This is a genomic window from Alteromonas gilva (assembly GCF_028595265.1).
GTDB lineage: Bacteria > Pseudomonadota > Gammaproteobacteria > Enterobacterales > Alteromonadaceae > Alteromonas > Alteromonas gilva.
In genome coordinates, this window is record NZ_JAQQXP010000001.1 from 922,744 (window position 1) to 1,038,086 (window position 115,343).

Annotated in this window: 91 protein-coding genes and 1 riboswitch (1 of these 92 running past the window's edge); of the genes, 50 read left to right on the forward strand and 41 right to left on the reverse strand. The window is 48.7% G+C overall.

Annotation, left to right across the window (positions count from 1 at the left end; translation table 11 throughout):
- Positions 1 to 542 carry the 5' portion of a DNA/RNA nuclease SfsA gene (gene sfsA / locus OIK42_RS04115; protein ID WP_273638515.1) on the reverse strand. The gene continues 163 nt to the left of window position 1, outside the view, so 542 of the gene's 705 nt are visible here — the first part of the coding sequence; it begins with the start codon at positions 540 to 542; the stop codon falls past the left edge of the window.
- Between the two features lie 33 nt (positions 543 to 575).
- Between sfsA and pepB the strand changes: the two genes are divergently transcribed.
- Positions 576 to 1,853 carry an aminopeptidase PepB gene (gene pepB, locus OIK42_RS04120; RefSeq protein WP_273638516.1) on the forward strand — a complete coding sequence of 426 codons (1,278 nt, stop codon included), beginning with the start codon at positions 576 to 578 and terminating at the stop codon, positions 1,851 to 1,853.
- Positions 1,854 to 1,877: 24 nt separating this feature from the next.
- Here the strand turns inward: pepB and OIK42_RS04125 are convergent, their stop codons facing one another.
- Positions 1,878 to 2,060, reverse strand: a complete 183-nt coding sequence (locus OIK42_RS04125) for a helix-turn-helix domain-containing protein (protein WP_273638517.1) — start codon at positions 2,058 to 2,060, stop codon at positions 1,878 to 1,880.
- Positions 2,061 to 2,206: 146 nt separating this feature from the next.
- Here OIK42_RS04125 and OIK42_RS04130 point away from each other — a divergent pair, with 146 nt between their 5' ends.
- Positions 2,207 to 2,803, forward strand: coding sequence for a YhgN family NAAT transporter (locus OIK42_RS04130; RefSeq protein ID WP_273638518.1), 597 nt, complete (start codon positions 2,207 to 2,209; stop codon positions 2,801 to 2,803).
- A gap of 46 nt (positions 2,804 to 2,849) precedes the next feature.
- A complete protein-coding gene (locus OIK42_RS04135; protein WP_273638519.1) occupies positions 2,850 to 3,437 on the forward strand; it encodes a YjaG family protein in 588 nt (195 codons plus the stop codon).
- Positions 3,438 to 3,445: 8 nt separating this feature from the next.
- Here the strand turns inward: OIK42_RS04135 and rsmD are convergent, their stop codons facing one another.
- Entirely contained in the window at positions 3,446 to 4,036 is a 591-nt protein-coding gene (gene rsmD, locus OIK42_RS04140; protein WP_273638520.1) for a 16S rRNA (guanine(966)-N(2))-methyltransferase RsmD, read from the reverse strand.
- Between the two features lie 81 nt (positions 4,037 to 4,117).
- On the opposite strand from rsmD, the gene ftsY reads away from it, so the two are divergent.
- The 5 genes from ftsY to OIK42_RS04165 all read left to right on the forward strand — a co-directional run bounded on the left by ftsY (position 4,118) and on the right by OIK42_RS04165 (position 9,550).
- Positions 4,118 to 5,407, forward strand: a complete 1,290-nt coding sequence (gene ftsY / locus OIK42_RS04145; protein ID WP_273638521.1) for a signal recognition particle-docking protein FtsY — start codon at positions 4,118 to 4,120, stop codon at positions 5,405 to 5,407.
- A gap of 52 nt (positions 5,408 to 5,459) precedes the next feature.
- Positions 5,460 to 6,143, forward strand: coding sequence for a cell division ATP-binding protein FtsE (ftsE, locus tag OIK42_RS04150; RefSeq protein WP_273638522.1), 684 nt, complete (start codon positions 5,460 to 5,462; stop codon positions 6,141 to 6,143).
- Positions 6,140 to 7,120: a permease-like cell division protein FtsX gene (gene ftsX, locus OIK42_RS04155; protein ID WP_273638523.1), complete on the forward strand. Its 981-nt coding sequence runs from the start codon at positions 6,140 to 6,142 to the stop codon at positions 7,118 to 7,120. The genes ftsE and ftsX overlap by 4 nt, the downstream gene beginning before the upstream one ends.
- Positions 7,121 to 7,370: 250 nt before the next feature.
- Positions 7,371 to 8,783 carry a family 43 glycosylhydrolase gene (locus tag OIK42_RS04160; protein ID WP_273638525.1) on the forward strand — a complete coding sequence of 471 codons (1,413 nt, stop codon included), beginning with the start codon at positions 7,371 to 7,373 and terminating at the stop codon, positions 8,781 to 8,783.
- Between the two features lie 179 nt (positions 8,784 to 8,962).
- Positions 8,963 to 9,550 (forward strand): acyl carrier protein phosphodiesterase, encoded by a 588-nt coding sequence (locus tag OIK42_RS04165; RefSeq protein ID WP_273638526.1) that lies wholly within the window; start codon positions 8,963 to 8,965, stop codon positions 9,548 to 9,550.
- A gap of 69 nt (positions 9,551 to 9,619) precedes the next feature.
- On the opposite strand, the gene OIK42_RS04170 is transcribed toward OIK42_RS04165, so the two are convergent.
- Positions 9,620 to 10,861, reverse strand: coding sequence for an EAL and HDOD domain-containing protein (locus OIK42_RS04170; protein WP_273638528.1), 1,242 nt, complete (start codon positions 10,859 to 10,861; stop codon positions 9,620 to 9,622).
- Positions 10,862 to 11,475: 614 nt separating this feature from the next.
- Here OIK42_RS04170 and rpoH point away from each other — a divergent pair.
- Positions 11,476 to 12,342 (forward strand): RNA polymerase sigma factor RpoH, encoded by an 867-nt coding sequence (rpoH, locus tag OIK42_RS04175; RefSeq protein WP_273638530.1) that lies wholly within the window; start codon positions 11,476 to 11,478, stop codon positions 12,340 to 12,342.
- 371 nt (positions 12,343 to 12,713) lie between these two features.
- Here the strand turns inward: rpoH and OIK42_RS04180 are convergent, their stop codons facing one another.
- The 4 genes from OIK42_RS04180 to ccoG form a co-directional block, all read right to left on the reverse strand.
- On the reverse strand, positions 12,714 to 13,340 hold the full coding sequence (locus OIK42_RS04180) for a thiol:disulfide interchange protein DsbA/DsbL (protein ID WP_273638532.1): 627 nt from the start codon (positions 13,338 to 13,340) through the stop codon (positions 12,714 to 12,716).
- 112 nt (positions 13,341 to 13,452) lie between these two features.
- Positions 13,453 to 15,351 (reverse strand): TonB-dependent receptor plug domain-containing protein, encoded by a 1,899-nt coding sequence (locus OIK42_RS04185; protein WP_273638534.1) that lies wholly within the window; start codon positions 15,349 to 15,351, stop codon positions 13,453 to 13,455.
- A 57-nt stretch (positions 15,352 to 15,408) separates the two neighbouring features.
- Positions 15,409 to 15,623, reverse strand: a riboswitch (cobalamin riboswitch).
- A 104-nt stretch (positions 15,624 to 15,727) separates the two neighbouring features.
- A complete protein-coding gene (locus tag OIK42_RS04190) occupies positions 15,728 to 16,711 on the reverse strand; it encodes a serine/threonine protein kinase (RefSeq protein WP_273638536.1) in 984 nt (327 codons plus the stop codon).
- A gap of 7 nt (positions 16,712 to 16,718) precedes the next feature.
- Positions 16,719 to 18,152, reverse strand: a complete 1,434-nt coding sequence (gene ccoG, locus OIK42_RS04195) for a cytochrome c oxidase accessory protein CcoG (RefSeq protein WP_273638538.1) — start codon at positions 18,150 to 18,152, stop codon at positions 16,719 to 16,721.
- 320 nt (positions 18,153 to 18,472) lie between these two features.
- Here ccoG and OIK42_RS04200 point away from each other — a divergent pair, with 320 nt between their 5' ends.
- Together OIK42_RS04200 and OIK42_RS04205 are read left to right on the forward strand one after the other, a co-directional pair.
- On the forward strand, positions 18,473 to 18,847 hold the full coding sequence (locus OIK42_RS04200) for a hypothetical protein (protein WP_273638540.1): 375 nt from the start codon (positions 18,473 to 18,475) through the stop codon (positions 18,845 to 18,847).
- 199 nt (positions 18,848 to 19,046) lie between these two features.
- The gene (locus OIK42_RS04205; RefSeq protein ID WP_273638541.1) at positions 19,047 to 19,580 is read left to right on the forward strand and encodes a DUF3016 domain-containing protein; all 534 of its coding nucleotides are present in this window, start codon (positions 19,047 to 19,049) and stop codon (positions 19,578 to 19,580) included.
- 196 nt (positions 19,581 to 19,776) lie between these two features.
- Here OIK42_RS04205 and OIK42_RS04210 read toward each other — a convergent pair whose 3' ends face one another.
- The gene (locus OIK42_RS04210) at positions 19,777 to 20,223 is read right to left on the reverse strand and encodes an NUDIX hydrolase (RefSeq protein ID WP_273638543.1); all 447 of its coding nucleotides are present in this window, start codon (positions 20,221 to 20,223) and stop codon (positions 19,777 to 19,779) included.
- A gap of 180 nt (positions 20,224 to 20,403) precedes the next feature.
- Here OIK42_RS04210 and OIK42_RS04215 point away from each other — a divergent pair, with 180 nt between their 5' ends.
- The 3 genes from OIK42_RS04215 to OIK42_RS04225 all read left to right on the forward strand — a co-directional run bounded on the left by OIK42_RS04215 (position 20,404) and on the right by OIK42_RS04225 (position 26,808).
- The gene (locus tag OIK42_RS04215) at positions 20,404 to 21,471 is read left to right on the forward strand and encodes an efflux RND transporter periplasmic adaptor subunit (protein ID WP_273638545.1); all 1,068 of its coding nucleotides are present in this window, start codon (positions 20,404 to 20,406) and stop codon (positions 21,469 to 21,471) included.
- 2 nt (positions 21,472 to 21,473) lie between these two features.
- Positions 21,474 to 24,575, forward strand: coding sequence for an efflux RND transporter permease subunit (locus OIK42_RS04220; RefSeq protein ID WP_273638547.1), 3,102 nt, complete (start codon positions 21,474 to 21,476; stop codon positions 24,573 to 24,575).
- Between the two features lie 214 nt (positions 24,576 to 24,789).
- Positions 24,790 to 26,808, forward strand: a complete 2,019-nt coding sequence (locus tag OIK42_RS04225; RefSeq protein ID WP_273638548.1) for a hypothetical protein — start codon at positions 24,790 to 24,792, stop codon at positions 26,806 to 26,808.
- 146 nt (positions 26,809 to 26,954) lie between these two features.
- Here the strand turns inward: OIK42_RS04225 and OIK42_RS04230 are convergent, their stop codons facing one another.
- Entirely contained in the window at positions 26,955 to 28,463 is a 1,509-nt protein-coding gene (locus OIK42_RS04230; RefSeq protein ID WP_374211859.1) for a sodium:solute symporter family transporter, read from the reverse strand.
- A gap of 225 nt (positions 28,464 to 28,688) precedes the next feature.
- Between OIK42_RS04230 and OIK42_RS04235 the strand changes: the two genes are divergently transcribed.
- Positions 28,689 to 29,231 carry a DUF3750 domain-containing protein gene (locus OIK42_RS04235; RefSeq protein ID WP_374211839.1) on the forward strand — a complete coding sequence of 181 codons (543 nt, stop codon included), beginning with the start codon at positions 28,689 to 28,691 and terminating at the stop codon, positions 29,229 to 29,231.
- A 42-nt stretch (positions 29,232 to 29,273) separates the two neighbouring features.
- On the forward strand, positions 29,274 to 30,500 hold the full coding sequence (gene tsgA, locus OIK42_RS04240; protein WP_273638551.1) for an MFS transporter TsgA: 1,227 nt from the start codon (positions 29,274 to 29,276) through the stop codon (positions 30,498 to 30,500).
- Between the two features lie 6 nt (positions 30,501 to 30,506).
- Here tsgA and OIK42_RS04245 read toward each other — a convergent pair whose 3' ends face one another.
- The gene (locus OIK42_RS04245; protein WP_273638553.1) at positions 30,507 to 32,912 is read right to left on the reverse strand and encodes a S9 family peptidase; all 2,406 of its coding nucleotides are present in this window, start codon (positions 32,910 to 32,912) and stop codon (positions 30,507 to 30,509) included.
- 339 nt (positions 32,913 to 33,251) lie between these two features.
- On the opposite strand from OIK42_RS04245, the gene OIK42_RS04250 reads away from it, so the two are divergent.
- A complete protein-coding gene (locus tag OIK42_RS04250) occupies positions 33,252 to 34,235 on the forward strand; it encodes a transposase (RefSeq protein ID WP_273638554.1) in 984 nt (327 codons plus the stop codon).
- Between the two features lie 343 nt (positions 34,236 to 34,578).
- On the opposite strand, the gene rpoD is transcribed toward OIK42_RS04250, so the two are convergent.
- From rpoD to rpsU, 4 genes are all read right to left on the reverse strand, one after another.
- The gene (gene rpoD, locus OIK42_RS04255; RefSeq protein ID WP_273638556.1) at positions 34,579 to 36,414 is read right to left on the reverse strand and encodes an RNA polymerase sigma factor RpoD; all 1,836 of its coding nucleotides are present in this window, start codon (positions 36,412 to 36,414) and stop codon (positions 34,579 to 34,581) included.
- Between the two features lie 251 nt (positions 36,415 to 36,665).
- Positions 36,666 to 38,447: a DNA primase gene (dnaG, locus tag OIK42_RS04260; protein WP_273638558.1), complete on the reverse strand. Its 1,782-nt coding sequence runs from the start codon at positions 38,445 to 38,447 to the stop codon at positions 36,666 to 36,668.
- 110 nt (positions 38,448 to 38,557) lie between these two features.
- On the reverse strand, positions 38,558 to 39,001 hold the full coding sequence (locus tag OIK42_RS04265) for a GatB/YqeY domain-containing protein (protein WP_273638560.1): 444 nt from the start codon (positions 38,999 to 39,001) through the stop codon (positions 38,558 to 38,560).
- Positions 39,002 to 39,059: 58 nt separating this feature from the next.
- On the reverse strand, positions 39,060 to 39,275 hold the full coding sequence (gene rpsU, locus OIK42_RS04270) for a 30S ribosomal protein S21 (protein WP_012517258.1): 216 nt from the start codon (positions 39,273 to 39,275) through the stop codon (positions 39,060 to 39,062).
- A 244-nt stretch (positions 39,276 to 39,519) separates the two neighbouring features.
- On the opposite strand from rpsU, the gene tsaD reads away from it, so the two are divergent.
- The 3 genes from tsaD (at position 39,520) to OIK42_RS04285 (ending at position 42,699) form a co-directional block, all read left to right on the forward strand.
- The gene (gene tsaD, locus OIK42_RS04275; RefSeq protein WP_273638601.1) at positions 39,520 to 40,536 is read left to right on the forward strand and encodes a tRNA (adenosine(37)-N6)-threonylcarbamoyltransferase complex transferase subunit TsaD; all 1,017 of its coding nucleotides are present in this window, start codon (positions 39,520 to 39,522) and stop codon (positions 40,534 to 40,536) included.
- 43 nt (positions 40,537 to 40,579) lie between these two features.
- Positions 40,580 to 41,797 carry an alkaline phosphatase family protein gene (locus OIK42_RS04280; RefSeq protein WP_273638603.1) on the forward strand — a complete coding sequence of 406 codons (1,218 nt, stop codon included), beginning with the start codon at positions 40,580 to 40,582 and terminating at the stop codon, positions 41,795 to 41,797.
- Positions 41,798 to 41,883: 86 nt separating this feature from the next.
- A complete protein-coding gene (locus OIK42_RS04285; protein ID WP_273638605.1) occupies positions 41,884 to 42,699 on the forward strand; it encodes a TlpA disulfide reductase family protein in 816 nt (271 codons plus the stop codon).
- 4 nt (positions 42,700 to 42,703) lie between these two features.
- On the opposite strand, the gene plsY is transcribed toward OIK42_RS04285, so the two are convergent.
- Positions 42,704 to 43,306, reverse strand: a complete 603-nt coding sequence (plsY, locus tag OIK42_RS04290; protein ID WP_273638607.1) for a glycerol-3-phosphate 1-O-acyltransferase PlsY — start codon at positions 43,304 to 43,306, stop codon at positions 42,704 to 42,706.
- A gap of 163 nt (positions 43,307 to 43,469) precedes the next feature.
- Between plsY and folB the strand changes: the two genes are divergently transcribed.
- Genes folB through OIK42_RS04310 form a run of 4 tightly spaced genes read left to right on the forward strand, consistent with a single transcriptional unit; the run spans position 43,470 to position 45,533 of the window.
- The gene (gene folB / locus OIK42_RS04295; RefSeq protein ID WP_273638608.1) at positions 43,470 to 43,832 is read left to right on the forward strand and encodes a dihydroneopterin aldolase; all 363 of its coding nucleotides are present in this window, start codon (positions 43,470 to 43,472) and stop codon (positions 43,830 to 43,832) included.
- On the forward strand, positions 43,829 to 44,335 hold the full coding sequence (gene folK / locus OIK42_RS04300) for a 2-amino-4-hydroxy-6-hydroxymethyldihydropteridine diphosphokinase (protein ID WP_273638610.1): 507 nt from the start codon (positions 43,829 to 43,831) through the stop codon (positions 44,333 to 44,335). The genes folB and folK overlap by 4 nt, the downstream gene beginning before the upstream one ends.
- Positions 44,332 to 45,132, forward strand: a complete 801-nt coding sequence (locus OIK42_RS04305; protein WP_273638612.1) for an undecaprenyl-diphosphate phosphatase — start codon at positions 44,332 to 44,334, stop codon at positions 45,130 to 45,132. Before folK ends, OIK42_RS04305 begins: the two co-directional genes overlap by 4 nt.
- 32 nt (positions 45,133 to 45,164) lie before the next feature.
- Entirely contained in the window at positions 45,165 to 45,533 is a 369-nt protein-coding gene (locus OIK42_RS04310; RefSeq protein WP_273638615.1) for a histidine triad nucleotide-binding protein, read from the forward strand.
- A gap of 106 nt (positions 45,534 to 45,639) precedes the next feature.
- On the opposite strand, the gene OIK42_RS04315 is transcribed toward OIK42_RS04310, so the two are convergent.
- Positions 45,640 to 47,313: a DUF8614 domain-containing protein gene (locus OIK42_RS04315; protein ID WP_273638617.1), complete on the reverse strand. Its 1,674-nt coding sequence runs from the start codon at positions 47,311 to 47,313 to the stop codon at positions 45,640 to 45,642.
- A 312-nt stretch (positions 47,314 to 47,625) separates the two neighbouring features.
- Here OIK42_RS04315 and OIK42_RS04320 point away from each other — a divergent pair, with 312 nt between their 5' ends.
- Complete coding sequence (locus OIK42_RS04320) at positions 47,626 to 48,462, forward strand: HDOD domain-containing protein (RefSeq protein WP_273638619.1); 837 nt, start codon at positions 47,626 to 47,628, stop codon at positions 48,460 to 48,462.
- 60 nt (positions 48,463 to 48,522) lie between these two features.
- Here the strand turns inward: OIK42_RS04320 and OIK42_RS04325 are convergent, their stop codons facing one another.
- Positions 48,523 to 49,719 carry a benzoate/H(+) symporter BenE family transporter gene (locus tag OIK42_RS04325; protein WP_273638621.1) on the reverse strand — a complete coding sequence of 399 codons (1,197 nt, stop codon included), beginning with the start codon at positions 49,717 to 49,719 and terminating at the stop codon, positions 48,523 to 48,525.
- Between the two features lie 122 nt (positions 49,720 to 49,841).
- Between OIK42_RS04325 and OIK42_RS04330 the strand changes: the two genes are divergently transcribed.
- Positions 49,842 to 50,420, forward strand: a complete 579-nt coding sequence (locus OIK42_RS04330) for a helix-turn-helix domain-containing protein (RefSeq protein WP_273638623.1) — start codon at positions 49,842 to 49,844, stop codon at positions 50,418 to 50,420.
- Between the two features lie 33 nt (positions 50,421 to 50,453).
- Entirely contained in the window at positions 50,454 to 51,710 is a 1,257-nt protein-coding gene (locus OIK42_RS04335; protein ID WP_273638625.1) for a DUF418 domain-containing protein, read from the forward strand.
- A 26-nt stretch (positions 51,711 to 51,736) separates the two neighbouring features.
- Here the strand turns inward: OIK42_RS04335 and rdgC are convergent, their stop codons facing one another.
- Entirely contained in the window at positions 51,737 to 52,645 is a 909-nt protein-coding gene (rdgC, locus tag OIK42_RS04340; RefSeq protein WP_273638627.1) for a recombination-associated protein RdgC, read from the reverse strand.
- A gap of 86 nt (positions 52,646 to 52,731) precedes the next feature.
- Complete coding sequence (locus OIK42_RS04345) at positions 52,732 to 54,459, reverse strand: sensor histidine kinase (RefSeq protein ID WP_273638628.1); 1,728 nt, start codon at positions 54,457 to 54,459, stop codon at positions 52,732 to 52,734.
- Positions 54,460 to 54,688: 229 nt separating this feature from the next.
- Here OIK42_RS04345 and phoB point away from each other — a divergent pair, with 229 nt between their 5' ends.
- From phoB to OIK42_RS04410, 13 genes are all read left to right on the forward strand, one after another.
- Entirely contained in the window at positions 54,689 to 55,378 is a 690-nt protein-coding gene (gene phoB / locus OIK42_RS04350) for a phosphate regulon transcriptional regulator PhoB (RefSeq protein WP_273638631.1), read from the forward strand.
- A gap of 74 nt (positions 55,379 to 55,452) precedes the next feature.
- Entirely contained in the window at positions 55,453 to 56,757 is a 1,305-nt protein-coding gene (gene phoR / locus OIK42_RS04355; protein ID WP_273638633.1) for a phosphate regulon sensor histidine kinase PhoR, read from the forward strand.
- Position 56,758: 1 nt separating this feature from the next.
- Positions 56,759 to 57,742 (forward strand): PstS family phosphate ABC transporter substrate-binding protein, encoded by a 984-nt coding sequence (locus tag OIK42_RS04360; protein WP_273638635.1) that lies wholly within the window; start codon positions 56,759 to 56,761, stop codon positions 57,740 to 57,742.
- 4 nt (positions 57,743 to 57,746) lie between these two features.
- Entirely contained in the window at positions 57,747 to 58,556 is an 810-nt protein-coding gene (locus OIK42_RS04365) for a prolyl hydroxylase family protein (RefSeq protein WP_273638637.1), read from the forward strand.
- A 244-nt stretch (positions 58,557 to 58,800) separates the two neighbouring features.
- Positions 58,801 to 62,874, forward strand: a complete 4,074-nt coding sequence (locus OIK42_RS04370; RefSeq protein ID WP_273638639.1) for a beta-helix domain-containing protein — start codon at positions 58,801 to 58,803, stop codon at positions 62,872 to 62,874.
- 93 nt (positions 62,875 to 62,967) lie between these two features.
- Positions 62,968 to 65,667 (forward strand): TonB-dependent receptor domain-containing protein, encoded by a 2,700-nt coding sequence (locus OIK42_RS04375; RefSeq protein WP_273638640.1) that lies wholly within the window; start codon positions 62,968 to 62,970, stop codon positions 65,665 to 65,667.
- A gap of 220 nt (positions 65,668 to 65,887) precedes the next feature.
- On the forward strand, positions 65,888 to 66,643 hold the full coding sequence (locus OIK42_RS04380; RefSeq protein ID WP_273638642.1) for a DUF3450 domain-containing protein: 756 nt from the start codon (positions 65,888 to 65,890) through the stop codon (positions 66,641 to 66,643).
- A 76-nt stretch (positions 66,644 to 66,719) separates the two neighbouring features.
- Positions 66,720 to 68,021: a MotA/TolQ/ExbB proton channel family protein gene (locus OIK42_RS04385; protein ID WP_374211860.1), complete on the forward strand. Its 1,302-nt coding sequence runs from the start codon at positions 66,720 to 66,722 to the stop codon at positions 68,019 to 68,021.
- A gap of 5 nt (positions 68,022 to 68,026) precedes the next feature.
- Positions 68,027 to 68,542 (forward strand): MotA/TolQ/ExbB proton channel family protein, encoded by a 516-nt coding sequence (locus OIK42_RS04390; protein ID WP_273638646.1) that lies wholly within the window; start codon positions 68,027 to 68,029, stop codon positions 68,540 to 68,542.
- Between the two features lie 71 nt (positions 68,543 to 68,613).
- Positions 68,614 to 69,021: an ExbD/TolR family protein gene (locus OIK42_RS04395; RefSeq protein WP_273638648.1), complete on the forward strand. Its 408-nt coding sequence runs from the start codon at positions 68,614 to 68,616 to the stop codon at positions 69,019 to 69,021.
- Between the two features lie 12 nt (positions 69,022 to 69,033).
- Positions 69,034 to 69,645 carry an energy transducer TonB gene (locus OIK42_RS04400; protein WP_273638650.1) on the forward strand — a complete coding sequence of 204 codons (612 nt, stop codon included), beginning with the start codon at positions 69,034 to 69,036 and terminating at the stop codon, positions 69,643 to 69,645.
- 7 nt (positions 69,646 to 69,652) lie between these two features.
- Positions 69,653 to 70,975 (forward strand): tetratricopeptide repeat protein, encoded by a 1,323-nt coding sequence (locus OIK42_RS04405; protein WP_273638651.1) that lies wholly within the window; start codon positions 69,653 to 69,655, stop codon positions 70,973 to 70,975.
- A 132-nt stretch (positions 70,976 to 71,107) separates the two neighbouring features.
- Entirely contained in the window at positions 71,108 to 72,241 is a 1,134-nt protein-coding gene (locus OIK42_RS04410) for a TonB family protein (RefSeq protein ID WP_273638652.1), read from the forward strand.
- Positions 72,242 to 72,251: 10 nt separating this feature from the next.
- Here the strand turns inward: OIK42_RS04410 and OIK42_RS04415 are convergent, their stop codons facing one another.
- Entirely contained in the window at positions 72,252 to 73,568 is a 1,317-nt protein-coding gene (locus OIK42_RS04415; protein ID WP_273638653.1) for a DUF2254 domain-containing protein, read from the reverse strand.
- Between the two features lie 115 nt (positions 73,569 to 73,683).
- Between OIK42_RS04415 and OIK42_RS04420 the strand changes: the two genes are divergently transcribed.
- Together OIK42_RS04420 and OIK42_RS04425 are read left to right on the forward strand one after the other, a co-directional pair.
- Entirely contained in the window at positions 73,684 to 74,460 is a 777-nt protein-coding gene (locus OIK42_RS04420; RefSeq protein ID WP_273638655.1) for a hypothetical protein, read from the forward strand.
- A 146-nt stretch (positions 74,461 to 74,606) separates the two neighbouring features.
- Positions 74,607 to 75,956: a hypothetical protein gene (locus tag OIK42_RS04425; RefSeq protein ID WP_273638657.1), complete on the forward strand. Its 1,350-nt coding sequence runs from the start codon at positions 74,607 to 74,609 to the stop codon at positions 75,954 to 75,956.
- A 99-nt stretch (positions 75,957 to 76,055) separates the two neighbouring features.
- Here the strand turns inward: OIK42_RS04425 and OIK42_RS04430 are convergent, their stop codons facing one another.
- The 7 genes from OIK42_RS04430 to OIK42_RS04460 form a co-directional block, all read right to left on the reverse strand.
- Positions 76,056 to 76,781, reverse strand: coding sequence for a HugZ family pyridoxamine 5'-phosphate oxidase (locus tag OIK42_RS04430; protein ID WP_273638659.1), 726 nt, complete (start codon positions 76,779 to 76,781; stop codon positions 76,056 to 76,058).
- A gap of 18 nt (positions 76,782 to 76,799) precedes the next feature.
- On the reverse strand, positions 76,800 to 77,600 hold the full coding sequence (locus OIK42_RS04435; protein WP_273638661.1) for an ATP-binding cassette domain-containing protein: 801 nt from the start codon (positions 77,598 to 77,600) through the stop codon (positions 76,800 to 76,802).
- Positions 77,593 to 78,675, reverse strand: coding sequence for a FecCD family ABC transporter permease (locus OIK42_RS04440; RefSeq protein WP_273638663.1), 1,083 nt, complete (start codon positions 78,673 to 78,675; stop codon positions 77,593 to 77,595). The genes OIK42_RS04435 and OIK42_RS04440 overlap by 8 nt, the downstream gene beginning before the upstream one ends.
- Complete coding sequence (locus tag OIK42_RS04445) at positions 78,668 to 79,525, reverse strand: heme/hemin ABC transporter substrate-binding protein (RefSeq protein ID WP_273638665.1); 858 nt, start codon at positions 79,523 to 79,525, stop codon at positions 78,668 to 78,670. The genes OIK42_RS04440 and OIK42_RS04445 overlap by 8 nt, the downstream gene beginning before the upstream one ends.
- A 63-nt stretch (positions 79,526 to 79,588) precedes the next feature.
- Positions 79,589 to 80,695: an HmuY family protein gene (locus OIK42_RS04450; RefSeq protein ID WP_273638667.1), complete on the reverse strand. Its 1,107-nt coding sequence runs from the start codon at positions 80,693 to 80,695 to the stop codon at positions 79,589 to 79,591.
- Positions 80,696 to 80,710: 15 nt separating this feature from the next.
- Complete coding sequence (locus tag OIK42_RS04455; RefSeq protein WP_273638669.1) at positions 80,711 to 82,579, reverse strand: TonB-dependent receptor plug domain-containing protein; 1,869 nt, start codon at positions 82,577 to 82,579, stop codon at positions 80,711 to 80,713.
- Positions 82,580 to 82,961: 382 nt separating this feature from the next.
- A complete protein-coding gene (locus tag OIK42_RS04460; RefSeq protein ID WP_273638671.1) occupies positions 82,962 to 83,477 on the reverse strand; it encodes a hypothetical protein in 516 nt (171 codons plus the stop codon).
- A gap of 228 nt (positions 83,478 to 83,705) precedes the next feature.
- Here OIK42_RS04460 and OIK42_RS04465 point away from each other — a divergent pair, with 228 nt between their 5' ends.
- The 4 genes from OIK42_RS04465 to lysC all read left to right on the forward strand — a co-directional run bounded on the left by OIK42_RS04465 (position 83,706) and on the right by lysC (position 89,553).
- Complete coding sequence (locus OIK42_RS04465; RefSeq protein ID WP_273638672.1) at positions 83,706 to 84,830, forward strand: PQQ-dependent sugar dehydrogenase; 1,125 nt, start codon at positions 83,706 to 83,708, stop codon at positions 84,828 to 84,830.
- 195 nt (positions 84,831 to 85,025) lie between these two features.
- Positions 85,026 to 87,638: a bifunctional aconitate hydratase 2/2-methylisocitrate dehydratase gene (gene acnB / locus OIK42_RS04470; RefSeq protein WP_273638674.1), complete on the forward strand. Its 2,613-nt coding sequence runs from the start codon at positions 85,026 to 85,028 to the stop codon at positions 87,636 to 87,638.
- A gap of 73 nt (positions 87,639 to 87,711) precedes the next feature.
- The gene (locus OIK42_RS04475) at positions 87,712 to 88,164 is read left to right on the forward strand and encodes a DUF192 domain-containing protein (RefSeq protein WP_273638676.1); all 453 of its coding nucleotides are present in this window, start codon (positions 87,712 to 87,714) and stop codon (positions 88,162 to 88,164) included.
- A gap of 36 nt (positions 88,165 to 88,200) precedes the next feature.
- Positions 88,201 to 89,553 (forward strand): lysine-sensitive aspartokinase 3, encoded by a 1,353-nt coding sequence (gene lysC / locus OIK42_RS04480; protein ID WP_273638678.1) that lies wholly within the window; start codon positions 88,201 to 88,203, stop codon positions 89,551 to 89,553.
- 77 nt (positions 89,554 to 89,630) lie between these two features.
- Here lysC and OIK42_RS04485 read toward each other — a convergent pair whose 3' ends face one another.
- Together OIK42_RS04485 and OIK42_RS04490 are read right to left on the reverse strand one after the other, a co-directional pair.
- Positions 89,631 to 91,304, reverse strand: a complete 1,674-nt coding sequence (locus tag OIK42_RS04485) for a sensor domain-containing diguanylate cyclase (protein WP_273638680.1) — start codon at positions 91,302 to 91,304, stop codon at positions 89,631 to 89,633.
- Entirely contained in the window at positions 91,297 to 92,820 is a 1,524-nt protein-coding gene (locus OIK42_RS04490; RefSeq protein WP_273638682.1) for a bifunctional metallophosphatase/5'-nucleotidase, read from the reverse strand. Before OIK42_RS04490 ends, OIK42_RS04485 begins: the two co-directional genes overlap by 8 nt.
- Before the next feature lie 251 nt (positions 92,821 to 93,071).
- On the opposite strand from OIK42_RS04490, the gene arfB reads away from it, so the two are divergent.
- Entirely contained in the window at positions 93,072 to 93,488 is a 417-nt protein-coding gene (gene arfB / locus OIK42_RS04495; RefSeq protein ID WP_273638684.1) for an alternative ribosome rescue aminoacyl-tRNA hydrolase ArfB, read from the forward strand.
- A 25-nt stretch (positions 93,489 to 93,513) separates the two neighbouring features.
- Here arfB and OIK42_RS04500 read toward each other — a convergent pair whose 3' ends face one another.
- Positions 93,514 to 94,677: a sialidase family protein gene (locus OIK42_RS04500; protein ID WP_273638686.1), complete on the reverse strand. Its 1,164-nt coding sequence runs from the start codon at positions 94,675 to 94,677 to the stop codon at positions 93,514 to 93,516.
- A 256-nt stretch (positions 94,678 to 94,933) separates the two neighbouring features.
- Between OIK42_RS04500 and OIK42_RS04505 the strand changes: the two genes are divergently transcribed.
- Positions 94,934 to 96,625, forward strand: a complete 1,692-nt coding sequence (locus OIK42_RS04505) for an alkaline phosphatase D family protein (RefSeq protein ID WP_273638687.1) — start codon at positions 94,934 to 94,936, stop codon at positions 96,623 to 96,625.
- 147 nt (positions 96,626 to 96,772) lie between these two features.
- Here the strand turns inward: OIK42_RS04505 and OIK42_RS04510 are convergent, their stop codons facing one another.
- The 10 genes from OIK42_RS04510 to OIK42_RS04555 form a co-directional block, all read right to left on the reverse strand.
- A complete protein-coding gene (locus tag OIK42_RS04510; protein ID WP_273638689.1) occupies positions 96,773 to 99,142 on the reverse strand; it encodes a TonB-dependent receptor in 2,370 nt (789 codons plus the stop codon).
- Between the two features lie 296 nt (positions 99,143 to 99,438).
- Positions 99,439 to 103,026 carry a LamG-like jellyroll fold domain-containing protein gene (locus OIK42_RS04515; protein WP_273638691.1) on the reverse strand — a complete coding sequence of 1,196 codons (3,588 nt, stop codon included), beginning with the start codon at positions 103,024 to 103,026 and terminating at the stop codon, positions 99,439 to 99,441.
- Between the two features lie 46 nt (positions 103,027 to 103,072).
- Positions 103,073 to 103,699 carry a hypothetical protein gene (locus OIK42_RS04520; RefSeq protein WP_273638693.1) on the reverse strand — a complete coding sequence of 209 codons (627 nt, stop codon included), beginning with the start codon at positions 103,697 to 103,699 and terminating at the stop codon, positions 103,073 to 103,075.
- Positions 103,700 to 104,197: 498 nt separating this feature from the next.
- Positions 104,198 to 106,222 (reverse strand): methyl-accepting chemotaxis protein, encoded by a 2,025-nt coding sequence (locus OIK42_RS04525; RefSeq protein WP_273638695.1) that lies wholly within the window; start codon positions 106,220 to 106,222, stop codon positions 104,198 to 104,200.
- A gap of 263 nt (positions 106,223 to 106,485) precedes the next feature.
- On the reverse strand, positions 106,486 to 107,292 hold the full coding sequence (locus OIK42_RS04530) for a symmetrical bis(5'-nucleosyl)-tetraphosphatase (RefSeq protein WP_273638697.1): 807 nt from the start codon (positions 107,290 to 107,292) through the stop codon (positions 106,486 to 106,488).
- A gap of 3 nt (positions 107,293 to 107,295) precedes the next feature.
- Complete coding sequence (apaG, locus tag OIK42_RS04535; protein ID WP_273638698.1) at positions 107,296 to 107,694, reverse strand: Co2+/Mg2+ efflux facilitator ApaG/CorD; 399 nt, start codon at positions 107,692 to 107,694, stop codon at positions 107,296 to 107,298.
- The gene (gene rsmA / locus OIK42_RS04540; protein WP_273638700.1) at positions 107,675 to 108,487 is read right to left on the reverse strand and encodes a 16S rRNA (adenine(1518)-N(6)/adenine(1519)-N(6))-dimethyltransferase RsmA; all 813 of its coding nucleotides are present in this window, start codon (positions 108,485 to 108,487) and stop codon (positions 107,675 to 107,677) included. Before rsmA ends, apaG begins: the two co-directional genes overlap by 20 nt.
- The gene (pdxA, locus tag OIK42_RS04545; RefSeq protein ID WP_273638702.1) at positions 108,480 to 109,466 is read right to left on the reverse strand and encodes a 4-hydroxythreonine-4-phosphate dehydrogenase PdxA; all 987 of its coding nucleotides are present in this window, start codon (positions 109,464 to 109,466) and stop codon (positions 108,480 to 108,482) included. The genes rsmA and pdxA overlap by 8 nt, the downstream gene beginning before the upstream one ends.
- Positions 109,467 to 109,482: 16 nt before the next feature.
- Positions 109,483 to 110,766, reverse strand: coding sequence for a peptidylprolyl isomerase SurA (surA, locus tag OIK42_RS04550; RefSeq protein ID WP_273638704.1), 1,284 nt, complete (start codon positions 110,764 to 110,766; stop codon positions 109,483 to 109,485).
- Positions 110,767 to 110,810: 44 nt separating this feature from the next.
- Positions 110,811 to 113,150 (reverse strand): LPS-assembly protein LptD, encoded by a 2,340-nt coding sequence (locus OIK42_RS04555; protein ID WP_273638712.1) that lies wholly within the window; start codon positions 113,148 to 113,150, stop codon positions 110,811 to 110,813.
- A 296-nt stretch (positions 113,151 to 113,446) separates the two neighbouring features.
- On the opposite strand from OIK42_RS04555, the gene djlA reads away from it, so the two are divergent.
- Complete coding sequence (djlA, locus tag OIK42_RS04560; RefSeq protein WP_273638714.1) at positions 113,447 to 114,280, forward strand: co-chaperone DjlA; 834 nt, start codon at positions 113,447 to 113,449, stop codon at positions 114,278 to 114,280.
- Entirely contained in the window at positions 114,277 to 115,194 is a 918-nt protein-coding gene (gene xerD / locus OIK42_RS04565) for a site-specific tyrosine recombinase XerD (RefSeq protein WP_273638716.1), read from the forward strand. The genes djlA and xerD overlap by 4 nt, the downstream gene beginning before the upstream one ends.
- The last annotated feature ends 149 nt before the right edge of the window (positions 115,195 to 115,343 follow it).

Below are 115,343 nucleotides of genomic sequence, written 5' to 3' on the forward strand. Positions count from 1 at the left end.
TGTACACAAAAGAACAAGCCCGTGGCGATCCCCTGTTTTGCCAGTTCAGCAAGTTCGAGAGCATGTTTCTGGCCGCGTTGTGTGACCGCATCGGGGAAATAGCCTTTTCTGGCGACTTCCAGTGTGACCGATTTAACCTCGACATATAGCAGCGAATCGTCAGCCCGGGTAAGGCAAAAGTCAAAGCGCGATGAACCCGACGGCGGCGTGACCTCACGTCTGATGCTCTGTAGTCGACCGAAGACCGATGGTGGACGTTGTTCCAACACTTCCTGAACTAATTTGTTAGCATGGTGCGTATTAATGCCGATCCAGTGATTATCCGAAGTGACAGCGAGTTCCCATGTGAACTTTAGTTTACGTTTGGGATTATTGGCAGGGCTGACATACACGGTAAAGCCGGGTTCGGCGCAGCCTGTCATTGCCCCTGTATTGGGGCAATGCGCGGTGATTTGCTCACCTGTATCGAGCTCAATATCGGCGAAAAAGCGTTTATATCGCCGCAGGAGTGTGCCGCGCAACAAAGGTGAAGTAAACTGCATTGAAATACCTGACATTATTAAGTAAGGAGCATTATGACTGACATGAAGGTGAAGATCACGACCAACCCGGCGGATTCGCATTGGGGCGATAAAGCCTTAATCAGTGTAACCGGCAGCGAAGTAACTATTCATCTCGGCGATAGTACTGAGCGGCTCCGCATTGTGCGCAAAGCTGCACGTCAAATCGATGCCTTAGGCATACCATCAGTAACCCTGAAGGGTGAATGGACGCCGGCTGAGCAAATCGCTTTTGCCATCAGTTTTACCAAAGTCAGAAATAGCGGACAGGTGCATTTTTGCGACAACCAGGATTTAACGGCGGTAGAGCAAACGTTTGCAGCCAGACAATTTACCCGCAAATTGACTAACGATACGCCCGAAGCACTGGCACCGATGGATCTGGCCACACAAAGCGCCGAATGGCTGTCATCACTTAACCCACAGGCGGTAAAATATAACATCATCAGTGGTGAAGCGCTGGCCGAACAAGGTTGGATTGGCATCTATAATGTGGGCCGCGGCAGTGAGAGACCGCCGGCTATGCTGGAATTGGATTACAACCCGTCGGGTGACGACAACGAGGCGGTTGCTTATGCGCTGGTCGGCAAAGGGATTACCTTTGACAGTGGCGGATACAGTTTAAAATCCAGCGAAGGTATGCTGGATATGAAATGTGACATGGGCGGCGCCGCGACAGTCACCGGTGCGTTAGGATTGGCAATAATGCAAGGGCTCAAAAAGCGCGTTAAATTGTATTTGTGCTGCGCCGAAAACCTGGTAAGTGGTCATGCGTACAAGCTTGGCGATATCCTGACGTACAAAAACGGCGTATCCGTAGAAATTGTTAATACCGATGCAGAAGGAAGACTGGTATTGGCTGACGGCCTGATTGCTGCTTCACAGGAAAATCCGGGCTGTATTATCGATGCCGCGACCCTGACCGGGGCTGCCACAGTTGCATTGGGCAATGACTATCATGCGGTCTTTAGTTTAAATGCCGCGTTGAGCCAGTCATTATTATCGCAGGCTGATACTCAGCAAGAAAAATTCTGGCCTTTGCCGCTGGAATTATGGCATCAGGAAAAATGCCCGTCTGCATTTGCAGATACGGCCAATAGTCGTCCGCAAAAAGGCGGTGGTGGTGGCGGAGCCTCGAATGCTGCAGGGTTTTTGTCGCGCTTCGTGCAAGAGCCGCAAAACTGGTTACATCTGGACTTAGCCGCGGCGTACCATGGCAGTGCTACAGCAGAAATGCCGGCAGGCGCTACGGCTGCTGGCGTGTCAACCATCGCAGCGTTCATGCAGGCGTAATCCGGGCACTTGCAGTACAGGGGGTTATATGCCCCCTAATCGCTCTGCCAGTGTTTTGTAACGTTGCACTTCGTCACTGTCAAACAGTGGTTTGCCATCGGCATCGTTATCTTTGGCAACCAGCAAGCTCTCGCGTTGTAGGCGTTCAACCCGGATTTCCTGAACGTTAAGGAAATCAGCGACTTCCTGGACTGTCATTAAACTCATAATTATTATTACCTATTTGTTAGCATTGACGTTATAAAGTAAAGCGCAAAAATTAATTTTTGTGAAATAAACTGTTGTGTTGTTGAGCATACACCAATCCTGACAGGTTGTTACACAGTTAAAATCGCTATAGGAGACACTTTTTCATGGACACCTGGTCAGCCGCGGTCATGTTATTTTTAATTATGGATCCGCTCGGCAATCTGCCGATATTTATGTCGGTACTTAAAATGATTGAGCCTAAACGGCGACGTGTGGTGCTCATCCGCGAGCTCCTTTTTGCGTTAGTCATCCTTTATGTGTTTCTGTTCAGCGGCCAGGCTGTGCTGGATTTCCTCAACGTCAAACAAGAAACGGTCAGCATTGCCGGCGGCATCATTTTGTTTCTCATTGCGCTGAAAATGATTTTCCCCCAGGCGGGTGGCAGTCCTATTGGTCTGGCGGCCGGCGAAGAACCCTACATTGTACCTTTGGCAATACCGATGATCGCCGGCCCATCGACGCTGGCGGCGCTGATATTGTTGTCTAATCAAAACCCCGACCGTATGGCTGACTGGTCTTTGGCCCTGGGCGCATCCTGGTTGGTCAGTGCAACGATTTTACTGTTTTCCGGAGCCTTCCACCGCCTCCTTGGCGAACGTGGTTTAACCGCCATGGAGCGGCTGATGGGGATGATCCTGGTTATGATTGCGATTCAGATGTTTTTAGATGGCGTGGGTACCTATTTTTCACAGGTGAGTTAATATGCTCACCATAGTACCCACTTACTTCTGTTAAACAGGCAATACTGTGACTAAAAAACTCTCCACCTTTGCTCAGGTCCGGGCACTGCAAGGAACCGATGCCATTGCATTCAGTGCAGCATTGCTGCAGCGTATGGAGCCCAATTACCGGCTGTTTTGTGAATTAAGCGAATTTGCTGATGCGGATACACTCGGCAATTGCCTGGCATTAATTTGGGAATCGTTAGTCAGTCCAAAGAGCAAAATTAACTTTGCGATTCAGTTAGAAAAAGTCGAAGAAGCCACCCCGGATGTGGCCGACTTCGACTCTTACGGGGTTTATCCGGCACTGGATGCTGCGATTGCCATGTCGTCAGCCATCAATCTGATTTTAAAAGTCGATCCTCATGGCGCGGTTGTCGTCAGTAAACTCTCGCAAGGCAGCGTTGAAGCCTACCTGCTTGCCACAGGCGAAGCCACCGATGATGACGTGAAAGATCACCCGTTGATGCAATTTGAAATTGCTATTCAGCAGGAGTTACTGGCGGTGCTAGACGGTAAAGGGCCGATTACGCAAAAAGTAGCCACCTTGAAATCGGTTGCGAGCAGTGAAGGGATTAGCAACATCGGGCTCGAACTTAACCCTTCACAGTAACGGACGTTTTACTCAGCGTACCCGAGCAGACAGTAAGTGAGCTGGCCGGCCTGTTTTTGCTTGCTCATATGGCAGCCTGGTGGCAACACAATGGCTGGTCCGTTGACTTCCTGCTCGATATAAATTTTGGCGTTATCGGCCAACAGCTGATGGGCGTGTAAAAGTGTCAGTGTGCTATTGACCAGATCCTGCCCAAAAGGAGGGTCGATAAATACAATATCAAATTGTTTCCCCAGCGTTGGCAGAATTGTCAGCGCGTTGCCGCAATGCACATCAGCCCTGGCGTTCAGTGTTGCTAAGTTTTGCTCAAGTTGTCGTGCGGTACCGGACTGCATTTCAATGAATACGGCGGAATTTGCATAGCGGGACAAGGCTTCGAGGCCAAGCACGCCGGAGCCGGCAAAGACATCAAGCACGTTGCTGCCCTGAGTATCAGCCATTAACCAGTTAAACAGGGTTTCCCTGGTACGGTCTGTACTTGGCCTTAATCCTTCCGCATCCAGCACCGGCAGGCGCCGGCCACGCCACTGGCCGCTGATCAATCTGACACTGCCAGTTGGCCTGGCGGGGCGGCGTTTGTGTTTTGCTACTCGATTCATTGTACCTGTCGATGGTATTATGTATAGATAGTAGTGTAGTTTACCGCAGTCGCGCATTCTCAGTAAGGAATTGTCTAAATAATGTCGAAACTTTTTGGCTGGTTAAGTAAAAACAAAAACCAGGATAAAGCGCCGCCTCCGGCACCCGAGCAGCCCGAAGAAAAGCCACAAGAAGACCAGGCTGAAGCGGAATCGAAAACAGATTCAAGTAGTGAAGCAGCGCCGTCGGTGCAATCTGATAAAGTGGAAATAATCACGCGGGGAGATACCGCAGAGCAGCCGGAAAGCATTGACATTACGCCGCCAGCGGAGATATTAGTGAATGCCGACGTCGATGCCGGGCAAACTCCTGCAGAACCAGAACCAGAACCAGAACCAGAACCAGAACCAGAACCAGAACCAGAACCAGAACCAGAACCAGAACCCAAAACGTCATTGTTTGGTCGCTTAAAAGCGAGCTTGTCTCGCACCAAAAGCAATTTAGGCAGCGGTATTGTTGGCTTGTTTCGGGGTAAAGCCATTGACGATGAGCTCTATGAGGATCTTGAAACTCAGTTACTGGTGGCCGATGTGGGTATGGATACGACCCAGAAAATCATCGACAAATTAGTTGAAGGGGCCAAGCGTTCACAGCTAAAAGACGGCGACGCCTTGTACGAATTACTGAAAAAGCAATTGCGCCAACTGCTCAATGACGTGGAGCAACCGCTGCCAGAGGTTATTGCCCGGCATGATAAAACAAAAGGACCTTTTGTTATTCTCATGGTAGGGGTAAACGGGGTGGGGAAAACCACCACCATTGGTAAGTTAGCCAAACAGTTCCAACAGCAGGGCAAAAAGGTCATGCTGGCAGCAGGGGATACGTTCAGAGCCGCGGCAGTTGAACAGTTGCAGGTATGGGGAGAGCGCAACAGTATTCCGGTGATTGCCCAACCAACCGGTTCAGACAGTGCCTCGGTACTTTACGATGCACTGCAGTCTGCTCAGGCCCGCGGCGTGGATATCCTGATTGCCGATACCGCAGGACGCTTGCAGAACAAAGATAACCTCATGGAAGAATTGAAAAAAGTGGTGCGGGTGATGAAAAAGCTGAACCCAGACGCGCCCCATGAGGTGATGCTGACACTGGATGCTGGCACCGGTCAGAACGCGATTAGTCAGGCAAAACTCTTTACCCAGGCGGTAGGGTTAACCGGCATTACTCTCACCAAGTTAGATGGTACGGCCAAAGGTGGTGTTATCTTTGCCGTGGCAGACAAGTTTGGCATTCCTATCCGTTATATCGGCGTCGGTGAAGGCATTGATGATTTGCGCGGTTTTAATGGCGATGAATTTATCGAAGCGCTGTTCAGCGAGGGCGAAAAAAGCTAGTGTAAGTTGCTGAGCATGCGAATAATAATAATTTAAGTAGTCAGGATCCTCGATGATCAAATTTGAGCAGGTAAGTAAAACCTACCCCGGCGGACAACGGGCGTTGTCCAAAGTGGATTTTCATATCGCGCCAGGCGAAATGGCCTTCTTAACGGGCCATTCCGGTGCCGGTAAGAGCACGCTGCTTAAATTAATCAGTATCATGGAACGCCCGACTGTTGGCAGGGTATTGATCAACGGTCATGATCTGAATGTTATTCAACGCCGCCAGATCGCCTACATACGTCGCGACATCGGTATGATTTTTCAGAGTCACCAACTGCTGATGGACAAGAGTGTGTTTGACAATGTGGCCTTGCCGCTGGTGATTGAAGGTTACAGCCATAAAGAAATTGCCAAGCGCGTGGACGCGGCATTAGAAATGGTTGATTTGCGCAATAAAGCGCGCAATTTACCCATAACGCTGTCGGGCGGCGAACAACAGCGGGTGGGGATTGCGCGCGCGGTCGTTAACAAGCCGCCGCTGCTGCTCGCTGATGAACCAACCGGCAACCTCGATCCTAAGCTATCAATGGAAATTATTCGCTTATTTGAAGATTTTAATCAGGCTGGGGTGTCGGTGTTAATCGCCACTCACGACTTAGGCTTGATTGCCCGCATGCGTTACCGCACCCTCACTCTCAAAAACGGTAAAATGATTACCGATGGCCTGACTGACCTGGAGGATGAAGAGTGAGTATATTATTTAAGGGGCGCAGCCAGGGCGCCAGTTCGCGCAAAGTTAATGTCGGCCAGCGCTTTATCATGTTCTTTGTTAATCATGTGCGTCAGGCTCTGGGCAGTTTAGGCGACCTGTGGCGCCAACCTGTAGCCTCGCTGATGACCATCGGTGTGCTGGGGTTGAGTATTACACTGCCAAGCACTTTGTATATATTGGTTAAGAACACCGAAAAGATCAGCGCTGGGTGGGAACAGGCGGCCGAAATATCGCTGTTTTTGAAAGCCCAAACCAGTGCAACCGATGCTCAACAACTCATTACCCGACTACAGACGTGGCCAGAGATCGACAAAGTCATCTATGTGCCCGCCGATGACGCACTACAGGAATTTCAGCAGTTATCCGGCTTGGGAGATGCGGTGAAGTATCTCGAATCAAACCCTCTGCCAGATGTGGTTTTAGTGACGCCGGGCGAAAAACACACGGCGCCCACAGCAGCGAAATTATTGCTGGAAAAGCTCCAGCAGCAGCGAGAAGTTGATCTTGGCAAGCTCGATATAGAATGGTTGGAACGACTGTATGGCTTTTTACAAATTGCCACCGAAATGGTCACGATCATCGGGATATTGCTATTTGTGGCAGTGATTCTTATTGTAGGTAATACCATCAGGCTGAATATCCTTAATAAGCGCGATGAAATACTGGTGATGAAACTGGTAGGTGCCACAGACAGCTTTATTCATCGTCCGTTTTTGTATACTGGCTTCTGGTATGGGCTGCTGGGCGGTGTTATCGCATGGATGGCTGTGATCCTTATATTGTGGTGGATGGATAGCAGTATCCAGGCTTTTGCGAGCCTTTATGACAAGTCTTTCCATATTACCGGGCTGACGGGCAATGCCTTACTGACCATGCTGTTTTTGTCGGTCATGCTGGGGTTAGTTGGCTCACTGATTTCCGTGCAGCGCCATGTGCGTCAGATAGAACCCCGTTAAACGCAGTACCATCTTATCCACCTACTTAAAAGCAATTGTGTGCTATATGCGACACATGCTTTCCTTATTTATCATACATATCATGCAAAATTGGGCGGGTAGCGCGCGAATTATGCCGCTGCGGCCGGCCCTAAGAGTGCGTAATCGTCGCTAAAATGCCGTTATTGTTAATTTATTGTTTTTTGTGTTGTCATTTTTTAACAATTGATCAACACTATAATAGTAATATAATACAATAGGATTAAACGGGATGAGATTACCTTTACTTGGAAGGGTTCTTTGCGTATTAGCGCTGGGCTTTTGTGGTGATTACGCTAACGCAATTGACAACGGTGTTTACACTATAACCTCTAAACACAGCGGCAAGCTGGTGGAAGTTGGCTCGGCCAGCCTTGATGATGGCGCGAACGTCATTCAGTGGTCTGCCAACGGCAATAACACCCAGCGGTGGCTGATAGCCGAACAGTCAGATGGCTATTACAGCGTCATTAACCTCAATTCAGGTAAAGCGTTAGAGGTTTATGACTGGCAAACTGCCAATGGTGCCAACGTCGCGCAGTTTGAAGATCAGGGCCTTGCCAGTCAGCGCTGGCAAATTAACGAACTCGGTGATGGTTCGGTCAGTTTTATCAATAAACACACAGGTAAAGCGTTAGATCTGTATGGGTTTGACACCTCAGATGGCGCTAATATCTCTCAGTGGGAATATTGGGGAGGCGATGCACAGCGCTGGGAATTAACCAAGCTGGCAAACGTGGAAAACGCCCCTTTTGATCCCTCTACTACCAATGGCGCTGCCAACCACTGGCCACTGACCGGTAGCCTGGTCACACACGATCCAACCCTGGCATATGAAGATGGTATGTGGTGGATTTTCCAGACTGGTCCAGGCATTGCCGGTAAGTGGTCTGACGATGGCGTTACCTGGAACGACGGCCAGGCTGTATTTCCTAATGGCTTATCCTGGTGGGACAATTACGTACCTGATCACGATGGTATAGACGTCTGGGCGCCAGACCTAAAGCAATATAACGGTCGTACATGGTTGTATTATTCTATTTCTACCTTTGGTTCCAGGGTTTCAGCAATTGGTTTAGCCTCAGCGCCCAGTATTCTTAGCGGTAACTGGCGGGACGATGGTTTGGTTGTTAACACCACCAATAGTAACAACTATAACGCCATTGATCCTGAGCTGGTGGTGGCTGAAGACGGTAGTCCCTGGATGGCATTCGGGTCTTGGAATTCAGGTATCAAGGTGACACGCATTAACCCTGTTACCATGAAACCTTTTGGCTCTTTATATAGCATTGCCAGTCGCTCCGGCGGTATTGAAGCGCCGGCCCTGATTTACCGTCAGGGTTATTACTATCTGTTTGTGTCACTGGGCAAGTGTTGTGATGGGGTAAATAGTACCTACCGGATAGCTTATGGCCGTTCCACCGATATTCGTGGGCCGTACCTGGACAAGAACGGTCAGGATATGATGCAGGGTGGCGGCAGCATTCTTGATGCAGGCAATTCTCAGTGGGTCGGTCCGGGCGGTGAAGATATTGTGAACACCGACGTGATGGTACGCCATGCGTATGACGCCACCGACAATGGCGTACCAAAATTGCTTATCAGTACGCTTAACTGGGATAGCAACGGCTGGCCGCGTTACTGAACGCTCAACACCGCATACATTAAATGTATGCGGTTATCGTTTCCAACCAATAAGTGGTGTTGTGAAGTCATTCACAATGCCGCTTATTTTTAACGCATCCCCTGAACATTTATCAATCCTTGCCATACCCAATAATACAAGTAAGATCTTAGCTTTCGCAGGGAGACCTTCCGCACACCGTGAACTTCTTGGCACATTTGTTTTTAGCTCAACCGACAGCAGACTCCTACTTTGGGAACTTGCTTGGCGACTTTCGTCGCGGTGTGGATGTTAGTACCTACCCGCAAGCAGTACAAAGCGGGGTGGCCAACCATGTTCATGTCGATAGGTTTACCGATAATCATCCGTTCGTTAAAACGGCAAAAAAACGGGTATCAGCCCGACGTCGTCGCTATGCCGGGATTATGTTGGATATCCTGTTTGATCATTTTCTGATTAAACACTGGCAGCACTATTCTCAGCAATCATTGAACAACTTTTGTTGTGACGCTTACCACCGCCTCGACAGCCGTCTGCACGTGATGCCTCAGCGAATGCAGGCCGTAGTAAACAGTATGCTTAAATATCGCTGGTTAACTACTTATAACCACCTGAATGGGGTCGATAAAGCTCTTGACCGCACCGCCGAACGCATTCGTTTCAGGCACAGTTTTCATGGCAGTATCGAGGAGGTGCATGCCCATTACGCGGAGTTTGAAGAGGTGTTTATGGCGTTCTTCCCAGAACTTATCGAATCGGTTCGCACTCACAATATTGAGTCGGAATAAGGCTACGCACTGCCTGTTCAGGCAGTATGCTAAATAACATTTACGCCACCCGGGGTAGGTTAACCGGCGCTAATCGGTGATGATTTTTCTGGGAAAATAAGAAGACACGGTTTGCCGCACGCCGTTGCCCCAGACAATAGCCTGATTGTACAGGCTATGCAGGTGTTTTTGGTCGATGTTGAGTTCTTTGGCCTCGCGAATAACATTCATCCATAAGGCGCCTTCAAACGCCCTGACCAATTTGAGATAATGGTTAAATTCTGATGACTGAGACAGCAGCGCGTCATTAATTTCATCTGTTAGCGGCAATTGGCGAAGTATGTCGGGCATTTCCTGATCGAGCAGCGCATCAAGTAACGAAAACAGACCGATGAGAAACCCGATCGGCGGATCGGAATGAATGCCACGCTCTTCGGCCAGCAAATCAAAAAACTTTGCTCTGACCAACGACATATGCAGCAATTCCAGCGGTTTTTCATCACCAAGCTGAGCCATTGCTAACAGCGCAATGAACTTTTTAATCTCGACCTCACCCATATAATTCAGGGCATGCTTGAGGGAAATAATCTTATATCGTTTGTTGATTGTGGGATTATTAATGAACTTTAACAGCAAAAAGGACAGCGCCGCATCACGCTCAATAATCTGGTTAATACGTTCGAGGTTAAACTGAGAACTTGCGCTTTCCCCCATCAAGTCAACCAGGTTCATTTTTGAGGCAGGCAGCTGGCGTTGAATTGTTGCTTCAGGTTTGGCAAAAAAATAGCCCTGGAACAGATCAAACCCTAAGTCGCGACACACAACAAAGTCGTCGTGATTATTGACGTTTTCTGCGACCAGTTGAATATTGGACTGCAAAAAGCGCGGTATGTTCTTCTCAATAACGCTGTAATTGGCTTTGTTGACATCGACTTTAAGAATATCAATAAGCGGAAATATAGAATGCTGTCCACTGACCATAGCCGGATCATCAATAGCGAGCTTAAAGCCAAGCTGTTTAACATGCTTGCATGCATCGATTAACGCCGATTGGTGTTCCTGATAGTCAGATAACTCAATGACCACGGAATCTGGTGTGATCGCGGGGGGCAAGCCCGTAATGATGGTGTCACTGTGAAAATTAATAAACGAGGTTTTGTTGCAGCATATGTCATCAAGACCGAGTGTGTAATGGTGCTCAATGATGTAGCGGCTCTTTTCTTCTGAATGAACAGGGTAAGCGCCTGACTTGCCATCTCTGAACAGCAATTCATAACCGAATAAATCTTTCTCACGGTCGAGGATTGGCTGACGAGCAATAAAAGCGAACATGTAATGATTACCCTTATATCATATCTTAAATAGATAGTTTTATGCTTAAAACTGTACCCGAAGGTTAAAGTTTGATCCATCTTTTGTTATGCCGCAACGCCATATTTATGCTTGCCATCTTTATCTTATGAGTGCGCCAGTCGTTATAATCAGCGCCATTAAGCAGGCTGCACTACTGCAGCATCGCCTACGCTGTCTACGTGGACTAGTATCGCGGCAGCACATTCACCTCTGCTGCGGCATTACCGGCAATATTTGCGCGTTCAACAGCCGGTAAACCTCCCTCAATCTCCTCATAATGTTACTCAACGTAATGCGGTTGTGCTCATTGCACCAGTGCTATTGAATAGACGCTAACGATTAGCGACTTCAGCTTATGTATTGCGCTTTCGCACTCATAAAAGTACGTTAAATAAACGATTACATATAAATGAAACTTTTTTGTATAAATAGGGTCTTGTATTATAGGTATAGAGACATTATATATACTGTTTGATTGAACAATCTGAAGGTCGGTGACCGCTGTATTTATACATTGTTTAATCTTTGCACATGCTTCGCACAAGAGTGTTTTTTTGCTATAATAATGTGCTTAGGATTTTTTTGAGGTGACTATGAGCGTGACTACAAGCAAAAACTTGCAATCAATGGCGCTGTCTGTACCGCACAATGGAAGTATTGAAGGGTATATTCAGGCAGTAAGTACGATTGATATGCTCACCGCCGACGAAGAACGCGAGTTAGCGTTTCGCCTGCGGGAAGATGAAGACATCGACGCTGCGCGTAAACTAGTAATGTCTCACCTTCGTTTTGTTGTACATATTGCTAAATCTTATTCAGGATACGGGTTGCCACAAGCCGACCTTATCCAAGAGGGTAACATTGGCCTGATGAAGGCGGTTAAGCGTTTCGACCCGACCGTAGGTGTTCGCTTAGTATCATTTGCCGTGCACTGGATCAAAGCTGAAATCCATGAATTTGTGCTTAAAAACTGGCGCATCGTAAAAGTGGCAACAACCAAGGCACAGCGCAAATTATTCTTTAACTTGCGCAAAGCTAAAAAACGTCTTGGCTGGTTTAGTCACGAAGAAGTGCAAACCGTGGCCAGAGAGCTGGGAGTCAGCACCAAAGAAGTGCTGCAAATGGAAGCACGTATGAGCTCTCAGGATCAGGCTTTTGATTTGAGCGCCGACGATGACGAAAATTCTAATTTCGCGCCGGTACAGTTCCTCGAAGATAAATCTGAAGACGTAGAGTCCACGGTCATTAACGATGATTGGGATAGTAACGCCACGAAGCGTTTGCATTCAGCGATTAAAACCCTGGATGACCGTAGTCAGGATATCATTGAGACACGTTGGTTAGCCGACAATAAAACCACGCTGCAGGATTTGGCTGATAAGTATCAGGTGTCTGCAGAGCGCGTTCGTCAAATTGAAAAGAACGCAATGAAAAAGCTACAGGCTGCGATGGTTGCCTAAGCGATTCCAAGCGAATGTTATTTATGAAAAGCGCCGTAAGGCGCTTTTTTTATGGCTAATTTAAGGTAAGAACAATCATCACAAGTGCTGCTTAAAGCGCTAACTCGAGGCAGTAGGTGGGAGCGAGCGCTTACTACTTATTAAGCTGTAGAGTTTATGAGGGGCTAGCCGTGCTTTGCCAGTCATGCTGGCTAACGAATAGGCGGGGTGATGGTGTTGAATGCGGGCCGTGTTAATAGTCCTAATCGGCGGGTAATCGTCTTAAAACCTGCAAACCGAGCGCTAAAACTAAAAACGCCCGACTATGTTATCGGTCGTTTCACAATGCGTTGATGGTATGCCGGGGACCCGGCATACCAGTGAGCTGCAGGCTAGTCTTTTTCAGTTGCCAGGTAGTTAATTAACTCGATGCGCTCTTCAGTGGATGCACCGCGGGTAAACTGCACTTTATACTTACCATTCACAATAAATGTCGGAACAGAACGCACTTCAGCGCGATAGTCTTCAACGATTTTGTTGTTTTTACCCAACATCGAGCGAACGCCAAAACTGGTCGCCAGTTTGTCAAACTGTTCGCCGTCAACGCCGTTGATCACAAAGATATTGCGAATGTCTTTGAGCCCGGTAATGATGGCGCGTTGGCGGTGAATATAATTAAAAATGGCACCGCTTAGCTTATCTTCTTGCTTCAGCGCTTTTGCCATCAGCATGCCGGTAGTCACCTCATCCTGCACTTCCTTGCTGGCATTAGGCATAAAGTTAACGTGGACTTTCTCGAATTTTACGCCCTGCTCAAGCCCGGCCTTAAGATCCTTAACGAATGGCTCAGTACGATAGCAGTGTGGGCACCAGTAAGAGAAAAACTCCACTACCTGTGGTGAATCACTTAATGGCTTGTTAAGTACTTCATAATGAGTACCTTCCTGCCATTTGTCAGCAGCATAAGCGTGCAGTGGAACCAACATTGCCAGTACAGCCCATAAAGCAAACTTCTTCATTCGGGTATTATCCTTCATTGCAAATCAATATAAAAACGCAGAGTACCACAGCGGTTTTTATTCGCCTAGTCGGTGGCGACCAGGCGACGTTTATCACGATTAACGCGCGACGTTAAAAGCGGTAGCTGGCCTGTGCCAGGTAACGTCGCTCGGTGCCACTGTAACCTACAATGTCTTCGTACTCCTGCGCAAGTGCGTTATCGACTCTCAAACCAAGATCCCAGTGTGTAGTTAGTGCATAACTCACGTTCATACTGACTAACCAATAGGGATCCAGATCCAGGGTCTGTGCCGATGCCGGCCACGGCGGATAAAACGTATCCTTGCGTACGCCGGTATAGTCAGCCTTAATATAAGCAGACAAACCCTGAACCGGCAGTGAATGACGGTAGATGATTGAACCGGTATGATTGGGGCGGCGCAGTTCCACGGTTTGATTGCTACCGTCGCCCTGACTTGCATCGAGGTAGGTATAATGAGCAGTGAGCTGCCAGGTGTCAGCGACCCACTCAACCGAGGCTTCAAATCCATCACGGCGTGAATCTTCGGTTGTATTAGCCACCGAGCTTAAGCCACTGTCAGCATCCCAAATGCTAACGATTTCCTGCTCAAGGCGAGTTGAATACACACTCAGCTGCGCGCTGAGCTCATCGGTAAAAGCACTGCTCAAGCCCAATTCATACTCGCGGCTTTGTTCGGGCTGCAATTCAGGGTTACCGATAAAGCTTGCCGGATAATAGCCGTACAGTTCGGTAAAACTCGGGGTTTTAACCGCCTGGCTAACGCTGGTAAATACCGATACCTGTCTGGTTAAGGAGTAGCGTGCACCGGCTCGGTAACTCCAGGCTTTGTCGAAACGCTCATTGTCATCATAACGAAGGCTGAACTGGGTGCTAAGCTGCTCAGTTCCCCAGCCAGTGAGTTCGGCAAAGACACTGGAAGTGTTATCGTCACCGCGATAATTGGGATCGCCATAGGTCGCCGGGCCGCGTTGTTCAAATTCACGCTTTAATAACTCAGCGCCAATGGCAAAATTTGCGACATCGGCATCAAAAAAATGGGTCCAGTTAAGCTGTTTACGTTCGCCAGTTGTGCCGCCCGCATCAACACCATCGGTAAGGTTGTCGTTATCGTCTTTATGATACTGCGCTTTGATCTCACTGCGATAGCCCAGTTGCGGCACGCTAAAATGCCATTGCACCGATGAAGTGAGTTGCTTGCCGTCAGTGACGTTGTCTGCATCGGCAGGCAGCCCCGTGGAGAAGTCTGTGGCGTCATAATCGTTTTGGTAGTCTACCACGCGTACACTGGCACTGAGCGAGTGTTGGCTGGCTAACTGCCAGTTGAGGCTGGCGCCAGCGGTGGTGTTGCGGTATCCATCATCTTCGGTACCGGTTCGCGATACGTTGTCGCCATCGGTTTTGAAACGATTGGCATAAAATGACGCACTCAGGTTATCGACATTATGGCTGGCTGATACGGCGCCGCGATAGGTGCCGCCATTGCCTGCCGCAGCGCTTAACGAGGCTGAATCTGATGGCTGTGTGTGGCCTTTGGTTGTGATACTCACAACACCGGCTACCGCGCCGCTGCCCCATAGCGCACTTTGCGCGCCACGCAGGAGCTCAACTTTGGCAATGTTGGCTGCCGTAAGGTGGGCAAAATCGACCAGGCCACCCTGGCTTAGGTCGTTAACAATCACACCATCAATGAGTACTAACAGGTGGTTAGTTTCGCTGCCGCGTAAGCGCAGCTCAGCCAACGCGCCCGGGCTGCCGGACTGGCTGATACTGATGCCAGGCATTCCACGCAGCAGATCGGTAAGTTGGGTGGCCCCGGAAGCCTGAATATCGGCTTCGTTGAGAACGGTTACGGAAGCGGCTAAATCACTTAAGTTTACCGGTAAACGAGAGCCGGTAACGGTAATGGTTTCTACTGCAGAGTCCTGGGCACAGGCAAAGTTTGCTGCGCATGCCAGTGCGATGGCGCAGGGAATAGTTCGAATTGTCATAAATTGTTCTCTTGTTGCACTCCCGCCGAGCGCTAAGATGAATGAAAAGCGGCGCGGTGCCGCCGTCGGGCAAAGGCCGGTCTCCGGGCTCTCAAACCTATTCAGATCGTTTCCGACCACAAATATTTATTCCCGCCTTCCCAACTAAATGGTGGCGTAGGGGAATCGCAGCTAACTGCGTGATTACCGTTGCGGGGGCAGCGTGAGACTTTCACTCACTTCCCGATTATCCTAACGTGAAAGTGTTAGGCACCTTTGCGGGCGTGATTATATCGGCATGCACCGTAAACCGATAGATTTAAAAGTGAAAAGATATGGCTAAGTTGCAAAGAACCGCTGTTTTTAGCTGCAGGCTGACAGGCGTAAGCCTTTAGCGTTAATAGTAGGGGCCAAGGGTGAGTGGCGGTTCCTGTAAGGCGGAAAATTGCTCTTTGAGGGCAAGGATCTGTTGTTCCCAGTAGCGCTGCTCGGCGAACCACGGAAAGGCACGTGGAAAGGCCGGATCCTGCCAACGGTCAGACAACCACGCCATATAGTGTACCATTCGCATGGCACGCAGGGGCTCAATTAAGGCCAGCTCACGGCTGTCAAATTCGCAGAACTCTTCGTAAGCTTCAATGAGCGTTTCCAACTGCAGCTGTTGTTGCGGTCTGTCGCCATTGAGCATCATCCATAAATCCTGTACCGCAGGCCCCATACGACTGTCATCCAAATCGACAAAAGTCGGTCCGTCACGCCATAAAATATTACCGGCATGACAATCGCCATGCAGGCGAATCAGTCCAAACGGTTTGTATTGATTCGTCGCCAGGGTAATGACCTGATCAAGAATGGTAAAAAACGCGGTGTGCAGATTCTCTGGCACCAGTGTGCTTTGCGCCAGAGTCTGGCGCGGACGCGTTAAATAGCTTTCAATGGTAATGGTAGGGCGATGGGCAAAAGGGGTACTGCTGGCTACTTTGTGCATCCGGCCAATAAAGCGGCCCATCCATTCAAGATGATCCAGGTTATCCAGTTCAAACTGACGGCCACCTACCGAGTCGAACAGGGCAAACCGGTATTGATGCGCGGCATGCAGGGTTTCACCGTCATGGGCTAATGGCGCCACCACCGGAATTTCAGCATCAGCCAGGGCCTGGCTAAAGGCATGCTCTTCGAGGATTTGCTCGTTAGACCAACGGCCCGGCCGATAGAACTTTACGACATAGCGCTTTTGTTCATCACTTAAAAACTGATACACACGGTTTTCGTAACTGTTGAGTGCCAACAGGCCGGACTGCGGATAAATGCCGCACTGTTCAAGTGCGTCAAGAATCGTATCGGGTGACAGTTCGGCAAAAGTAAAGTCACTCTCTTTCATGGTTTCTCTATCGGTAAAGGAATTTGGAAGGCTCACTGACCTCAACGATACTGCCATCAGCTTCCGTTGTTGACACATGAAAGTAAATTTCAGTGACCCGCTCTGATAAATTTTGCGGGTCGGTTGCCACTGATATGGGCAAACTATACAGTTCGCCGCCTGCAACAGTCACAACTTGTTCACCAATGTACTCGTATTCGGGGAAACCTTCTACCTTAATCGTGTAGGTATGCGTGGATTGTGATTTGTTTAGCACTTTTAAGGTGTATACATTTTCAATATCGCCGTTGTTATTTTCACGGTACAAGGAGTTGCGATCGCGGATGATATCAACCTCAAGCGGTACGCGGGTGACAATATCTGCCAACAGTAAACCAGTCATTACCAGCAACACCACAAAGTACCCAATCAGCTTGGGGCGCAGGATTCGTGTGGTGCCGCCAGCCAGTTCATGTTCGGATGTGAAGCTGATGAGCCCTTTAGGGTAATTCATTTTCTCCATGACGCCATTACAGGCATCTACGCAGGCACCGCAGTTGATACACTCGTACTGCAGTCCGTTGCGAATATCAATACCGGTGGGGCACACCTGCACACACAGGTTGCAGTCTATGCAGTCTCCCAGGCCTTTGTCGGCCAGCTCGCCGTGATCCAGTTTACGGGAGCGGGGGCCGCGCTGTTCACCACGGTTTGGATCGTAGGACACAGTAAAGGTATCTTTGTCGAACATTGCAGATTGAAAGCGCGCATAAGGGCAAATGTGCGTACACATAATTTCACGCATCCAGCCGGCATTTGCATAGGTGCAAACGGTAAAAAATATCACCGAAAATCCAGCCCAAAAGCCCACGTCGAATGTAAAGAAGTTAATAAATAGCGAGCCAACAGGCGTGAAGTAGCCAACAAAGGTCAGTGAGGTTAACAGTGCAACAGCTATCCAGGCCGAATGTTTCGCTGTTTTACGTAAAAACTTGTCTACGTCCATTGGACGCTCGTCAAGCTTAATACGCTTATTACGATTACCTTCACATTTTTCTTCAAACCAGGTGTAAATGTATGTCCAGGTAGTTTGGGGACACATAAAACCACACCATACCCGGCCAGCAAAAGTGGTAACAAAAAACAGCGCAAAGGCTGATACAATAAAGATATATGCTAACAATGTCAGATCCTGCGGCCACAATGTTAGCGAGAAAATGGTAAAACGCTGATCAACGATGTTAAGCAGTACAGCCTGGTGACCGTCGTACTGAATCCACGGTACTGCTGCAAATAATGCAATAAAGAAGAAACCAAAAAAACGCCGGAAACTTTCCAGCGGGCCTTTAACTGCGCGAACGTATATCCGGCTGCGCGAGTTGTATCGCTTAGACTCATCAACCTTTTTTGGCTTGTGAACTTTTACCGGACTCACGTTCTTCACCGGAATTTGATCGTTCATTAGACTACCTTTATTTGAACAGAAGAAGATTACGGTAGTAGTTTACCAAAGGGTATATTAATTTTAATTAATATAGATCAAACACAACCACTAACGTCGCTCAGAATTCACTGCGGCGCATAGTCTATAACATTTCATACCGTTGCACACATAGTGCCACCTGATGAGTTTTAGGTTTATACTTATCTGGCAAGAGACGCGCTCGTGAGACTGACTGTCGCGGGACTATAACGCTTTTATAACTAAGTATAAAAGACATGATTTTTTTACATGTCGTTGTTGAGTAAACTCATCCTATTAGTTTAGGAGTATCGTCAGGTATGTTTCGTTCAGTTGTACTGATCATTGAAATCTCAATTTTAGTGGTGGTGTTGCAGTTACCCTTCGTCCAGTCTTTGTTCGCGGATGTTCAGGTCAGTCTGAGTGACTGGATGACCGAAATCGCGATGCGCGAAGAGCGAGCGCAACTTGCTGATATCAAAAAAGGGATTGCGGCACAGTATTCAGCTATGCGGCCTTATCAACAGGAATACGTTGATTCAGTACTGTCGACACGAGCGCAAACCATGTATTTTTATCATGCGTACTGTATCAACAATGACATTAACCCTTATGTCTATGGCGCGACACTGGCATCAATGTGCACCGAAATTGATAGCTCCGCCATTTTAGGCTCCGGTCAGAAGGACGCTTAGCATGACAATCGACAGGCCCGTCCTCTTTTCCCGTTCAGAATCTGTTCAGTGAGCGGGTACTATTTTTGGATTAAACTTTTTAGCGTTATTGTGTTCTAACTACCCAATAACGGCGGAATTGCGTTAATGTGTTAGTCACTGATCGGAATGTCGCTATCTGTAACAGATTCAATTTCAACGTATCTGCTAGGAGTCAACAATGCAAAAATTGGCCACAAAATGGTTTGTAATCCCGGCATTAGCATGTTTATCGGGCTGGGTTTATGCCGAAGATAATTCATCGAAAGAACAACCGCTGGTAGAGATTACCTGGCAGGAGCCTGAGTCTTATACCGATGTAAAGCCAGGCAATGAATCCCGCAAACGCTTCAGAGAGCGTGTGTTCAAAGAACTGGATGAGTATTTCAATAAACTTGCTGAACAACTACCGGAAGGGCAGACGTTAAATGTAACGGTCACGAATTTGGATTTGGCCGGTCAGGTTTGGCCAACATTTGGCATGGGGGCCCGCGACATTCGCATTATTGAGTCGATGTTTATCCCGCGTATGGCTTTTAGTTATGAATTGAAAGAGGGCGGACAGGTGATGAAATCGGCTGAGGTCAGCATTAAAGATATGTCGTTTATGAACAGCACTGCGCGGTTTCGCACCAATGAGCCATTTGCTTATGAGAAATTCATGATTAAACGCTGGTTTAACCAGGAGTTCGATAGTGCTCTGGCGAGCTCGTAATGAGACTACACCGCAACTAATCTTGCTACTATAAAACCCGGCCACCGTGCCGGGTTTTTACTTTAGTCCCTGCCTGTAACACCGATATGTCCGCCTTTAAACCATAACTGATGATGACAGCATGCTTAGGGTGCTATTTCGTCGGTAAAAATGCCTTAAGCCCGCAGTAAATTGAGCAAAATAACATAGCTCAGAATCATTCGATGTGAGACGGAGCGAGAACAAATGCGTCGCGTACCGGAATAAAGGTGTCGGGCTCATGCAGTTGCGCTTGGTTTAGCTCAAAAGGGCTGACCCTTTCTATGCGGGTAATTTTGCTGCTTGCCCAATGAGGCGCTTCGAACCTGGCGGGCAAATCGGCCAGGGACACCTCACTGCGGCAATGGAACACGGGGTTGCCTGAGTCGGTATGGGTTAATAACCGGCCAACTTCTACATTCAGACCGGTTTTCTCCCACACTGCCCGGTGTGCGCCGCAGCGCGGCGACTCCTGTAGGGTAACGGCGCCGGATGGCAAGGCTAGCAACGCCGATGATCGGTGCCTGACCATTAAAACAGTGTCGTGAGTACGAATTAAACATGCCGCCTCACTGACCATGGACGACCCTGAATAGGGCGTAGCATCATGCGCCACTCTGCACATTGGCGTAGCTGGACGCTCGGGCTGGCAGCCTAAAAGCGTTAAAACCCATAAAATAGCTGTTAAACGCGCCCCCGGCTTTGCGTTATCAGGTAGAATTAAACCTCTAAAAAACATTCACTATCAGGTTCCGACGTCTGCTTGTTTTAACCAAAACGTAGCGTCACTATAGCAGGATTCATTATGGCATTGGGTAAAAAGCTGTCACCGTTGTTGTTTGGTTTGGTATTGCTGATTGGATTGCTGGCATATCTCAATTGGCCACAACAAGTCAGCGAGCAAAAAAGTGCTCAAAAACAAACGCCGGTGACGGTATTTGCGGTGGAAAAAAGACTGTTCCCGGTGACAATTGATGCGCTGGGCACTGCTAAAGCCAACGAGTCGGTAACATTGACTGCGCAGGTTACCGACACCGTTACCCGGGTCTTGTTTGAAGACGGTGATAAAGTCGACGCAGGGCAGCTGTTAGTGCAGTTAAACGATGTCGAAGAAGTGGCCAGAGTGGCGCAGTTGCAGGTAAGCCTGGAAGAAGCTAAACGCCAGCTAAAACGTATTAAAAACCTGGCCCGCACCAGTGCCGCGTCTGAGCAGTTGCTTGATGAGCAGCAAGCCCTGGTAAAGTCATTGGATGCACAAATTTCGGTGGCCAATGCACAACTTGCCGATTTGCAAATAAAAGCGCCATTTAGCGGTAGCCTCGGTATACGCCAGGTAAGTGTGGGCTCACTTCTTCGGCCCGCCGATGTGATTACAACGCTGGATGATCTCAGTGTTATCAAAGTTGATTTTAATGTGGCGGAGAATCACCTCGCCAGCATGGCGGTAGGGCAAAAAGTCACCGCGAAATCGGTAGCGTATCCGGGGCGTGAGTTCAGTGGCGAAATTGTCGCTATTGATTCGCGGGTCGACCCGGTTACCCGCTCGATTCTATCCCGTGCGGTTATCAACAACCCTCAGGCTGAGCTTCGCCCCGGCATGCTCATGCAGGTTACCATTGAAAAACAAGTGCTCGACACCCTGGTAGTGCCGGAAGAGGCGCTGGTACCCAATGCCGACAAGCAGTTTGTTTATGTGGTTGCTGAAAACAACGTAGTGCGTGAGCGTGAAGTGATAATTGGCGAACGTCGCCCGGGCTGGGTGCAGGTTGTTGAAGGACTGAACATTGGTGAGCGCATTATTATTGAGGGCACCTTGCGCGTGCGCGATGGCTCTCAGGTTAAAGTACTCAATAGCGATACATTGGAGAGCTAAATATGTGGTTATCTGATGTATCGGTAAAGCGGCCGGTTTTTGCTTCGGTAACAAACTTACTGCTTATTATCTTTGGCATAGTGTCGTTTTCGATGTTGTCGTTGCGGGAATATCCGGATATCGACCCACCTATCGTGAGTATTAATACCAATTACCCGGGGGCGTCAGCTAACATCGTTGAAACCCGCATCACCCAATTGTTGGAAGATCGCATTAGCGGTATCGAGGGCATCAAAAATATTACCTCTACCAGCCGCAATGGCCGTTCTGATATCACCATAGAGTTTGAACTCGCACGCGATATTGACGCCGCGTCGAACGACGTACGCGAACGGGTGAGCCGGGCGCTGAATAACTTGCCTGATCAGGCCGATCCGCCGGAAGTGTCCAAATCGAACTCTGATGAACAACCCATCATGTGGTTTAACCTTCGCAGTACCAACTTAAATACCATGGAGCTTACCGATTACGCTGAGCGTTATTTGGTTGACCGCCTGTCGATAGTAAACGGCGTCGCCAGGGTGCGCATTGGCGGCGGTCGGACTTATGCCATGAAAGTATGGCTCGACCGCACAGCCATGGCCGCACGGGATGTGACGGTGGCTGATGTCGAAGCTGTCATTCGCTCTGAAAACGTGGAGTTACCTGCCGGTCAGGTTGAGTCGTTAAATCGTGATTTTGAGGTGCGGGTAGCACGTAGCTTTTTAACCCCTGATGATTTTGCGGCGCTGACAGTGGCAGTTGGCGCTGAAGGTTACCTGGTCAGACTGGGCGATATTGCCAAGGTAGAACTCACCGCCGTAGAGGATGAAACCGAATTCCGTGGTGACGGGGTTAATATGATTGGCCTTGGTATCATCAAGCAATCGAAGGGCAATACCCTGGAAGTGGCCCGTGCCGCCCGGGCGCAAATCGAGCGCATCAAGCAAACGTTGCCCGACAACATTTTTATTGTCTCAAGCTACGACTCGTCGGTATTTATTGAGCAGTCGATCTCTGAGGTCTACAACACGCTCGGTATTGCCATGTTGCTGGTGGTGATTGTAATTTATTTGTTCCTGGGTAACTTAAGTGCAACGCTCATCCCGGCGATCACGGTACCGGTATCGTTGATAGCGGCGTTTATAGTGATGCTGGCGCTAGGCTTTTCAATCAACCTGCTCACGCTGCTGGCCATGGTGCTTGCCATTGGCCTGGTGGTTGATGATGCGATTGTGGTGCTGGAGAACATTCACCGCCGCATTGAAATGGGTGAGCCGGCCATACTGGCCGCGTACCGTGGTACCCGTGAAGTTGGGTTTGCCGTTATCGCGACGACAATGGTATTGATATCCGTGTTTGTGCCGTTGGTATTTTTAGATGGCAATGTGGGCCGCCTGTTTACCGAATTTGCCCTGGCCATTGCGGCTGCCGTGGCGTTTTCCAGCGTCACAGCACTCACCCTGTCTCCTATGCTGGGCTCGCTTTTGCTGCGTAAAAGCGAACGAAGCGGATTTGGTAGCTGGCTGGATAAACGTTTCCAAAAACTAGAGAGTGGCTACTACAATACTCTGGGTAAAACCATTCACCAGCCAATTATGATGGTGTTATTGCTAATACTGGCAGTGGGCGCAATCTATCAGCTCCACGAGCGTATTCCGGCCGAATTTACCCCTAAAGAAGACCGTAGTAATTTCTTTATTACCATGCAGTCGCAAGAAGGCGCCAGCTTTGAGAGCAACGCCAGAAATTTGCGTAAAATTGAAGATATTGTTATGGAATACCGCGAAGCCGGCGAACTTGACCGCGTGTTGGTGCGCGCACCAGGGTGGGGCGGTCGCGCAGGTATCGTGGTGGTAGGCGTTGTACCCTGGGATGAGCGCGACCGCAGCAGCTTTGAAATTATGGACGAAATCAGTGGGCGCTTGAGTGTGATCCCCGATGTGACCGCCTTTGCCATTATGCGCTCAGGTATTGGCGGCGGCGGTTTTAACCGGCCTGTACAGTTTGTATTGCAGGGCGACACCTACGAAAACCTTGCCGAATGGCGCGATATCCTCATAGAAAAAGCCTCTGAAAACCCCAATCTCATTCGTATTGACTCGGATTATAAGTCGACCTCACCGCAGGTACTGATTGAAATTGATCGCGATCGCGCCGCTGATTTAGGGGTGTCGATTAGCGATGTGGGCAGAACGCTTGAAACCATGCTGGGCCAGCGACGAGTATCAACCTTCCTAGACCGCGGCGAAGAGTATGACGTGATTTTGGAAGGCGTTGAGGCTGAATTCAGAAGCCCGGATAGCATAGAAAATCTTTATGTACGTTCCGGTTATACCGGCAAACTGATCCCGCTCGACAATTTACTGAGCTTTAAAGAACAGGCCACCTCAGCGCAGCTTAATCGCTACAACCGTATGCGCTCGGTGACCATTTCAGCTAACTTAGCCAATGATTATTCCCTCGGCGAAGCGCTGGCGTATCTGGAGAATATCGTGGCCACTGAATTACCCGATTCGGTTTCGATAGACTATAAAGGTGAGTCACAGCTGTATCAGGAATCAGGTAATTCCTTTGTGTTTGTCTTCTTGCTAGCGTTGTCGATTACCTATCTTATTCTGGCTGCCCAGTTTGAAAGCTGGGTGCATCCGCTGGTTATCATGATGACGGTGCCGCTGGCCTTACTGGGCGCGTTTATAGGCATGTATTTTGCCGGTATGTCACTCAATATTTATAGCCAGATTGGGCTGGTCATGTTGATTGGCCTGGCGGCCAAAAACGGTATTCTGATTGTAGAGTTTGCTAACCAGCTCAGAGACGCGGGCACAGAGTTCGAAGAAGCGCTGCGCAAGGCATCGGCGATGCGTTTACGCCCTATAGTCATGACTGGTTTTACCACCGTATTTAGCAGTATTCCACTGGTGATAGCCTCAGGCGCGGGCGCAGAAAGCCGCGCAGCAATAGGCATGGTGATATTCTCAGGGGTGCTGGTATCGGCATTTTTAACGCTGTATATCGTACCTACCGCCTATTACTGGATGGCCCGCAATACCGGTTCACCACTTAAGCGTACCCATAAGCTGGAAGAGTTAGACAAAGCTATGCCTTACGTGAAAGGCGAATAGCGCGTTGTTTTGTTAGTTGCGTTTATTGGCGCGGGCGACAACGAACAAATATCAATAAAAGGTGATATTTGGCGTTAATTCGTTTATGCTGGCTTGAATTCAAGGATGAAGCGAATGCTGAACTCAGCATTCGGCCAGCGCTGCTGAGTGCTCGCAGGAGGCGAGGTATTGTCTTGTCCTTGATGTGTTAATTTATAATCAAGGATGCAAGAACATGTGTTATACCACCCGGTTAGCTCCCCTCTCTCTTATTGCAATGTTGTCATTAACAGGTTGTTTGGAAGTCGAAGACGACACCAATCAAGAGCTTGTTGAATCATTGCGTGAACAAAACGAAATCCTGCAAGATCAAAATGACTTACTTGCTCAACAAGACCAGTTTACTGTCAGCTTTTCTGCTGTAATAAAAGATACCTATCAGGATACCAGAGTAACCAGCTCTGACATGCGGGTTCAGGTGTTGCAAGGTGATACTGTATTAGTTGATGGTATCGAAGCAACCAACGGCAAAGTGACGATTGAGGATCTGCCGCCTAGCAGCGATCTGACGCTGCTGGTGACCTTCTCTGATGGTAGCTACAGCGATCGCGCATTTTTTATGACCACCCCTGGCGCGCCAGAAAATGATGTCTATGTAGACTTAGGTGTGCTTGAGGTTTCGGTGCCGGTGGAGATCAGTTTTAGCATAATTGACCGTGACACAGGTATGCCAGTCACCGGGTTAGAGTTTAGTGGTGATTCGTACCTTGGTGTAGCCCAGTACAGTACGGCAGATAGTTATGCCCATACCAGTACCTTTGACGAAGAAACCGGCCTCTACAGCGTTACATTGCCGAAAGATTTCGCCGTTAACTTACGTGCCAATATCGATCGTGATAACAATGGCGAAGCTGACTTTAATGGGGTCGAAGGGAGCGATGGTAATATTCAAAATAATTTCCTGATGCTCTACTCGTCGGGCTTGTCTGAACAAGCCAGTTATACGCTTTATAAAGCAACAGATTATACTCTGGAAGAAAAGCAAGTTACGCTGACTCTGCTCGATGAAGATGGCAATGTGATCAGTGGTGCGTCGTTTTATAATGACGAAAATGACATTGATGCAACCTATGATGAAGCCGCGCAAGTGTATACGCTGACAATTCCTTTTGATGGAAGCTCGAGAATTACCATGCCTGTCTTTAGTGCAGGTGATGTGAGTTATCGCTTTGGTAGAATCAACTTCAACCGTATTGAAAGTTCATCTGATGCAGTACGTCGTTTAGCTGTTAGTACCAGTGGTTATAAGTCCAATAGCTACTATGAAATTATTGATAGCGAATCAGTCTCCTTAATACTGATTGCCAGCGAAACTACTGCGCAATACGGTAACATTCAAACGGTGGCTTCGTTTTTATCGACGGAAGATTATAGCTATTCGGTGTATTACTCTGAGCCAGTAACATTATCGGCCGACAGTGTGATGTTAACCTATGAGGAGTTTGAAGTCATTCCGGGTAATGCCAGCACTGAGGATTCCACACCGGCAGGTTATACCCGCGTGCAAACCGCTGAAAAAGACGCAAATGTAAGTGTTGAGCTGGCCAAAAATAACACTCAGCTTATTTTAACACCCGATTCGGAATTACTTGGCAATACGGTATATAACTACACCATTAACGAGTTAACTTCGATAGCCAGTGGCGAGGTAGTTAACCTGAACAGTGATGATAAAGCGTTTACCACCTCAGTAAATCCTAGTGATGAGGAGTTTAGTATTAGCGATGTAATATTAGATAATGGCAACTACTATTCAAACGGTGCGTTGCTGGTTGCTGAAAATACCGCGGGTGAAGCCAATACGGCAATCGAGAGCAGAGAGCGAGTTAGTTTGCTATTGCCAACCAGCATTGAGAATCTCAATTACTTTTTGATGACCTTAGTGGGTTATACTGAGAATGGTCAGGCATATACTGATTACGCTTCATATGAAATCGTCTTCGACGGTAACGTGAGGTATAGCCGTTACATTGGGCTCGATGTCGCAGAGAATGAAAACATTGTCAGAGATTCGTATTATAACTATGTTAGGGGCACGACAATGGAGTCAGGTGAGTTTAGATACATTCTTAGTATTTCTGAGTATCTCAGCGATAATAAACCTGAAAACGCTAATACCATGACCTTTCACTATGAGTACCAGACTCAGGCCGGCGTGACCGAGTCGGGAACCATCACACTGCCAGTGTTGTAACAGAGCAAATTGGTGAGATTGTTGAATCAGTTGAGATTGTTGAAATAGTCAGAATCGCCGAATTATTGTAATAATTGAAATTGGTGAAATATTGCAAAAGCCCGCGAAAGCGGGCTTTTGTGTATTTGATGAGCTGAAATTGACCGTTAGCTCAACCAGGCAGATAAGTTAGTGGCAACAAAAAGCAAAGCCAGTGACCACACCACGAGCACCATTATCATACGCCACGTGAGGCCGCCAAAAGATGGCTGTGGTGTTGGGATATTGCTGGCCGGCACCAGTTTATTGGCCAGCAACCCACTCATTACAGTGACCACAAAGCCAATAGCATTCCACCAGAACCAAAATATCGGATTATCACTCAACCACAAAAACGTATTTACAAAGACACCCATCATTAATCCGACATTAGCAGCTTTAGCGGTAATGGATTTGCTATGAATACCCACTAAAAATGTTGCTAACACCGGCCCATAAAACACCGAGCCAATTTTGTTGATGGCCTCAATAATGGTGGGGGCAATATCACCGGCAAATAAAGACAGTGTAAGCGTAGCCAGGCCCCAGCCAATGCCCGCAAACCGGGCAAAGCGCATATATTCGGCGTCGCTCGGTTCATGCCCCTTATAACGACAAAAATCTTCGGTAGTTACCGCGGCCAGACTGTTAATGGCTGAGCTCAGAGAGGACATCGCAGCGGCCATAATGGCGACTACCAGCAAGCCAATAACGCCCGGCGGCAGGTAGTTCACAATGAATACCGGCATCATCCAGTCTGGCTGATCAGCGGGGATCTGGGCTTGTAGTTCGGGCGATTGCATGACCAAAGCACCAATGACCAGGCCTGCTGCGCAGTAGATAAGCGTAATAGGAAAGCGGCTGATAGCCACGGTATACATCACTTTCCGTAAGTCTTTAACACTATGTGCCGAGAGCGAACGCTGCGCTTCCGACTGGTCGCAACCGTAGTAAGACGCATACAAGACTACGCCACCAAATAGCATTGGCAGCAAGCCAAAGTCATTCCCCGCGAGACCATAGGTGTCGATATTGACCGCTTCGAAGCGTAGAGGATTGATCAATGCCAGGGCACTGCTTATGCCGCCGATGGCATCGAGAGCCACAACCAGGCAGGTTAACGCGCCTGCCAGAATGAGGATCATTTGTACCGCATCGCCAAACACAACGGCTTTCATACCGCCTACCGCTGAATAAATAAGTGTGATCACGCCAATCAGCACAATACTATGCCATTGTTCGAGGCCCATTGTGCCTTGCAAAATCAATGAAATAGCGTAAATCATGATTGCCGTGGCGAAGGAACGACTAAGCTGAAATACAAAGCTGATGAGCAGTCGGGTAGAACGTTCAAAACGACGCTCTAAAAAATCATAGACGCTAATTACTCCACTTTGATGCAATGTCGGTAGCAGGCGCCAGAGCATGAGCAATACAGCAATCGGCAGGGCGAGCTCGTAAGACAACCAAATTAAGCCGCCACCCTCGCGTAGGCCAACGAAGGCCGGCGCCGAAATAAAACTGATAGCAGAGAGCTGCGTCGCCATAACCGACAGCGCCAGAGCGGGCCAGGCGATTGTGCGCCCTCCGAGAAAATAATCCTTACTGTTTCGTTGATGACGAAACGCCACTCCCATGGCCAATAAACCTATCAGGTAGGCGCCAATAATGGTGTAGTCAATCCAAATCACTGTACTCTCCCTTAGCTCACTTTTTTCAGTATGCTGATTTCAATACAGAATTACCAGTTTAGCCAACGTCGCTTTATCCTGACGAGGACGCCTTTGGTCTGCTGGTACTTGCATAATACTTCGCCGACTGATTAGATAATTTTAACTTCGGAATAAACATGGTGATCACTGGTGGTAAACCTTAAAACAATAGGCCTGTTGGCGTGTCTGGTGTGTGTGACTGCATGCAGCAGCAGTGACTGGCGAACGGCTAATCGCGAGCCGGCCGGTATTGCACCTAACCCAATGCTAACCAAAGAGGCGGTAATCGAAGTATACGCAGCCGATGCATTTAGTTGGCGCGGTTGGTTTGCGGTACACACCTGGATAGCATTTAAGCCCCGGGATGCTGCCGAGTATGAGGTCTATGAAGTGGTTGGCTGGCGAGTCGATAGCGGCAATCCGGCGGTACGTCATTACCAGACACCCACGCCCGATCGCTACTGGTACGGCGCCAGGCCAGAAAAAGTATTGTCGATTACCGGCGCCAAAGCACAGCGGTTAATTCCCGAGGTGATAGCCGCGATAAACCGCTACCCGTGGGCAAATGAATACAGTGTGTTTCCTGGTCCGAATAGCAATACATTTCCAGCCTGGATAGGCTTACAAGTGCCGGAACTGGAATTAAAGATGCCATTTAATGCCATCGGAGCAGGTTATGCAGATGAATCATAGCGTGTTGGCTAAGGCAGCTTCGGCACATCAGGAGTTAACCTGTTGACCAATCAGATTCGGCTTACGCTAATTGCGTTCATGAGTTACATGGTGATGTCTGGCTTACTGACGCAGGCAGGGGTTATTTTAAATGCCATTGCCGGGCAGCTTGGTTTGCCCGCTGCCGAGGCGGTTAAGGTATTTTCGTGGTTAACCGGGGGCGCGCTGGTTGGCACGTGTATTTCGATGTATTTGTATACCCGTTTTAGTTTAGGTTTGTTGCTAAGCGCTACCTACGTGACGTTCTTATTGCTGATGGGGGGCTTGTATGCGCTTCCCGGCTATGGTTTTGGAATACTTGGCGCCGTGCTTTTTGGACTGGGAGTGTGCTGTGGATGTGGCTTGTCGGGCGGAGCCGTGATTATTTCCCGAATATATCGCGCCCAGCGCAGAGCTTCGGCGTTTATTGCCACGGATTGCTCGTTTAGTGCGGCCGGATATATTTTTCCTACGCTGGCAGGGTGGCTCCTGGTGCAAAAGCTTGACTGGCGCTTAAGTTATATTGCGGTGGCATTGTTAGCGGTACTCATTCTGGTGTTGGTTTTTACCAGTACACTGCCAGACACGCAGGGCGCTAATCCACATCAAGGCGCGCAGGATAGCGACAATGCAGCCGCACAATTTAAGCGCATTATCACGCCGCGGGTAATGTGTTTTGCGGTGGGTGTCTGTTTATATTTAATTGCCCAAACTACCTTTTTAACCTGGGCGCCCAATTATTTAATGGTGGAGTTTTCGGCCAATCAAAAAACAGCCGGGCAGATTGTAGGAAATTACTGGGGTTTTTCGATATTTGGCTTATTGCTGTCGGTTGTCCTGGTCAATATGGTTCCCACCCGCGTGATGTTGCTTACGGTGTCGTCGCTGGCGGTGTGTTTTACCTGTGCGTTTTTAATACTGGGTGACTTATCGCTGTTTCTTAGTCTTGGAATCGCCTTTGGCTTACTCACAACCTGTATTTACAAAATTGCGATTTCAGTTGGCACGCAACAAATTACTGATTCGCCGCCCATGTTGGTCACGCTGATGCTTTTCAGTGGCAGTGTTGGAAGTACATTGGCACCCGCCTTATCAGGGATGGTGGTTGCGGTGAGCGATGAATCTGGCGCTTTGATGCTGTCATTCGTGGCATTTGCTGTTATGTTGATTATGTTTACCATTGCCGTGGTTTTGGAAAAACGTAAGGAAAAACTAATAATGCCGGGCACTCCCGGCATTATTAAAAGTTAAGCTGTTTTATTTTGCTTTTAAGTGGGTGTCCAGCCATTGTTCCTGCTCCCACAACATGTGCAGGATACTTTCCTTAGCCCGGTAGCCATGTGACTCTTTGGGCAGCATAACAAGGCGTGCTGTAGCGCCCAGACCTTTTAAAGCATTGAAGTAGCGTTCACTTTGCATGGGATAGGTGCCACTGTTGTTGTCGGCTTCGCCGTGAATCAATAATAGCGGACTCTTCATTTTATCGGCATGCATAAAGGGCGACATAGTGTAATAGACTTCCGGTGCCTCCCAGTAAGAACGCTCTTCAGACTGAAACCCGAAAGGTGTCAGAGTGCGGTTATAGGCCCCGCTTCTGGCTATTCCGGCTGCAAACAAGTCTGAATGAGACAGTAAATTAGCCACCATAAAGGCGCCATAGCTGTGGCCGCCCACTGCAACACGGGCAGGGTCGATTAATCCCCGTTCGTTTACGGCATCGATGGCTGCTTTGGCATTCGCCACTAACTGTGAGCGAAAGGTATCATTGGGCTCTTCCTCGCCTTCTCCAACAATGGGAAACGCAGCATCATCGAGCACGACATAGCCCTTATTAACCCAATAAATGGGAGATCCCCAAAACGGATACGTAAATTCATTGGGATTATTGGTGTTTTGGCCAGCACTGCTTTGGTCTTTATACTCTCGCGGATACGCCCATAAAATCATAGGGTAGCGCTTACCTTCCTCATAACCTACTGGTAAATAGAGTGTACCGGAGAGCTCCAGACCATCTTCTCGCTGATAATTTATTACCTCTTTATGCACGTCCTGAATGGCTTTGAATGGATTTTCAAAGTCCGTGATTTGGGTTAGCTTGTCGGAGGTGATATCGCGAAAATAACGGTTTGGATATTCATTTTTTGCTTCGATACTGACCGTGAGACGGCCTTCGTCAGCGTTAAAATCATCCAGTTCTTCGAGTTTGTCGGTGTAAGGCGATTGGTAAATACGCTGCTTATCATGGGTGTCCAGGTTAAGGCTATCCAAAAAGGGGAATTGCCCTTCATCAGAATAGCCATCGCCGAGCAGATACACAGTGTTATTGCGCATCATTAACACGCTTTTACCAAATTCGTTGCGCTCGGTTACAAAGGAGCCGGGATCGCTGTATACATCCTGATAATTTCGGTCGTCAAGAATAACCGGCGCTTGCTGATTATTCGACGGGTTAAAGACATAGGTTTTGGTGTTGCGCGTATTCCACCAGTAATCTTCGGCAATGGCATAGTTGTTGTTTAACCAGGAAATTCTGTAAAAGCGATTAATGGTTTTGAGTAATGACTCCGGCTCGCCATCAAATGGCGCTGCCAGCTGAAACACCTCATCGCGAAATTCAACGTCGTTTGCCGGATCGCCGCCATCCAATGCTGTTGCATAAACCACGGTCGCCGGCTTATCGTTGCGCCACTGGATTGCACGAGGCCCTTTACGTGTAGCCATAAACCCTTTTGGCAGATCTTCAATTAACGGGACAGCCACGATATCGTTGACTAAATCCCCTTTACTGGAATAAACGCTGGTAACGGAAGGAAAGCGATTATATTGCACCAGGTAACTGAAAGGTTTTTGATAACGCGTGACGAGCACAAATTCACCATTGGGTGAAAAGCTGATATCGCCGAACATGGCGGGAGCAAGCCATTGCGACATTGTTCCTTTGAGAGTTACTTTTGTCAGTGTGGAACGGGTAAGCTGCTCAAAATTATATTCATCATTTTGGTTTTTAAGCAGATCCTGGTAGGTGCGATTCTGCGCTTTTTTGCCATCACTTACCGATACCGTAGGGCCGGATGGCGTAGCCGCTTTGGAATTAATAAGAGGCTGACGGTCTTTAGGTACCACTTTTACTAGTAGCGATTGATTGTCAGCAAACCAATTAATCACATCGCGCATATTGGCATTGAGCACCGGACCGGTTAGGCGCTTCGCTGCGGCTGAATTTAAGTCAATAACCCAGAGTTCAATACCTTCTGGGGTTTTATGGGTCATAGCCATTCTGTTTTGATCAGGAGACCAGGTAAAGTTAGCCAGACGAGGGTTGGCCGGTAATCCTTTAACATCTACTGTTTGATTGGTATCAATTCGACGTACTTTTATGTCATTGTAAAAAGTGGTTCGGCTACCGATATTGGCTTTTGGGTCAATGCGTAATCCACCCAGTCGCAATTCTTCTTCTGATAATTCTTCGATTGTTTTATATGCATCACGGTACAGCATCAGCGCTGTATCTTCCGCTTCATTCATCAAAAAATACGGGGCTTGCTTCACATCAACCAACTGCAATATTGCTTCTGACGGTTTTTGATATTCGGTTGCCGCGAAACTATTTACCGCACTAAAAAATAAAACCAGGAGTAACGTACCCCTAAATCTTGATCTCATCTTTGGCATTTTCTGTCCTTTGAATTATTAATATTTTTTGTAAAACGCTGACACTACCGGCCTCGTCAAATACCACAACATATTACCTTCAATGAAATAATAATTACCAGGACACCCAACGCATCCAGCTTTTAATTAATCTTTTAAATGTATCGGTATATGAACAACTTATAGCGTTTCACGAAAAGGCTTTGCAAAGGGTTATTGAATGTTATTGGGTTATAGAGATAGGTTATAGAGACACCCATTCCATAATAATCTGGTCCGGCGATCAGCTTCATCTAAGCCGTGCTTCGTTTAAGTTAGATTTGTATTTATCGACCAGGGAAACATTGAACAATGCCTAAAACTCGCAGTAGTCAAATCAGCCTTACTGATACTCCTTTCTATCATTGTATTTCAAGATGCGTTCGGCGTAGTTACTTGTGTGGCAAAGATAAATATACCGGTAAAAGTTTCGAACACAGGAAATCCTGGGTTGAGGAGAGACTGCTTAAGCTTGCTGGCGTTTTTGCCATTGATGTTTGTGCTTATGCCGTAATGAGCAATCATGTTCATGTGGTGCTTCATGTAAATACAGCGAAGGCCCGCGAATGGTCAGTAAGAAGGGTTCTGATCCAGTGGCATAAATTACACAAAGGAACGCTTCTGACTCGAAAATACCTGGCCCGGGAGAGCTTAAATGACGCTGAAATGATGAGTGTGGAGGCGACGGCGGAAATTTATCGTCAGCGGTTATTCGATATCAGTTGGTTTATGCGAAACCTCAATGAATACATAGCTCGTGCCGCCAATGCAGAAGATGAATGCACAGGACGATTTTGGGAAGGGCGGTTTAAGTCACAAGCATTGTTAGATGAAAAGGCGGTACTCACGTGTATGGTCTATGTGGATCTAAACCCCATAAGGGCGAAGGTTGCTCATGCTGTGGACGAGTCCAAACATACAAGTATTTTTCGACGGCTGAAGGCTAGGCAATCTGGATTTTCTCAGCCACCCGATTTGATGGCTTTTTATGACAATGGCGTTACATTCAATAAAGATGCGCTGCCTTTTAACCTAACGGATTATTGTCAGTTAGTGACGAATACCGCTTTAATGATCCAACAAACAAAGGCGCATGACCAAAAGGTTATTGGCTTACCCATATTGAATCTTCTGGGCCTGTCTAATGGAGGTTGGTTGTTATTGACCACTGAGATTGAGAAACGATTCTGCTATGTAGTTGGAGCAAGCAATGCGATGGCACGCTTTAAGCGTCACAAAAATTTAAAACGGATACGAGGGATATCTCAAGCAAAAAAACTATTTGAATCAGCTTAATATCAATTCTACTGAAGTCATTCTCTCAATCGATACTACTAAATTTACCATGGGTTGTAGGTGTTTAAATTAGGTGCCTGTGACTTAGTCCCCGCACAACCACTCCGTAACACTATACAGCTTGCATATTTTTTAGAAAATCCAGCCTGGTCTGAATAATACAGAGATACTTAATGTGGATGTGCTGTTAAACAAAGGATTGAGGTGGGTGTCTTGGTATTGTCTTTTTTAACATGGGTGTCTCGGTAAAAGGGGAGTTAAGATGGGTGTCCGGGGAAAGTGGGGTATTAAAAAGCCAGTCATGAGACTGGCCTTTTATAATGTTTGCTTTTATTGCGTGATGTTACTCGTCAAGGAAGCTGCGTAGTTGTTCTGAGCGGCTTGGGTGGCGAAGTTTACGCAGGGCTTTGGCTTCTATCTGACGGATCCGCTCACGGGTTACGTCAAACTGTTTGCCTACTTCTTCCAACGTATGGTCGGTGTTCATATCAATACCAAAACGCATGCGCAGCACCTTGGCTTCACGTGCTGTCAGGCCCGCCAGTACTTCCTGGGTAGCATCTTTGAGGCTACCGCCCGTGGCAGAATCGAGGGGCTGAATGATCGTGCTGTCCTCGATAAAATCACCCAGATGCGAATCTTCATCATCACCAATTGGCGTTTCCATAGAGATCGGCTCTTTGGCGATTTTCAGCACCTTGCGAATTTTATCTTCAGGCATCAGCATGCGCTCAGACAACTCTTCAGGGGTCGGCTCGCGGCCCATTTCCTGCAGCATTTGGCGAGAAATACGGTTGAGCTTGTTGATCGTTTCGATCATATGTACAGGGATACGAATTGTTCGCGCCTGGTCAGCAATCGAGCGGGTAATAGCCTGACGAATCCACCATGTGGCATAGGTCGAGAACTTATAACCGCGACGATACTCAAACTTATCAACCGCTTTCATCAGACCGATGTTACCTTCCTGAATTAAATCCAGGAATTGCAGGCCACGGTTAGTGTACTTCTTGGCGATTGAAATAACCAAACGCAGGTTCGCCTCCACCATTTCCTTTTTGGCCCGGCGTGCTTTGGCTTCACCAATGGACATGCGACGGTTGATGTCTTTGATATCCGCAATGACCAGGCCTGTTTCAAGCTCGACCTGGCAAATTTTGCCAACACTGCGTTCAATTTCTTCTTTGTAGTCTGCCAAGGCGGGCGCATAAGCTGCGTTACCGGCAAGAATTTCGTCTAACCACTTGGTAGAGGTTTCGCTGCCAGCAAAAGCTTTGATGAAATCTTTTTTAGGCATTTTTGCGTGCATCACGCAATATTTCATTACCAGGCGTTCCTGAATACGCACGCGGTCCATCATCTCGCGCATATTTCTCACCAAGCGATCGAACTGCTTAGGTACTAACCGGAATTCTTTAAAGATGTCGCTCAGCGCGTTAATTTCTTTGCGCGCGGCTGCGTGTGTACGGCCCTTATCCTCGATTACCTTGCGGGCGATCTGATATTGATCACGAAGCTCGGCAAACTTTTGACGCGCTTCTTCCGGATCTACGCCGGTATCTTCTTCTTCTTCGTCATCATCGTCATCATCGTCGTCGTCTTCGTCATCAAGTTCTTCTTGTGACAACTCAGAACCAACGTGCGTAGCGGTAGGCGCCATATCCGCTTCGTTATCAGGGTCAACAAAACCAGAAATAATATCACTCAGACGTATTTCTTCGGCTTCGTATAGATCCCACTGATCAAGCAAATAGGTGATTGCTTCGGGGTATTCTGCAACTGAACACTGGACCTGGTTGATACCGTCTTCGATCCGTTTGGCAATTTCAATCTCGCCTTCGCGGGTAAGCAGTTCAACGGTTCCCATCTCACGCATGTACATGCGAACGGGATCCGTGGTGCGGCCGATTTCACTTTCAACGGTAGCCAAGGCCTGAGCGGCAGCTTCGGCCACTTCTTCGTCAGTGGTCGTTTCCTGCATCAACAATTCATCAGAATCCGGTGCGTTTTCCGACACCTGAATCCCCATATCATTGATCATGCGGATGATATCTTCTATTTGATCGGAATCAACGATATCCTGAGGCAGATGGTCATTGACTTCAGAGAATGTCAAATACCCTTGCTCTTTACCTTTCGCAATCAGGAGTTTAATCTGAGACTGCTTGCTTTGCGCCATATACCCTACACTTTTCAAATAATAACCATTGCAACAACCCCTTTAAGCACAACTGCTGTCGGGGGCATGATCGTTCGACTTCAGTGTGATACTGCATCGATACGGGCTTGCTTTTTGTTGGTTTACGTTTAGTTACCTGCCTTTGCGACGACGGCAGCGAATTTACTAGTATAACAGAAATGCTGTTATTTTGACTACTCTGGCGGCTATTTTTAGCGCGCTAAATTTTAACCATTCGGTCAGATTAGTTGTCAGCGGCCTTGCCGTTCTTTCATCAGCAAGGTGAGCTCTTGTTTTTCGTCACTTGTCAGAGACTGAATTCTGGATTTCGATAACAATTGGTCAATACGGCTATCAAAATGCAAATCCAGTAAACGTGCAAAACAATCCCTGAATACCCTTGGTGCGTCCGCTTCGTCGATAAAATGTTCCTGAATAAGTAACCTGCCCAGATTAGATGAATAAGGGTAGTCTCTGAAGTTTTCAAGCACCTGTGCGGTATTCGCCTGTGAATTTGCGATACAAAACGTAAATACGTCCTGCAAAACCTGGAGCCCGGCGATACCTGATCCCTCCAGAAAATCCGGCTGCACAGTTTCCTCGCACTGGGTGGCCAATGACGGATGTTCTAATAACAGTCTGATCATTACGCTTATCGGCGATAAACGGGTTTTATTTATATTGTTATTGCGTTGTGAAGGGGGAGCTGTTCGGCCTCCAGCGTTAGCCGAGCGTATATCCCGGTCTAGTTTAAAGCGGTCATATTCCCCCACATGTTTGCTGAGTTCTTCACTGAGCATCGATTTTTGTTGCTCACCGATAACCTGATCAATTAACGGTTGGGCAGCCGATTTGAGGGCTATTTTGCCCTCTGGCGTGCCCACTGAATGCTGTTTCAGCAGTGTGTCAAAGAAAAAATGCGACAACGGCGCGGCATCGGCAACCAGTTGTTCAAAGGCCTCTTTACCAATTTGCCGTACCATTGTGTCCGGATCTTCACCGTCAGGTAAGAATAAGAACTTCAGCTGAATACCATCTTTTAGTACCGGCAATGCATTTTCGACCGCCCGCCAGGCAGCATCACGGCCCGCTCGGTCGCCATCGTAACAACACACAATTTCCTGTGTGCCGCGCATAAGCATGGTCATATGATCCTGGGTTGTCGCGGTGCCCAATGCAGCAGTGGCGTAGGGTATACCGAACTGACTTAGTGCCACCACGTCCATATAGCCTTCAACCACCATAATCCGCTGCAGATTGCGTTGTTGGCGGGTTTGAAAATAGCCAAACAACTCATAACCCTTATGAAAAATACGGGTTTCAGGTGAATTTAAATACTTTGGCCCATTTCCATCCATAAGACGGCCACCGAAGCCGCAAACACGGCCGCGTTTATCGCGGATAGGAAACATAATGCGGTCACGGAAGAAGTCGTACTGTTTACCGTTGTCATTTTGATTCACCAGTTTCAGGTCAATCAACTGTTTGCGAACACTGTTATCGTTGCCAAAAGTGCTTAACACGGCATCCCAGTCAGGGGGCGCATAACCAATTTCCCACTGCTTGACAATTTCACCCGACAAACCACGCTGCTTTAAATATTCAACCGCCTTATTACCCTGGCTATGGTGTTTAAACTGATGCTGGAAAAAGCGTGTAACCTTTTCCATTAACTGAAAGTCAGACTCGTTTTGCTGTTTGGTGTGGTCGCTGACAACCCGGCTACTGCCTTGCTCTCGGGGTACGTCTAAACCATGAATGCGGGCAAGTTCTTCTATGGCTTCCACAAAGTCGAGGCGGTCATATTCCATTAAAAATGAAATGGCGTTGCCGTGCTCACCGCAGCCAAAACAATGATAAAACTGTTTATCCTGACTTACCGTGAATGAAGGGGTTTTTTCGTCATGAAACGGGCAGCAGGCCGAATAGTTTTTGCCTGCTTTTTTTAGCCGCACGCGGTTATCGACAATTTCGACAATATCGGTACGGGCGAGCAGATCATCAATGAACTCTCGGGGGATCTTACCTGCCATAACTTTTATATGCTGCCAGTATTAGTCGTTGCAGTTACTTTATCAGGATATGCGGTCAGCGCAACGCATGCTATGCCTAACCTAAGTGTCAACGTGCAAAAAGGGTGGGGTTATCCCAGACGTTGTTTGATCTGGGCGCTTAATGCGCCCATATCGGCCCGGCCTTGTACCTGGGGTTTTAACACTCCCATTACTTTACCCATGTCCTGCATGCCGCTGGCACCTGTAGATGCCAGAGCATCATCAATAAGCGAAGTGAGTTCTTCGTTACTGAGAGGCTGGGGTAAAAAAGACTCAAGCACTGTTATTTCCGCGCGCTCTGTTTGCGCCAGATCGTCGCGATTGGCGTTATCGTATTGCGCTGCGGCATCCTGGCGCTGTTTAACCATTTTAGTTAATACGGCCAGAATATCGGGGTCGGTCATTGTGACCTGCTCGTCAATTTCACGTTGTCTAATTGCCGCTAACGCCATGCGCACAGTACCCAAACGAAGCTTGTCTTTAGCTCGCATTGCGTCTTTCTGTGCAGATTTCAGGTCGTCAATAAGTGCCATTAGTTACTCTAAAATTAACCAGCTTAAGCTTTGTCGGCGTAATCGTGTACGTGTTGTATTAGTACAGTTTTACGCGACGTGCATTTTCACGAGCCAGTTTTTTCAGGTGACGTTTTTTAGCAGCAGCTTTTTTGCGCTTACGTTCCCAGGTTGGCTTTTCGAAGAATTCACGACGACGAACTTCTGACAGAACACCAGCTTTCTCACAAGAACGCTTAAAACGACGCAGTGCTACGTCAAATGGCTCGTTTTCTCTAACTTTAACGATGGGCATTAAAATTTCACCTCAAAACATAACGGATTTCCGGGTTAAAAATTGGTACTTTTAAACCACCCGGGTTAAAAATGGTGCGAAATTCTAATCATTTGAGCGCCTGATGTAAAGCCCCGGTGTTAAAAAAACAGCCAAATTCCTCACTTCCTGCTCTTTTCCTATTGATGAGCCGGCATTCAGTGGTCTGATTTAGTCATTTCGGGTAAACTTTGCCGCGAACAAAACCACAGGATAAACAAAGCATATGCGAGTGTTAGGTATTGAGACTTCCTGCGATGAAACAGGCATCGCCGTATACGACGATCAGCAAGGATTATTGTCGCATACTCTCTATAGTCAGGTAAAATTACATGCTGATTATGGCGGCGTCGTGCCGGAGCTTGCATCACGCGATCATGTGCGCAAAATTATACCGCTCATTCAAAAAGCTCTGGATGATGCCGATTCCTCTCAAGCGGATATCGACGGGATAGCCTACACACGCGGACCCGGTTTGGTGGGAGCACTGCTGGTGGGCGCGTCGGTTGGACGCTCTATTGCGTATGCCTGGAATATTCCGACCATTGGCGTTCATCATATGGAAGGCCATTTACTGGCCCCCATGCTTGAAGCCTCAGCCCCTGAGTTCCCGTTTGTAGCGCTGTTGGTTTCAGGCGGTCACTCCATGTTAGTGAGGGTCGATGGTATCGGCAGCTATGAGCTTTTGGGGGAGTCCATTGATGATGCCGCCGGTGAGGCCTTTGATAAAACGGCAAAATTGCTGGGACTCGATTACCCCGGCGGTCCGTTATTGGCTAAGCTCGCTGAGCAGGGCGAGCCTGGTCACTATAAATTTCCTCGCCCCATGACCGACCGTCCCGGTCTTGATTTTAGTTTCAGCGGGCTTAAAACCTTTGCCGCAAATACCATTCGCGATGCCGATAATAATGCACAAACCAAAGCCAATATTGCTTATGCGTTTCAGGAAGCTGTTATCGATACATTAATTATTAAGTGTCGACGCGCGCTGCAGCAAACCGGATTAAAGCGTCTGGTTATTGCCGGTGGTGTGAGTGCCAATACAGCATTACGCAGCGCCATGACCAAACTGATGAACGATGTACGCGGAGAAGTGTTTTATCCGGGCCTGAGCTTTTGTACCGATAACGGTGCCATGATTGCTTATGCGGGTTTACAACGATTAAAAGCCGGTCAAACCACTGCGCTGTCTGAGTCTGTGGTACCGCGCTGGCCGCTTGATTCTCTAACACCGCTGTCATAGAGTTAGGTGGTACTTTGGCGCTCTATAATAATAGTGGGAAATAATGAAAAAAGGAATTCTAGGCAGCGTCGGCATACTGCTGTGTTTATACAGCAGTATGTGCACAGCACAGCGACCAACCCAACATATCGTACTGGTGTCTCTTGATGGTTTTCGGCACGATTATATCGAAAAGCACCAGGCCCGACAGATAGGCGCGATTGCCGCGGCCGGCGTCAGGGCAGAGAGTATGCAGCCTGTTTATCCGGCGAATACCTTTCCTAACCATATTTCACTGCTGACCGGCTTATTGCCAATTCACCACGGTATCGTTAACAACCGCTTTTATGATAAGACCCGTGACGATTACTATGGCATGGGCAAAGGTGGTAAAGACAGTTCGTGGATAACGGCGATGCCGTTTTGGAACCTGGTTAAAACCCATGGCTATCCCGCTGCCACTTATTTTTGGCCCGAGTCAGATGCATTAATCGGCGGGCAGTTGCCAAACTATTATTTTCATTACTCTAAATATGCCGATTATCAGCAGCGTGTCGATCAGATTATCGAGTGGTTAGGGTATCCTGAAGCCACCCGGCCGGTATTTATCGCCAGCTATTTTTCATTAGTCGATACAGCCGGACACGATTACGGTCCCGACGCTAAAGAAACCCGCGCTGCGGTTCAAAAGATGGATGTCCTGATAGGTCAGCTGTTTGAGCGACTTCAGGCATTGCCCATTGAGGTGAATCTGGTGTTGGTCTCCGACCATGGTATGGCCAGCGTGGATAAACAACAGGTTATATTGCAGGACGAGCTCAATATCAGCGATGACTTTTTGGTGCTCAATGAGGGCGAACAGATATTGCTTTATGCCAAAGACGGCGTCGAAGAGCAGGCGATAACGGCGCAATACGAAGCGTTGAGAGCACTCAAGCTGCCCGGTGTGCGCGTGTTCGATGAAGCGCAACGCAAGCATTATCATATGCCCCGGAATCAGCGTTCTGGCGATATTATTATTACTATTGATGCCCCGGCCAGGTTCGCCAAAGACAAAAACAGCCGGATTGGCCCCGGGGGCCACGGTTATTTGCCGGAGCATCCGGATATGGGCGCCATCTTTGTTGCCAATGGGCCGTCATTTAAAAACGCTGAGCGCCTGCCTCGATTCAGTAACCTCGAAGTTTATCCCGCACTGGCAAAGATATTGGGTCTTGAGTTGCTCACGCCTATAGATGGTGAACTGGATGTGCTGAATCAGGCCCTGGTGACAACAGACTAATATGCCCCGGAGTAAGCCGCGTATCGTGTTTGCCCGCCTGAACAGTGAGTACGTTATGTTTATAAGCGAAAAACGCGTTGCATAGCGTGTCGATTGGTCCGCTGGGGCTGGCTATTGACTACGCCCTTGTGTGGGGGGCGTTGCTGCTGTCATTGCTCATAGTACGTTGGGTCACAAAACAAAAACGGCTGCGCCAGGCCACTGAAAACACACTCTTAACACTGTTTGTTGTTGCACTTGTTGGCGCCCGGGCAGGGTTTGTCTGGCGTATGTGGGATCAATACAGTACTCAGATTTGGTCAATTTTTGATATTCGCGATGGTGGATTTTTGCCCCATACCGGCCTCGTGGCGGCAGCGCTGATCCTCATGGTTAAAATCAAAAACAATCCGCTCATCTATAAACCTGTTATCACCACTATCGGGCTCACCGCACTTTGTATAATGCCGGTTTACGTTGGCGTTAATCTGTATAACCAAACAGAGAGAATACCTGCGCTGACCCTTTTGGATATTCAGGGTGAGGTCGTGTCGCTGACCAGCTTTGACGATAAGCCGGTGGTAATTAATGTATGGGCAACCTGGTGCCCGCCGTGCCAACGCGAAATGCCGGTGCTTGCAAACGCTCAGCAACAATATCAGGACACCCACTTTATTTTTATTAATCAGGCCGAGTCGGCTAAGCAGGTGCAGGACTTTTTTTCTGCACAGCAGTTACAGCTTGAAAATGTGTTGTTGGATAAGCATGGCACGGTGAGTAAAGCACTGGGGGTTGCCGTATTGCCGACAACGCTATTTTATTCGGCCGATGGAAAATTACTGTATCGTCACGTGGGCGGGGTGTCTGCCGCCAGTCTTGACTATGCCCTTGAGCAAATGGCGGCGCGCGACCTTAGCCAATAGTTTGCTATTCGTTGGTTTTTCCCTTATCCCAGACTTTGCTTTCCTGGCCACGCCATAAGCGCTGAATGTTCTCTCGATGGCGAAACACAATCAGCGCTGATAACATCGCCACCGGCAAGGTATATTCTGGTTTGATAAACCAGGTAAAGACAGGCGCCAGCGACACAGCGATAATCGCGCCAAGCGACGAGTAGCCCCAAATAAATACCGTAACAGCCCAGCTTGCTACCAGTAAGCCGGCTAATGGTGGTCCAATGGGTAGCATAGCGCCAAACGCCGTAGCCACTCCTTTACCGCCTTTAAAGTGAAAATAGAGTGGAAATATGTGGCCAAGGCAAGCTGCAATGGCGATAAACCCTAAGGCCAGGGGAGTGATCCCCATAAAAAAAGCGGAATAAACCGGCACAGTACCTTTTAAAACATCGGTCAGTAATACCAATAATGCCGGTACCCGGCCGCCTAACCGAAGCACATTGGTTGCGCCAGGGTTACCAGAGCCATGATAACGTGGATCCGGGAGTTTAAATGCATGGCTAATCAGCACCGCACTGCTTACTGAACCCACTAAATAGGCAACACCAACCATTAACAAACTTAGTGCAGTCAATGCCCGAGTCTCTGCATGAACAAAAAGTGCTCTCACCCTACTAAAATATTGTGGGTAACGCCAGATTTTGTGGTGTTATGGCTGAGGTTTTATGGCGACTGTGATGAGGTGCTAAACAGAGCCTGGCGGTGCTATACTTTGGCAAAAAAGGATTAACAAAACCATGCAGACAATTTTTATCGAAGGCCTCCAAGTTCCCACTTTGATTGGTGTTTACGACTGGGAACGAACGCAGGAAACGGTGTTGATCGTAGACTTGCAGATTAATGCGCATCTTGAAGCGGCGATGAAATCTGACGATGTGGCCGATACCATCAACTACGCAGCAGTAGCAGAAACAGTAAAGCAGGTAGGAAAAGACGCTCAGTTTGAGCTGCTCGAAGCCCTTGGCAACGCCATTATTGAAGCCGTATGTGCGCGTTTTGACCTGTATAAAATAGTACTGAGAATTGAAAAGCCGGGTATCTTACCCGATGCTAATAAGGTTGGTATTACCATAAGCCATGAGGTTGAGACTAACGCGTGAGTCAGCATCAAGTCTTTGTTGGAGTCGGTTCAAACATTGAACGAGAATTCCATACCCGCACAGCATACCAACTATTGCATCAACACTTTAATAACGTTGTGGTATCGCCTGTTTATGAGTGCCCGGCGCTGGGTTTTGAAGGCCCCGGCTTTTATAACTGGGTGGCTAAATTCAGCACATCAATGGATATTGCTGCAATTTACCAGCTATTCAAGCAATTAGAAGCTGAATACGGACGAAAAGACTGGTATAAAAAACACTGTTCACGCACAATGGATCTCGACTTATTGTGTTTTGATCAAGTGATTTGTCAGCATCCTGTGGTATTACCCAGAGCCGAAATTCTCGAACGCGCTTTTGTATTAAAGCCACTGGTGGATATTGCCCCAAACCAAATTCACCCGGAAACCGGCTGCACCTATCAACAGTTGTGGCAAGCATTTGATCAGGCATCCCAGCCCATAAAACCCGTGGTATTTGAATGGAGTTCACCCTCAGCATGACGCTTTTTGAAATCATAATTTTAGCCATTATTCAGGGACTCACTGAGTTTTTACCGATCAGCAGTTCTGCTCACCTGATTTTACCCGCCGAAGTGCTAGGCTGGCGTAATCAGGGGCTTGCGTTTGACGTAGCCGTGCATGTGGGTAGTCTGCTGGCCGTTATGATCTACTTTCGTCGCGACATTTTGCAAATGTCAGGGGCGTTTTTAACCCATGGTTTTTCTCGTCAGCAAACCACCGATAGCAAGTTAGCCTGGTGCGTGGTGATTGGCACTATACCGGCAGTGATCGCGGGCTATATGTTCAAAGATTTTATCGCAATCCATGCGCGCAGTGCGGCAGTGATAGCGGCCACTACTATTATATTTGGCCTGTTACTTTGGTATGCCGATGTAAAGGCAAAGCATACGCAAAAGCTTGAAACCCTTACCTTTAAACAGGCTATTTTTATCGGTTTAGCACAAATGTTGGCGCTGATCCCGGGGACTTCGCGTTCGGGTATCACTATGACGGCCGGTTTAATGTTGGGGCTGAACAGAGAAAGCACGGCACGGTTTTCGTTCTTACTGTCGATACCGGTAATTCTGGGCGCGGGGCTGCTATCGGTAAAAGATTTACTGCAGGCTAACGACGCGGTGGACTGGTCGGCACTTATCTATGGGGCAGGCTTTTCGTTTGTGAGTGCTTACTTATGCATATTCCTGTTTTTAAGCTGGATAGCACGCATAGGTATGTTACCGTTCGTTATTTATCGTTTGCTACTTGGTGCCGTATTGATCGGGTTTATACTCTGGTAGTCGCCAATCATTGAATACAGGAGATGCTGTAAATGGCTGAAACAATTTTCGATAAGATCATCGATAAATCTATCCCTGCTGACATTATCTACGAAGATGATCAGGCGCTGGCTTTTAAAGACATTAATCCCCAGGCGCCCATTCACTTTTTAGTTATTCCTAAAAAGCAGATTGCCACCGTGAATGATATTAACGAAGACAACGAAGCGCTGGTAGGGCATTTGTATACAGTTGCGGCCAAGCTGGCTGCAGAGCTGGGCTTTGCCACCGAAGGTTTTCGCACCGTGATGAACTGCAACGAATTTGGTGGGCAAACGGTTTATCATATCCATCTGCATGTGTTGGCCGGTAAAATGATGGGCTGGCCGCCCTATACCGATAAGCCCAAGCATTTAGAGTGATTTACGGGTCGCTGGCCCGCTTGTCATGCCGGAATCGCCTAAAGCGGGATGGCAACGGGTTAGGGGCATAGAAGCCTTTTAAAACCCGTTGCCAATAACCTGCTAATTACTCTAAGCCTAACTGGGCTTTACCCTGCTCAAAGACAATATCCACCGGAATGCTGGCGGCTTTTAAACGCGCCAGGTCTGCTTCAAGCTGGGGTTTGATTAACCCCTTGTCGGCCACCAGTTTTGCAACGCCGTCATAATCGCCGTTGCCTTGCAGGGTAAGAATCAACTCCGACAACGACGCCACCGCCGCCGACATTTTATCCATGTTAACGCGGTACAAACCATTTTCGTCGCGATCAAACGCATCCACTGCGGCAAAGTAATTAAAGCGGATCATATTGGCTTTGCCATGGGCACTCGACGCGCCAAAACGTACCGAACGGAAGATACCTGCCATGAAGGTCACGTAATAGTCTTCCAGTGTTCCTTCGGTGATCTCGCCCTGCTCCAGTAGATTTTGCACCATGTACAAGCCCAGAATATCGGCTTTGCCTTCTTCCAGTGCTGAGGCATGTTCTTTTAACGCAGCACGAACCGTACCCTTCCCATTAATGGTGTTTTTAATACCGAGCCCATGGGCGACTTCATGAAACATGGTGTTGGCAAAAAACGCGTCAAAGGTAATGTGTTTACGCTGCTCTGGTGCGATGAGCACCTCTGAGATAGGCAGCAATATGTGGTCAAATTTAGCCCGCATCGCATTTTTAAGTTGTAGGCGACGCGTACCTTTGGCCAGTTGCACCCGTTCGTCATTGGGCAGGTTAATGGCGATGGTTTTACTGCCAGCATTGGCGTGCCCTGCATAGTAAATCACGTCATAGGCGTTCAGATCGGCATCGGAGCCCGGCTCTTCCTGCTTATACGCGTCAGCAACTGGCAGACCGCGCTGCAATTCAGGTAAAAACTGCGCGTATTTGGCCAGACGTTCGCTCCATGCCATGTCTTTTAGTAATACATAGGATTCAAACGCGGCGCGATAACCATAAAGCTGATCTTCGTAGGTCTCGATGGGGCCAATCACCAGCTCAATCGGATTGCTCTTCATATCCATCCACGCCATATCAGACGGGTAGTAGTTGTCTGTGACCAACGCATCAGCACGCAGCGTCAGATACTCTGCAAAAGTGGCGTCATCGGCCAGCTCGGCGGCTTGCCGCAATAGCGATGCCGCCTCGGTAAGCTCGTCTTTGTATTTGTCAGCGTAGCCAACGGCGGTAAGCTCGCCTGCCTCGTTGCGCTCTACAACAGAGTACAAACCGTCTTTATTGGCAAACTCGGCGGCGGCAAAATCGGCTTTTGTCATATCCTCCGGATAAAATTCTGCGCCAGGAAATTTGTCGCTATAACCTCTCAGAAATGGCTTATCGCCGTTTAAACGATCCCACGGGCCGTAATTAATCGCGGCAAAGCGGCGCACATCAGCTTGCTCAAACTGGTTCAAAAAAGTGTCTTTATCGCCATAGAACGCCTGTTGCCAAAACAGATCATCCATTATTTTTGAGGCATCGATCAGCAAACTCAGCATGTTGCGCTGATTGTCACTTAAATCCGACAGGTCGGCCGTTAAGGGGACCGGGTGGTAAATCGACAGTCGGCTGTCTTCTACTATCAGTTGCTCTGCGGCTGGCGTTGTGTTGCTTTTGATACTGTTTTGCGGTGAGCAAGCGCCGAGCAGCAATACTCCAATCAATGCAGACAAGGCGCGCTTTCGATTTGAAACTATAGCCATTTGGGATACCTGTTTTGGGGTTAAATCATTGTTATTTTAAGGGGATTACATTTTTTCTTGTTAGCATAACCAAGCCTTAAAGCAGATGCTATACTGATTTTAGCAGTGAAAGTGAAACGTCGTAAGCAGAAAGCTGAAGACAGCTGTCAAATGCTGTTTCCGGCTTTACTGCATGACAAGCGTTTACGTTATGCTATTGTAAGATCACACTCGTAACCCGATTATTCCGACGTACCAATAGCAGGGAGTGTCTGGCTGTTTTTAAGCCGGCTTCGGGGCGAGTATAAATTAGCAATCGACGAAGGTTGGAATATGTCTACACAAAATGCGCTACTCACCATACTTGTTGAAAAAATAAAAAATGACACGTTGGTATTACCTACTTTACCAGCAGTTGCTCTGAAGGTGCGTAAAGCCGCCGATGATCCGGATATAAACCTGCAAGGCATGGGAGAAGTTATTGCTCAGGACCCTTCTTTGAGTGCAAGAATGATCAAGATTTCTAATAGTGCTTACATGGGGCGATCGGTAAAAGTAACCTCTGTTTCGCAAGCGGTTACGCGCATTGGTTTACGGCAAATTAAAAATATCGCCACAGCGCTGGCAATGGAACAACTGTTCGTATCTAAAAATGAGCTGGTCGGTCAGTACATGAAAAACGAATGGGCTAAAACCATCGACGTGGTGGCCAACGCCATGGCAACATTGCAGTTGTACATTGCACGCACCAAAAAGCGCGATATGAGTATTGATACCATGGCGCTGACTGCCCTGGTGCACAGTATTGGTGTGCTACCTATTCTTACCGAGGCGGAGCGTCACGTAGAAGTCTTTGCCAGCCCCGGCTTTTTGGATGATGCGATAGATAAACTCTCACACCGCATTGGTGGCAGCATTATGCGCGACTGGGAATTTGGTGATGAGTTTGTGGTAGTGGCCGAACGTTGGCAAGACTTGTCGTACATTCCTGATAAACTGACCTACATCGACTTTGTAAGAGTAGGCGCGGCACTGGCCGGTCAGGTCGATAACCAAAAAGACGCCATTTTAAATCTCGCTATTCAGCGCGGTGTGGTTGAGGATATCAACGTGTTAATGTCGGATGAGTTTGCCGACATGCGTTCCGCAGCAAAACAGGTATTCGCTTAGGTCAGCCTCCGTTTGGTCATACCTTTGCGCGGGTATGACCAAATAGTACACAACAGTATCTTATTGATTAGGCGTTGAGTTTTTAGCGTTGGCGGCTGGTGTTTGCCAATGAGGATGCAGCCACAGCGTTATTATCCCTATCAGTAACCCCCATACCGGCGCGCTAATGCCTAACAAAGTCAAACCAGACGCACTACAGAGCAGGGTTAACAATGCACTTTGCCGCAAAGGGGGATCCTCAAAGCCGCGCAAAAGACTGCTTTGTAAGGTGGAGAGCAAGGCAATTCCGGCCAGCAAACTGGTGACCACCGCGGGCATCTGCAAAAAAAGTAGCGTAATCGTTACTGCGAATAACCCTGCTAACAAATAGCCACCCCCTGCAACAGCGCCTGCCAGATAACGTTTTGCCGGATCCTCATCGACGTTGTCAGCCATACAGATCGCCGCAGTAATGGCTGCCAGATTGATCATAAATCCACCGAATGGCGCCGACAATAACTGCAGTAACGCTAAGCCTGTTAACACAAAACGGTTGTCGGGCTGGTAGTTATGGCTATGCTGAATACTTATCCCTGGCAGGTTCTGTGACAAGGTGGTAATTAAAAACAGCGGCACGCCAATACTCACTGCGCTGGCGAGTGAAAATGCCGGCATCACCCACTCAAGTGCGGGCAACGAAAATTGCATTGGCATCGATTCCCCCGGCCGAAGATAAACGGCAGCCAGTGCGGCAATTACCAGTAGTACCAGCATCAAATAACGTGCAAACCAGCGGCTGCCGAGTAAATAAATAGCGATGAATATAAGAGCGAGTATCGGATACTCCTGAGCACTGCTAAATACGCCCAGGCAATAGGGTAATAGTATGCCGGCCAGCATCGCTGCGGATAGCGCCGGGGGGATACGCTCAATACCCCGCATGAGTTGTTTGCTGCGAGCGGCGAGCAAACTGAGAAGGCCCGCTACGATAAAGGCGCCGGTGACCTCCGCGAGGGAAAATTCGCCCGCCGTGGAAATTAAGAATACCGCACCCGGCGTCGACCACGCCGTTATAATTGGCATTCTGAATTTAAACGAAAAATACAAGCAGCTAATGCCCATGGCCAGGCCAAGCACAAATAACCAACTGATAAGTTGTGCTTCACTGGCACCGGCCTGCCGGGCCGCTTCAATCACAATGACCACTGAGCTGCTATAGCCAACAATCACGGCAGTCAGGCCTGCCGCCACATGGCTCAGTTTTAATGGATTATCCATGGTCGCTCCAAACGTTTGCTTACGACGGTAAAGTTAAGGTAATGTGCGTTATAGTGTACAAAAGAGTATCATTGTGCGTTATAGCGCACAATGGGCATGATATTTTTAATATTGAACCACAAATGACAGAGCAACTGACACAAACGATCGCCGGGCAAATTAAGTCCCGTCGCAAGCAACGCGGGTGGAGCCTCGACAAGTTGGCAAACGCCAGCGGTGTTTCTAAAGCGATGTTGGGCCAGATTGAACGCCTTGAGTCGAGCCCTACGGTGGCAACGTTATGGAAAATAGCCACAGGGCTGTGCTGTTCGTTTTCGGAGCTGACAACGCTGCCAGGCGCTGCAACAGTCAGTCAGCAAGGGGCTGACGCTGGCCGTGGTGATGCGTTTTTCAAAGTGAAGACCCTGTTTACTTATCAGGCCGATACGCAGATGGAAATGTTCGAACTGACCATCAGTGAAAGGCATTGCCAGTGGTCACAACCCCATGCGCAGGGAGTTTATGAACACATCGTTGTACAATCGGGTCAATTAGGGTTATTTTTTAATGGGCAGTGGCATTTGTTGCAGGAGGGAGACAGTTGCAGGTTTGCCGCTAACCAGCCCCATGCTTATCAGGACGATAGCGGCTATACGCGCTTTACCGACGTGATTTGCTATACCAATGCGAATGCCCATTCCAGCGCCGGGCCGGGTGAGTAACCACGCTTGAGCATACATACTTAAGGACGAGTAATGAGCGAATCTTCAGCCGCTGCTACTACAATGACCCCCATGCGTTATATAAGCTTGGATGCGCTGCGAGGCTTAGCGTTGCTGGGCATTTTAATGATGAACATTATAGCCTTTGCCTACCCTGAGTCGATATACACTAATCCCTTCGCTATGGGAGAGCTCAGTTTCGACAACATCACACAATGGATGCTGAGCGACGTGTTTTTTGCTGAAAAATTTTATACCCTGTTTGCTGGCCTGTTTGGCGCCGGTATTGTGTTGATGGCAGAGCGGCAGACGGATAACCCGGATGCGAAGAAGCGCCATCGTCGGCGCATGTTCTGGCTGCTTTTGATCGGTTTGTTGCATGCCTATGGGGTATGGTGGGGCGATATACTGGTGACCTATGCCATTGCTGGCGTGCTGATTTATCCATGTCGTTTTTGGAGTATTCGGCGTTTGTGTGTCTGGGGCTTTGCCTTGCAAGTTATTTATACGTTGCTCATGTTATTGATTTATGTGGCATGGGGCGTCATGAGTGTTGCAGAGCAACAGGAGCTAGCCAGTGAACTGGCCCCGCCAATGGCGTTACTGCAACAGGAAATTGCCGCTTACACCGGCTCCTGGTGGCAGCAGGCGGTTTTTAGGGTCAGCACAACTTTTGATTTTCACATCAATGTCCTGTGGATAATTCAGTTGCGAATATGTGGCATTATGATGCTGGGTATCGCGTTATTGAAATCCGGTATTTTACAGGGGCAGCGCAGTGTTGTGTTCTATAAAAGCAACGCGTTAACCGGCATTCTCGTCGGCGCCCTGGTCTGCGGGTTTGGCTCCGGGGTGCTGCTGGTTAACGGCTTTATTGTGCCTGAGGCGTTCACGTTATACCGGCAGCCTAATTACTGGGGGGCGTTAATCATGGCCTGGGGCTATATGTGTGCCATTAATTGGCTGGTAAAAACCACCCATACAGCGCGCTGGCGGTGTGTAATGACAAATTATCTGTCGGCCGTTGGGCGCCTGGCGCTAACGAATTATCTGCTGCAAACTATAATATGCACAGCCATTTTTTACGGGTGGGGTCTGGGCTTGTTTGCGCAGCTCGATCGCGTATCGTTGTCGGCTGTGGTGATCATCATCTGGCTGTTTCAGCTGGGGGTGTCTAAGTGGTGGCTGGCGCATTTTACTATGGGGCCGGCAGAGCGTGTCTGGCGTAATTTAACCCTGCGTCAATGGCAGAGCGTTTTACAGCGTGTCAATGCGGGCCAGCCAATTTAACTGATTGGCCCAACGCCGACACCTGCTCAGGCGTCTTTATCGAGGTTAAGTGCCTCGGATAAAAAGTTCACAAACAGGCAAAGCTCAGCAGACATAAGACTAAATTCTGCATCAAGACGCGCAGCCACCTGATCTTTGGGGATATCCTGGGTTTCTTCTTTGATCCGATCGGTAAACTTAATGCGTTTAACCGCACCGTCTTCCTGAATAATCGCCTCCAGCGTTTCATCAAACTCAAACGCCACTTTTTGCACTAACTTGCCGGCATCAAGGTGGAGTTTTATTTCGTCGCTATCCAGCGGCTGATTTTTACAGCGAATAATGCTGCCAACGTCGTCGGTTGACTTAAACTCAGCCTCTTCGAGGAGTTCAATTCTTGCCGGTGGGCGTGCCGTTAACCAATGGGTCAGTTCGCTTTGCAGGCTGTGTTTTACCAGTGGTACTACCGGCAGCGAGCCCAACGCTTTTCGGACCATAGCAAGAAACGCTTCGGCCTTGCCATCGGCACTGGCGTCCACCACGACCAGATTATCAGAAATCGATATAAACCCGTGGGTATAGGTATTTTTTAAGAAAGCCTGGGGTAGCAAGCGGGTGATGATTTCCTGTTTTAAATCAGACTGTGCTTTTTTACCCACCGGCGAGCCGGTTTCCGCTTCAATTTGTGCAACTTTGTCGGCCAGCTCTGAGTTTACCACCGAGGTAGGCAGCAGGCGTTCCTGCTTTTTAAGGGTAATCCAGTAGCGCAACTGTGTTTGGTGAAACAGTAAGGTGTGCTGATCTGCCGAATGCAATGGCGAGACGAACCCCATTGACGCACTTTCCTGGCTGCCGCATGGCCGAAACGAATGTTCGCTGAGGGCAGTTTGCAAGGCGTCGTCGTTTAACGACAAGGGCTGAGTAAGCCGATAGGCTTTGATGTTCTTAAACCACATAGTGTTATATCGAATCAATAGAAAGAAAAGGCCGAAAGGGTAGCAGCGGCATGCATTGAGCGCAACTGCTATAGGACCGGGTCGGCTCAGGTTCGAGCCGGAAAACGTATTTCGTAGCGTAAACCCTTACCCGGCTCACTGAAGGCTTCAATGTTACCGTCCAATGCCTGAGTCACCAGGTTATACATAATGTGGGTGCCTAAGCCGCTGCCGCCCTGGCTGCGCTTGGTGGTAAAAAAGGCTTCAAATAACTGCTTGAGTTGATTGGCCGGAATGCCACAGCCATTGTCTTCGTAAACCATCACAACGTCGTCCTTATCCTGGCTGACGTCGATGGTTATTTTACCTACCGTCTGATGCTCAAAACCATGGATGAGGGAGTTCATAATCATGTTGGTAACGATTTGTGCAATAACCCCCGGCGCTGAGCGGATATAAAGCTCGTCCGGACAATTAATGCTCACATCATGCTGCTTGTGTTTAAATGAGGGTGCTAACGACAACATGATTTCACGTAAATAAGTCTTTAAGTTAAAAACGCGTTCGGCTTCACTGGTTTGGTCAACCGCTACCTGTTTAAAGCTGGTAATTAATTCTGAGGCACGGTTGAGGTTAGTCAGCAGCAGGTTGGTGGTTTGCTCCGCTTCGTCTAAAAAAGACGCCATGGTTTTATTCGTCAGCGAGTTATTATCATAATCCTGGCGAATTTCTCCCAGACGCTCATTGAGAAAGCTTGCGGCGGTTACGCCAACGCCCAGCGGCGTATTAACGTCGTGCGCAATCCCAGCAACCAGACCGCCTAACGACGCCATACGCTCAGACTCGAGCAACTGTTCCTGAGCGAGCTTCAGGTTTTCCATTGATTTGGCGAGTTCGCTATTCTTTTCACGCAGAACGTTTTCAACATACTGGCGGTTTTCGTTTTCCTGGCGCAATTCGCGCTGATTAACAATGAGCTCATCTTTTTGCCGTTCCAAATCCAACATGATTTGACTTAGCGAGGCAGTCTTTTTGGCGACTTCCTGTTCCAGCAAGAGATTTTGATCGTCGAGCTTTTTATTTACGCGCTGAAGTTCGCTTTGGGTTTTGTGTAATTGCTGCTGGGATACAATCAGGTCATCGATGACCTGATTATAGGAGTACTGCAGTAAGCGCAGTTCGTTTTCGTCTTCCAGATGCAAAAACACTTTCGACTCTTCGGGTCTCTCGGGGTTAAAAGCACTCATTTGCTGAGTGATTTCCATCAGCGGATCAGAAAGCATACGCCTAAAAGCGGTCATAAACAGAAACACTAAAAACGCTGTTTTAACGATGGCGTTACCAATTAAGAAGAAGATGCCAATTTCGATACGACCAAAAATAATGTCAAAGTTGGAGTACAGGGTGACATCGCCTACGGTCGAAGAACGATTAGAAAACTCAAAAATGAGTGGAAAGCCATAACTAAAGAGCCCGCCGTTGTGATCTTCCAGCTCGCCGCTGGTGATGGGCGCGCGCGCCTGGGCAATGGTCACCCCCAGATCAGCAATATACTCGCCATTCTCATCGCGTATTTGTACCCCGGTAATGATCGGCAGCTCCATTAACCCTTCGGCAATGGAGCGCGCCTGAGGCAGGTTTACTTCCCATATAGCGCGGGTAAGGCTGGTGGAAAAGGTGTTCTTAAGGGTTTGCAATTCTGACTCGATATGGCTTTTGGTGCTCATATACTCAGTAAAAATTTGCCCAACAGTAACGATAAAGGTCAGGAAGAAGTAAACCGACAATACTCGGGTGAGTAACTTTCTCGACAATCCTGTCTGCACTGATGCCATCTGCAACCTATAAAATTACTGATCAAAAACTGAACTTAACAAAGAATATGTGTTAATTACTGATTAGACAAGTCATTGCGGCATTATCGTGTCATCTATCTGGCACAAAAGATGGTTGGTTTGTCGGTAAAAATGTTCACAAACTTGACATATTTATGTAATCGTTTAATAAAATTGTCACACACCCCAATAATAATAGCGGCGTTTTGTTATGAGCTGGAAAAAATCTATGTCAAGAAGAGTCTTGTTAGTTGAAGACGAAGCGCCTATCCGCGACATGTTATCATTTGTCCTGGAGCAGTCAGGTTTCGAAATTATTGAAGCGGAAGATTACGATATTGCTCAGCAGAAACTGGTGGAGCCTTATCCTGATTTAATTTTGTTAGATTGGATGTTGCCCGGAGGCAGCGGAGTTCAACTGGCTAAAGTATTAAAACAGCACGAATTTACCCGTGATATTCCGGTTATTATGCTTACCGCTCGCGGTGAAGAGGACGATAAAATTCGCGGGCTTGATGCCGGGGCCGATGACTATATCACCAAACCGTTTTCACCCAAGGAACTGGTGGCCAGAATAAAAGCAGTAATGCGCCGGGTTACCCCCACCTCAAATGAGCAACCCATTGAGTTTAATGGCCTGAAACTGGAGCCGGTTTCGCACCGTGTTGCAGCCGATGATGAACCGCTGGATATGGGACCAACAGAGTACAAGTTACTGCACTTTTTTATGACCCATCCTGAGCGTGTTTACAGTCGCGAACAGCTACTTGATAATGTTTGGGGAACCAATGTTTACGTTGAAGACCGTACCGTTGATGTGCACATCCGCCGTTTGCGCAAAGCCATTGGTGGTAAAGGGCACGACGCGATGATACAGACCGTCAGGGGAGCCGGATACCGATTCTCTACCAAGCTGTAAACCGGCAGCCTGATGAGGTATAGTTCGGCCTCATTTTACTTTTTTAGTGTCGCGCAAAAAAAGGATTATTCGGGATGTACTACCCCTTTTCGTGGATCAAGTCAGTTGCGCGACTCTGTCTGTTTTTATTATTTTTTGCCCTGGTTGGCTGGTATGTCGATGACATGCTGCTGGCGGTTGCTCTGGGCGCCACCGGATTGTTGCTGGTCAACTACTGGCAACTGTTTAAGTTAAATCGCTGGCTGTGGCACAGCCGCAAAATGTCGCCCCCCGCGGTCAGTGGTTTATGGGAACATATCTACGAAGGGATTTATTACCTTCAGCGACGTAACCGTAATAAACGTAAAGAACTTGGCGCGTTGGTGAAGCGTTTTCGGGAAGGGTCAGAAGCCTTACCCGATGCCGCCGTTGTGGTGGATGCCAACGCCTGTATTATTTGGTGTAACCGTCTGGCCAGGCTTGAACTGGGGTTGCGCTGGCCGTCTGATGCGGGTCGCAGACTCGACAACCTGATACGTCACCCCGAATTTATTGAGTACTTTCACGCCGGTAAATATCACTTTCCTATTGAAGTGCCCTCGCCACTGAATTCGATGAAATCCTTTGAATACCGGATTATGCCCTATGGCGAAGAGCACCTGTTGCTTATTGCCCGCGATGTCACCCGTTTATCGCAGCTCGAGGAAATGCGCAAAGACTTCGTGGCCAACGTGTCCCATGAACTCAGAACGCCGCTCACTGTTATCACCGGCTATCTGGAAATCCTGCCTGACAGCGACGAACACGCCAATCCGTTTATCAAAAAAGCGTATCACGAAATGGGCGCGCAAACGCAGCGCATGCAAAGCCTGATAGAAGATCTGTTGGTATTGTCGCGTATTGAGGCGAGTTCTGAACGGATTTATGAAAATACCGTGGATATGGCGGCCATGTTAAAGCAAATAAAAATTGAAGCGGATGCATTAAACAAGAAAAAAAGGCATCAAATCCGCTTCCATCTGGCTGAAGGCGCGCGCATTTATGGTATCGAAACAGAATTACGCAGCGCCTGTTCTAACCTGATATTTAATGCCATTAACTACACCCCCGAGGGCGGGCAAATCGACGTGTACTGGTCGTATAATAAAGACGGCGGTAAGTTTTTAGTGAAGGACAATGGTGATGGCATTGAACAGCAGCATTTATCGCGTTTAACCGAGCGTTTTTATCGCGTTGATAAGGCTCGGTCAAGAAAAACCGGCGGCTCCGGATTAGGATTGTCTATTGTCAAACATGTGCTTAATCACCATAATTCGAAGCTACAAATCAACAGCCGGGTAGGCCAGGGCAGTGAATTTTTCTTCGAAGTTGGCGCCGAAATGATTGCGAGTCAGAATTAGCATGGTGAAGCGGTATTTAATAGCGCTGTTGGCGCTGAGCCTGAGTTTGTCGGGATGGGCAGAAACGCCGGAATATCAGCGTAAACCAGGAGTGGCCGGTAATATTACGTCGGTGGGCTCCGATACGTTAGCAAATTTAATGACGCTGTGGTCACAGGAATTCAAAAACATTTACCCGGATGTGAAGTTTCAAATCCAGGCGTCAGGCTCTTCCACCGCGCCACCGGCACTAACAGAAGGCACCGCTACCATCGGGCCAATGAGCCGGGATTTAAAACCCAGTGAACGCCGCGCCTTTACCCAGGCCCATGGCTACCCGCCAACGGTGATTAAAGTGGCGCTGGACGCCATTGCTATATTTGTTGAACGGCAAACGCCGCTCGATGGTCTCACTCTGCAAGAAGTTGATGCCATTTTCTCTGTTACCCGCTACTGCGGCGGCCCTCAAACTATTAGCAACTGGAATCAACTTGGTATCGATACCTATGGTGAGCAGGCTCCAATACGGCTGTTTAGCCGTAACTCGGTGTCGGGCACCTACGGGTTGTTCAAGATTATGGCCCTGTGCGATGGTGATTTTACCAAGTCGGTTAACGAACAACCTGGCTCTGCCTCAGTGGTGCTGTCTGTGGCTTCCAGTAAAGGCGGCATGGGCTATGCAGCCTACGGCTATAAAACCGCTGGTGTCAGAGCGTTACCCCTGGGCACCAGTAAAGCGCAACTGGTGCCGCTTAATATGGATACCGTCAGAGAGCAAACATACCCATTTACGCGGTTCCTGTATTTAGTGGTCAACAAACCCCCGGATAAACCCTTACCCAAACTGGTGAGTGAGTTTTTATTGTTTGTGCTGTCTGAAACAGGACAAAGAATGGTGTCACAGGATGGCTACTTTCCGATCAAAACCGAATTACTGAACCGGCAGCGACAGCAACTGATGGGCACCAATCAATTGCTGCAGGACTCTGTTTACCAGGGCGGCTGATAGGATGGCGTTTCTCACCGCAAAGTGGAAAAAGTGGGTGTTGGACTCATTGATAACCGGGCAGCAACCGGCCAGGATCGCCGGTACAATGGAAGATAACGGCTTTGCACAAACGGTTATTGAATCTGTTTTGGGCAACAACTTACCTAAAAATTACCGCTTTCGGCGGCCTGCCGAGCGTTATCACACCCTAGCGCAACCACGTTTTCTGATGCCTGATTCGGCTGTTACCTATATACCCCTTTGTGATACTCAGGCGTTGCAGTTGTTTGCCATCGATAATTTTCTCAGTGCCGCAGAATGCGACGAACTGGTGGCATTATCGGCAGAAAAACTCACACCGTCTACTGTCGCCGGTGCCCCCTCGGCAGCCGGCATCCGTACGTCCACCACGTGTGAACTGTCAACGTTTAATGCGCCCATAGTCAGCGCGGTGAACGCGCGCATCGTCGAGCTGTTAGGGCTTGGCGCAGGCGAGCGGGAAGTGATTCAGGCCCAGCATTATGCGCCCGGCCAGTATTACCACGCTCACTATGACTTTTTTCCGCCCGGTACATCTCAATATATCGAGCACTGTGCTCAGCGGGGACAAAGAACCTGGACCTGCATGATTTATTTAAACGACGACTTTAGCGGTGGCCGCACGACGTTTACTCATCTGGATATCAGTGTGACGCCTGAGGCCGGCAAGGCCTTGCTATGGAATAATTTACACCCAGACGGCACGCCCAATGTGCAGTCGATGCACGTTGCCGAGCCGGTCGTCGAGGGCAATAAAGTAGTGATCACCAAGTGGTTCAGAGACCGAAACTGACCGTTTTCCGCATTACAGAGGGCGCTCAAACCTCGGGTGCGTACGGCGCAAATGTCAGCAATTAGTTTTTAAATTCAATCAGATACAAAAATCCGGGCGGTGCAATCATTGGCCGAATAAGCATAAAACCTGCAAAATACAAAAAAATTTAAAGCAAATTACAACTTGTAACATAACTGTCACCCTTCTCTATTAGTCTTGCACCGTCTTAAAATCTAAAAATGAATTTTTCTGGGAGATATCGATGGCAGTTCGTAATGTATTTAAGGTAAGTGCAATTACAACAGCGCTTATCCTTGCTGGTTGCGGTGGCGACATAAATATTAATGAAGGTGACGAGGTTGTTGCACCAACAACTCCACCAACCACACCAACAACTCCAACTACGCCGACCACGCCAGACGTTGATACGCCGGCAACTTTAGGCCTTGCCACCGACGTATCAAGCGAATATCCAGCCATTACGGACAAGCCCGTTTACCGCTTAGATACTGATCTTGTTGCTACGCAGGATATGACGCTGACCAGTGATATCCACTGGATTATCAAAGGACGTTTTGCAGTTGGTAATGACAACGCTGATTCTGCCGTACTGACCATCGAAGCCGGTACGACTCTGATCGGTGAAGGCGGTGACGACTTCCTGGTTGTCCGTCGTGGCTCTCAAATCGAAGCCTCTGGCTCGGCGTCAGCGCCTATCGTGATGACCTCTATTGAAGATGTTGAGGGTGACGAAACCTCAATTGGTCAGTGGGGTGGTGTGGTGTTATTAGGTAATGCACCAACCAACCTGTGTAACACCGGTGATGACGGCACAACTTCAGATGATGAATTAGCCAACTGTGGTGTATCAGCTGAAGGTGATGCTGGCCTGTATGGCGGTAACAACCCTGAAGATAACTCTGGTACCCTGGAATATGTAGTGGTTAAACATGCCGGTATGGCACTGGCGTCGGGTGATGAACTTAACGGTATCTCTTTTGCCGGTGTGGGTTCTGAAACCACTGTCAATCACATTCAGGTGCATCAAAATCTTGACGACGGTATCGAATTCTTCGGTGGTACCGTTAGCGTCAGCAACGTGGTACTGACCGACATCGGTGATGATTCACTGGACTGGTCATTCGGCTGGACCGGTAGCGCCACCAATGTTTATATTCAGCAAAGCGCCGCAGGCGGCGACAACGCGATTGAGGCGGATAACAACGAAGATAACCCAGGCTGGTTACCGCTGACCAAGCCAACAATTTCCAACGTCACTATTGTCAGTGCTGACGGCACCAATGGTGTGCGTTTGCGTAACGGTACCGCCGGCGTGTTATCTAATGTACTGGTAACCGGCTCAACCCTGGCGCAGAACTGCCTTCGCGTAAACGGTGCTGAAGCCATCGCCAATGCAGAATCTGGTGAATTAACCATTACCAACTCAATTGTTGCCTGCGAAACGCCTGCGAATAACTTCGGTAGCGATACTATTGGCGGCGATACCACCCAGGCGTGGTTTGAAGGTCAGAGCGGCAACAGCGTACTAGCAACAAGCGAACTCATGCTCGAAGACAATGGCTATATGCCAATGTCAGACTCGCCACTGGTACTTGGTGGCGGTCAGTACATCGGTGCCTTTAACCCTGCAGCGGCCGATTGGACGGCTGGCTGGACAGTTGCTGTGAATGGCGGTTTCCCTGACGATATTAATAACGCCTTCGAACAAGGTCTGGCCACCGACGTGTCAGCAGATTTCCCTGCTATCACCGACAAGCCGGTTTACGCACTGGCGGTAGATACGGTATTTACCAGCGATGTAACCCTGACGAATGATGCGCACTGGTTACTCAAAGGCCGTACCGCAGTGGGTAACGACAATGCCGACAGCGCCGTGCTCTACATTGAGCAGGGTACTACCGTATTTGGTGAAGAAGGTGATGACTTCCTGGTTGTGCGTCGTGGTTCACAGATTAATGCAGCCGGTACCGCCAATGCACCAATTACCTTTACCTCTTCTGATGATCTGGAAGGTGAAGAAACCTCTATCGGTCAGTGGGGCGGCTTAGTATTACTGGGTAACGCGCCAACTAACCTGTGTAACACCGGCGACGATGCGGCTACCTCAGACGACGAACTGGCTAACTGTGGCGTTTCAGCCGAGGGCGATGCTGGTCTGTACGGCGGTAACAACCCAGAGGATAACTCAGGTGTGCTGCGTTACGTGCTGGTCAAACATGCAGGTCGTGCACTGGCTGCGGGCGACGAACTCAATGGTATCTCGTTTGCAGGTATCGGTTCAGGCACTGAAGTTGAGTACATTCAGGTGCACCAAAATCTCGATGATGGTGTGGAGTTCTTTGGTGGTACAGTCAGTGTTCGTAACATCGTGTTGACCGACATTGGTGATGACTCTCTGGATTGGTCATTCGGCTGGACCGGTAATGCACAAAATGTGTATATCCAGCAAAGTGCAGCCGGTGGCGATAACGCCATTGAAGCGGATAACAACGAAGACAACCCGGCCTGGACACCGCTGACGACGCCGACTATTTCTAACGTGACCATTGTTGGTGCTGATGGTACCAACGGTGTGCGTCTGCGTAACGGCACTGCCGGTACGATTCGTAACCTGGTTGTAACGGCTGGCGAAGGCTACTCAAACTGTCTGCGGGTTAACGGTGCAGAATCCATTGCCAACGCAGAAGACGGCAGCCTGTCGGTAGAAAACAGTGTGGTCGCCTGTGAAGCGGACAGCAACTTCGGTTCTGACAGTATTGGTGGTGGTTCTACTGAAGCCTGGTTTACTGGTCAAACTGGTAACAGCGTGCTTTCTGCTGATGCGCTGATGCTCTCTAACGACGGCTTTACGCCTCGCTCTGGTTCACCGCTTCTGGGTAACGGTGTGGATATGTCAGAAGAAAACGACTTCTTCCTGCCTACTTCGTACATTGGCGCCTTTGACGGCGATACCAACTGGATGGAAGGGTGGACAGTTGCCGTGAATGATTCAGTTCCTGCTGATGTTACCAGTGCACTTGCGCAAGGCCTGGTCACCGACGTATCGGCAGATTTCCCTACCATTACCGACAAGCCGGTCTATCGTTTGATGCCAGATACGGTCTTTACCAGCGACGTAGTGCTGACCAACGACGCACACTGGCTTATTAAAGGCCGCACGGCAGTGGGTGAAGACAACAGCCAGAGTGCAACGCTTTACATCCAGCGCGGTACCACGGTATTTGGTGAAGACGGTGACGACTTTCTGGTGGTACGTCGTGGCTCGAAAATCGAAGCGTCAGGTACCGCTACGTTACCAATTACCTTTACCTCTTCAGAAGATCTCGAGGGTGATGAAACCTCAATTGGTCAGTGGGGCGGACTGGTAATTCTGGGTAATGCACCAACCAACCTGTGTAACACCGGTGATGATGGCGCGACGTCTGACGATGAACTGGCCAACTGTGGTGTGAGCGCGGAAGGTGATGCCGGCTTATATGGTGGTAACAACCCTGAAGACGATTCTGGTACGTTGCGTTACGTGACCGTGAAACATGCTGGTATGGCATTGGCCGCCGGTGATGAATTAAACGGTATTTCGTTTGCCGGTGTCGGTAGCGGTACTGAAGTCGATTATATCCAGGTTCATGAAAACCTTGATGACGGTGTTGAGTTCTTTGGCGGCACGGTAAGCGTAAGCCACCTGGTGCTGACGGCCATTGGCGATGATTCACTGGACTGGTCATTTGGCTGGACTGGTAATGCCCAGTATGTGCTCATTAAGCAAGGTACTAACGGTGGCGACAACGCCTTTGAAGCCGACAACAACGAAGACAATCCGGCCTGGACTCCACTGACCACACCAACCGTGTCGAACGTGACGATTATTGGCTCAGCGGGTACCAACGGGGTGCGTCTGCGTAACGGTACTGCCGGTACAATTAAAAACCTGGTAGTGACCGGTGGCGCTGACTACAGCAACTGTCTGCGCGTCAATGGTGATGAATCCATCGCTAACGCAGCTAACGGTAGCCTCACTGTGACCCACTCTACCGTGGCATGTGAATCGGCCAGCGCCTTTGGTAGCGATACCATCGGTGGTGAATCTACCGAAGCGTGGTTTACCGGTCAGGAAGGCAACACTATCGCCGCATCGGCAGCTGAACTGAACTTCACTGCAACGGGATATTTCCCGGCCAGCGATTCAACGCTGTTAGGCTCAGGTTTTGATGCTTCAACGCTGGACGTGTTCTTCGACAGCACTGATTATCAAGGCGCTTTCGATGGTGAAACCGATTGGACGCTGGGTTGGGTAACTGTTGGTCTGCAAGACTAAAACCTTGACAAAGAAAGTTAAAGCTAAGGCGCACTGCGCCTTAGCTTTCTTGTTAAAGGTAAAGCAGACGACAGTTCCATAGGAGTTTAAGAAATGAAAACAAACCATAAGTCAGTGATGCAATTAGGTCGTTTATCATTGACCATCGCCACGATACTGGGCTCATCTTTACTGCCAGGTACTGTGTTAGCACAGCAGAGTGAAGAAGAAGCGATCGAAGAAGTGGTTGCTACCGGCACACGCTTAAAAGGTACCGCGACAGCTGTACTTCAGGAGCGTCAAAACCAGGCGTTCGTTGCCGATATCCTGGGTGCTGAACAAATTTCCCGCACCGGTGACGGTGACGCTGCAGCGGCGCTACGCCGGGTGACTGGTTTGACCCTGGTTGACGGCAAGTTTATCTATGTACGTGGTTTGGGTGAGCGCTATTCCAGCACCCAGTTAAATGGCATGACGGTGCCAAGCCCCGATCCGACGCGTTCGGTGGTACCACTGGATTTATTTCCATCCAGTATTATTGAAAGTCTTAATGTACAAAAATCTTTCTCGCCGAATATGCCTGGGCATTTTGGTGGCGGTAATGTGAATATCCGTACTAAATCGATCCCGACTGATTTTATCTTTAATATCAGCGGCGGCCTCGGCTGGAACACCGAAAACAGCAGCAATGACGGCCTGTTTTATCCGGGTGGCGGTAATGACTGGAGCGGTCGTGATGATGGCACGCGTGCATTGCCGGCAATAATCAAAGCGGGTCTCAATACCGAAGGTTCTGCTGGCTTTGAAGGACGCTCCGGGCGCACGTTAGCCGAAACGCAAACCATCTTAGACTCGTTTAACTGGGATATTGGTCCCACCGAAGAATCAGCCGATCCGAACCTGTCACTGGGTGCCACGCTGGGTAATAATTATGTGTTTGATAACGACAGCGTACTAGGCTTTCTGGCGACGGTTGCCTACAGCAATCAGTGGCTGATCACCGAAGAAAAACTGGGTAATGATATTGGTGGCGGTCAGGAAAACCCGCGTTTTACCAAGTACCGTGACATGATTTCTACCGAGCAACGGGTCAACTGGAGTGGTATGTTCAACGTCGGTTACGAACTCAACAGTAACCACAAGGTTGAACTGGTCAATATGATCCTGCATGACATGCGAGATCGTTTGCGTGACGGCTCGTATTTTGACGACAGTGAGTCGGTACCGGGGGTCGAGGAATTCACCCGCATTGATATTATTTTTGAAGAACGTGAAATGGTGTCTTCGCAGTTAAAGGGTACCCATAACTTTTTAGATTTGTTGGGCGGTGTATACTTTGACTGGTACGCGGGCACCAGCCGGGCCTCGCGGGAGGCTCCCGACATCTTAGAAGCGACCTTCCAGCAGTTCTACGACAGTGAGGGTAATCTGGAGCTGCAGCGCCTGGATGATACTCCGGGAACTAACCTGAACCGTCAGTTTCAGGTGCTCGATGACGAGTCGGATACCTATGGCTTCAACGTGTCGACCGCGGTCTTTGGTGAGGGCTATGACGTTGAGTTTAAAGCGGGCTTTGACTATTACGAAAAAACCCGGGATGCCAATAACATCGATTTGATGATCCGTAATTTCGCCATCAGTGATGACTTAAAAGTCGGTAATCGCCTTGATCAGATCTTTACTGAAGAAAATATCTACAACGACGACTTTTACACCAGCTCTACCGGTCGTAACCTGTTTCAGGATAACACCGGTGAAGGCGATAAATACTCTGCGGCAAGCAAGCTTACGGCTGGTTATTTAATGGTCGATGCCTTTTTCAATAATAAATGGCGCATCAGCGGCGGGGCGCGTTGGGAAGAGTTCCAGCAGGTCTCTATTCCGTTTGTTGAGCATTCGGATAAATTTGCGCTGGACACCGCCGACATTGTCGAAGCTATTTATAATGAAGACGATATCTTACCGTCGCTGGCATTAACCTATATTCAAAGTGAAGAGACTCAGTACCGGTTTAACGTCAGTCAGACCCTGATCCGCCCTGATCTGCGCGATATCAGTACCACCTTCTTTATCGATCCGCTGACTGAGTTTTTAGTGCGCGGCTCGCCCTCATTGGTTGAAACCGAACTGACCAATGTGGACTTCCGTTGGGAATGGTACATGTCGCAAGGCAACAACGTATCGGTCGCGGTATTCTATAAGGATATGGAAAACCCGATTGAGATGGTGCAGTTTGACGGCGGTGAAGGGGTTCCTCAGCTACTCACGGCGAACGCCGAAACCGGTGAGTTGTATGGTGTAGAAGTTGAATTTTTACATGACTTAACTTTTGTTGACGACTCACTGAGTAACTTCTTCCTCTCCGGTAATATGACGTTGTCAGATTCCGAAGTGAAGATTGGCAGTGACGACCAAAACTCACTGTTCTCACAACAAGCGCGTCAGGCCTATGGCGGTACCGTTACAGCAACTATCACAAACGATGAGCGCCGTTTAGTGGGTCACTCTGAGTGGGTTGCTAACGTACAGTTGGGCTGGGACTCTGACAATGGTGAACATTCCGCCTCGCTGGTATACAACGCCTTTGGTGAGCGGGTTATTGCGCCGGGTGTACGTGGTTTTGAAGACGGTATAGAAAACCCCTTCCATTCACTGGATTTTGTGTATACCTATTACCCGGACTTTAATACAACGATTAAACTGCGACTGCAAAATATCCTCAACGACGATAAGGAAATTGAGCAGGAAGGCCTGCTGTTACGCCAGGAAACGGTTGGTACAGGTATTAGTGCCAGCATTAAATATGAGTTTTAAATAACCACACAAAAGCCCGGTTTACCGGGCTTTTTTTTACCTTCCTGAAACCAGGCGTGCCATAGCGGGCAGTTTTGAGTGCGCTGAAGAGGTTGTAAAAAACCAATCAAGTCGGTTTATGACAGTTATGTAATAAAATTGTCATAGAAAGCCCCTATGCTACGCGCAGAATTTTAGATCGTCGGAGATTCCGACTTCGTTTAATAAAAGGTTTTTCTTTATGAAGCTTTTACATACTTTGATGCTCAGCACGGCACTTATGTCGGCAGCAGCATTTGCACAAGAGCAGGGGTTAGATCCGGCTATTGATGCCGCGAAGGAAATTAATGAGTCTGCTGCCCAGTCGCAGCAAAAAATTAATAGCATCACAGACCAAATTGACAGCAAGTTGCAGCAATTTAAAACGCTGAACAAAGAGATCGAAGGATTAGAGATCTACAACCGTCAGTTAAGAAAACAGATCGCTAATCAGGAACAGGAAATGGATGACCTGAATGCGGCGATAGACGAAGTATCGGTGATTGAGCGTCAAATCACACCGTTAATGATCCGTATGATCGATGGTCTGGAGCAGTTTGTTGAACTGGATGTGCCATTTTTACCCGAAGAGCGCAGTGACCGCATTGCCAGCCTCAAGAGCATGATGGACCGGGCCGACGTGGCAGCATCTGAAAAATTCCGGCGCGTGATGGAAGCCTATCAGGTTGAGATGGATTATGGCCGTACCATGGAAGCCTACACCGGCTTGCACGAAATCAACGGGCAGGAGCGTGACGTAGAATTTTTACGCCTGGGCCGTACTGCACTGATTTACCAAACCCGTGACGCGGGCACACAGGGCGTGTGGAACAAGCAAACCCGTCAGTGGGAAGAGCTCGACAGCTCTTACCGCACACAGGTAACTAAAGCGTTACGTATGGCCAAAAAGCAGCTAGCACCTGATTTGCTGATGCTGCCTGTTGCGATTACAGACTAAGAGGACGAAACAGATGTTGAAATCGTTTAAAACAATCGTATTTGGTCTGGCTGCTGCAAGCATCAGTTTAGGGGCCATGGCACAAAGCGACCGTGCATTGGATCTTGATGCCTTGCTCAAACAGCTTGAAGAAGGCAAGTTTGCTCAAACCCAGCAAAATAAACAGCGTGAACAAGAGTTTATGGCGCAGCGTGCCGAGCAGGATCGTATTCTGCGCGAAACCGAGCAACTGCGTGCACGTACATTGCAAACTTCAGAACAGCTGGAAACCCAGTTTGAACAAAATGAATTCAAGCTGGCGGACTTAAATGAAGCGCTAACCGCGCGTTTGGGCTCATTAAAAGAACTGTTTGGTGTACTGCAGCAAGTGGCTGGCGATACTAAGAATAAGTTCTACAACTCGACTATTTCGGCTGAGATCCCGGGCCGTGCTGAGTTTTTAGATCAACTGGCGCAGGACATGGGCTCAAGCTCAAAACTGGCCTCGATCGACGAAATCGAACGGGTATGGTTTGAAATTCAGCGTGAAATGACTCAATCCGGCAAAGTGACCAAGTTTAACACCGATGTGGTGGAAGCGGGTGGTGCCAAAGTGAACAAAGAAGTGGTTCGCGTTGGACCTTTCGCTCTGGTTGCTGATGGTAAGTACTTAGACTTCAACGGCGTGACCGGCACCGTGTCTGAATTGATTCGCCAGCCTGCTGATCGCTACGGTGATTCCGCTGCAGAACTACAAGCTTCTAACGGTGAACTGGTGAAATTTGGTATTGACCCGACGGGCGGCTCGATTCTTGGCTTGCTGGTGCAGGCGCCTAACCTTAAAGAGCGCGTAGAGCAAGGCGGTGTGGTTGGTTACATCATTTTGATTGTCGGTGCCTTTGGTTTGTTGCTGTCAATTGAGCGTTTGTTCACCCTGACCATCATCCGTACCAAGGTTAACAGCCAGCTTAAATCGAAAGAGATAAAAACCACCAACCCGCTGGGCCGTGTCCTCAAAGTACGTGAAGAGCACCCTAACGCCGACACAGAAGCGCTGGAATTGCATTTAACTGAAGCTATCCTGGCTGAAGTTCCTAAACTGGGCCGTAACCTGAGCATCATTAAAATAATCTCAGTAGTGGCGCCGCTGATGGGTCTGCTTGGTACGGTTACCGGTATGATCAATACCTTCCAGGCGATTACCCTGTTCGGTACCGGCGACCCTAAACTGATGGCGGGCGGTATCTCAACTGCACTGGTCACCACGGTACTGGGTCTGGTGGTTGCTATTCCTACCACCTTACTGTACGCCATGCTCAACACGCGCAGTAAAAATATTGTTTACATTCTGCAGGAACAAGCGGCGGGTGTCATCGCCGAGCGCGCTGAGCGGAGCTAAGCATTATGATCGAGTTTCTCGAAGCAATACGTGACTTTACAGAATCCGGAGGCCAGGTACTCCTGGTCATCGGACTGCTGATATTCGTGATGTGGCTTTTGATCCTCGAGCGTGCGCTTTACCTGTTGATTTGGCACAAAAACTTACGCAAAGAGGCGGTGGCCATGTGGAAAGCACGGGACGACAGAACGTCCTGGAATGCTGAACAGGTCCGCTCTAAGGTGATTTCGTCACTGACCATTAAACTCAATGGCAGTATTCCGGTTATTCAGGCATTGGTGGCCTTGTGTCCACTGCTCGGTTTGATGGGTACCGTAACCGGCATGATCGAAGTTTTTGATGTAATGGCTATCTCAGGTTCAGGCAATGCCCGTTCGATGGCGTCTGGTGTCTCTAAAGCAACCATTCCTACTATGGCGGGTATGGTTGGGGCACTTTCGGGAGTATTTGCATCAACCTGGTTGAACCGCAAAGTAAAAACCGAACGCGCCCATTTAGAAGAGTCACTGATTAAGCGCTGAAAAAGCGAGGCCGTGGGTACGTTGTTCAACAAAATGAACGACGAACCCCATAAGTAAGGTAATAAAGAATTATGAAACAGCATTTTCAAAACCTGGTGGACGAAGAAGAAGCCGCCATTGATATGACGCCCATGCTGGACGTTGTTTTCATCATGTTGATCTTCTTCATTGTAACGGCATCATTTGTCAAAGAAGCGGGTATTGATGTTAACCGTCCCGAGGCAGCCACCGCAGTGAAAAAAGATCGCGCCAACGTGCTGATTGCGATTTCAGACAAGGGTGAAATCTGGATTAACAAACGTCGCATCGATGTACGTGCTGTGCAAGCCAACATTGAGCGTTTACATGCGGAGAACCCGCAAGGGACAGTAGTGATTCAGGCCGATAAAAAGGCAACGACAGACACGCTGATCAAAGTCATGGACGCATCCCGGGCAGCCGGAGTTTACGATGTGTCGATTGCAGCGCAAGAGCCATAAGCGAGCCAGACCATGTCACGATTTTTAATCGCATTTGTTGTATCACTGGCGATTACGTTGGGATTGTTCTTTCTAATGCAGTCGCTGATTAAAATGGGCGGCAGTGCTTTAACTGAGCCGCCAAAAGGCAGTGTGCTGGATTTTGTGCGCATAAAGCCCGAAGAGCAGGTGCAGAAGAAAGAACGTAAACCGCGTAAGCCGCCCAAGCCGGAAGAGCCACCTCCACAAATGGAGTCACCGCAAATGGACTCGCCCAATCCGGACGCCGATAGCGCTGGTATGGCTTTTGGTGCTGACGTCGGCGACAGTATGGCGCTGGAAGGCGGCGGTCTGGCTCTTGAGTCAGGTGATGGCGAGTATTTGCCCATCGTTAAGGTCGCTCCGGTGTATCCACGACGCGCACTACAGCGCGGTATCGAAGGCTTTGTTATTGTTGAATTCACAGTAACCAAGCAAGGCGCAGTGAAAGATGTGTACGTAGTAGAAGCCAACCCTGAAGGTATATTTGAACAGGCCGCTATGGATGCTGCCATGAAGTTTAAATATAAACCCCGGGTCGTTAATGGCGAGGCGACCGCGGTATCGGGCGTGCAAAACCGAATCACCTTCCAGATAGATGGATAATGATGGTATGAAGCAAACACTTTCTAAATCCCTGTTGTCTCTGGCCGTTACGGGTTTACTGTTGACCGGCAGTGCGACTCTGGTTAGCTCGATGCTGGCAACCAGCGCTGTCGCGCAGGAGCAAAAAGCCAGTGACAAGCCCACCCGGCGCACGCCGGCGCTGCGTTCTAAAGTCTACGAGCAGTTAGCTCGTGCTCAAACCGCGGCCGATGGGGGCAATCTGCCAGAAGCGATAGACATTCTGGATCTTGTAAAAAGTAAAACCGATTCGATGAACAGCTACGAGCTGGCCATGATGTATAATTTTTATGGTTTTATTTACTACAATGACGAGCAATACGACAAGGCACTGGCGAACTTTGCCGAGGTAGTTAAACAACAACCTATCCCGGAAAGTTTTGAAATGAGCACCCTGTTCAGCCTGGCACAGTTAAATCTGATGCAAGGTAATTACGCGGCCAGTATTGATTATCTGGAGCGGTGGGAAGCGCTCAACACCGGCGCAATACCGCCTAAAAATCTGGTGATCAAAGCGCAGGCGTACTATCAGAATAAACAGTATGCTGAAGCCGCTGACTTTATTACACAGGCCATTAAAGGCCATGAAGAAGAAGGCATGATCCCCGACGAAGGCTGGCTTATTCTGCAACGCGCCGTTTTTTACGAGCTTAAGCAGCCTGAAAAGGTCAAAGACGTGCTGGTTAAAATGGTCAAACTGTTTAATGAGCCGAAATACTGGATCCAACTGGCCGGTATGTATGGTGAGTTAGGTGAGGAGAAAAAGCAGCTGGCGATAATGGAAGCCGCTTATCAACAGGGGTATGTAACCTCTGCAGCCGATATCTTTAACCTTGCTCAGCTGTATTACTACCATAAAGCACCGTATAAAGGCGCGCGCTTAATGGAGCAGGCGCTCAACGATGGCGTGCTGGAGAAGAATCTGCGAAACCTTAAGTTTTTGGGGCAAACCTGGACATTAGCGAAAGAGCAGGACAAAGCGGTGCCGGTGATGGCAAAGGCAGCCAGTTTAGCCGATGACGGTGAGCTAGATGCACAGTTAGCGCAAATTTATCTCAATATGGAAAAATGGGATAACGCGATTACTGCGGCGGATAATGCCCTGAACAAAGGCGAACTGCGTAATCCTGGCATCCCGTATCTGATAAAAGGCATGGCACTGTATAATAAAAAGCAGTATGCCACAGCGCTCGATGTGCTGGCCGAAGCCGAAAAGTACCAGTCGAGTCGTGGTATGGCTCAGCAATGGTCGAAGTTTGTAGAGTCAGAAAAATCCAGTAGCGAGCAAATTCAGGCTGAATTAGGCTCCTAACAACAGCACTGTTACAGAACTATGCATTAAAAGCCGGTTTTTTAAAACCGGCTTTTTTTTACCCGGTGCTGTAGATTGAAGTGAGCAGTAAAAATCAGTACAGTTAGAATTTATTCTTGCAAGGAGTGCATTATGAGAATCCTAACCGTTATTGTCGCGCTGGTGGCATTGTTGAGCGTTAACTATGTTAATGCTGACACCGACAGCACCGCCGTTGAATCTTTTAGCGATGCCTATCGCGCATATCAAAGTGCCATGGAACAGCAGCAGGCTGAAGACGCCGTGCATTATGCAAAACAGGCATTGGCACTAGCCAGTAAAGAAACCCTGTCTGATGCTGATAACTATTATGCGCTCCATTACAATCTGGGTAATGCGCTGCGTGCTGCTGACAATTTGACGGCGGCAATTGACCAGTTTGAAACGTTACAAAACTGGAGTGAAGCCCAGTTTGGCGAATACGCGCTTGAAACCTTCGCATTGCGAACTGAAGTGGTCGCGATTAAAAATACCGGTAAATACGCTCATAGTTCTGCCTCCAAACTCCGGGATCAATTACGTTCCTACAAATCGCTGCTGAATGACCTTGACGATGCCAAAGAAGAAAACCCGGCTGAAGCGGCAGCCATTTATTATAGTGTGTTGAGTTTGGTGTCAAAGAGTAGCAAGAGCCCGGTGCGACTGTCTAAGCTCACAAAATTGCTCGAGGAAGGAATAGAATTAGCTGAGGCGCAATGGCCTGACAACGATTACCGGGGATTGCACCTGCAGGTTTTACTCGCCAAAGTCCACTATGCGAGCGACGATCTGGATGATGCGGTTGCCTTGTTTAGTAATGTCGCTGAACGTGTCGATAGTGCTTTATCTTACACGCACCCCTGGGTGCTGAATGCCCACGCCAGCTTAGTGAAGGCGTATTCTCGTATGGGTGAAGATGAGCTGGCCACGCAGCATTGTCAGTTAATCGGTAAAATGGTGCCATGGGACAACGAACAGGATCCTACTCCTATTTACCGGGTAAATCCTGATTTTCCCGTTGCGGCGGCAAGGATGGGCTCCGAAGGCTACGTTCGCTTTGAGTTTGATATTGACGAACAAGGTTTTGTGGTCAACCCACAAGTGTTAGCTAACTCAGGCAGTTCACAGTTTATAGAAGAAAGCCTGAAGGCCATTGAGCAATGGCGCTATGCCCCCAAATTTGAGAATGGCGAGCCTGTATTGGCGCAACATAATGTTGTGCAGCTCGATTTTAAACTGATGCCATAATTGCCAGCTTTCAGGCCGATTTAAATGGCAGCATGGCAATCGTCAAATCGTGAGTATCGCTGGTACCCAGCGATAAGTGCTGCATCTTTTCATCAATTGCGTGTGCGTGTTTGTCGATAGCCACGCCTGCCGTGCCGTTACAACGAGCGCGTAAACTGGCCAGATTGCGTAACAAATGGATGAGAACTGCTACATGGCCTGCACCCATTTGCCGTATCTGACTAAACGCTGTGTCGATGACTCCTGGGAAGGTGAACGTGCGGCGTTTTAGCCATACCTGGGTGTCGTTGTTCATGAGGCAAATGGCAGGGAACTCACGTTCCGCTATCAGCATACAAATGCCGCTGAGCTTGTCGATGCAGGTGATGGCTGTGTTGGGATCGTTGATACCTGGTGACAAAGCGCGTAAGGCCACTTCCACCAACTGACTAATGGCAAATTCCGGATCCTGAATGGGCGTGCGGCTTGCGCCCAACATCACGGCCTTGCGTAGTTCACTGAAATCACCTTCAGTCATAGGCTGATTACAATAGACGGTAAATAATGCTTCGCCAATTAATATATGATCGCCGCTGCGAACATGAAGTTCGCAACCGGTGACTGCGGTCGAGGTCTGGTTGAGAAAACTGTCGTAGTTGATGGTTTGTATGTAGCCATTACTTAGCGCCTGCACGGTTACCGAAAAAGCACTTTGTGGAATTGCCCATTGCTCCGTAATGGCCCGAAAGGAAGACGCTGATTCTGTTACTGGTAACAGCGAATCAATATTACTTTCAAAGCGAGCCACACAGTCGGCAATCACATGATCGGCCTGAATCGACCGTGATACGTGATGAATAAAATAAATGATGGTTACGCAGTCAAGCAGTGCCAAAAACGTGGTCACACCGGCCAGCATGGAAATGGCGTCCTGATTACTGCTGATCGAAGACAGATGATGCAATGAAATCAGGCAGAAAAGGAAAGTGGACACCAAAATACCCAGTACAGCCTGCGTATTACGGTCGTGCATAAAGTTACGGATTAGCCGCGGCCCAAATTGGTTTGACGCCAGTGTCAGTGACACCAATGTCATCGAAAAAGCGATACTGGTAACGGTGATCATGGCGCCGGCAACAGTCGATAACAATTGCTGCACACCTTCCTGGCTTACTAACGGAATAAGCGGTCTTAAAAACTCGGGTAAAAATGCACGCTCAATAACCGACAAACAGGTATAGCAGATTACCGCACTGCTGCCCATCATCAGTAGGGGAATAAACCAGTAACTGGTTGATAGCGACTCCCAAATTACTCGTATCCGCGTGACGATCAGCCGTAAAGTCATCCATTTTCCCATTAAAATCAGTTAATTAATTGTTCGGAAATATTAAGCTCTGATATATTAACACCTTAGCCAGTATATCTTTATACCTTATCGACGTGTAAATTAAGCAAATAAAATGGCCATTGATTACCGCAATTATTCAAAATCTGATCTTGAAGAAGCACTCGGTACTATCGACAAAGCGCGATTTCCGCAGCGAGTCGAACAAATTGAACAATTACTCGCTGAGAAAAAAAACAATGAGGCCAGTGAGCCGCTTCCTGAAGATGAAATTCTGCTACCTGAACCGGAAACAGTTGAACAAGCACAGCGCAAAATACTGGGAACGCTAGCCATGGTATTTGCCGGGCTAGTAGTAGGTGCTATGTTATTGCCGGTCTATTTTCATTCCTTTTTGCTCAATGGCGCTATGGTGGCGCCATTTAAGTGGGCAGCGTGGATAGTGGCAATCGTTGCGTTCGCGCTGACCTGCAGGTATATGCTGCGTACCGACTTTTTGCGCAAAGCCAATGCGAACTTGCTGGCGAGAGGAAAACGCCCCATGACTGTGAATTCAAGGCGGCGACTCTACGGTGCACTGGGTGGTGCACTAATAGTGGCGATATTTGTCGCGCTGGCCACCTTTCGTGGTGCCCCGGTTGCATTACATCTTTACGTGATGAATTCCAAACCTGCATCGCAGCAGGTAACCATTTCAGCCTTACCTCAGCGTTATCGGCGTAAACACTGTAACGGCAAAATTTACCTGCAAGAATATGATGGTCAGTTTTTTAACTATGTGTGTCAAATAACCTCCAGGACGCAATGGCAATCGCTTCGCCCGGGGCAAAAAGTGCTTCTGCGGGGCAGTCGTTCGTCGCTGGGCTTTTTAGCTGAAGATATCTCGATATAAGTATTTCATCCCTCAGGCCTGACGGCTTTGGCGATACTGAAAACACCAGTTTAATAAATGTAAATCACACCGTAGAATAACGATGCGGGTTTACTCGTTGTCGTGCTCGCTGGATTGCACGCTTAGCTGTCATCAAAGGATTGAATATGAAATTACGCATTGGCGCGCTCTGGTTACTTTCTCTTATCGGGGCGTATTGGTTTGGGGCGACCCAAGTCGACTCTGACCTCGACTCTGCTCCCGACTTATCAGCGCCAACTAGTCAGCACACTAATGTTCCAAAGGACCAGCAAACTGCTGGCGTTGCGGGGGGCGGTGCTGGCGCAGAGGAGCCGTTGTTAACCCGTGTAGATGCCCTGCAGCAAGAGAGCTCGGAAGCAGATCAACCCGCTACCGTATTGTCGGTGGATGATGTAGTTAATAAAACCCGGCAATTGCTGCAAGGTACTGGATTTGCCTCGTCGATGGCGAAAATAGTTGAGGCTTACCAGTTAGTCGAGCTGCTTGATGTAGCGCAAGTGACCGATGCCCTTGATATGCTTGGAACTGGCAGCTCATCGGGTGAAATGCAAATAACACAGCTCTATTTGAGTCGGCTTGCTGAATTAGCGCCCATGCAGGCAATGGATTACGTGATTCAGCAATTCGAAGGTGGCCGCAGCAAAATAATGGCTGCATCGACCGTATTGGCAGTATGGGCAGAAAAAGCCCCTCAGGCAGCCCTTGACTGGTACATAAACCAACCTTCAGAGACGCTCAGCGATGAGCTGGGAAGTCCTGTTCTGTACGGCCTGTTTGCTAGTATCGCCCGGCAGGATCTTAATCAGGCCATGAACAACCTGACCACGTCGCTGGACAGCGATAATTTTAAAGAAATTGATATGGCCATTCGCGGCACTGTCAGCGCGTTAGATAGCACCGAGGACTTTGAGCTTATGCTGGAAAAGGTGCAAGTCTTAGATAATGACCAGGCACTGGAAATCGTTATGAGCAACTGGATCGATAAAGACCCCTATGCAGCGCTGGCTAAAATTGAATCCCTGGGCGACGATGCCCGCGCTAAAGAGCTCGAACAAAATGTCTTTCGCAACTGGATGTTCAAAGATCCAGATACTGCTGTTGAGACCTATATGCAAAGAGCTGAGCCTGGTGAAAGGCAGGGCCGGGCCAAACTGGTTGCGCAAACACTCAGTGCAACGAATCCGCAAAAAGCAATCGATTGGCTCCAAAAACAATCTGATATTAACCCAGACGGGTTATTTAGTGATGTGCTTGAAAGAGCGAGTTTCCGAAATCCGCAATTTGCCGAAGACAACCTGCAGTTAGTTACTGAGCCCGACAACTTGAAAAGTTTAGCCAGCAATATTTACCGCAGCTACGGCCGGTATAGCCAGACTAAGGCGGATGCGTTTTTAGCCAGACAACCACCAAAGCTGCGGGAACAGGTGTTAGAGCATTTCAAAAAAATAGAAGAGTACAGAAAGAATAATCAGTAGCGACGCTGACCAACAGACTCTCGCTAAAGTCATGATGAAATTGCTACACGTTCTGACGTGGCCGCTATAGTTCAGCGCGCCACATCCTGGCTTACAGTGCTAGTCGGCAGTTGCTAACGCTTCGCGGCTCGTATTGGTTTGACTCACAAGTGCCTTGCGTATGGCTGTGGCGTCATCGCAATGCCCGGCAAAAGGAACAAACACGATTTTCCGTCGTTCTGTACAATAGTGCGCGCCGTCGCTAAATACACTTATCATGGTCACCTTATCGCTGCTCACATTGGCGTAATGACGCAAAATAAGCTGCATAGCATCCTGATGGTCCTCATTCATATGCGATATCATGGCGTTTATCTGGCTGTGCCACGATGCTTCTTCGGTTTGCCAGTACTCAGGATTGATCCAGTGTATTTTACCAAAACCACCAATGTACCTGACCCGGGCGACGTTAATCCTATAAAAATGAAAGTCGTGGGTGTGCTGATAGGCTTCAGCTTGCGGAAATAAGCGGAAGTAGAGCTCTGCATTGTCTGGTGAATCGGCCAGTTGGGCGTCGCCCATTATGGTCACCCGGCCATTTGACTGAGAGTCTTCTTCGCTCGGATCGAAAACCGTCAGGCTGACTTTATCGTTAGCTTTAATGTTGCGGGTATGCAAAGCGATATCACTGATATAAATAATAACATCGCCGGTGTGGGTTATCACAAAAGGGACAATTGAGCCGAAAGGATAGCCAGGCATCGACGTTGACTGGGTACTCAGTACCCCGGAATGCTGTGCCCGGCACAACTGTTTTGCTTCTTGAGAGAGTTGCTTCATTGACATGGTAATATGGTCCTATAATTAATGAGCCACCAGCGGTGGTTTGCCGGGGCGTGGGATTAATTCTATTTCAGCGGTACGATAACATCGGGTTAATACCGGCAGGGTGAGTACGTCAGCGGGCGAGCCCTGAGCAATACATCGTTGCTCGCCAAGCACCCACATTTGCTGGCAGTATGGCGATACCAGGTTAATATCGTGACTAATGCATACAATGCATAAGCCCAGTCGGGTCAGGTAACCTAGTTGCTCCATGACCAGACGCTGATAGCGCAAATCTAAGGCTGATGTGGGCTCATCCAATAACAGTAACTTACCATGTAAGTCAGGAGAGTCTGTTACAGCCTGGTTTTCGCTAAATAGCTGCATGACTGCTTTAGCCAGAAAAATACGCTGGCGCTCGCCACCGGATAGTCTTTGAATATCGCGATTGAGCAAAGGCTGCAGTTCGAACCATTGCGCTACTTGCTCCATCCAGGCCAAGCGATGGACAAAGGGCTCGTGGTATAAACTGCGACCCAGTAGCAGTATTTCATCGGTCATAAAAGCAAACGGAGAGGCAGGAGTTTGTTGCATGACGGCGCGGTGTCTGGCGATGTCTTTTAACGTCCATTGCTGCAAAGACCGGCCAAGCAGGCTAACCGACGCATCATGGTTTGGGGTGCCGGTAAGTAAACGCAGCAAGGTTGATTTACCGCATCCGTTTTCACCCACAATCGCGGTCATCGTTCCTGACGTTAGGGTGCCGCTGACGTGCCTGAGTAACAGCTGGTCGCCCTGGGATACCGTCACGTCACTGAGGGTCATGATATCTTCAGTCAAGTGGCGCCTCCTTGTTTTTGAGTAATAAATACAAGAAAAACGGCGCGCCGACAGCCGACGTAATAATGCCAATCGGTATTTCCATGGGGCTTAACAGGCTCCGTGATAAACAATCTGACAGGATCAGCAACACGCTGCCTAAAATGCCACTGGCTGGCATCAGGTAACGATGATCAACACCAATCAGCGTGCGGCAAATATGCGGTATGACCAAGCCAATAAAACCTATGATGCCGCACAATGCGGTGCAAAGGGCCACGGCAAAGGCCACTGTCCAGAGCAGGTAATATTTATAGCGTTTTACATTCAGCCCCTGAAAAGCCGCTTCTTGTTCGCCCAGCGCAAACAAATTTAACGCTTTACGACTTAACATAAATACACTGCTACTAATCAGTAAGCAGCCCGCCAGCAGGCATACCTGGCGCCATTCTGCACCTGCCAGACTCCCCATGGTCCAGTAGCTTATTTGCCGCAGTGCGTCGTCGCTGGCAACATAGCTTAGCGCGCCAATAATGGTGCCGGTCAGGGCATTGATGGCAACGCCAGCCAGAATCAGGGTGCTGACTGCAATGCCGTTAGGGCGCCTGGCCATATGCAATACTAAGGCTACGGTAGCCAGGGCACCCATAAAGGCGGCCAGGGTGGTGGACAAAGTGCCCATAGAATTGCTCAGAGTCCAGGGCAGCGCCATACTGGCCGCAGCGGCAGCCGCGGCGCCTCCGGAAATACCAATGAGACCGGGATCGGCAAGGGGGTTTCTCACCAACCCTTGCATTGCGCATCCCGCCATACCCAGCAACGCGCCAACACAAGCCGCCATGAGCGTACGAGGTAAGCGAAGATCCAAAAATACATACCATTGCATAGTTTGTCGGGAGCTAAGGGGGGCGCTGTTGCTGGCGAGTTGCCACAACGTTTGCCACTGCCACTCTACACTGCCAAGGTTTACAGATAACAGGCCACTTACAAGAACAGCCACGCTAATCGCACGCAGCCATAAAGCCCGATGACGGTGCCGTTGATGAATTAACCTGGCGACCCGGGCTTTACCGGCAATCGAAGTGAGACTAGTCATTGCGCGCCTGTTGGTGTTGGGCGGCGGCCACTGAGACTATCTTGCGCAACGCCTCGGCGATACGCGGCGACAAACCAAGACTGATCGCACTGGATATCTCGCCTACAGCACAGTGTTGTCCGGCGTTGGTGACGGCAATAGCCGGGTGGCTGCACAGTGCGCGAGCGGCAGCCTCGCCGTCGGCAAAATGACTGGCCATAATAACGATATCCGGGTTTGCCGAGACAATACTCTCGTTATCCATAATCTTAAATTCGTGGAGTTCGGCACCGATATTCACCAGGCCTAGCTCGCTGAACAGCGAATCAGGCAGTGTATCGCTACCAGCGACAGTCAACCCGCGGTCGTTACTGGCCACTACGTATAATGCCCTCATGCCCTGAATACCCTGTTGTTGCGCCTGGTGAAGGACGGTGGCTATCTGCGTTTTTATGTGGCTAAGCAATGTCGCGCCGGACTCGCTGGCGTTTACGTGCTGACTGATTTCATTAATCGTGGCGAATAACCCATCAATGGTGCGTGGCTGGTGGTATATATTTACCGCTATTCCTGCGTTCGACAGCTGTTTCAACACGCTTTGTGGTCCGGTAGAGGCTGCGCCGAGTAAATGGGTAGGATGTTGTGCCAATACGCCCTCGGTATTCAGTTGTCGAAAATAACCGAGTTTGGTTTTATGTATCGCGGCTGGTGGATACATACTGGTGTTATCAGTGGCCACCACCCAGTCGCCGCGTCCGAGCGCAAAGAGGATTTCAGTTACACTGGCCCCGGCCGAGACAATCCGCATTGACTCGCCCTGCACAAAAGGACTGAGCAGCAAAGTCATCGCAAAGATAATAATTTTAAGCATTAAATGTGCTCCTGGTAGCAGGCTGGATACAGTGTGTAGTCAGCCTGTCAGACGGTACAAAGATTACTGAGCGGCTAGCAGATCGGCTCTCACGCTGTAACTACCAGAGGTTCCGGCATCATCGTAGTAACTGGTAATCTGAAATTTATAGGTATTGTCACCGGCCTTAATCAGATACACACTAAACTGCGAGTACAATAGATGCGTGGTGGAGTCGTAGAAGTACCACGGCGTTTCATCAAAGGCATATTCGGTATATGTATCAGGGGTAAAGCCCATGAAGGGGGCAGCTTGTGAATCAATACCAGCGTAGGTCTGGCCATCGGTTCTTATCACCGTCGCGTCATCAGCGAGGGTCAGCTCGAATTCAGCCCCGCCATCACCGCAGCTAATTATAAGATCCCAGTCCTCAGCGACGGTGGCGGTAGTTTGGGTATCAAAATCAATGTAAGTGTGGTTGCCGCATGCCTCGGTTTGCAGCGTTAACTCTATCTCATCTGCAAATTCAGACTGACCGTCCAGCATGCTTTGATGCGCGATAGCCAGGGTGATTTCTGCGATAAGGTTGCCGGTCGTCTGTATATCCGTCACCCGAAAGCGAGTGAAGTTACTGTCAGAATTGACAATATAATAGACATCGTCAGCGGCCGTTACAGTATGTGTCGTCATATCATAGTGGTAGAAGCTGTCACCGATAACCGCGCCTTGCTCGTCGGTGGTAAATGCTTCAGGTGGCGGCGCATCGGCCAGCGTAACCGCCTCATAGTCAGCCAGTTCAGACTCTGCGGTAGCGGCCAAAAACAGTTCGGCAACAGGATTACCGTCGGCATCATAAAAGTCACTGTTGTTGGCCGTCTTAAACATACTGACGGGGGTTTCTTGAGAGGTGTTTAACCATATTTTGGTGCGCTGAAAGGCGATATCCCAGGTTGTGTCAGTCGCGGCTTCTGCCGTCGTTAAAGCCACAGTGGACTGACTATCCAGATCAAAGTAAACCGTCTCTGGCTCGCTACTGGTGCCGGTGCTAAACGGCCCGTAAATTTGCCCTTCAGCAGGGGAGGTCGGCGTTTCTGGTGTCTCTGGCTGTTCGGGACTGGAAGATGAGCTGCCGCCGCAGCCTGTTAACGTCAGAATGGTCGCAAGCGTAAGTATAGTGACACGATAATTCATGGTTTCTCCTGAAAGTTAAAATTGATAAGTGCTGGTTAGCACAACCCGGCGACTCGTGAGGCCGCGGGCATCGAAAAGTCCCTGCTGGGTATATTGCGAGGACTGGTGTTGGTCGAACATGTTTTCGACCCCGAGTTGCCATCGCCAATGAGCAGTTAGCTGTTGAGAAAACTGACCGTTGAGTGATACTGAATCGTTGGTATGAATGCCGGTAAAGCTGTTGTCAGGTGCTTCATCAAAGGTCCCTACGGCATAGAGTTGTAAGTCGGCATTGATGGTGGAAAAATGGTAAGTGCCCGATAGTTTAAGCAGGTGACGGGGGCGTTCACTTAATCGTTCATCGTCATTATTTTGGGCGTCGAGGTATTGATAATTAAGTTGCAGCTGCCATTGGTTGTTCTGCGCTGTCAGAGCATAATCAAATCCCTGCAAACTTGCTTTGGCAATATTGGTATATACATACACATCCATGCCGGCCTCAGCGGAGCGGTCTGCTGAGGCGATGGTGTCGATAAAGTCATTGGCGCGGGTATAGTGAAGGTTGATATCGCTGGTCAACTGCCAATCGCTGTGCCACTGAGATTGCCATTGCAATCCGGCCGTCACATTACTGGCGGTTTCGGGTACCAGTTGGTTATTGCCTACAATCATGTAACCTAAATTACTATGGTCGAAAATGTAGTAGCGTTCTTTTAAATTCGGTACCCGGTAGCTTTGGCCTATGCCGAATCGCAGTTGCCAGTTGTTAGCCTTTGTTGGAGGGGTATAGCTAATGCTGCCGCGCCAGGCCTGATGCCAGCCAAAGTCACTGTCGTACTGGATACGACTGCCGAGGAGTCCTTGTAGCGACTGCCAGGAGGTATTGACCTGAGCGTATGATTCTACTGACTGGCGTTCGGCGTTATCAACTTCAACCGTGCCTGTGGCCAGATTTTGCTGATCAAGTTGATCCTGGTGAACGGTAACCCCGGCAATCCATTCATTGTTCCCCATCCAGACACGCTGGGCGTCGATCTCCTGCATAGAGATAGTGGTATCGCGTAGACCATTACTATTACCACTGGTTTCACTATGACCTAGCAACCGGGTGTTAATCTGCCAGTCGTTATCGTGAGCAAGTATTATATCTTGCTGCCATTGCCTGACTGTGGATAAATAATTGAGCGTGGCAGATTGCCCTGGGAGCCGTGATAGTACCTTGAATCGACTTTCATCCAGCCAGCGACTTTTCGTCGACACCGTTACCGATGAAAACTGTCGTTTAAGGTCGAGGTGAATAAAGGTCTTGTCGCTGGCAACGCCTTGTTGTAGCGCGCTGTGCTGATTGTATTTAAAGCCAGGATCATCGATATACTGCACATTAAGACTACTATGCCAGCCGCTGAGCTTATCACTGGCCTGCAAACGGTATAGCTGGCCCCACTCATCTTCGATGGCGTTGTCGGCATAGGAGCTCAGTTCTGCCGTAAGGCTAACGGTTCTCTCCTGCGGCGTGTAGGTGATAATGTTGATGACGCCGCCCATGGCCGAGCTACCGTAGAGTACTGATGCCGCGCCGCGAACAATTTCTATTTGTTTAATGTTATTAACACTAATTTGGTCAATATCAACGGCTGAGCCCGTCGGTGCCACTAAGGGTTGCCCATCCATTAGCACCAGCACCCTGTCGGCACTAAAGCCTTGTAACTGTATGGTATAACCTTCTTTGCGGTTGCGTGTAACAACCACACCAGGCATCACATCGAGTAACTGTTTCAGAGTACCTCGCGACAAGCGTTCGATTGTAGCCTGGTTGATAATATCGACTTTAACTGGCGAGCTATACAAGTGTTTGGGTGTGCGTGTGCCGGTTACCACGATGGTTTCGGTATTATCCTCTGGCAAGGGTGAGTGTGCTTCCGCTGCTTGAAGAGTCAGGCACCATAAAACACAGACCAGCTGATTGGTAAAAGGTAGCTTAAGAGATAAAGGTAAACGCATACTTTTGAATGAAAATCTAAATATAAATGATAACTATTATCATTTATATTATAGAAGTGATGTGGTCGCATCAAGAACAAATCCTGTTTTTTATGATGAGCTTGTTACGAGCGCAGTCAGTGGGAAGCTAAATATAGCGAAGAAGACTGGCTACGGTAGGTTTTTGAAATACAACAGCGGGAGCAGTGATTTTTGATTACGACTTTTGTTTACGGCCTTTATTTACATTGACGCGCCGCGGTAAGTAACAGTGCTGCAAACGACGCTAAATTGACTAAAGAAGGCTTCACAGCAGCGCATTCTGACGTGGCCGCTGAACAATCCAGCGTGCGACATCCTGACGCAGAAACTTATACAGTAACCCGCCTATGCCGCCTGCAAGCGCTTGCCATATTTGCGCCGGCAGAGAACGTGTGCCAGCGATCAGGGTAACATCCATAATAGGATGCATCACGGCGAGCATGGCTAACATGGCGACAGCGCCTGCGAGCGGGTGTAACCAATTGCTGCGAAGCTTCAATGCATGGCCGAGCCGGCCACTTATAAGCAGTGCAATAGCGAGCGAGGCGAGAATCGCGGAACCATATTTTGGCAGTAGTCCCCACCAGTCGAGCACCATATGTTTAAGCCATAAGTTACCATTAATATTGACACCTAACGCGCTAAGTTCGAGGAGTACAAACTGGGATTGTGAAAGGCTGGCAATGGTATAAGTTGCCAGCCATGCAATCAGCAGCGCCCCGACTTTGGTGAAAGGACTAATATCTGATGAAACTTCGTAAACCATTTCATTTGTCGACATGGAACATCTCTCAAACTACATTGCTATAAACAGTAAAATAACGCTAAACGGCAGGCATGGTGACACTTCGATATTCACCCGCCATCTTGCGATGATAACAACATTACTTGCAATAAAGCGCAACACAAATCGTATAATTTCATGCTAAGCTGCACAGTACAAGTTGTTGATAGTCAGATAGGTATGATCAAAGCGTTACAGCGACAGAGTGCATGTATAGCAGGTTTAGTGTTGGCAGTTAAAATACTGTTGTTATCGCCTGTTTATGCTGATGTTCCACCTGTGCTTACGGGTAATTTTCATCAAACCCAGATCGCCGGGTACTTAACAAATCCCTGGGCTGTCGTGGAGAACCCATTAGGCGGCTGGCTGATAACTGAACGCAGCGGTATTATCGTCGAATATACCCATGCCGGGGAGCGTCAGGAAATCCCGCTGGAAATTAAAGATCTCTATGTTGACGGCCAGGGTGGCTTGCTCGACATCGTGCTCAGTGATGATTTTATTGAATCGCGCAGAGTTTATCTGAGTTATGCGATTGGCACTGCGCAGAGCAATTACCTGGCCTTTGGCACCACAAGGTTAATCGGCGATAACCCCACAGTCACAACGCTTTTTAAAGTCAGCAGCGGCAAGGACACGCCGGTCCATTTTGGCGGTCGTTTGTTGAAAATGCCAGATAACAGCTGGTTGTTAACCAGTGGCGATGGCTTTGATTACCGCGAACAGGCGCAACGTAAACAGAGTCACTTAGGCAAGGTGCTGCGCTTTAACACTGACGGTACACCGCATAAGGACAATCCGTTTTATAGCGCTGAACACACCCCCGCAAGTTATATTTACACGCTCGGTCATCGCAACCCGCAGGGTTTAGTGCGTGATCCTTCAACTGGCAAAATCTGGTTAAATGAGCATGGTCCGGCGGGTGGCGACGAAATCAACTTATTAAGCCCTGGCAATAACTATGGCTGGCCGGTTGTTACCCTGGGTGAAGACTATTCAGGGGCGCAAATTACGCCCTTTGACAAATATCCGGGCATGACCGATCCGCTCCTGAACTGGACCCCCTCCATTGCGCCTTCATCCATGGTGGTGTATCAGGATGATTTGTTTACGGAACTGAATAATCACCTGTTAGTGAGCAGCCTTAAAGATAAGGCACTGTATGCCGTGGCATTGGACCAAAATCCCATGTCGGCGGTGCAAATCTTTGCTACTATAAATGAACGTTTACGCGACGTGATTGTGGGGCGTGACGGGGCAATCTATGTATTGACCGACGGTGAACGCGGTCGGCTCATGCGCTTTTCGCCGTTACGCGATGAAGGGGTCCCGGAACACAGTTTGCGGTAGTCTGCTTTTCTTTTTATTGCTAACCCCGTCAGAAGCAGAAAACGTTAATAGTCTGCCTGAATAGCGGCTATAAACGTGCGAAAGTGCATAAACATTCAAATTTATTATATATGCCGTTATAATTCCGGCGTTTAAATAGTCACTTCCTGCTCCAAGACCGTCAAATTATGCAGGAATAACCATGAGGAAAACATCGTGTTAGAAGATTATCGCAAACACGTAGAAGAGCGTGCTGCCGAAGGAATTCCACCAAAACCGTTGAATGCGGAACAGGTAGCTGGATTAGTCGAATTACTGAAAAATCCACCTGCCGGTGAAGAAGCATTTCTGCTTGAACTGCTTTCTGAGCGAGTACCTCCTGGTGTAGACGAAGCCGCTTATGTTAAAGCGGGCTTCTTAAGCGCAATTGTTAAAGGTGAAGACACCAGCCCGTTGATCAGCAAAGAAAAGGGTGTTGAATTACTGGGCAACATGCACGGTGGTTATAACATTATCACGCTGGTTGAGTTACTTGACGATGAAGCCCTGGCGCCACTGGCTGCAAAAGAACTCAAGCATACCTTACTGATGTTTGATGCCTTCCACGACGTGGAAGAAAAACACAAAGCAGGAAATGCCATCGCCACCGACGTAATCAAGTCGTGGGCCGAGGCAGAATGGTTTACGTCGCGTCCTACCCTGGCTGACAAAATCACCTATTCAGTGTTTAAAGTTACCGGTGAAACTAACACCGATGACTTGTCTCCGGCACCTGATGCATGGTCTCGCCCGGATATTCCGTTGCACGCCCTGGCCGCTTATAAAATGACCCGTGATGGCCTGGAGCCAGAAGAGCACGGCGTTAAAGGCCCGATGAAGCAAATTGAAGAGGTTAAAGCAAAAGGCCATCCGGTCGCCTTCGTGGGTGACGTTGTGGGTACAGGGTCTTCGCGTAAGTCGGCGACTAACTCAGTATTGTGGTTCTTTGGTGAAGATTTGCCAGGCGTGCCGAACAAGCGCGGTGGTGGTGTGTGTATTGGTAGCAAAGTGGCACCCATCTTCTTTAACACCATGGAAGACGCCGGTGCGTTGGTTTTTGAAGCCGACGTAGAAAAAATGAACATGGGTGATGTCATCGATATCTACCCGTATGAAGGTAAAATAACCAACAGCGAAACCGGTGAAGTGCTGGCAGAGTACAGCTACAAGTCTAAGGTTATCCTTGACGAAGTGCGCGCTGGTGGTCGTATCAACCTGATCATTGGTCGTGGCTTAACCGACAAAGCCCGTGAGGCATTGGGTCTTGGCCCAACTGACTTATTCCGTACGCCTGAACAGCCTGCCGACAGCGGTAAGGGCTTCTCTTTAGCGCAGAAAATGGTGGGTAAAGCCTGTGGTGTTGACGGTATCCGCCCTGGCACCTACTGTGAGCCAAAAATGACCACGGTGGGATCTCAGGATACCACGGGTCCTATGACGCGTGATGAGCTTAAAGATCTGGCGTGTTTGGGCTTTACCGCCGATTTAACCATGCAATCTTTCTGTCACACGGCGGCATATCCTAAGCCGGTTGATATCGACACCCAGCATACGCTGCCAGACTTTATTATGAACCGTGGCGGTGTAAGTTTACGTCCGGGCGACGGTATCATTCACAGCTGGTTAAACCGTATGCTGCTGCCTGATACGGTGGGCACTGGCGGTGATTCTCATACACGTTTCCCGCTGGGTATTTCATTCCCGGCTGGCTCTGGTCTGGTTGCTTTCGCAGCCGCCACAGGCGTTATGCCGCTGGATATGCCTGAGTCAATTCTGGTGCGCTTTAAAGGCAAACGTCAGCCTGGTATCACCTTACGTGATTTGGTACACGCTATTCCGCTGTACGGTATTAAGCAAGGTCTGCTAACAGTTGAGAAGAAAGGTAAAATCAACCAGTTCTCAGGTCGAATCCTGGAAATCGAAGGTCTGGAAGACTTAACTGTAGAGCAGGCGTTTGAATTGTCTGATGCGTCAGCGGAGCGTTCTGCAGCCGGTTGTACTATCAACCTTTCTGAAGAATCCATTGCCGAATACCTGCGCTCTAACGTGACCATGTTACGCTGGATGATCAACGAAGGTTACGGCGATCCGCGTACGCTTGAGCGCCGTGCGCAGAAGATGGAAGAATGGCTGGCAAACCCAAGCCTGATGCGTGCCGACGCTGATGCGGAATACGCAGAAGTGATCGAGATTGACCTGTCTGAAATCAAAGAGCCAATTGTATGCTGCCCCAACGATCCGGATGATGCCAAAACATTATCTGAAGTCGCTGGCGACCATGTCGATGAGGTGTTCATCGGTTCTTGTATGACGAACATTGGTCACTTCCGTGCTGCTGGTAAACTGCTGGATAACTACGGTAAGACACTGCCAACCCGTTTGTGGATTTCTCCACCTACTAAGATGGATAAAGCCCAGTTGATGGAAGAGGGCTACTACAACATCTACGGCCGTGTAGGCGTACGTACCGAAATGCCCGGGTGTTCATTGTGCATGGGTAACCAGGCACGTGTAGACGCTGGCGCGACGGTGCTTTCTACCTCTACCCGTAACTTCCCGAACCGCTTGGGTGATGGCGCCAATGTGTATCTGACCTCTGCAGAACTGGCGGCGGTTGGTGCAATTGTTGGCCGTATTCCTACTGCCGAAGAATATATGGAATATGCAGGTAAAATCGACTCAATGGCAGCCGATGTTTACCGCTACCTGAACTTCGACAAAATGGACAGTTTCAAGAAAGCGGAAGAAGAAGCCAAAGCAAACATCATTCCGACGTTGAATGTTGCCTGACTTAGCATATAAACTAGCAAGCCGGGCACCGTGAGGGCCCGGCTTTTTTTATGCTTAAGTTAAAGGAAAAAAAATGAAAACTCGCAATATAATAAAATCAAAATTCATCGCTGCCATCGTGCTGCTTGGTAGTTTGCTATTAGGCATCTGCAATGTCAGCGCTGTCGAATTTGAGAAAGCGCGAGTCACAGTCAAAGACATAAACCTCGAAGTAGAATACGCCAAAACTTTTGAACAGCGCGTTCAGGGTCTGATGTTTCGTAAAACATTGTGTAGTAGCTGCGGTATGTTGTTTAAGTTTGACCCGGAAAAACAAGCCAGTATGTGGATGAAGAATACGTTTATTCCACTGGATGTGGCATTTATCGACAGAAACGGCGTAATCACTGATATTAAACCGCTGCAGCCTCAGGACCTGACATCTGTTGGCGCGTCAACGTTGGTGAGGTACGCACTCGAAATGAATCAAGGCTGGTTTGCCGAGCATGATATTCATGTTGGCGATCAGTTTACTGTCAATCCATAACGCTGAGTCACAATCAGCGGATATACGGAGAACAACGTGAGCAACAACCCGTTAACTATTGCAAAATTCGGCGGCACCAGTGTTGCCAATTATACAGCGATGCAAAATTGTGCGCGCATAGTTGCGTCAAACCCCGGCACACGCATTGTTGTAGTCAGCGCTTCGGCCGGTGTCACCAATCACTTAGTCAGTCTGGCCTATACGGCGCTGACCCAGGAGCAGATTGCTGAAATATGTCAGTCGATTACCGATATTGAGCACGCCATACTCAAAGAACTGAAAGATCAGGCCAGCGTAAAGCCTAAGCTCGATGATTTACTGGAGGAAGTGAGCAATCTGGCGTTTCATGAGGAAATACTGCACCGCGCGGATCTGAAGGATCAGTTGCTTTCGATGGGCGAGCGCATGTCATCACTGATGTTCAGTGCCGTGCTGGCCGAAGAAAATGTTGCGACCATTAATTTTGATGTGCGTAAGGTGTTACACACCGACAGTGAATTCGGCGCGGCGGCACCTCAGCTAGAGGCTATTGCAGATAGTGCTAACCAATTATTAAAGCCTGAGATTGACAAGGCCATTGTAGTCACCCAGGGATTCGTTGGCGCCGATAGTGAAGGCCGTACTACTACGCTGGGTCGTGGTGGTTCAGACTTTACTGCGGCGCTGCTCGCCGAAGCGGTTGGCGCTGAGGTTTGTGAAATATGGACCGATGTTACCGGTGTGTATACCACCGATCCGCGTATCACCGCTGCCGCCCATCCATTGCCTGAATTAAGTTTTGAAGAAGCTGCCGAGATGGCCACATTTGGTGCCAAGGTATTGCACCCGGCAACCATGGAGCCAGCGGTACGTAAAGATATCAAGGTTTTTGTCGGTTCCAGCAAAGAACCAGCAAAAGGGGGCACCTGGATTGTCAGGGATTGTCAGCATGAGCCGTCCTACCGCGCTATTACACGCCGTAAAGAGCAGGTCATGGTGACAGTTAAAACACCCAAGATGATGTACGCTCAGGGCTTTTTGCAACAGGTGTTTGCGATCATTGCTAAGCATAAGCTGAGTGTTGATTTGGTCACTACCTCTGAGATATCGGTGGCTTTTACCCTGGACAATCCAGCGAATTCTGTAGCCCAGCGGTTAAATCGTGAAACCATTGCTGAGCTGGAAACCATTTGCGACGTGACAGTAGAGCACGGGTTTGATTTGGTTACCGTAGTGGGTAATCACATGCAAACCGGTAAAGGGGTGTCGAGTAAGATTTTTGCTGCGGTGTCTGACTACAATTTACGTATGATTTGCTTTGGTGCTAACCCACATAATATTTCGTTACTGGTGAATGAAGCAGACAGCAGTGAAATTGTCACCGTATTGCATAAAGCGTTGTTTGAATAAACGCTATATACCGCGATAGGTGAGTAACCTCGGTCAAAGCGCTTGTGGTATGGTTACCGGAAGCGCTTGGCACCGTTTTATTGTGGTAGCGGGGGGGCATATTTCACCCAGCAATTGCGTCCGCGTCGTTTAGCTAAATACAGTGCTTCATCCGCTTCTTCGATAGAGGGCGGGATCAGCATACCGTTAATTTCCTGACTGCGTGTTAAGCCAATACTAATGGTGACATGATCAGCAACGCCGCTGTAGTCGTGCGGGATCTGGGCATTTTTGAAGGCGTCCAGAATTTGCTCTGCAACGAACTCCGCACCGTTTTGCGAGGTATCAGGCAGGAGAATGGCGAATTCTTCGCCCCCGTAGCGGGCTATCACATCGGTTTTGCGTGGCAACTGTGACTTCAATAAGTCTGCGACCTGTTTTAAACAGCGATCCCCTTCACTATGACCATAGTTATCGTTGTATTGTTTAAAGTAATCGACATCAAGTAATAAAATCGCTAAGGGAGTGCGCTGCCGTGAAGCCATGGAGAGTGCCTGATGATAGCGCTCGTCAAAAGCGCGCCGGTTTGCAATGCCGGTCAGCGCATCGTTCATACTCATTTCTTCAAGCGTTTCTTTTTGTAATTCAATGGTATGAGCAAACTGCTCAAAGCTCTTCGCGAGCTCTGTTATTTCATCATTGCCAGACACTGTAATCACCTGATTATGGTCGCCAGCTCGCTGTAACACCTGGTTTCTGAGCGTTTTTAGCCGCCTGACAACAAAGCGGTGAATAAACACCGCAAAGCCAATATAAGCCAGCAGTACCACAAAGAAAATCGAGCTAACTTGTTTTATCTGACGCTTTACTAACAAGGTGGTATCCGCTGCGCGCGCAAGTACTGCTTCATTGAGTTGGTGCGACTCAAACTCATTTAACCGCGCATAATCGGTAATTAAATTGCGCACTAAATTACTTCTGCCTTGCACTCTACCAAGAATTTTAAGTTGCGATTGACGCAGTGCTACAAGGCCTTTGTCAGGGGCCAGAACAATCTCTTCAAACCGTTGAATTTTGGCATGTATGTTTTCTTTTTTGGCAACCGGGTTGTTCTTTGTCAGCGCTGACATCGCGACAATTTGACGGCTTAAGCGTTGCTGTTGCTGACGAATCAGGCTGAGTTGATCCAAAGTCAGTAACTCGCCGGCCAGTATCACCGCATTAGCAAAGTCCATTTGCCAGTGCGGATGCTCAGGCGCAGAGGATAGCAATACAGGCAGTGTTTGTATTTCGTCGAATAAGGCATAAAGGTGCATCTGCTGACGTAGAATATCGTTATTTACTTCAATTTTTTGTATCACTAAGCTATTGAGTTCGTCGAGTTCACGCTTAATCGATGCTACCTGGACAAGAACGTAGTTACCGTTTTGCGGCATTACGCCGGTATAATCACTGCCCGAAAACTGCTGGTCTATTGCCTTTAATGCAATACGTCGCATGGCTTCAGAATTAGCCATTGAAAGCTGTTCGGTTACCGATAACAACAGGTTCATTTGCGCGTAGAGTTGCCCGGCGTTAATCACGCTCGGCAACGACTCTGACGTAATTGAGGTTAACGTCTCCTCAAAAGATTTAAGCTTTAGCAGGGTGATCAGTGCCAGCACGGCAATGGCACCAATTAGCGTGACCAGGCTGATATTAATAATAGTGGCCAGTGAATATAGCCGTTTACTGGTATTCAGCGCCTTGGTGCGAGAGGGCTGCTCAGTCATAATTATTGGTATCGCTAGTATTTGAAGAAATAGCGATGCGTCCACCTGATGGCGCATAAAGCTGCTGCTGACGCTTGAATACACTGATGACTATGTCCACTATCAGTGGCGTAACTTGCTGACTAAAGGGCACTTCTTCTGCCTCTTTTATACTCTCATAGCCATCACCACCGCCGGCCAGAAAATCCGACGTTGCCAGTGTATATACCGCTGTTTTGCTAACGGGCTCGCTGTTAACTAACAGATGCTTCACACGCTGTCCCGGCGGTTCACTAAGGTCAACGGTAAACTGCATGCCTGATACGTGCGGGAAACGCCCGGATACGCTTTCAATTTCACTGACTCCATTTTCTAACGCTGCTAACAGTTGTTGCCCGGTAATCTTCAGTACTCTTATATGGCTGCGAAAGGGCAGTTCGGAGGTCACATCTTCACGCGTTAATTTATGTCCTGCCTGATACTGACGCTCGCCGCGAATTGCACCACCGTTGATGATGGCAACATCAGAATGGCTGGCCTCACGCAGTGCATCGCTTATTAGGCTCGCGAAGGCGTTTTCAGATGTGCGCACTGCATAACGTTGCGTATTCATTGCGGTGTTAAGAACCGCTACTTCCTCTTTGAGTAATGCCGAAATTCGCTTTGTGTAAGCGTTAATTTGCTGCGCGATGGCGGGCTCTTCGGGCAGGCTGTTTAAAGGCACCTGATCAACGTTGAGGGAAACATCCGCGGCGGTATCTGACTGCCAGGACAAAGACAGCACCGCAGCAGTACTTCGTTGCGTCACAAAGACATAACCCGGCGATGTATCTGCCATCAGCGTATTGGATTGGTCGAAATGAGGATCGGTCCTTAACACCAAATCGATAGTTGAATCCTCAAGCATCTGGTTCAAAAACGGGTGGTCGTTTGACACCATCAGCACGATAATATCTGCCCCTGACTCACGCATTTGCCGGGCTTGCTCGTAGAATACATCAGGGGCATCATTGACTTGTAAGCGGGTTAACCTGAACTCAGCAATCACCGACTCATGGAGAGCCACAATAACGCCTACCTTAACGTTATTCTGGTTGATAATGAGCTGTTCCCTGAGGCCATCGACATTTCCCTGGGTGGCCGGGTCATACGCATTGCTTAAGATGATCGGAAACGCCGCCTCGTAGGCGCGCAGTGATAATTCATCTTCAAAAAAACTGAACTCGCGTTTAGCAACCGCCATGGCGTCGGGTTCAAGGCTGTTAAGCACATCAATAACGTGCGCACCACGATCAAGTGATGACAACAGACTGGGCGCTAAGCTGGCACCGCCAAACAAAAATACGGTTGGCTGCTCGTCACGGCTGCGCTTTAGTAAGGTAGCAAGCTGGGCGTAGTTGCCATTGGGATCATCAATAAGCGGCATTTCGGCAGCATAAATCAGCGTTAAATTACGTGTCGCGCCAATTACCGACGTGGCAACTACGGCTGATAAAAATATCAATAACAATGATGACCCACGTATCAAACAAAGCACTGTTGTGGTTCCTGGTCTGCTGTTGTCTACCAATATAACAGATAATAGTGCGGTTACATTATAATCAGGCGCGGAGTCTGTCTAATAAAAAACCATCAGGGGCTTTTTTCGACCGCAGCGAGGACTGCGCTTGATCTGTACTGCATATGAGGACTTTGCATGTCTGGCATCCTGGGACTATGAATAAAGTGGCCATCACGATAGTATTGCGCTGTAACAGCTATTCAATTGTAAGTGACAACCTAATTGCTATGATCCAAATAACTTCTGGCATTTGCCTTGCCTACAGCGAAATTGATCTTCAGGCGATCCGCGCCCAGGGCAGTGGTGGCCAGAATGTCAACAAAGTGAGTTCGGCCATCCACTTGCGTTTTGACATACACGGTTCCTCGTTACCAGCGCAGTTCAAAGAGCGCTTGCTGGACTGCCGGGACAGTCGCCTGACGACGGAAGGCGTGATGGTCATCAAAGCGCAACAGTTTCGTACTCAGGAGCAAAACCGGGAAGACGCCATTGAGCGTCTTAAAGAGTGGATCATCAGCAATACCAAGGTGCAAAAAAAGCGTCGTGCAACGCGCGTAAGCAGAGCCGCTAAAGCGCGTCGTAAAGAAGCCAAACAAGCCAACAGCCAACGTAAGAAATTGCGTAAAAAAATCAGTTTTGACTAACGTATAGGCTGAGGCCTTCATTAACTCAGGGCACTGTTATGTTAACGGTTATAATGCCTCCCCTGGTGGTGCCGAAGTGGACCTGGTTGGCGTCAGGGTCTGCCCACTCCATACTTCTTACTCCACCGAAAATGGCATCGCCATCGTAATTTTTCCACTCAAACTCTTGCCAACTTTCGCCTCTATCAAGACTAACTTCAACAATGAAGGGTTGCGGATTTTCAAAGTTTTTGTTCCATCCGGCTGTGACCCAAAAATCTGGTTGATCCGGGTGAATGATCAGATCAAAGTAAAATCGTGATGTGTCATTAGTGCGTAGGGCTTGCCAGGTCATGCCGTTATCGAATGTACGAATGAGTCCGCCCTCACCAGTGGCTACGAAGTCGCCTTCTTTAGCGGTAACCGGCACGATTGAGCGGATCGTAGAGGGAACCGGAAGCAGATCTTCACCTGTCACATCCATAATGGTTTCACTGCCTTCGGTATAGCTGTCGGGGTACGACGAGATAACATCGAAGCGTCTTAACAGCGGGTTTTCAATGGCGCCCTGGCCACCATAGAAGAAAATTTCGGTATTATCCACAGCCTGCTCCGGAGGAATATTAATCAGACTACGGTAGCCCCGTGCAAAGCCATTCCAGATACCACTGATTGCCTGCCAGGTTGTGCCGGCGTCAAGTGATTCGGCCAGTACCTGGGTACCCACGGCATAAAGCTTATCACCAGCGGCATTACTGGCCAGGCGATAAATGGGTTCCGGCGTCATCTCAGAGGGTTTTGCAGAGCCGCCAAAGTTATTGGTTACCGTGCTCCAGTGACTGCCCTTATCCAAACTGCGGATCAGCATCGACTGGTTGCTGTTGTCGGCCCCTACGACTGCCAGCCAATGGTCGTCTTGGACGGCGAGAAAATCCTGTATCTCCCAGCGTTGTGAAGTAACCGGTTGCCAGTTGCTACCATTAAGCAAATATAAACCACCCGAGGTTGCCGCCACGCTGAGTATTGAATTGTTAGCAGTGCTTAAGCGGGTAATTTCATTAATCGTTAACCCGGTAAGTTCTATTGAATTAATGGTGACATTAAGTTCAGCTGGCGTGGGCTCATAAGGCGGTGGATTTTCCTGACAGGCGCTCAGCAACACAAAAGATGTGAATATGAAAGCCGTTAATTGAAGTTTTGTATTAGACATCGTAAAACTCTTAAGACCTTTGTTGCGCTAAAGTACCCCACATATATCGTAATTGTCCGTTTCGTTTGATACCGGACGTCCAAAAACAGCGACACTTGATCCAAATTATGAAGTTTGTCGGAATGGTCGGGCAACAAACTGACTCTCAATACATTTTTCGCGCTGTCGTGGGCATTATTCTGGCCGCCATTTAATCGTCATAAATGCTTGTTAATATTCCATATTATCTTTTCACTCACTTTTCACCGAGCAAGTTATGGATCGTAGACAATTTATAAAATTTACTTCAGCAGCGGGCAGCAGCCTGCTTATCAGCACCGGTTTGGCGGGTTGTACCGCCACGCAATCGCTCTCATCTGACAATGTGCGTTTTACCCATGGCGTCGCCAGTGGCGACCCGCTGGCTGATGCGGTTATTATCTGGACTCGTGCTGTACCGGATACCGCCTCAACACCGGTAATTCGTTGGGAACTGGCTACCGACAGCGACTTTTCGACGATTATTGCCAGTGGCGATAGCAAAGCTGAAAAAAACCGCGACTATACGGTTAAGGTTGATGTTAAGGGCTTACAACCTGCTACGCGTTACTATTACCGTTTTCGTACTGCCAATCAGTTATCGGTTACAGGGGAAACCATGACCTTACCCTCCGGCCATGTAGAAAGCGTCAACCTTGCTGTATTTTCATGCTCTAACTATCCTGCGGGCTATTTCACCGCTTATCAACTCGCTGCCGATGACGCCAGCATTGATTATGTTTTGCATTTAGGCGATTACATTTACGAGTACTCCAGCACCGGCTACGCCACTGAGCACGCGCAAGAGATTGGTCGCACGCTGGCGGCTGATAACGAAGGTGAAATTTACACTCTTACTGACTATCGTAATCGCTATGCTACGTACCGTAATGACAACGGTTTATTGGCTTTGCACCAGCGGAAGCCGTTTATTGTTGTCTGGGACGACCATGAGATTGCTAATGACACCTACAAAGCGGGGGCCGAAAACCATACGCCTGACGAGGGCGATTTTTTTGTTCGGCGGGCTGCAGCCATTCAGGCCTATTTTGAGTGGTTGCCTATTCGTCCGCCCCTAGGTGAAAGTCAGCCGCACATCTACCGCCAGTTCCGGTTCGGCGATTTAGTGAACCTGTATATGCTCGATACGCGCGTCATTGGTCGTGATAAGCAACTTAACTACAACGATTATCGTGATGCCGATGGCAAACGCTTTGATACCGAACGGTTTAAAACCGACTTGCTTGACCCTGACCGTTCGATCATGGGTAAGACACAGGCCGACTGGTTTATCAATTCGTTAGCGTCATCGCAGAGCCAGGCTCAATGGCAAGTAGTTGGTCAACAGTTGCTGATGGCCAGAATGTTTTTTCCGAGTGCCGTCTTTACCGGCGTGCCCCGTGATCAAATCGCGGCTAATATTCAACGCCTGGCCGACTTACAGCGCCGTCAGAATACCGGAGAGGTTTTATCTGCAAAGGATACGCAAACATTGCAGGCAAAAATGGCTTACAACCTGGATGCCTGGGATGGATACCCTGTTGAGCGCGAGCGTGTGGTGCGCGCCTTTGCCGATTGTGACAAACCTGTTATTGCCCTTGCAGGTGATACGCACAATGCCTGGCACAGCCTGCTGACTACCGAAGAGGGCGAGGTTGCAGCAGTCGAATTAGGCGTATCCAGTGTCTCGTCACCCGGTATGGAGAGTTACCTGCAAATGGACGCCGACGTTGCCGGTCAGGTCGCTGAGGATTTACCTGCTTTAGTTACCGATCTGCAGTATTGCAACATGCATCAGCGCGGCTATTTAACCGTGCATTTCACGCCGCAAAAAGCCACCGCAACCTGGGTGTTTGTTGACACAATTATGCAGCCGCAGGCAAAAGTGGCCGCCACTCACCAAGCCGAAATACTGCCTGAGGCTCTCTAGCCAATACCTTGCCAGATGCTGGCAAGGTTGTCGCCTTGTCAGCGGTATCTATAATTCAGGCATTCCATCCGCTGTGAGTAATAAAAAAGCCCGGCGCTTCGTTTGAAGGCCGGGCTTTTTCAAGCTCGCTGAATACTGCCTGTGCAGTTAGAAATTAGCGTAAAAGCGAACGCCGAGGATTTGTGGCATACCACGAACATTCGTGGGGATACCAATACCGCCACCGGTGTTTCCCGCGTCGATGAGGTATTCTTCATCGAATAAGTTGTTGGCATACACTTCGTAAGCATAGGGTGAATTCTGTGCCTGAAGTTTAATGGCGACATCGGTGAGTGAATAGGCCTCCTGAGAGGAGCCGGGGTAGTTGCTGCTCTCGAAGAAAACTTCTGACTGATAAGTGGTTGTCCAGTTGAGGCTTAACTCCCAGTTGTCGATGTCAAAGCGCTTATAAATGTTAAGCGCGGTGCTCACATCCGGTGCCAGGCGGAACTTGTTGCCGCCATACTGGAACTCACTGCCATCGGCAGTTTCATCGGCAAACTCGGCATCGAGTAAGCCCAGTGACGCCATTACCCGGAAACTGTCGTCGGGATGATAGGTAGCGGTTGCTTCAAAGCCAGACATTGTTGAATCACCCACGGTTACAGTAAAAGACTGCAGTGTTTCTATGTCTGTGTAGGATTGCTGATAGTCACTGTACTGGTAAGTAAATAGCGCACTACTAACAGTAAAATCGCGGCTTTGGTATTTCAGTCCTACGTCGAAACTGTCAACGGTTTCAGCTTTTGTGATCGTTACACTGCTATCGCTGTTTACGTTCACTACGGGAGAGCGTCTGCCCTTGGCATAGTTGGCGTAGAGGTTCCAGTTATTACTGACATCATAGCTGACGGCTACCCGCGGCAGCGTATCACTAAAGTCGCCCTCACCAGAGAACGTGAACGCGCCGGCTGCTGTCGTGTAAGTGTTAGTCGATGATCTCGACTCATCAATATAGCGCAGCCCGGCGGTAACATTTAATTCTGGTGTGATGTAATAAGACGCCTCGGCAACATAAGACACGATATCCAGTGATGCCTCAAATATATAGGGACCCTGGAGTAAAATGGGGGGAAAGTCAGGGTTTGAAATGGGCGAGCCGTCGGCATTAAACAGTGCTGCGACCAACATCGCGCGCAGGGCTTCAATTTCCTCGAGTGTGGCATCGGTTGCAATGTTTTGGTTCAGGGGAATAGATGAGCCTTGCTCCAGTGAAGCCTTCACTGCATCAAAGGTGCCACGAACCCAGGGATCGACCATGGCGGTATAAGGCATAATGGAGTCATCCTGGCTAACCGATGCACCGATAAATCCGGCAAAGCGGTCTAAGTCATCATAAACAAAACGTACTGAACCGCCTTTTAGTTTTGCGTCGTTATCAAAGTAAGCATCCTGAATGCGCAAAGCCGAACCGTCTGCATCGAAACCTTCAGACACTTCTACATCTTTGTAATAGGCGTCGGCACGAAGTGTATAAAAGTCGCTCAGGTTATAGGTAGCAGTAAGATCGTAAGACTGCAGCGTTCGCTCAATACCCAGTTCATCGCCCATACTGAATTCGGCTGCGGTGTAAGGGCTGGTATCGCCGCCGTTCGGGGCAATCGACCCTGATTTAAACGCAATACCAGGCTGATCATTATACTCCATCGAAGCGCGACCAATCAGTTCAAGTTTGTCCAATTGTGAACGCCAGGTGGCTCTGATCGCCTGCACAGAGGTACCTTGCAGATCTTCGCTACTGCAACTTACAGCATTGCCATTATGATCGTAGGTGTCAGCCTTGCCATAGTAGGCTTTATCGGTGCAGGCCTGGTTTTCCACAATACCATCCATTTCGCGATATAAGCCTGCGATACGAAAGGCGTTGTTGTCATTCACCTGGCGGTTAACCATAAATTCGGCTTCCTGACCGTCTTCGCTGTTGTACCCGAGTTGCACTCTGGCGGTATTGGCATCTTCTGGCAGGGCTGAATGAATACTCATCGCGCCATTGGCCGCCGCCACACCAAACAATGTGGGTTGCGGTCCTTTTAGTACCTCTACCCGGTTGATGTCGTATAAGGCGACACTGGCAACGGTCTTTTTACTGATATCAAAACCGTCCTGGTACACTGAAATACGGGGCGTGGCAGACACCGAGGAAACATCGTCGGTAACCCCCCGAATACTGAAAGAAGGTAAGCTTACGGCCTGTTCCTGAATCTGCACGTTGGGCAATACCCGGGCGAGTTGATCCAGCTGCATGGTATTAGTGCGTTTCAGGTAGTCACCTGAGATAACATCCATGGTCACCGGCACTTCCATTAGAGATTGTTCACGCATTTGTGCGGTAACCGTTATCTCTTCAATATAATCATTGTTGTTGTTTTGCTCTGTCGCGTTATCGGGCGTTGTCTGAGTTTGTGCCCAGGCTGGAGAAAACGCCGAAGTACAGGCGCTTAATATGGCGCTTGCCAGTAATGTACGGGAAAAGTTCATAGTGTGTTCCTAGATAAGAGATGCAAACATCCGTGGGTGTTTTACGATTGCAAAGTTCAGGCGTAAATTACTGGGATTTAAAGACAATTTCATGAACCAATCGTGACAGTCAGATAACATAAATATGACGGTAGGAATATTAAACAGCGGTGAGTGGCAGGTCGGCATCGGGCATGGATAGAGAGGAAAAAGTAGCGTTATCACTACAACGGCGCTCGCTTTCGGCCAAGGTGGTTACAGATTGCTAAAAAAACGGCTATCACTGATAGCCGTTTTTAGCGTCATAATTGGCGTATTTAGTCGAGGACACTGAGTTGCTGCACATCTTCGGCAGAGATAGCCTCATCATATATCCGCAGTTCATCAACCACGCCGTTAAACGGGATATCCCAGTAGTTAACACCGATACTGAATCCGTTGCTGCCACTGGAGGAGAACACATCAGGGAAACCGCTACCCACGAATACCTCATTACCGTTTAAATAGACAGTCAGGTTATTGCCATTGACCACATATACCAGATGAGACCACGTACCGGCCGGAATTTGGCTGCCAATGCCAGCGTCATACCACGCGGTACCAGACCACACCATGGTATTTTGTGCCACACCATCATGTCCGCGTGGTACCAGGCTTACCCAGCTGTCGAGGCTGGCGTAGCCGAAGAACGCGGTGGTAAAACTGGTTAACGCTGCTGGGTTTAACCACACTGACACGCTATAGGTGTTATCAGTGATGAGGTTTGCCGGCAAATTCACCCCGGTGTTACCGTCTAGTACAATACCCACGTTGCGGGCGCCAAACGTATAGGCCTCTGTACCACCGGCAACGTCGATGCGATTGCCCGTTATAGCCCCTGCAGCAAAATTACCTTGTGCATCGCTTAAGTCACTGTTGTCGAAGTTGAACTCAGCGATGGGTTGAATTGGCCCCAGAGAACTCACCGTGGCTACAAATTGTCGCTCCAGCTGCTCACCGTTAATGCTGATTAAGGCGGTCAGCGTCACCGTTGCGTCAGGCTCACCTTCAGCCGGCCGGGTTACCTCGCCGCTGCTACTGATCACGCTCTCATCTGATGATGTCCAGGTTATTTGCGCAGTAAAGAGGCCTAGTCCGGGTAAGGTAATATCTTCCCTTAATGCCGTAAGTTTGCCCAATGACAGATTGTCGGCAGCGATGGTAACCATCTCAGCAGCAGACAGTCTGCTGATATCCAGGGCCACGATCTCTTCCTGTGATAAGGCGTCGTCATAGATTGCAAGTTCATCAATCATGCCCTGATAAGGCAGATCCCAATAGTTCACACCCAGTGAGAACAGGGCGTTATTGCCGGTAAAGACATCGCCAAAGCCTGTATCGTTAAACACCAGGTTGCCGTTGACATACAGCTTCACGTTACCGTTTTCTATACTAAAGGCGATATGGCTCCAATCGTTGGTTGGGATTTGCAGACCAGCAGTGGCATCATACCAGGCAGTGCTGCCTCGCCAAAGCATGGTGTTGTCGTCCCAGCTCCAGGGAACTAAGCTGATCCAGTTATCGTTCGCGGCAGCACCAAAGAAAGCCGTAGTAAATTGGGTTACCGCCGAAGGATTGAGCCACATCGATACCGTGTAAGTATTGTTGGTAATCAGTGCATCTGGCAGGCGAACGCCCGTGGCTCCATCGAGCAACAAACCTTGGGCAGATTCGCCAGAGGTATATTGTATATTGCCTCCCGCTTCGTTAAGCGTGCTGCCTGTTGATATACCGTCACCGAAAGTATTTAAACTATCACTGAGGTCTCCCTCAAACTGGAATAATGCAACACGATTAAACTGGCTGCGGGCTTTTACTGCAACGGTAAAGGAAACCTGCTGAATCTCACCGTTGAGTTCTACGGTTGCCGTTAAGGTGACCTCGGTATCAGACTCTCCAGGGGCTGGGCGGGTCAGTGTACCATTGGTGGCAATGACACTGTTGTTGGTTGACGACCAGCTAATCGTAGCTCCCAATGCGCCTTGTGTTGGAAGGTCAATATCACTACTGGCAGTGGCCGGCACTTGCAGAGCACCAACGGTAGCTGCCACCGCTTCTGCGTTGCTCATCGCAGGAATTTGTGTTCCCCAGAACGCCTCGCCGGCTTCACCCAATGCAGTAAATGTAGGAACCAGGGTGTCGATGTTGTCATTGTATTGCCAGGCAAGAACGCCTTCGAATGTGCCTACATCGTCGATCATCAGGGTGATCTGATTTGTATCGCCCAGTATATAGCTGCCTGAGAAGGCCCCACCAATTTGACCATCAGCCAATAACTGCAGGTATTGAGATACCTTCGCTTCACGGTTGATGTCTTTTTCGTGGTTGATGACCCGGTAAGTACCGAGTAAATCGAATTCATCTACAATGTTATCACCCTCAATAGGAACATAACGGTGAGGGGACGCAACCAGCCAGCCGTCACTGTTAATAAACAATTCATGCACCCTGATCTCGTGACCTTCGCCACGATCAGGGAAACGAGTATGGAAAATAACAAAGTGTTTGCCGGTTTCGGGGTCGTAATAGGCTGAGTTATGACCCGGCGCCATGTAGCCGTTGTCAGTACCAGGTTCTCCGGTATTTACGTCGAACAGGAAACCACCCATGAGCTTAACGCCATAAGGTTCAAGGTTTGACCAACCGCCGCTGGCGCCGATCATATCCTGCCCCTGGGCATCGACAAAGGGCCCGTTTGGTGAGCGTGAACGAGAAATTCGCATGTTGTAACCATCGTTCTGCTCGTAGCCACCAAAGGAGGTAAATAAGTAATAGTAATCCGATTCGGGGCTATAGAGCATGTAAGGTCCTTCAATCGAACCGTAGAAGCCACCCATTTGCTTGGTACCATAGCCTTGATCAGGCAGCGGGAAGCCGGTTTGCGGATCCATTTCCATCACGAATATGCCTCCGGAATAGGAGCCATAAACCATCCACAAGCGGCCATCCTTGTCAAAGAAGACATCGGGGTCAATCGCGTTAGGGTCAATATTACCGTTGTAGTTTTGGCCATTAATGCCAGGATTTTCATCGCCGACATGACCAGAGCGCAAGAATAACCCCAGGTTTTCGTAAGGGCCTTCAATATTGTCAGAAACGGCAATGCCCAGGTATGAACGAGAGGCATCACATAAGCCGGTGTCCGGTGAGGCACAGTGGTTGTAGTAAAAATAATAGTTGCCGTCGGCAAGTTGGATCACATCGGCCGCCCATGAGCCAACGGTACCACCAGACCAGGCTATGCCCTCGGCTGCAACCGTTTCATAGGTATCAAAGAACGGTGAGTTTTCGACGCCGTCTCCGGCAACCAATTGCCAGTTAACCAGGTCAGTGCTTTTTGCGGCCGCCAGATGCGAGCCGAAGACGTAGAATTCGCCGTTCTCCAGCTTTATCACCGAAGGATCATGAACACTGGCATTTTGAAATGACACCGGGCCGTTTACCGTGGGATCAGGTGAGCCGGGTTCACCAAAGTCCGCGTAGAGCGCCGTATTGTAGCTGAAGCGCGCGCGCTGCATGGCGAAGGTAATGCGAATGGCCTCACTCACATCATCAACAGCGAAATAAGGCATACCCTCTTCGGTAATGCCATCGGCATTGGTGATATCATGGCTACTGCTGGTGACCACTAAGCGCAAGTCTTCATTGGTCAGCGCTGTTGCACTGATGTCGATTTGATTGTCAGTATAATACCCTGTGCCACGCACATATACCTGGCGGCCCTGTTGAATGTTGGCTCCGTTAACAATTTCCCACGCAGCCAATGCGGGCTGCACAAAAGAAAATGTTAAGGCGGCGATACCAATGGATGTTTTAAGGACTCTTTGAGGCCCCTTCATCACTGTTTGAATAAACAAATTTTGCATACCTGTATGCTCCTGAGTAAAACGTTAAGGTCATTTACAAAGGCGGTTAAGCCTTACCTTTTCGCCACATCAAATATCCAAAGCCGAATAACACAAAAAGTGTTCCTGCCGGCGCTGGAACACTTTCTGTGGTCACATTAAAATTAATATTGCTGACGGTTAATTCGTCGCCTAAGACAAAATCGTTGTCAATGACGCCAAATTCAAAGGTCACAGAACCCCCAGTCATACTGCTGATATCAAAGGAGCCACCGGTACTTAAATCAATGACATCATTGGTATTCAGGTCGCGCAATTGAACAAAAAAGAAATCGTCTGCGGAAGACAGCAGGGCGCTGACGCCCAGCGATAGCCACAGCGACTCATTGGGCGCCAGGCTGGCCAGTACTGCATCCTGATACATGGAGATGAGCCAGTAATCCTCAATTTCGCCTGCCGAGGTTATTAAGGTTGCACTTGAGCCATTGAGGGCAAAATTGTCAGGGTAATCAGCGAAAATATCACCCAGATCAGTATCGTTAACGTTGCCTTCCCAAGCAGAGAATCCACTCGAAAAATCCGTGTTTACAAAACTGGCATAAGCCGGAACTGCCAGCGTTGCGCAAAACAGCAAAAGGGTAGCGCTCAGGCAGTGCCTGATAAACTTAGTCGCTTGATCAAAATGCGTAGACATTTCCCAATCCTCTCTCAATAAGTATATTTATAGATAATATTGTATGATTTAATATATTGTTAATAAATTGATTCAAAAAGTAAATATAAAAAGTTAAGTTTGTTAAAAAAACTAACAAATTAATCAATGTCTTTATAAACAATGATTTATATTGGGTGCTGCTGGGTGCACAAGGGACAAGGTGAGATGGGTCGTGGTGTTTCTGGTCTTATAATATTACATGTTGCTGAGCGGCAAAGGTGCCCCGAATGCAACTTTTAAGGTCTTCAAATCAATGCTTTAAATAATTGTCTGCGGGAGAGATGCAAACTATTGGGAGGCAATTAGTATAGGTAGGCTCTGGATATTGTCATAATATGCTGACGCTTTGTGCAGCGCCTGCCAGTAAAGCAAAATCCCGACATTTGCCGGGATTTTGTATAAAGGTATTAGCCGTTAGATAGCAAAGGTCTGCAGCAACGCTGCGTAGCCCTTGTATAGCCAGGCACAAGAGGCATTTTAAACCTTAAATTGTCTGATTGAACTTTGCAGCTCTTCGGCCAGTCGGGCAACCTCTTCACTCGACTCTGACGTTTGTTGTGCGCCAATTGTGGTTTCTTCGGCGATGCCCACAATGGTTTCCAGTTTCTCACTAATATCCTGAGACACCAGGTTTTGTTCTTTGGCCGACTGTTCAATCTGGCTACTGACGTCATGTGCGCGTCTGACCGCCTCTGAGATAATATCCAGTGCTTGTGTGGCAAGTACCGTTTGTTCAACACACTTGGCCGTTTGCTCTTTACCCTGATCCATCACCGCTACCGCTTTTTCAGCGCCTTGCTGCAGCACTTCAATCATAGCGTTGATTTCCTGTGTGGACTCCTGTGTGCGGCTGGCCAAGGTACGAACCTCGTCGGCAACTACTGCGAAACCACGACCCTGCTCGCCTGCACGGGCGGCCTCGATGGCGGCATTCAGTGCTAACAGGTTGGTTTGATCGGCGATACCGCGAATCACATCCAGGATACTGCCGATACTGGCGCTGTCCTGGTTTAACTTGTGAATGACCTGAGCTGCTTCATCCACGTCGCGGGCAAGCACTTCAATGGTTGCTTTGTTTTCCAATGAAATGTCGCGAACTTTATTCGACTCATGGTCAGCGTTACGAATTTCAAGCAGGGTATTTTCGGCGTTTTGTGTCACCATTTGCGACGTTGAATGCATTTCGGTAGTGGCTGTCGCAACATGGGCAATCTGTGCTTTTTGATCCTGAATAGACTTAGTGGTCTGAGTAGTTACTGCTGAAGTTTCTTCGGAGGCTGCAGCCAACTGTTCAGCGCGAACATTAATGCCGCGAATAAGCTCTTTCAGGCTTCCAATGAGCTTATTGCAGTTCTTGGCTAATAATCCAAATTCGTCTTTTTTGGAATCATCCAGATAATGGGTCAGATCACCCGAAGAGGCGACATTGAGTAATTCGTTAACTTTGGCCAGGGGCACCGTAATCGCATTAACGGTTTTAAAGCCGGTAAACACAGCCATCACCAGTGATACCACCACAATGACCAGTACCAGTGTGGTGCCAAAGCTCACGCTACTAGTGACCTGCTGCTCCAGTGTTTTTACTTTGGCGTCTGTTAGTTGCAGTAAATCTTCCAATTCAGCTACCGCTTGTGCGGCCATATCTTCAGATGCTGCCAGCGCTTGTTCAGCCTGATTGCGCAGCTTCAACCGCGACACGTGCAGCTGAACTACCCCATCGCTGCCCGTTACGGCGTCAATCGCACCCTGCACCAGGGTTTCAACTTCGTTTAGTGTACCTGAGCTGTCCTGACCGTTGGCTGCGGCTAATAAAGCATCGAGCTGCTCATTGATGGCGTCTACGGCAAACTTTACTTCGTTGCCAAGCGTGTCGGCGCGCACCAACGTTTGCGTTTTGATGTAGTCAGAGGTCACCGTGATCAGGGTTAACAAACGGGTTTCCAACTCGGCGCCCAATTCTGAGGCTCTGCGCAGATTACTATTATTAGCGACTGCATCTAAATCGCTGAAATCGAGCAAGTAAGTTGATGCATCATCAGCGTTGTCTTCAACATCCATGAGACGACTTTCTACGTCGTTACGGCGCGCCAGAAATTGATTGTGATTCTGATACAAGCCAGTAACTGTGGTTAAATAGTCTTTGGAAATGTTGTTGACGCTTTGCAACGCAGCGCTCAGTTCCGGGTCGCCTTTAACTGTGACCGCCAACGATGTGTAAGCATCGTTAAATTGTTGACTGGCATCTTCAAACCGGGCTTCTTTTTCTTTAACCGTGTCAATTTCATCAGAGACAAATGCTTCAAAGGTAAGCCGGCCCATGTTTAAAAATGAGGCTTTTAGTGTGTTACTACCTATGACTGTTGGCACGGCAACGGTATTCACTTCCCCAACGTCATGCTGCACTGAGCGAAGGCTGCCAAGTGATACCAGGCTAATAATGACAAGTAGTGCGCTTATTGTAACAAAGCCGAGTATGATTCTCGCTTTAACTGTTAAATTCATCTTAGCTCCCAGAGCAGTCTTATAGTTTTTTGTATGCCAAACAAAGTTGAACGCTACCTGTTCGGGTGTCTGGTATTTATAGTTGCTACACGCATAGCTTCCTCTCTATGCGAACCCTATTTACCTACATTCTACAGCTAAGAGGAACTATACTGCATGTTCATTTATACCAATCTTTTAAAGGCTATACAAAAGTATTAGAGACTTTCTTTACTAATACAAGGTAGGCGCTTTGTTTTTTATCGGAAGCTTTCACCAAAAGTTTATGCTTTTACCGAAATTGTTTGCTTTGTTTCTTTGCACCAGGCCGTCAGAGTATTGCCCCACACGTAGCCGGTATCCAGGGCTAAAAATTGGGTCGAGTCAGTTTTACCCATCAGCGCAGCCCAATGGCCGAATACAATTGTGTGTGATGACGGCAATTGTGGGTTGTTGACATCAAACCAGGGCTTGAGCCCGGAGGGCGCAGCACCTGGTGCGCATTTTGTTTTTAAGTCTAATTCACTGCCCTTGCTAATAAAGCGCATCCGGGTTGTGGCATTGATAATAAAGCGCTGGCGTTCGATACCAGTGAGCTTATCCTGCCATTTTTTCGGACCGTCACCGTACATGTTTTTCAGCAGCGACTGCCAGTTATTACTTTTTAACTGGTCACTTACCTCGTCGCTTAACGCGAGTATTTGCGCTACTGACCAGCCGGGATAAAGTCCGGCGTGAGCCATGGTATGATGCTCGTCGATGCGCATTGCCAGCGGCCACTGTCGGTACCAGTCAATAATATCTGGCAGGGCAGGGGAGTTGAGTAATGGTTTTAGCTTATCTTTGTCTTTGACTTTTTTAATGCCCTGGGACACCGCCAGCATATGCAGATCGTGGTTACCTAATACGCATTTAAAGCTGGTACCTAAATCCCGTAGTAATTGAACAGTACTGAGGGAGTCTTCGCCCCGGGCGATTAAATCGCCAACCGCGTAGAGGGTGTCGTTGGCAGGATCGAACGCCAGCGCGTTGAGTAGGTTGCGGAGTCCGGAATAACAGCCCTGGATATCGCCGACGATATAAGTAGACATGAATTAATGAATAATATTTGGCAGAGCAAGTCTGAAGGGCGCAATTTGCACTTTGAAGCTTTCGCCATCAGCTGCTGTCATATCGTAATAACCCTGCATAGTACCCACCGCGGTATCAATCACTGAACCACTGGTATATTGAAAACTCTCACCCGGGGTGATGATTGGCTTTTTGCCGACCACGCCTTCACCACTGACCTCAGTTTGTTTGCCGTTAGCATCGGTTACCAGCCAGTACCTGTGAGTCAGCTTAACGTCATAAGTATTATTATTAATGACGGTAATTTGGTAGGCAAAGGCGAATTTATCACTGTCTGACGGCAGATGCTCGGGAAGGTGCCGGGTAACGACTTTTACCGTTACCAGTTCTGCCGGGTTGTGTTCAGTTTTCGATGCTGTCATGTTTGTGTACCCAATTGGCAATATTGGCAAAATCTTCGAGCGACAAAGTCTCTGCGCGTCGCACTGGATCCAAGCCTAGCTCGAGTAACTGTGTTTCGCTGATGCACTCTTTAAGGCTATTGCGAATGGTTTTTCTGCGTTGATTAAACGCCATTGTAGACACACGTTCAAGCACTTTTACATCAGCAACATCCACGGGTGGTTGCTTATGCGGTGCCAGGCGAACCACTGCTGAGTCAACTTTCGGTGGCGGTACAAAAGCACCAGGTGGCACATTAAGCACTGGCTGCACCTGACAATAATACTGCGTCATAATCGACAGGCGACCATAGTTTTTATTGCCCGGCGATGCCGCAAGTCGGTTTACCACTTCCTTTTGCAGCATAAAATGCATGTCCCGAATAAGATGAGCGTACTTAAACAGGTGAAACATAATCGGGGTCGAAATATTATAGGGCAGGTTGCCAAATACCCGCAGCGGTGCGTCGTCTTTGGCAAGTGGCGTAAAATCGACCGTCAGCGCGTCCTGTTCAATAATGGTCAGCTTGCCACCGTGAAAAGGATGATGGCGTAATCGCTCAGCCAAATCGCGGTCGAGCTCAATAACGGTCAACGCGTCAACCCGTTCACACACCGGATCGGTGAGTGCGCCTAATCCCGGGCCAATTTCTAGCAGGTTCTCGCCATTTTGAGGGTTAATTGCGTCGACAATCTGTTCGATTACAAAAGTATCGTTAAGAAAGTTTTGCCCGAAGCGCTTTCGCGCGGTGTGACCTAAATGGGTTTTATTCATTTCTAATGGTAGCCATTTCAATTGCTTTATTCATTGCTTTGGTAAAGCTACCGCTGTCGGCCAGGCCTTTACCGGCAAGATCCAATGCCGTGCCGTGGTCGACCGACGTACGAATAAAGGGTAAACCCAGGGTAATATTAACGGACTCACCAAAGCCCTTATATTTTAGCACAGGCAGGCCCTGATCGTGGTACATGGCTAATACGACATCGGCATTTTCCAGATATTTTGGCTGAAAAATTGTATCGGCGGGTAATGGCCCAGTAATATTAATGCCTTGTTCGCGAAGCTCATCGAGTGCCGGAGATATTGTTTCAATTTCTTCGCGGCCAATATGACCATCCTCACCGGCGTGCGGATTGAGCCCACACACATAAATGCGTGGCTTGGTAATATTAAATTTCAGCGTCAGATCGGTATGAATGATATGAATAACTTTATGCAGGCGTTCTCGGGTGATCGCCCGCGACACATATTCAAGGGGAATATGGGTGGTGGCCAGGGCGACATTTAAACCCTCAGTGGAAAGCAACATCACCACATCAATGGTATTTGACTGATGGGCAAAAAATTCGGTGTGACCACTGAACGAAATGCCCGCTTTATTAATGATGCCTTTATTGACCGGGCCGGTGACAACGGCATCAAAATCGCCTTCGATATTGGCCTGACACGCCTGTCGCAGCGTTTCAACCACATAGTGCCCGTTGTCACTGTTCAGTACACCGGGGACAACCGGTGAGGAAACAGGAATTGGCTGGATAAACAGCTCGCCTTTTTCCTGAATCCGGTTTTCCCCACATACGTAAGGCGTTAGCTTGAGAGGATAGTTGAGCGCATTAGCGCGCTCTAACATCATGTTCTCATCGGCAAAAATAACCAGTTGCGCTGACCATTGCTGTTGAGCCAGTTCAATGATCAGGTCGGGGCCCACACCAGCGGGTTCACCTGGCGTGACGGCAATTTTCAGAGGTGTCATAAGCAGACCTTAATTTTTAATCACTAAGGACTTCGATATAAGCCGAGTCACGCATTTCACGTAACCAGTTCTCACTTTCTTCTGCAAATTTACGATTAAACAGCAGTTGATAGGCTTTATCTTCCTTGCGTTGTTCTGTGGCATCATCGATGCGTCTATCCAGTAACTGGATTAAATGCCAGCCATGCTGGGTACGAACCGGATCGCTGTATTCGCCGGGTTCCAGGGTGGCCAGTGATTGCTTAAATTCAGGCACGTACATTTCAGGGTTTGCCCAGCCCAGATCACCACCACGCAGCGCCGAGCCCGGGTCAGCTGAATGTTCTTTTGCCAGTTCGGCAAAGTCGGCTTCGTCTGCTAACACCTGCTCTTTAAATTTAAGCAACATGTTTTTAGCACGTTCTTCGCTCAGAATAATAGACGGTTCAATCAAAATATGGCGCGCCTTAACTTCTTCAACTTCAACGACTTCAATACCGCGGGTATCGATAATCTTTAATATGTGAAAGCCAGCTCCACTGCGGATAGGACCAATGAGTTCGCCTTTGCGTTTGCCTTGCACGGCTTCTGCAAACAGCGATGGCATGGCATTAATGTTCATCCAGCCCATATTACCGCCATCCAATGCTTCCGAACCTGATGATGCGGCAATGGCCAACCGTGCAAATTCGGAGCCGTCGTTCAGCAGTTTCAATACCCGGTCAGCACGTTCACGAGCTTCGGCAACGTCTTCGTCAGTTAAATCAGGTGGGAACCCTATTAAAATATGGCCCAGCTCATATTCAGCCTGTTCAGATCCTTGTTGGTCAATCACATCGACTAAGTTGGTGATTTCCTGCGGGGTGATATAAATACGACGGCGGACATTAGCCCGACGCACTTCACCCATGATCATTTCTTCACGAATTTGCTCGCGATAGTCGTCGTAGCTGATCCCCTGGCGCATTAATTCTTCGCGCACTTGTGGCACGGTTGCGCCTTCATTAGCAGCAATATTAGCAATGGTTTGATCAAGCTGCGGATCGCTCACCTGAATCCCCATACGGTCGGCCATTTGCAATTGCAAATTTCTCAGAATTAAACGTTCGATGGCTTGGGTTCTCAGCGCTGCATCAGAGGGTAATTCCTGATTATTGGCAGCGGCCTCAGCTTTTACTTCGCTGACCAGTTTTCTGACTTCGCTTTCCAGCACGACCCCCTGGTCGACAATAACAGCGACTCTGTCGAGCATCTGCATTTGGGCCAAGGCAGGTAAACTGATTACCAGACTTAAAAACAAACCCCGAATAAAATACTTCATAAACTCTCTTGCTTGTTGTGAATATTGCCAGGTTACCGGCGCATTTAATTTAACACATACGGCTGACGGTAGCCGAACATGCCATCCTCGAGCATGGCTCGGTTGGACCGTGATGAGCCGATTCCTTTAAATATAAAGTCCAACCCAATACGTGTGTCAAACTCATCCGTGTTTTGTTGCCCAACAATATCATAGCGATTCGTCAGGCTTCGCTGTGCGACGATACGAATCGCCCAGCAACAGGACTCATACTGTACTCCAAAATAGTTTTCGATGCTTCTGTCTCGTTCCACATCCCGATATGAACGGCCAACTACCTGCCAGTTTTCGGCGATTGGCCAGGACGCTGAAAGCCCCATCTGCTCAATCATCTCGCCAGATAAGTCACGCACAAACCGGTGGCTCATTTGAATCAACCGCTGTGCATCCTTACGATATTCCAATACCATACTGCTACGCTCGACTTTATCGTTGTCGGTCGCAATTTGCATGGTGGTATGCACAAACCAGCTATCATCAAAACGCCAGTCCAGTTCTGCAGCAAGCGCAGAACGGTTGCGATCATCAACACTGGTGGTTACCTGGGAGTCAGACAAGTAAAATATCTGACCTAAGCTCACCACGAATTGTTCCCGGTTGGCGGCATCAATTATTCTCGACGTTACGCCAACGGTAATTTGATCGTTATCGCTGATTCTGTCAAGGCCGGTAAATTCCTGGCCGCGAAATAATCCATTTACGTCAGTGAGCAGGTTGGTCGTGTCGTACAAACCAATGTTCGATTGATCCTCAAACGAGGTATACAAATACTGCATTTTAGGTTCAAGGGTGATCGTAACATCATTGCCAAACAGATTGTCCGTTTTTTCTAAATAGAGCGTGCTAAACAGCCGGCCTTGTTTAAGGGTACGATTCACTTCTTCGTCGAGTTGAGTATTGGCGATGTTCTTTTGGCGATAGTAAGTGTTCATCACCGTTAATTCAGCGGTAATCTCTCCCCAATAACGCTGATAAGGCAAGGCGATGGTTGGTGCCATGTGCCAGCGTAGCGCATTGGGTTGCGATGGCTGGGCATTATCAAAATAGGCCAGTTCTGAGTCCAGTGTAAAGGTCAGCAGGCTGGTAATATCGCTGCGCCATTGCAGCCGCGCTTCCGGCAGTGCACGATAAATGGCTTCGTAATCGCCAAGGGTATCAAAATCGCGCACATAGAGACTGAAATCCAGTGCCTGACTAAAGTAATCCAGGCCAACGGTTTGATTAATGGTGGTATCGGAACGGTTGTAAAAATCCGAACCCAAATCAACAATATAATTGTTGTCACTGATACCGTTGTAATCAACGCTGAGCTGCCAGTTGTCACTTAACATACCGTGATGTTGATAACGGTAAAAGTAGCGGCTGTCATCTGAGGCCAGACGGGTATCATTATTGAGATACTCCACATGCAACTGACCGCTCGACTCTGCGGTTAAATAGCGAAATTCGGTTTTTAACTGCAGGCCCCGATTACTCATTAGCCGCGGGGAAATGGTCATGTCGTAATTGGGCGCAATATTCCAGTAATAAGGCTGCTCGTAGCCAACTCCGGTCGCTGTGGAACTGCTGATTATTGGAAACAGCAGGCCAGACTGGCGCTGATTACTGACCGGAAATGCAAAGTAAGGCAGGTAAAGTAATGGCACATCGCCAATATAAAAGCGCGTATGACGCGCTTCGCCGAGAGTCTCCCCGGCGGCAATGCTGATCTCTGACGCCTCCAGACGCCAGTCCTGTTGGTTCATCGGGCAGGTGGTAAAGCTGACTTGTTGCAGCGAAATACCCTGATCCACACCAATGTCAATTTCGCCTGCGGTGCCATGGCCCACAAAGCCCGTCAGCTGGTATAGCGTATTTTCTAACTTTAATTTTTGCCGGGCTGAGTCGACGTTCAGATAATCACTTTGGACGCTCAGTTCCGCACTTTGGTAGCGCACATTACCACTGGCATTAAGCGCACTGCCATTTTCAGAGACCTTGGCTGTTTCAGCATTAATAATTGCCCTGTCGGTGACTATACTTACATCGCCGTTAAAACTGGCAAACTCATTTTCGAGAATCTCAGCAGTGTCTGAGGTGACCGCAATCTGCCTTTTTTGCATGAGCTGACTGCTGTCAAACGGCGCGGGCGTCATCACACACAGGGCGTCTGTCGCGAGGTCAGGCTGTTGCGCGTTTGCCGGTGTTGGCAATACTGCCGGCATGCTCACAATCAGCCACAACATACCAACACGCACCAAGCCTCTGGTTTTGCGCTCAGAATGGCTCGCTGAATGCGCATCAGTGCGCCAGGCGGCACGGCAAAGTGATTTACCGTTCGATTTACCGTATTGTGAGTTATTCAACAGCAATGTTTAATTCTCAGGCTCTTCTTGCAGATGGCCAGCGTCGTGATATTCAAATAAGGCGCTAATTCTATGCACTTCGTCGTCAATTACCAACTAAAGACCGTAAAAAAAACGAAAAATTCATGCCTTAGCGCCATTTCATAGCCAAATACAGATGAGAGGCCGTCTTCTAAAGCACTGAACCTTTAGTTATAGTGCTGGTTTTAAGCTCTGCGAATAGCCACAAAAAGGTTATAGAGCGACGGCGTCACATCAAAACTGTGCCGGTCGGGTTAAATTTTCTGGGGGATTTCATGCCAATTTGGGGCAGAGTACTGGGCTTTATCTTTGGAATGATGTTTTTAAAGTTACCGGGTGCCATTCTGGGGCTGTTGGTTGGCTATATGTTCGACAAGGGCTATAGCCAGGATTTTGGTCGGGTGGGCGGTTTTGGCCGTTTTTTCTCTAATCAGGATGCCTTGCAACAGCAAGCTATCTTTTTTCACAGTTTATTTGCGGCACTCGGTCATTTGGCGAAATCAGACGGTAAAGTAACCCCGTCTGAAATTAAAATTGCCACCAACCTCATGGACGATATGCAGCTCCAGGGCGAAGCCAGGTACGAGGCTCAGCAGGCCTTTCGGGAGGGAAAAGAGCGCGACTTTCCAATCAATGACATTCTTGCCCAACTGCACGAATCGTGTCATGGCCGGCGGGATATCCTGCAGGTGTTTCTGGAGATATTAATTCAGGCAGCGTTTGCTGACGGGCGCCTGGCCTCTGAAGAATATTTCGTACTGGAAAAAGTGGCTAAAGCGCTGGGCTTTAACCGGCGCGATTTGAATTATCTGATCGCCATGTTTGAGGCCGAGGTGCGCTTTCGTGCCACCGGGCAGGGCCATCAGCAGCGTCGCTCAAATCAACCCAGCGGCCCCTCTCTCGATGATGCCTATGCTATTTTAGGCGCCACCGCGCAAGATGATGAAAAAGCCATTAAGCGAGCGTACCGCAAACGAATGTCTGAGCACCACCCCGACAAACTTGCCTCGAAAGGCTTGCCGGAACAAGCCATGGAAATCGCCAAGCGCAAAGCGCAGGATATTCAGGCTGCCTACGAAATGATAAAACAGCAGCGGAATTTTAAATGAGTGTTGCCCTGCCCGCACCGCGCCATGATGACAGTGCGTTAATTGACGCGTTCATTGAGATGTTATGGCTGGAAAAGGGCCTCAGTGATAATACCCAGCAGAGTTATCAACGCGATTTATGCCACCTGGGCAGTTTTTTGTGTTTGGCTGAGGGGCCAGATTTATTGCGGGTATCCTTGCACGATTTACAGGATTATCTGGCATTTCGCGATCGCCAGGGGCTCTCTGCACGCAGCACGCAGCGTAATATCAGTGCTATGCGGCAGTTTTTTCGTTATTTAGTGGTGGAAAACCTGCGCGAGGATAATCCGGTTACGCAACTGGCAATTCCTAAAGCAGCAAAAAAGTTACCCGGTACGCTGAGCGAGGCTGATGTGGATGCGCTGCTTGAGGCCCCCGACGCCGACGAGCCCATTGAATGTCGTGACCGGGCAATGCTGGAAGTACTCTATGCAACCGGGCTCAGGGTGAGTGAGCTAACCGGCCTGCGGTTATCCGAAATCAGTCTGAACCAGGGCGTGGTGAGAGTGATGGGTAAGGGCAACAAGGAACGCTTGGTGCCACTGGGCGAAAACGCGCTGGATGCACTGCAACAATACTTGTCTGGCGCGCGTCCTGCGTTGCTAAAGCATCACACCGATGTTGTGTTTGTGAGTAAGCGCGGCGTGCAAATGACCCGCCAGACCTTTTGGCACCGTATAAAATACTACGCGGTAAAAGCTGGCATCCGTACTGAGTTGTCACCGCATACCCTGCGCCATGCGTTTGCCACACATTTGTTAAATCACGGCGCCGACTTACGGGTGGTGCAGATGCTTTTAGGCCACAGTGATTTATCGACAACACAAATTTACACTCATGTCGCGACCGAGCGATTACAAAACCTGATAGATGCACATCACCCCAGAGGGTAAGGGGAGCCGGGGGTGTTTTGTTGTGAATGAAATAATATTGTCGGTGGCTGGCGTATTCAACATGCGATTTTTTGTTACACTAGAACGAATTAAACCGTCTGATCCCGGTCTTATTGGTAATATTTGGTAAAAAAGTTGAACGTTAAATG

Coding starts and splice junctions, on each gene's coding strand:
- pepB (WP_273638516.1), top strand. CDS start 576: ATGACTGACATGAAGGTGAAGATCACGACCAACCCGGCGGATTCGCAT.
- OIK42_RS04125 (WP_273638517.1), bottom strand. CDS start 2,060: ATGAGTTTAATGACAGTCCAGGAAGTCGCTGATTTCCTTAACGTTCAG.
- OIK42_RS04130 (WP_273638518.1), top strand. CDS start 2,207: ATGGACACCTGGTCAGCCGCGGTCATGTTATTTTTAATTATGGATCCG.
- rsmD (WP_273638520.1), bottom strand. CDS start 4,036: ATGAATCGAGTAGCAAAACACAAACGCCGCCCCGCCAGGCCAACTGGC.
- ftsY (WP_273638521.1), top strand. CDS start 4,118: ATGTCGAAACTTTTTGGCTGGTTAAGTAAAAACAAAAACCAGGATAAA.
- ftsE (WP_273638522.1), top strand. CDS start 5,460: ATGATCAAATTTGAGCAGGTAAGTAAAACCTACCCCGGCGGACAACGG.
- OIK42_RS04160 (WP_273638525.1), top strand. CDS start 7,371: ATGAGATTACCTTTACTTGGAAGGGTTCTTTGCGTATTAGCGCTGGGC.
- OIK42_RS04170 (WP_273638528.1), bottom strand. CDS start 10,861: ATGTTCGCTTTTATTGCTCGTCAGCCAATCCTCGACCGTGAGAAAGAT.
- rpoH (WP_273638530.1), top strand. CDS start 11,476: ATGAGCGTGACTACAAGCAAAAACTTGCAATCAATGGCGCTGTCTGTA.
- OIK42_RS04180 (WP_273638532.1), bottom strand. CDS start 13,340: ATGAAGAAGTTTGCTTTATGGGCTGTACTGGCAATGTTGGTTCCACTG.
- OIK42_RS04185 (WP_273638534.1), bottom strand. CDS start 15,351: ATGACAATTCGAACTATTCCCTGCGCCATCGCACTGGCATGCGCAGCA.
- OIK42_RS04190 (WP_273638536.1), bottom strand. CDS start 16,711: ATGAAAGAGAGTGACTTTACTTTTGCCGAACTGTCACCCGATACGATT.
- ccoG (WP_273638538.1), bottom strand. CDS start 18,152: ATGAACGATCAAATTCCGGTGAAGAACGTGAGTCCGGTAAAAGTTCAC.
- OIK42_RS04200 (WP_273638540.1), top strand. CDS start 18,473: ATGTTTCGTTCAGTTGTACTGATCATTGAAATCTCAATTTTAGTGGTG.
- OIK42_RS04205 (WP_273638541.1), top strand. CDS start 19,047: ATGCAAAAATTGGCCACAAAATGGTTTGTAATCCCGGCATTAGCATGT.
- OIK42_RS04210 (WP_273638543.1), bottom strand. CDS start 20,223: ATGTGCAGAGTGGCGCATGATGCTACGCCCTATTCAGGGTCGTCCATG.
- OIK42_RS04215 (WP_273638545.1), top strand. CDS start 20,404: ATGGCATTGGGTAAAAAGCTGTCACCGTTGTTGTTTGGTTTGGTATTG.
- OIK42_RS04220 (WP_273638547.1), top strand. CDS start 21,474: ATGTGGTTATCTGATGTATCGGTAAAGCGGCCGGTTTTTGCTTCGGTA.
- OIK42_RS04225 (WP_273638548.1), top strand. CDS start 24,790: ATGTGTTATACCACCCGGTTAGCTCCCCTCTCTCTTATTGCAATGTTG.
- OIK42_RS04230 (WP_374211859.1), bottom strand. CDS start 28,463: ATGGGAGTGGCGTTTCGTCATCAACGAAACAGTAAGGATTATTTTCTC.
- OIK42_RS04245 (WP_273638553.1), bottom strand. CDS start 32,912: ATGAGATCAAGATTTAGGGGTACGTTACTCCTGGTTTTATTTTTTAGT.
- OIK42_RS04250 (WP_273638554.1), top strand. CDS start 33,252: ATGCCTAAAACTCGCAGTAGTCAAATCAGCCTTACTGATACTCCTTTC.
- rpoD (WP_273638556.1), bottom strand. CDS start 36,414: ATGGCGCAAAGCAAGCAGTCTCAGATTAAACTCCTGATTGCGAAAGGT.
- dnaG (WP_273638558.1), bottom strand. CDS start 38,447: ATGGCAGGTAAGATCCCCCGAGAGTTCATTGATGATCTGCTCGCCCGT.
- OIK42_RS04265 (WP_273638560.1), bottom strand. CDS start 39,001: ATGGCACTTATTGACGACCTGAAATCTGCACAGAAAGACGCAATGCGA.
- rpsU (WP_012517258.1), bottom strand. CDS start 39,275: ATGCCCATCGTTAAAGTTAGAGAAAACGAGCCATTTGACGTAGCACTG.
- tsaD (WP_273638601.1), top strand. CDS start 39,520: ATGCGAGTGTTAGGTATTGAGACTTCCTGCGATGAAACAGGCATCGCC.
- OIK42_RS04280 (WP_273638603.1), top strand. CDS start 40,580: ATGAAAAAAGGAATTCTAGGCAGCGTCGGCATACTGCTGTGTTTATAC.
- folB (WP_273638608.1), top strand. CDS start 43,470: ATGCAGACAATTTTTATCGAAGGCCTCCAAGTTCCCACTTTGATTGGT.
- OIK42_RS04305 (WP_273638612.1), top strand. CDS start 44,332: ATGACGCTTTTTGAAATCATAATTTTAGCCATTATTCAGGGACTCACT.
- OIK42_RS04310 (WP_273638615.1), top strand. CDS start 45,165: ATGGCTGAAACAATTTTCGATAAGATCATCGATAAATCTATCCCTGCT.
- OIK42_RS04315 (WP_273638617.1), bottom strand. CDS start 47,313: ATGGCTATAGTTTCAAATCGAAAGCGCGCCTTGTCTGCATTGATTGGA.
- OIK42_RS04320 (WP_273638619.1), top strand. CDS start 47,626: ATGTCTACACAAAATGCGCTACTCACCATACTTGTTGAAAAAATAAAA.
- OIK42_RS04325 (WP_273638621.1), bottom strand. CDS start 49,719: ATGGATAATCCATTAAAACTGAGCCATGTGGCGGCAGGCCTGACTGCC.
- OIK42_RS04330 (WP_273638623.1), top strand. CDS start 49,842: ATGACAGAGCAACTGACACAAACGATCGCCGGGCAAATTAAGTCCCGT.
- OIK42_RS04335 (WP_273638625.1), top strand. CDS start 50,454: ATGAGCGAATCTTCAGCCGCTGCTACTACAATGACCCCCATGCGTTAT.
- rdgC (WP_273638627.1), bottom strand. CDS start 52,645: ATGTGGTTTAAGAACATCAAAGCCTATCGGCTTACTCAGCCCTTGTCG.
- OIK42_RS04345 (WP_273638628.1), bottom strand. CDS start 54,459: ATGGCATCAGTGCAGACAGGATTGTCGAGAAAGTTACTCACCCGAGTA.
- phoB (WP_273638631.1), top strand. CDS start 54,689: ATGTCAAGAAGAGTCTTGTTAGTTGAAGACGAAGCGCCTATCCGCGAC.
- phoR (WP_273638633.1), top strand. CDS start 55,453: ATGTACTACCCCTTTTCGTGGATCAAGTCAGTTGCGCGACTCTGTCTG.
- OIK42_RS04360 (WP_273638635.1), top strand. CDS start 56,759: ATGGTGAAGCGGTATTTAATAGCGCTGTTGGCGCTGAGCCTGAGTTTG.
- OIK42_RS04365 (WP_273638637.1), top strand. CDS start 57,747: ATGGCGTTTCTCACCGCAAAGTGGAAAAAGTGGGTGTTGGACTCATTG.
- OIK42_RS04370 (WP_273638639.1), top strand. CDS start 58,801: ATGGCAGTTCGTAATGTATTTAAGGTAAGTGCAATTACAACAGCGCTT.
- OIK42_RS04375 (WP_273638640.1), top strand. CDS start 62,968: ATGAAAACAAACCATAAGTCAGTGATGCAATTAGGTCGTTTATCATTG.
- OIK42_RS04380 (WP_273638642.1), top strand. CDS start 65,888: ATGAAGCTTTTACATACTTTGATGCTCAGCACGGCACTTATGTCGGCA.
- OIK42_RS04385 (WP_374211860.1), top strand. CDS start 66,720: ATGGCACAAAGCGACCGTGCATTGGATCTTGATGCCTTGCTCAAACAG.
- OIK42_RS04390 (WP_273638646.1), top strand. CDS start 68,027: ATGATCGAGTTTCTCGAAGCAATACGTGACTTTACAGAATCCGGAGGC.
- OIK42_RS04395 (WP_273638648.1), top strand. CDS start 68,614: ATGAAACAGCATTTTCAAAACCTGGTGGACGAAGAAGAAGCCGCCATT.
- OIK42_RS04400 (WP_273638650.1), top strand. CDS start 69,034: ATGTCACGATTTTTAATCGCATTTGTTGTATCACTGGCGATTACGTTG.
- OIK42_RS04405 (WP_273638651.1), top strand. CDS start 69,653: ATGAAGCAAACACTTTCTAAATCCCTGTTGTCTCTGGCCGTTACGGGT.
- OIK42_RS04410 (WP_273638652.1), top strand. CDS start 71,108: ATGAGAATCCTAACCGTTATTGTCGCGCTGGTGGCATTGTTGAGCGTT.
- OIK42_RS04415 (WP_273638653.1), bottom strand. CDS start 73,568: ATGACTTTACGGCTGATCGTCACGCGGATACGAGTAATTTGGGAGTCG.
- OIK42_RS04420 (WP_273638655.1), top strand. CDS start 73,684: ATGGCCATTGATTACCGCAATTATTCAAAATCTGATCTTGAAGAAGCA.
- OIK42_RS04425 (WP_273638657.1), top strand. CDS start 74,607: ATGAAATTACGCATTGGCGCGCTCTGGTTACTTTCTCTTATCGGGGCG.
- OIK42_RS04430 (WP_273638659.1), bottom strand. CDS start 76,781: ATGTCAATGAAGCAACTCTCTCAAGAAGCAAAACAGTTGTGCCGGGCA.
- OIK42_RS04440 (WP_273638663.1), bottom strand. CDS start 78,675: ATGACTAGTCTCACTTCGATTGCCGGTAAAGCCCGGGTCGCCAGGTTA.
- OIK42_RS04445 (WP_273638665.1), bottom strand. CDS start 79,525: ATGCTTAAAATTATTATCTTTGCGATGACTTTGCTGCTCAGTCCTTTT.
- OIK42_RS04450 (WP_273638667.1), bottom strand. CDS start 80,695: ATGAATTATCGTGTCACTATACTTACGCTTGCGACCATTCTGACGTTA.
- OIK42_RS04460 (WP_273638671.1), bottom strand. CDS start 83,477: ATGTCGACAAATGAAATGGTTTACGAAGTTTCATCAGATATTAGTCCT.
- OIK42_RS04475 (WP_273638676.1), top strand. CDS start 87,712: ATGAAAACTCGCAATATAATAAAATCAAAATTCATCGCTGCCATCGTG.
- OIK42_RS04485 (WP_273638680.1), bottom strand. CDS start 91,304: ATGACTGAGCAGCCCTCTCGCACCAAGGCGCTGAATACCAGTAAACGG.
- arfB (WP_273638684.1), top strand. CDS start 93,072: ATGATCCAAATAACTTCTGGCATTTGCCTTGCCTACAGCGAAATTGAT.
- OIK42_RS04500 (WP_273638686.1), bottom strand. CDS start 94,677: ATGTCTAATACAAAACTTCAATTAACGGCTTTCATATTCACATCTTTT.
- OIK42_RS04505 (WP_273638687.1), top strand. CDS start 94,934: ATGGATCGTAGACAATTTATAAAATTTACTTCAGCAGCGGGCAGCAGC.
- OIK42_RS04510 (WP_273638689.1), bottom strand. CDS start 99,142: ATGAACTTTTCCCGTACATTACTGGCAAGCGCCATATTAAGCGCCTGT.
- OIK42_RS04515 (WP_273638691.1), bottom strand. CDS start 103,026: ATGCAAAATTTGTTTATTCAAACAGTGATGAAGGGGCCTCAAAGAGTC.
- OIK42_RS04520 (WP_273638693.1), bottom strand. CDS start 103,699: ATGTCTACGCATTTTGATCAAGCGACTAAGTTTATCAGGCACTGCCTG.
- OIK42_RS04525 (WP_273638695.1), bottom strand. CDS start 106,222: ATGAATTTAACAGTTAAAGCGAGAATCATACTCGGCTTTGTTACAATA.
- OIK42_RS04530 (WP_273638697.1), bottom strand. CDS start 107,292: ATGTCTACTTATATCGTCGGCGATATCCAGGGCTGTTATTCCGGACTC.
- apaG (WP_273638698.1), bottom strand. CDS start 107,694: ATGACAGCATCGAAAACTGAACACAACCCGGCAGAACTGGTAACGGTA.
- rsmA (WP_273638700.1), bottom strand. CDS start 108,487: ATGAATAAAACCCATTTAGGTCACACCGCGCGAAAGCGCTTCGGGCAA.
- pdxA (WP_273638702.1), bottom strand. CDS start 109,466: ATGACACCTCTGAAAATTGCCGTCACGCCAGGTGAACCCGCTGGTGTG.
- surA (WP_273638704.1), bottom strand. CDS start 110,766: ATGAAGTATTTTATTCGGGGTTTGTTTTTAAGTCTGGTAATCAGTTTA.
- djlA (WP_273638714.1), top strand. CDS start 113,447: ATGCCAATTTGGGGCAGAGTACTGGGCTTTATCTTTGGAATGATGTTT.
- xerD (WP_273638716.1), top strand. CDS start 114,277: ATGAGTGTTGCCCTGCCCGCACCGCGCCATGATGACAGTGCGTTAATT.